At 73.2% G+C, this 115,343-nt stretch carries 20 protein-coding genes and 1 pseudogene (2 of these 21 cut by a window edge); 12 read left to right on the forward strand and 9 right to left on the reverse strand.

Annotated elements, in window-relative coordinates:
• A protein-coding gene (locus tag JYK04_RS36040) for a cupin domain-containing protein (protein WP_189747909.1) crosses the window boundary here: on the reverse strand, positions 1 to 425 show its 5' portion. Its footprint begins 34 nt before the window's first position; 425 of the gene's 459 nt are visible here — the first part of the coding sequence; its start codon is at positions 423 to 425; the stop codon falls past the left edge of the window.
• 131 nt (positions 426 to 556) lie between these two features.
• Between JYK04_RS36040 and JYK04_RS36045 the strand changes: the two genes are divergently transcribed.
• Positions 557 to 1,168, forward strand: coding sequence for a TetR/AcrR family transcriptional regulator (locus tag JYK04_RS36045; RefSeq protein WP_189747907.1), 612 nt, complete (start codon positions 557 to 559; stop codon positions 1,166 to 1,168).
• A gap of 85 nt (positions 1,169 to 1,253) precedes the next feature.
• Here the strand turns inward: JYK04_RS36045 and JYK04_RS36050 are convergent, their stop codons facing one another.
• The 6 genes and pseudogenes from JYK04_RS36050 to JYK04_RS42465 all read right to left on the reverse strand — a co-directional run.
• Positions 1,254 to 1,478, reverse strand: coding sequence for an alpha/beta fold hydrolase (locus JYK04_RS36050; protein WP_189747905.1), 225 nt, complete (start codon positions 1,476 to 1,478; stop codon positions 1,254 to 1,256).
• 186 nt (positions 1,479 to 1,664) lie between these two features.
• A complete protein-coding gene (locus JYK04_RS36055; protein WP_189747903.1) occupies positions 1,665 to 2,000 on the reverse strand; it encodes a hypothetical protein in 336 nt (111 codons plus the stop codon).
• A 296-nt stretch (positions 2,001 to 2,296) separates the two neighbouring features.
• Positions 2,297 to 3,004: a hypothetical protein gene (locus tag JYK04_RS36060; RefSeq protein ID WP_189747901.1), complete on the reverse strand. Its 708-nt coding sequence runs from the start codon at positions 3,002 to 3,004 to the stop codon at positions 2,297 to 2,299.
• Positions 3,005 to 3,309: 305 nt separating this feature from the next.
• Positions 3,310 to 5,565: a hypothetical protein gene (locus JYK04_RS36065; RefSeq protein WP_229876932.1), complete on the reverse strand. Its 2,256-nt coding sequence runs from the start codon at positions 5,563 to 5,565 to the stop codon at positions 3,310 to 3,312.
• A 31-nt stretch (positions 5,566 to 5,596) separates the two neighbouring features.
• On the reverse strand, positions 5,597 to 5,965 hold the full coding sequence (locus tag JYK04_RS36070) for a hypothetical protein (protein WP_229876931.1): 369 nt from the start codon (positions 5,963 to 5,965) through the stop codon (positions 5,597 to 5,599).
• Between the two features lie 218 nt (positions 5,966 to 6,183).
• A pseudogene (locus JYK04_RS42465) lies at positions 6,184 to 6,967 on the reverse strand (IS630 family transposase); the annotation flags it as partial.
• A 534-nt stretch (positions 6,968 to 7,501) separates the two neighbouring features.
• Here JYK04_RS42465 and JYK04_RS36085 point away from each other — a divergent pair.
• Both JYK04_RS36085 and JYK04_RS36090 read left to right on the forward strand, forming a co-directional pair.
• Complete coding sequence (locus tag JYK04_RS36085) at positions 7,502 to 8,266, forward strand: thioesterase II family protein (RefSeq protein WP_189747894.1); 765 nt, start codon at positions 7,502 to 7,504, stop codon at positions 8,264 to 8,266.
• A gap of 206 nt (positions 8,267 to 8,472) precedes the next feature.
• Positions 8,473 to 11,376 (forward strand): helix-turn-helix transcriptional regulator, encoded by a 2,904-nt coding sequence (locus tag JYK04_RS36090; protein WP_229876929.1) that lies wholly within the window; start codon positions 8,473 to 8,475, stop codon positions 11,374 to 11,376.
• Between the two features lie 55 nt (positions 11,377 to 11,431).
• Here the strand turns inward: JYK04_RS36090 and JYK04_RS36095 are convergent, their stop codons facing one another.
• Complete coding sequence (locus tag JYK04_RS36095; protein ID WP_189747890.1) at positions 11,432 to 12,064, reverse strand: response regulator; 633 nt, start codon at positions 12,062 to 12,064, stop codon at positions 11,432 to 11,434.
• The gene (locus tag JYK04_RS36100) at positions 12,057 to 13,355 is read right to left on the reverse strand and encodes a sensor histidine kinase (RefSeq protein ID WP_229876928.1); all 1,299 of its coding nucleotides are present in this window, start codon (positions 13,353 to 13,355) and stop codon (positions 12,057 to 12,059) included. Before JYK04_RS36100 ends, JYK04_RS36095 begins: the two co-directional genes overlap by 8 nt.
• 167 nt (positions 13,356 to 13,522) lie before the next feature.
• Between JYK04_RS36100 and JYK04_RS36105 the strand changes: the two genes are divergently transcribed.
• From JYK04_RS36105 to JYK04_RS36145, 9 genes are all read left to right on the forward strand, one after another.
• Positions 13,523 to 14,038, forward strand: coding sequence for a hypothetical protein (locus JYK04_RS36105; RefSeq protein WP_189747886.1), 516 nt, complete (start codon positions 13,523 to 13,525; stop codon positions 14,036 to 14,038).
• A gap of 64 nt (positions 14,039 to 14,102) precedes the next feature.
• Positions 14,103 to 14,603, forward strand: a complete 501-nt coding sequence (locus tag JYK04_RS36110) for a PH domain-containing protein (protein WP_189747884.1) — start codon at positions 14,103 to 14,105, stop codon at positions 14,601 to 14,603.
• Complete coding sequence (locus JYK04_RS36115; RefSeq protein WP_189747882.1) at positions 14,600 to 16,150, forward strand: PH domain-containing protein; 1,551 nt, start codon at positions 14,600 to 14,602, stop codon at positions 16,148 to 16,150. Before JYK04_RS36110 ends, JYK04_RS36115 begins: the two co-directional genes overlap by 4 nt.
• Positions 16,151 to 16,476: 326 nt before the next feature.
• The gene (locus JYK04_RS36120) at positions 16,477 to 50,895 is read left to right on the forward strand and encodes a type I polyketide synthase (RefSeq protein ID WP_237410240.1); all 34,419 of its coding nucleotides are present in this window, start codon (positions 16,477 to 16,479) and stop codon (positions 50,893 to 50,895) included.
• A 90-nt stretch (positions 50,896 to 50,985) separates the two neighbouring features.
• Positions 50,986 to 61,284: a type I polyketide synthase gene (locus JYK04_RS36125; protein WP_189748024.1), complete on the forward strand. Its 10,299-nt coding sequence runs from the start codon at positions 50,986 to 50,988 to the stop codon at positions 61,282 to 61,284.
• A gap of 24 nt (positions 61,285 to 61,308) precedes the next feature.
• Positions 61,309 to 81,366 carry a type I polyketide synthase gene (locus JYK04_RS36130; RefSeq protein ID WP_189748035.1) on the forward strand — a complete coding sequence of 6,686 codons (20,058 nt, stop codon included), beginning with the start codon at positions 61,309 to 61,311 and terminating at the stop codon, positions 81,364 to 81,366.
• Between the two features lie 166 nt (positions 81,367 to 81,532).
• Positions 81,533 to 86,512 carry a type I polyketide synthase gene (locus JYK04_RS36135; RefSeq protein ID WP_237410241.1) on the forward strand — a complete coding sequence of 1,660 codons (4,980 nt, stop codon included), beginning with the start codon at positions 81,533 to 81,535 and terminating at the stop codon, positions 86,510 to 86,512.
• Positions 86,513 to 86,767: 255 nt separating this feature from the next.
• Positions 86,768 to 102,412: a type I polyketide synthase gene (locus tag JYK04_RS36140; protein WP_189748146.1), complete on the forward strand. Its 15,645-nt coding sequence runs from the start codon at positions 86,768 to 86,770 to the stop codon at positions 102,410 to 102,412.
• A 49-nt stretch (positions 102,413 to 102,461) separates the two neighbouring features.
• A protein-coding gene (locus JYK04_RS36145; protein WP_208809281.1) for a type I polyketide synthase crosses the window boundary here: on the forward strand, positions 102,462 to 115,343 show its 5' portion. The gene runs 3,363 nt beyond the window's last position; 12,882 of the gene's 16,245 nt are visible here — the first part of the coding sequence; its start codon is at positions 102,462 to 102,464; its stop codon lies off the right edge, out of view.

Below are 115,343 nucleotides of genomic sequence, written 5' to 3' on the forward strand. Positions count from 1 at the left end.
CGGCTCATCGCCTCGACGGTTGCCTTTGGGGTCAGCTCCCCGGAGCCGGCGATCATGTCGCGCAGATCGCGGAAGTACTGCACGTAGAGGTCGGGCGTGAAGGTGTTGATCATCACGGCCGGTTCGTCGCCTCGGTTGGCGAAGGTGTGCGGGGCGCCGGGCGGGATCATCGCGAGCGTGCCGGGCGGGGCGACGTGGACCGTCTCCCCGATGGTGAAGTGCACGGTGCCGGAGACGACGTAGAAGCCCTCGTCGTGCTGGGCGTGCCGGTGCTGCGGGGGTCCTTCGGTGTGAGGGGCGAGGGTGATCTCGCCGATCCCGAGCCGGTGGCCGGTGGTGGTCCCGTCCTCGAGGATGCGCATCTGGGTCCGCCCCAGGCGGATCGTTTCGCCGCCGTCCGGGCCGACCACGGAAACCTGTGTCATCGCCGCTCCTTCGTGAGAGTTCGCTCTCACGAGAGTAGGAGGGTGGGCCGTCATCATGCAAGTGAACTCTCATAATGAGAGAGCGGTGATAGGATCGGTGTGCGTGTACACGGAGGAACGGGGACGCAGTGATGACGACAGGGGCCGGGGCGGGCCGCAGCAATCAGAAGCAGCGCACGCGCACCGCGATCGTCGAGGCAGCCCGCGCCCTCATCGGTACCGGAGCGGAGGTGACGATGCCGGCGATCGCCCGCGCGGCGCTGGTCTCCGAGGCCACCGCCTACCGGTACTTCCCCGACCTTCCCTCGCTCATCGGCGAGTCCCTGGCCGGAGTCTGGCCCGCGCCCGCCGACGCGTTGCGGCCGGTCGCCCGTTCCACCGATCCGGTCGAACGGGTCGCCTTCGCCTGCGAGTTCCTGCTCCGCGGCGTCCTCGTCCGCCAGGGGGCGGTACGCGCCATGATCGCGGCCACCGTCACCCGGCCCGAGACGGCCACCGCGCGACCCGGTATCCGCTTCGGCCTGATCGACCAGGCGCTGATCCCGCTGCGGGACACGCTGGGGGCGACGGATCCGGAATCGTTCGCCCAGCTCGAGCGGGACCTCGCCGTCACTGTGAGCGCGGAGGCCCTCTTCTGTCTCATGGATCTGTGCGGGCTCGCCCCCGACGAGGCCGTGGCCAGCGCCGTACGGACCGCGAGCACGCTCACCGAGGCCGCCGTACGCCGGGCCGCCCACCGCTGACGACCGGCCGGGACGGTGCTGCCGGACGGCGCTCGATCTCCTCGCCGACCGGTTCGGCCCGCGTGTGCGAAGGCCAGACCGTCCGTCAACTACCCCTCGGGGTACGGGGGTAGAGCCATCCGGATGCCGGAGTCGGGTGTCCACCGCATCGCCACTGGGCGACGGTCGCGCCGTATGCGGCGGCGGCCTGCTCCCAGGGGAAGTGACCGGAGTCGAAGGAGGCGAGCCGGCTGTCCGGGAGCCGGTTGTGCGGGTAGACGCCGTTGGACGGCGGTACCAGTTCGTCGTGCTCGGCGTTCATCACCAGCACCGGCGTCATGATCGCCGGCAGCAGGTCCCTGACGACGGGGAGTTCCGCAGGGTACGCGCACGTAACGAGCCGACTCGGAGAAGCGTCCGTCCTCGTCATGCGGCCACGCCGAGCCCGGTCAGCCGGCCGAGAGCGGCTCGGCTGCGTGAGCCGCATGCGTCAGGTACGCGCCGCCTGGGAGCGCGATCAGGTGGGTCCGCGCAGGCCGGACCGCGTCGGCGTCCGCGCGGCGCGGCCGCCTCCGCCCCGGCAGTGGATCCGGTGCGCTGCGGCCCGTCGGGAGTGCCCGGTGCCGACGGGCCGCCCTGCGGGGAGCGGGCGGCCTGCCGCACGACGTCGTCGACCAGGACGGGTAGCCACGTCCAGCCGCGGGTAGCGGCTGTGGAGAGCCTCGCCCTGGGCGTCGGTAACGAACTCGGTGCCGAAGCCGATGTCGACGCCGATGCCCCGGCGGGTGAGGTAGGCCAGCACGCCACGGCGCTCCGCGATGCCGTCCGAGGTGTGCAGGCGATCGCCTCCCACACCGGGCGGCCATGTCGGCGCCCTCGACCTCGAAGCGCGCCTTGCCCGGGGCCGACGGCGAGGCCCCGAGGTCGTGCAGGACGCAGGCGTGGAAGAGGAGAAGGGATGGCGGTCTAACGCCCGTACGAGACCAGGTGGGCGATCACGCGCGCAAGGAGGGCAGCTTCGATCAGTCCTGGGAAGGGAATCGTCCGTACGGTAGCGAAGACGGCACCCAAAACTGCGGGGGCGTCCTCCACCGCAGTGCCGCCGGGCTCGGTGTGCCCTGTTGCCTGTCCCCTCGGTCGGTCGAGGGGTCAGGGCTTCATCTCCCGGTGGGCCATGAGCGCACTGCGCTCTACGTCGGCAAGTAGGCCCTGCCGGATCTGCTGCTCCATGTTGCGTGCCTCTGCCCAGGTCCTGGCCATGTCGTGGCCCTGGGCACGTACCCGCTCAGGGCGTTCCTTGTCGGGGGTGTCCTTGAGCTCTTGGAGCCACGTGGCGGTGAGGTGGCCGGCCGGATCCGTCTGATGGCCGGCCGGGGTTGCCTGTTCCTTCAGCAGGCGGTCGAAGACCGTGTCGCGCCATTTCTGAGCCTGCTGTCCGTCTGGGCCCGTGGCCGCGTCGGCGATGCCGTCCAGGATGCCGAGAGCGCGGGCGTTCTTCGTCGGCTGCAACGAGAGTTCAATGCCGGACGCGTCTGCGGGGACGGCGGCGAGCAGCCCGGCCGCGGTGCGGGTTTCTGCCATTCGCAGCAGGGCGTATGCCTGGGGGTCCACCGCCACCGCGCGCAGGGTTTTCGTGAGCACGTCGTTCCAGACCGACAGACGGTAAGTACCCCCGGCTTCCCAGGGCGGCTTGTTGTCGCCCGCGTTCGCCGTGTACTCGTTGTCAAGACCGGCGAGCATCTCATGTACGTCGGGGGCGTAGTCGGCCAGGGCAGTGGCCAGGGGCACCCTCAATGCGGGGTCGAGCTCGATCTTCTGCGACTGCACCCAGCCGAGCGCGAAGACGACGTCCTTCATCGCCTGCGCCTGCGCCTGGGTGTGACGCCCCGGTTGGCTGCCCGCAGTCGCCTTTACGATCGCCTCTCCGAGCGCTGCGCAGCTGATGCCGGGGTGGACGGCCGCCCCCACCGATTTCTGTACGCTCGCGTTCTCGGCCAGGCCGTTGCAGGGTGGGGACGTCTCGCTCCCGAGGAGGAACCAGGCCGCGCATGCGCCGAGCAGGGCCAGGCATATCCCTGCCCCGGCCCACGCTTTCACTGGAACGGCTCGGCGTCCCGTGCTCCCCGTCATCGACGTCCCCACTTCGCTCTCTTGCCGCCCGATCAGTTGGTCGTATCGGTCAGGTACTTGTGTGCTGTTTCCGTACCGCGGTTGCGCCCTTCGAGGACGTCACGGCTGTAGTCCTGAATGAAGCTCTCTTGGACGTCCGGCCTGTCCTTGGCCCACTCACGGATCATGATCGGCAGTTGGTTGTTGACCTCAAGGTATTCGTCCGCGATCTGGGGGTTGACCTTGGCGTCGACCTCCCCCTTCATCCGGTTGCCCCACTCCCAGGCCCAGGTGTCGACGCCACGCTGGATCGAGTCGCCGAAGGCGAGCGAGACGCCGCCGGCCGTGGTGAAGTACATGGGGGTCACCGCGCCGCCGATGACGTGGTAGGCGAGCTTCGCCTTCCAGTCGGCCTCGCTGTAACCGGCCATCCGGCCGTCGTTGATCACGTCTTCCCGGATGGAGCTCATGACGCCCAGAGCGGTGCCCGCCTTGTTGATCGGGTTGGTGACGTCCGGTCCCTGTGCCCCCTTGGGTATCTGTTCCAGGGAGAGGTCGATGTACCGGGACTCCGCCTTGTGGAGGGTTCCGTACGCTTCCGGGTCCTCCGAGAGGCCCCGCATGAACTGCACCAGGTCCTTCTGGCTGACCGCCATATGGGTCTTGTCGCCGTCCTGGAAGTACCCCGTCCCCGCTGCGGAGATGTACTTGGAGTCCAGCCCTCCGAGGATTTCATGGGTGTCCGAGGTGTACGTGGCCAGGGCCCGGGCCAGAGGTTCGCGCATGTTCTCGTGCACGCTCTGGTCGGGTCCGAGCCCGCCGATCACATCGTGCATGATGCGCGCCTGTCCCTCGGTGTGAGGGGTCGCCGGCCAGGGGTCCTGGTTCGGGCCGAGCGGCGTGTGGCCGGTCGTCGAGGACTCCAGGAGGAGTCCCAGACCGGTGCGGGCGTCCTTGCCCTCGCTCTCGGTATCGCTGTGCGTCTCGATGTTGCCGTGCCAGACGGGAGTGTCGTCGAACTTCCAGTCGCGTTCCTTCAGCAGGTACTGGAGGTTGTCGTTCTTGTGGTCCGCTCCCGGGTCGAGGTAGGACGTGGCAGCGGCGGGGTCCTTGGACATGATGCCGAGCAGGCCGTCGAGCGGGTCGTTGGCGAACCATCCGCCGTTCTTGCCGCTGAAATCGCCCTGCAGATCCCAGATGTTCGGGTCGCCACCGCGCTTCTTGTCCTCCGCCGAGCGGATGTCGTCCGCCAGGTCGTGCATGAAAGGCGCCGAGTACCCGTCGCCGTTCTGCATGAGGGTGATCAGGCTCTGATAGCCGCGGACCTGCTGTCCGTGGCCGCGGCTGATGGTGTTCGGACCCTCGGCGGCTTCCTTGAGGTCGAACTTCTCGACGCCCGCCGTCTTCAGCTGCTCCCGGAAGTCTTTGTAGAATTTCGACTTCGGGTCCTGCATCGCGTTGGACAGTGAGTTGGCGAGACCCTTCTGCAGGTCCAGGTAGGTCTGCTTGCCCTTCTTGTCGTCCTGGTAGGCGAGGTCGGACAGCCGGTTGGTGAATGTGAGAGTGTTCTGCGCGCCCATCCCATTGAGGAAGGTCTGGTTGAACTCGGTGCTCTTGGCGTTGTCGCGGAAGGAGCGGTCCAGCTCGGCGTAGTCGGCAGCGGATACCTTGTCGCCGCTGTTGATCCGGGTGGCGATGTCCTCGGCGTTGCGGGCCTCGTAGACCTCGATGTCGCCCTGTGCGTCGGCGTTGAAGCCGTTCATGGTTCCGTCGTTGCCCTTGCCGAAGGCGTCCTTGTTGCTGTCCACGACGACCGCCTCAAGGGCGATTTTGACGCCGTGGTCGGCATCGGAGACGGCTTTCACACAGTCGTTGATGTGCTGCTGCCACTTGTTGACGGCAACGCCGATGTCCTTCTCACCGTCGGGATCGTGGTGGATGGCCTGGCGTTCGGCCGGGGTGAGTTTGGAGAAGTCGAAGGCGACATTGCCCTGTTCCGAGACGGTCATACCTGCTTTGATCGCGTCGTCGCGCGCGGACTCGACCCGCTTCCGGAGGTCGGCGAACTGAGCATGCGCATCCCGCAGTAGGCTCGCGACCGCCTTGGCCTGAATCTGGGCGGCGGAGTACTCGTACCGCGTGGCGGTGAAGCTCGTCTGGGCGACGCCGACACTGACACCGGTCCAGTTGGGCCCCATGGCGATCTTCTGGACACTGTCGCCGTAACGAGACTCGACCTTCTTCAGCTCGCCCGCCATCTCGTCCCACTTGCCGGCGGCTGTCGTCAGCAGGCTCAGGTCGGTCGTCATTACTTCGTTGTACGTCAGCATGTATCGCCCCCTATAGACCGTGCAGCTTCGACCGGGTGTTCAGCTGGCGGAATCCGTCACCCGTGGCCAAGTCGTTCTGCACGAACAGGCCCGAAGCGCCGCGTAACGATCCCTTTTCCGAGCCGAGCCGGCCCATCAGGACCTTGACCTGCCGGTCCCACGTGTCCGCCACCTTCTTCAGCCCCACGGACGCGTCCCAGCCCTCGAAGCCCTTGACGGCCGTGTTGGTGCTCTCGTCCGCGTGCTCCGTCGCCTTCTTGGTGTTCGGCTCCAGCTCCGTCTCGATGGTGTTCGCCGCAGCCTTCTTCTCCGCCGGCGTCGACGCGAAAGTCCCCGAGCCCCCCGAACCATTCGCAGCCGGAACGCCGTTGAGCCGCATCACTGCCGCCTCGGCAGCCCTTGTCCGCTCGCTGCTCCACTCGTGCGTGAAAACCCCTGACACGACCGCCCCCGTTCGACTCAAGATCATTCATCGTACGGAGAGATCAAATGACCGAATGCGACAGCGCGTGTTCTTGCCGGAAAATTGACGATTCCCTGGCGCTTCGTTGATCTCCCGCCGCGTCGTCGGCGGCGGGAACGGCAGCGGGCGCGGCTGGTCGCGGTGAGGCGGCCGCCGATGAGGTGGGGTCGGAGCTGGGTTCTGCGTAACTCGCGGCGGAGTTTGCGGTCGAGGTCGTCGGGTGTGCCGAAGGCCGTGTTGGCCGCCGCTCTGCGCACGAGTGACCAGACGGCTTCAACCGGTTCAGGTCTGGCGCGTATGCCGGGAGGCGGATGGTGGTGAGCCAGCCGTGTTTGGCCTCGTACCGTTTCGGTCCGGCGGCCAGGTGGGGGTTGAGATTGTCCCAGACCACCACGATGGGGCCGCCGAGAAGCTTTTACGGGCGCCTTTGAGTGGGAGATGGTTGAGGGGCGGTGGATGAGGCGGCTCTTCTCGCCGGGTTTGTAGCAGCAGAGGGCGGCGGCCGGGGTCCGGCGGCGGGAGCGGCCGCGGACGCGGATGACGGGGGTGTGTCCGCGCCGGCTCCAGGTGCGGGCGCGGGGCGGGGTCATGGAGAATCCGGCTTCGTCCTCGAAGACGAGCCATGCCCCGTGGGCCGCCGCGAGGCTTTCACACGCGGCCACACCTCCTTCGTCCACAGCCCGATCGCGTGCCCGTCGCGTTCGAGTGCTCTGCGGGCGGGTGCCTGCCAGGACCAGCCGTGCCGTTTCAGCAGCAGCCATACCGTCGGCGCCGACAGGCGCACTTGCAGCCGACGGCGGATCACGGTCTGGACCCGGCAAGCGTGAACCGCGCCTACGTGTCGTCGAAGCCCTGCGCTGAGGGGCCCTTGCCGAGTTCTCCCTCCAGCGCGGCGAACCGGGCACCGGTGATGGCCGGGATGTCGCGGCGTACCCTCATCCGCCGCTGTCACGCCGACACGGGCCGACCGCCCATGTGTTGGCTACTCGACGCAAGGCTCCGCCTCGCACGGGAACTCCTGGAATCGAGCGACCTGAGGGTCGAGGCGGTACCGCCCCCGCGTGTGCCGCGAGACGTTCGACTCGGCCCCGCCGGGCAAGGCTTGGGTTCCGGCCGATCGTTGTCGTCATCGCCGGTGCCGGATCGGTCCAAGGGGACCCGGAGCATGCTGATGCCGCGATGTGCCGGGGCGTCGGGGTTGCTCCAGGCTGGGACGAACGTGACCGGAGTGTTCGGCCGCCTACGCCACCGGCCGGGGACGCGCGCTGGTCGCCCACTGCCGGGCCGCCCACGTGAAACGGTCACGCTAGGGGTCCAAGGTAGGGGTACTGGCGGCATTGACGCTCTGCTAGACATGGGGACAACGGAACACGCGCGTACGGAAGTGGCGAAAGAGTTCGAGCCTTCGAACCGCATGCCGCTTCCGCACCGGAACAGGGAGTCTTCATCCCCTTGATCGACAAGCAGAATGCCGATGGCTGGATCCGCCGCTATCACGCCGCGGACGAAAGCCCGATCCGACTGGTCTGCCTGCCGCACGCCGGCGGATCCGCCTCTTTCTATTTCCCCATGTCCCAGGCGCTGGCCCCGGCGGTGGACGTCCTCTCCGTCCAGTACCCCGGACGCCAGGACCGCCGGCACGAGCCGGGGATCACCGACATCGGCGTCTACGCCGACGCCCTGACCAGCGCACTTCTTCCCTGGGCGGACCGCCCGCTGGCTCTCTTCGGCCACAGCATGGGCGCCGTCCTCGCCTTCGAGGTGACGCGCAGGCTTGAACGCGACCACGGCATCACCCCCGTCCGTGTCTTCGCCTCCGGCCGCCGTTCACCGTCGAGTTTCCGCCCCGAAACCGTGCATCTGCGCGATGACGACGGCATCGTGGCCGAAATGCGTGAACTCAGCGGAACCCAGGCCTCGATTCTCGGCAACGAAGAGATCCTGCGCATGGTGCTTCCCGCCATTCGCAGCGACTACACCGCGATCGAGAACTACCGCGCCACACCGCAGGACACGGTGAACACCCCGATCACCGTGCTGACCGGCGAGTCCGACCCCCGGACCAGCGGCGAGGAAGCGGAAGCCTGGGAAGGGCACACCCTCGGCGGATTCGACATCCACCGTTTCCCCGGAGGCCATTTCTTCCTCGCGCAGCATCAGGCGCAGATCCTGAAGATCGTTTCTGAGGAGCTCGCAGCGGCCACCCGAAAAGGCTGAGCCGCCGCCGGGACGCCGCACGACCGGCGGCCGACCCGGCAGCGAACGCACGAGAGGGGCCCGAGGCAGGGTCGAAGAGCCCTCCCCGCACCGGAGGAGCCGACCCCGCCCAGGACCCGTTCCCGCCCGAGAGGCGGGGCCCAAGGAGGCGCGACGCAGTGCAGTGCAGGGCAAGTTCAGACACCTCGGGGGAAGGGAACGCAGTGGTGGCAAGGCTCGCCGAGCGCGAGAAGCAGTGGGAGACACTGAACGACCTGCTCGCCAGCGCCCGGCGGGGCCGCGGACGCGTCGCCGTCATCAGCGGGCCCATCGCCGCCGGCAAGACGACCTTGCTGGAACACTTCACCGAACAGGCCATCGCGGACGGCGCTTTGGTCCTGGAGGCCGCCGGCTCCCGCGCGGAGCGCTACCTCCCCTTCGGTATCCTGCGCCGCATCCTCGACAGCATCGCCCCCCTGGAGCCCGGCGTCCACGCCGAGTCCACCGCCCTGCTCGACAGCCTCGGCACCACGGCGACGGACACCCAGGACCCGGCAACCGGAACCGCCGGCGGCGTCGAGGCCGGGATGCGGATCCTCCCGTACGTCTGCGCTTCGCTCCTGCGGATCGCCCGCGACCGCACCGTCATCATCGCCGTCGACGACGTCCACCACGGCGACGAACTCTCCCGTGCGTTCCTGCTGTGCCTCGCCCGAAGGGTCCGGCAGGCCGGCGTCCTCATCGTCCTCACCGAGGCCGTACGGCTGCTGCCCGCCCAGCTCGCCTTCCACGCCGAACTCCAGCGCCAGCCCAACTGCACCAGCATCCGGCTGCCCCTGCTCAGCGCGGACGGAACCGGACGCATGCTGGCCGGCCGCTTCTCCACCGCCGCCGCCCAGCGGGTCACCGCCGACTGCCAGGAGACCACCGGCGGAAACCCGTTACTCATCAAGGCACTGCTGGAGGACGGCGTCGCGGCCCTGGGCGACAGCGAGCCCTTCCAGCCGCTCGCCCCCGCCGAGACCTTCGAGCGTGCCGTGCTGGACTGCCTCCACCGGGGCGACCCCGAGATGCTGGCCGTCGCCCGCGGCATCGCCGTCCTCGGCGACGCCTGCCCGCCCCTCCTGCTCAGCCGCATCACCGACGTCCACGTCAAGACCGCCGAACTGGCCGTCCAGGACCTGGGCCGCTGCGGAATCCTGCGCGGCGACGCCTTCCGCGAGAGCGCGACCCGTGCCGCGGTGCTGGCCGCGACCCCGCCCGGGGCGCTGTCCGTGCTCCACCAGCGCGCCGCGCGACTGCTCCACCAGGAGGGGGCCGCCGCCCTCGACGTCGCCCGCCACCTGCTCGCCGCCCGCAAACAGGTGGAGGAGTGGGCGATCCCCGTCCTCCAGGAGGCCGCCGAATACGCCCTCGTCGAGGACGACCCCGAACTCGCACTGCGCTGCGGGGAACTGGCCGTCGACTCCAGCCCCGAGGGCCCCTGCCGCACCGCTCTGAAATCCCGCCTGGTCAGCATCGTCTGGCGCAGCAGCCCCGTCGCTGCCGAAGGCCACCTGCGCCAGCTGTCCCGGGAGTTCCTCGCCGGCCGGCTCACCGACCGCGACCTCCTCCACGCCGTGACCTGCCTGGCCTGGATGGGCGAGGCCCGGCAGGCGGGCGAAGCCGTCCGCCGCCTCCAGAGCGCCGCCCAGAAGGCCCTGGACGCCGGGCAGCCCTTCGCGTACGAACCGGACACCCTCGCCGCCGCGCAGAGCTGGCTGTCGCTCGCCAGCCCCCCGGTCCGCGAGGTGTTCGCGACCGCCGGGCCCGCGCACCCCTCCCGCCCCGGTGACCCGCGTACGCCCGCCACCGCCACGGCGCCGGGCGCGGCCTCCTACGACATGCCCGACGACGCCCACGTCCCGGCCGTCGAGGCCATGCGCACCGCGCTGCGCGGCGGCCAGGGCGAAGCGGCCGTCGCCGAGGCCACCCGGGTGCTCCAGCGCTACCACCTCAGCGACCGCACCCTCACGCCCCTCGTCATCGCCGCGCTGACCCTCGTCTACGCCGGCCGCCTCGACCTCGCGCTCACCTGGACCGACCGGCTCCTCGGCGAGTGCTCCGCCCGCAACACCCCGACCTGGCAGGCGGCGCTCGGCGTGGTCCGGGCCGAGGTCGCCCTGCGCCAGGGCGACCTGCCGGGCGCGGCCGCCCAGGCCCGCCAGGCCATGTCGCTTATATCCGTGCAGTGCTGGGGCGTCGGCATCGCGCTGCCGCTGGCCATCCTCATCGACGCCGAGACCCGGATGGGCAACCTCGACGAGGCGATGAGCCTGCTCGAACAGCCGGTGCCCGAGACGATGCTGGAGACCCAGTTCGGCCTCCACTACCTGCGGGCCCGCGGCCGCTGCCACCTCGCCACCGGCCGCTACCACGCCGCCCTGCGCGACTTCCTCACCTGCGGGGAACTGATGCAGGCCTGGGGCATGGACGCCGTGGAACTGGTGCCCTGGCGCCTGGACGCCGCCGAAGCGTGGCTGGCCATCGGCAACATGCCGCGTGCCCGCGAGTACGTGGAGCAGCAGCGGCAGCGCGAAGCGGGCCCGGCCGGCAGCCGGCCGCGCGGCGCCCTGCTGTACGCGCTCGCCCGTACCAGCGGCGACCTCACGTACCGTCTCAAGCGCCTCACCGAGGCCGTGGAGGCCCTGGAGCAGGGCGAGGACCGGCTCCAGCTCGCCAGGGCGATGGGGGAGCTGGGCAGCGGCTACCGCGCCGCCGGGGACTTCAACCGGGCCCGGATGCTCGTACGCAAGGCCTGGCACGTCGCCAAGTCCTGCGGGGCGCAGCCGCTGTGCCAGGAGTTCACCCCCGGGCAGGGCGACGGCGAGGCAGTCGCCGCGCCGGCCGGACGCGAGGCCGAGCCCGCCCGGGAGGCCGAGACCCTGTCCGAGTCGCTCTCGGAGGCCGAGGCCCGGGTGGCGCTGCTCGCGGCGCGCGGCCACACCAACCGGGAGATCGCCACCAAGCTGTACGTGACCGTCTCGACGGTCGAGCAGCACCTGACCCGGATCTACCGCAAGCTGAAGGTCAAGCGGCGCCGGGACCTGCCCGCCCTGCTGTGGGACCTGAGCCTGCCCGGCATCGCCTGAGGGGTGGGCCTGCCCCGGGGCAGGCCCGGGGGCGGCCCCGGGGCCGCCCCACCCCTCAGGACAGCAGGCCCCGCTCCAGGGCCGCCATCACCGCCGCCGTGCGGTCCGACACCGACAGCTTCTTGAACGACCGCAGCAGGTGCGTCTTGACCGTCGCCTCGCTGATGAACAGCCGGCGCCCGATGTCCGCGTTGGTCATGCCCTGCCTGACCAGCTGCAACACCTCGCACTCCCGCTCGGACAGCACCGGCGCCTCCACCACCCGGGCCCGGAACAGCTTCGGCGCCAGCGACGGCGTCAGCACCGTCTCACCGCGCGCCGCCGCCTTCACCGCCTGCACCAGCTCCTCGCGGGAGCTGCCCTTGAGCAGGTAGCCCGCCGCGCCCGCCTCCACCGCGCGCAGGATGTCCGCGTCGTCCTCGTACGTGGTCACGATGACCACCCTGCTGCGCGGCGACTCCCGCAGGATGTGCCCGGTCGCGGCCACCCCGTCCATCGCGCCCATCCGCAGGTCGAGCAGGACGATGTCCGGCTTCAGCCGCGCGGCCTGCAGCACCGCCTCCTCACCGGAGCCGGCCTGACCCACCACCCGGATGCCCTCGTCCAGCTCCAGCATGGCGCTCAGGCCCTCCCGGACCACCGGGTGGTCATCGGCGAGCAGCACCCCGATCGGTTCGCGCTCACTCATCGGCCGACCCCTGCTCCACCGGGGCGAGCGGCACCGTCACCTCGATGACCGTGCCCGCCCCCGGGCTGCTGCTGACCTGTGCCATTCCGCCGATCTCCTCCACCCGGGCGCGCATCCCGCGCAGCCCGAAACCGTTCCGCCCGCCGTCCGGCTCGCGCTCCGGCGCGCCGTCCGCCGGCTCCTGGTCCCGCGGCCCGTCGCCGGTCCGGAAACCCGCGCCGTCGTCACGTACCACGAGCCGCACCGCCTCCGGCGCGTACGCCACCAGGACGTCCACCCTACGGGCGTCCGTCGCGTGCTTGCGCACGTTGGCGAACGCCTCCTGCGCCGAGCGCAGCAGCACCACGCTGACCGCCATCGGCAGCGCCTGCTCCTCGCCGCGGGCCGTGCACCGCACCGCCAGCCCCGTCTCCTCCATCAGCAGGTCGGCCTGCCGGCGTACGGCCTGCACCAGCGAGCTCTCCCGCAGCGACGGCGGGGTCAGCGCGGAGACGAAACCGCGGGCCTCGGCCAGGCTGTCCTGCGCGACCCGGCCGGCCAGCCCGAGCCGGGACCGCGCCCGCTCGGGGTTGCCCACCACCTCCGACTCGGCCGCCTGCACCAGGCTGATGATGCTGGTCAGGCTCTGCGCCAGGGTGTCGTGGATCTCCCGGGCCAGCCGCTCCCGCTCGGCCGAGATGCCGGCCTGGTGCGACAGCCGGGCCTCCCGCTCCCGGCTGCGCCGCAACTCGTTGATCAGCTCACCCCGGTCGGTGCTCTGCCGCACCACCCGGGTGATCCACAGGCCGAGCAGGACCGACACACCGATGCCGAGCAGCGAGATGGGCAGCACCGACAGGATGTGCGGATCGAACTCCCCGCCCCGCAGCCACACCACCGTCACCGGCCACAGGTTGGCCAGCACGACCAGCACGATCGCGGGCGGCACCGACAGGCTCATCATGAGCATGGGGACCACCGCGAACAGCGCGAAGGAACCCGCGAGATCGAGCATGGTGGACGAGGCGAACAACAGCAGGAGCCCGGCGGAGAAGACGATGTTCCGCCGGCCCGACGTCCGGTGGACCATCAGCCTCCGGCCGAGCCCCGCGTACCAGGGCACGATCAGCGTCAGCGCACCGACGGCGAGGGCCCGGTGGGTCTGGCTTTCCACCGAGGTGAACAGCAGAATGACGGTGACGAGGTAGGAGACGGCGAAATAGCCGTCCCACAGACCGAACCAGCGGCTTCCAGAGTCGGGACCGTAGTTCGCGGCCGTCCGCGGGACCTCCGGCTGAGTTTCTATGTGCACGGAACCAGTCCTACCACGAGCTTCGCCGGTGTCCGTCGATCGGTTGACAGCCGGTCCCACCGATCGGTCGTCCCCCCGGCCGGGCCGCCCCGCTTACGTTCGAACCAGCGGAAGGAGAACCGCGACAACGGATTTCGAGGCAGTGCGGAAAGGGCGGGTTCGGTCACGTGGGGCAGTTCACGACGGCACTCATCACCTGCGGGACGATCCTGGCCGTCATCCTCGCGACCGACTCCGGAAACCGGCGCATCACCGCCGTGAGGATCGCCGGCCCCACACTGGTGGCCGTAATCGTCACCGGCGCGTGCATACACTCCTTTCCGACGGCGGGCAACGACACGTCGCTGCACCTCGCCGCCATAGGTGTAGGGGTCATCTGCGGACTCGTCGCGAGCTCCCCGCTCACCGCCCACCGGGACCCCGCGGGCGACATCCGCACCACCGGCGGGTCCGGCCAGGCGGCGGTCTGGGTCTGCCTCTCCGGAGCCCAGATCCTCTTCGCCTACGGCTGCGAGCACTGGTTCGGCGCGCGCATCGACCGCTTCACCACCGACTACCAACTCAGCGGCAGCGAGGTCCTCGTGAGCTCGCTCGCCCTGATGTCCCTGTCGATGGTGACGGCCCGGGCAGCCGTCCTCCTGTCCCGGCAGCGTGCCGTACGGACCGCGACGATCACACGATGACCCCACGATGACTCCGCGACGATCCCGCGACGATTCAAGATCCTTCAGGAACCAGGGTGAAGCAGTGCTAGACAACCAAGAACTGAGGCTCCGTCCGCCTCGCAACCGCGTCGAAAGCCGCGCCATCGGCTGGTGGACCCTCCAGTCGTCCCTCTTCGCCCTGCCGCTCCCGCTCGTGTTCGGCGTGCTCTGGCTCACCATCTCGCCGGCGCGCTTCGTCTTCGGCCCCCTCTTCCTCGCCGCACTCGTCCCCGGCCTCCTCTACATGGGCATCATGCCCATCTGGCGCTACCGGGTGCACCGCTGGGAGATGACCGACGAGGCCGTCTACGCCGCCTCGGGATGGCTCTGGCAGCGCTGGCGGGTCGTCCCCCTGTCCCGCGTCCAGACCGTCGACATGCTCCGCGGCCCGCTCCAGCAGCTGTTCAGCCTCTCCGGGATCACCGTCACCAGCGCGTCCTCCGCCGGCGCCGTGAAGATCAAGGGACTGGACCACCGGACCGCCACCGAACTCGTGGAGCAGCTGACCCGGTCCACCCAGGCCGTACCGGGAGACGCCACGTGACACCGGACACCGCGGTCCGACACCAGGACCACGCCGACCACGACGCGTGGGGACGGCTCAACCCGCGCCTGTTCCTCGTCAACCTGAGCGTGGTGGCCACACCGCTGGCCACCTTCGGCGCCACCACCGTCATCACCGGCGGCGAGATCAACCTCCAGGTCCTGATCACCTTCGCCTCGTTCCTCATCACCTGCCTCGTCATCTCCGGCATCAGCACGATGCGCCTCCTCACCACCCGGTACCGCGTCACCGACGACCGGGTGGAGCTCCACAAGGGATGGTTCTTCCGCAGCGAGCGCTCGATCCCCGTCGACCGCATCCGCAGCGTCGACCTGACCGCCAACCCCATCCACCGGATCTTCGGCCTCACCTCCCTGAAGGTCGCCACCGGTGACCAGGCCTCCTCCGGCGGCGGCCTGTCCCTGGACGGCCTCAGCGCCCGCGACGCCGAAGCGCTGCGCAGGCAGCTGAGCGAACTGCGCCACGCCCGCCAGGGCCTGGCGACCGCCGACCCCGACACCGACGCCACCCTCGCCGAACTCGACTGGGCGTGGCTGCGGTACGCGCCGCTGACCCTCTGGGGCGTCGGCGGTGTCTTCATCGCCGTCGGCAGCGTCTACCGCACGCTGCACGAGATGAAGATCGACCCCCTGGAACTCGGCATCGTCAAGGACATCGAGGACCGCTTCGGCTCCGTACCGCTCTGGTACGGAATCCTCGTGACCCTCCTCGTCATCGTCGTGATCGGCGTCGCCGGATCGACCGCCACCTTCATAGAGGGCTGGGGCGGCTACCGCCTCGACCGCCCGGAGACCGGCCTGCTCCGCGTCCGCCGCGGCCTGCTCGTCACCCGCTCCGTCAGCATCGAGGAACAGCGGCTGCGCGGCGCCGAAGTGGCCGAACCCCTGCTGCTGCGCTGGGCCGGAGGAGCCCGCCTGAAGGCCGTCGCCAGCGGCCTCGGCGACGAGGACGAGAACAGCAGCCGCAGCCGGCTCACCCCGCCCGTACCCCTGGCCCTGGCCCGCCGGATCGCCGCCGACGTCCTCGGCGAGACCGTCTCCCCGACGACGGCGGCGGAGCTCGCGCCGCACCCCCGCGCCGCCCTGCGCCGCAGGATCAACCGCGCCCTGATCTGGTCCGTCCTGCTCGCCGCGCCCTTCGTCGGCCTCGGCCTGTGGCTCACCCCGGTCCTCGTGCACACCGGCTGGATCACCGCGGTCGTCCTGTTCGCCGTCGGAGTGGCCTTCGCCTTCGACGCCTACCGCAACCTCGGCCACGCCGTCCACGGCCCCTACCTGGTCACCCGGGCGGGCACCTTCACCCGCCGCACCGTCGCCGTACAGCGGGACGGGATCATCGGCTGGTCCATCACGCGCTCGGCCTTCCAGCGCCGCGCCGGCCTGCTCACCCTGGGAGCCGCCACGGCCGTCGGCAACGGCGTCTACAAGGTCCGCGACGTACGCGTCGGCGACGGCCTCGCCTTCGCCGAGGAGACGGTGCCCGGCCTGCTCGCCCCGTTCATCGAACGGGTGCCCGCCGGCCGCTGACCCCCAAGAACCAACTGACACACCCCCGGGAGGCGGAGGGGCGGTCCTGACGACCGCCCCTCCGTCCTCGTACGCAGGGCCCGTCCCGGTACGCATGGCCCGCCCGGCCGGGCGACGCCCTGCCGGATTCAAACGACAACAGAATCCTTGCAATTGCCCGTACGTCGAGGGCATTATGATTGATCGCGCTCGCAGAATGACGACGCCATCCACAGGGCCACCGCATAGGGGCCCCTAGGGGAGCGTTAGGGGTTTCTGCGGAAGCTCTCCCGTGCCAGGGTCAACTCTGGTCTTAGGTTTCTCTGCACGGAGTGATGGAGCGCGCGATGTTGAACGATTCCCAGGATTTCGCTGCCGAAATCGACGGCGCCTCCGAGGCCGGCGAAACCCAGGGCGAATCCGAATCCGGCAGCGCCGACAGTGCCGACTGCGCTGCGGACGGCATCGCGGACGACACCACGGGCAACGCGACGGACGACGACACGGGCAACGCGACGGACGACACCACGGACAACGCCTCGGACAACGGCGACCAGTGGCGCGAGCGCCTCGCCGGGCTCACCGGGGACGAACAGCACACCGCGCTGCTCGACTGGGTGTCCTCCCTGGTCACCGCCTCCCTGCGGGACACCGCACCCACCACCCTCGACCCGCACCGCTCCTTCCTCGACCTCGGCTTCGACTCGCTCGCCGCCGTCGACCTGCACGCCCGCCTCGTCGCCGGCACGGGCCTGCGCCTGCCCGTCACCCTGGCCTTCGACCACCCCACCCCCGTCCACCTCGCCCGCCGGATCCACGCCCTGCTCCTGGGCCTGACCACCCCCGCCGCGGCCCCCGTCACCGCCGCAGTCAGCAGCGACGAACCGATCGCCATCGTCGGTATCGGCTGCCGCTTCCCCGGCGACGTACATTCCCCCGAAGCGCTCTGGGAACTCGTCGCCGCCGGCACCGACGCCATTTCCGAATTCCCCACCGGACGCGGCTGGAACCTCGATTCGCTCTACGACCCGGACCCCGACCGGGCCGGCACCACGTACGCCCGCGAAGGCGGATTCCTCCACGACGCCGACGAATTCGACGCCGCGTTCTTCGGAATATCCCCGCGCGAAGCGCTCGCCATGGACCCCCAGCAGCGCCTGCTCCTCGAAACCTCCTGGGAGGCGTTCGACCGCGCCGGCCTCGACCCCGCCGGACTCCGCGGCGGCCAGGTCGGCGTGTTCGTCGGCGCGGAGACCCAGGAATACGGCCCCCGGCTCGAAGACGCCGCCGACGGATTCGAGGGCTACCTCGTCACCGGCAACGCCGCGAGCGTCGCCTCCGGCCGCATCGCCTACACCTTCGGCTTCGAAGGCCCCACCGTCACCGTCGACACCGCCTGCTCCTCCTCGCTCGCCGCCCTGCACCTCGCCGTCCAGGCCCTGCGCAGCGGCGAGTGCTCCCTCGCGCTCGCCGGCGGCGTCGCGATCATGGCCAGCCCCGGCTCGTTCGTCTCCTTCAGCCGCCAGCGCGGCCTCGCCCCCGACGGCCGCTGCAAGCCCTTCGCGGCGGGCGCCGACGGAACGGCGTGGGGCGAGGGCGCCGGCATGCTGCTCGTGGAACGCCTCTCCGACGCCCGCGCCAACGGCCACCACGTCCTCGCCGTCGTCCGCGGCACCGCCATCAACCAGGACGGCGCCAGCAACGGCCTGACCGCGCCCAGCGGCCCCGCCCAGCAGCGCGTCATCCGCCAGGCCCTGGCCAACGCCCGCCTGACGTCCGCCGACGTGGACGTGGTCGAGGCACACGGTACGGGTACGCGGCTCGGTGACCCGATCGAGGCGCAGGCACTGCTGGCCACGTACGGCCAGGACCGCCCGGCCGAACGCCCGCTGCGGCTCGGCTCCCTGAAGTCGAACATCGGCCACACCCAGGCCGCCGCCGGCGTCGCCGGCGTCATCAAGATGGTCATGGCGATGCGCCACGGCGTCCTGCCCAAGACCCTGCACGTCGACGCGCCGACCCCGCACGTCGACTGGCAGACCGGAGCCGTCTCCCTCCTCACCGAGGCCGTCGACTGGCCGACGTCCGACGCCCCGCGCCGCGCGGGCGTCTCCTCCTTCGGCATGAGCGGCACCAACGCCCACGCCATCATCGAGGAGCCGCCGTCCGAGGACGGTACGGAGGACGACGCACAGGACGCGGCCGGCCCGCTGTCCGGCCCGCTGCCCTGGGCGCTGTCCGCCAAGACCCCCGAAGCCCTGCGCGCCACGGCCCGGCGCCTCGGCGACTGGCTCGACGCCCACCCGGACGCCACACCCCTCGACATCGGTCACTCCCTCGCCGCCACCCGCGGCCGCTTCGAACACCGTGCCGTCGTCCTTGGCGACGACCGCACCGCCCTCCAGCGCGGCCTGCACACCCTCGCCGACGGATCCGACGCCCCCGCCGTCGTCCAGGGAGCCCCCGCCACGGGACGCCTCGCCGTCCTGTTCACCGGCCAGGGCAGCCAGCGACTGGCCATGGGCCGCGAACTCTACGAGACCCAGCCGGTGTTCGCCGACGCCCTCGACAACGCCGCCTGGTACCTCGACGAACAGCTCGAACACCCGCTGCTCGACGTCCTGTTCGCCGAGGAGGACACCCCCGAGGCCGCCCTCCTCCACCAGACCGCCTACACCCAGCCGGCGTTGTTCGCGGTCGAGGTGGCGTTGTACCGGCTGGTGGAGTCGTGGGGTGTGAAGCCGGCGTTCGTGGCCGGTCACTCGGTGGGTGAGATCGCTGCCGCGCATGTGGCCGGGGTGTTCTCGCTGGAGGACGCGTGTGCGCTGGTGGCGGCGCGCGGTCGGTTGATGCAGGCGCTGCCGGGTGGTGGCGTGATGATCGCGGTGCAGGCGTCGGAGGACGAGGTTCTGCCGCTGCTCACGGACCGCGTGAGCATCGCGGCGGTCAACGGTCCGCAGGCCGTTGTGGTCGCGGGTGACGAGGACGCGGCCGTCGCGATCGCGGAGGCCTTCGAGGCGCAGGGTCGCAAGACCAAGCGCCTGACGGTCAGCCACGCTTTCCACTCGCCGCACATGGACGGCATGCTCGACGAGTTCCGCCGGGTGGCGCAGGTCCTGGCCTACGGCACGCCCACCCTGCCCGTCGTCTCCCTCCTCACCGGGACCACCGCCACCGCCGCCGAACTGGCCAACCCCGAACACTGGGTCCGGCACGTCCGCGACGCCGTCCGCTTCCTCGACGGCGTACGCACCCTCGAGGCGCGCGGCGCCGACTCCTTCCTGGAACTCGGCCCCGACCCCGTCCTCACCGCCATGGCCCAGGACTGCCTGGTCACCGACCCGCAGGACACCGCCAACCCCGCCTTCGCCGCCGCGCTGCGCACCGGCCGCCCCGAGAACGCCACCCTGCTCGACGCCGTCGCCCGCATGTTCGTCCGGGGCGCGGAGGTCGACTGGGCCGCCTGCTTCGCCGGTACGGGCGCGGAGCGCGTGGACCTGCCGACGTACGCCTTCCAGCGGCAGCGCTACTGGATGAACGCCCGCACCCCCGCCACCGAGTCGCAGACGGCGCCCGCGCACCAGGCCGACCCGGCCGACAGCGCCTTCTGGGACGCGGTCGAGCACGAGGACGTGGCCGCGCTCGCCGCCGCGCTCGAACTGGACGCGGACGGCGAACAGCCGCTGAGCGAGGTCGTCCCTGCCCTGTCGGCATGGCGCCGGCGGGTGCGGACGCAGTCCGAGGTGGACGGCTGGCGTTACCGGGTGTCGTGGAAGCCGCTGACTGTGTCGGGCGGGACGCTGGGCGGCGAGTGGGTCGTTGTCGCGCGCGAGGATGAGTCCTTGGCCGCTGGTGTGGTGGATGCGCTGGCCGGGGGTGGGGCTGAGGTCCGCCTGGTCGTTGTTGAGCCGGGTGTGGATCGTGTGGCTCTGGCTGGGCTGTTGTCTGGTGCGGGTTCTGTTGCTGGTGTGGTGTCGCTGCTTGCGCTGGATGAGGCTGCTGGGGTCGTCGCGACGGCTGGTTTGGTGCAGGCGTTGGGTGATGTCGGGGTGGAGGCGCCGCTGTGGTGCCTGACTCGTGGTGCGGTGAGTGTGGGCCGTTCTGACCGCCTGTCGTCGGCCGTCCAGGCTCAGGTCTGGGGTCTGGGGCGTGTGGCTGCCCTTGAGGTTCCCGGGCGCTGGGGTGGTCTGGTTGACCTGCCTGAGGTGTGGGATGAGCGGTCCATGTCCCGTCTGGTGGGTGTGCTGGCTTCTGCTGGTGAGGACCAGGTAGCGGTGCGTTCGTCCGGTGTCTTCGGGCGTCGGCTCGTCCGTGCCGCGAGCGGCAGCACGGACTCCTGGACGCCTTCCGGGACCGTTCTGGTTACGGGTGGTACGGGTGCTCTGGGTGGCCGGGTCGCGCGTTGGCTGGCCGGTGCGGGTGCCGAGCGTCTGGTGCTGACGAGCCGTCGTGGTCTTGAGGCTCCGGGTGCCGCCGAGCTGGTGGCGGAGCTGTCCGGGCTGGGTGTTGAGGTGTCGGTCGTGGCGTGTGACGCCTCCGACCGGGATGCTCTGCGCGTGCTGCTGGAGGCTGAGGCCGACACGCTCATGGCGGTCGTGCACACGGCTGGTGTGCTTGATGACGGTGTCCTCGACGCCCTCACCCCCGAGCGTTTCGAGAGTGTGCTGCGGGCGAAGGCGACCTCCGCGCTGAATCTGCACGAGCTGACCGTCGAGCTCGGGATCGAGCTCTCCGCGTTCGTGCAGTTCTCCTCGATGAGCGGCACGATCGGCGCGGCCGGTCAGGCGAACTACGCTGCCGCGAACGCCTACCTCGACGCCCTCGCCGAGCAGCGTCGTGCGGCTGGGCTGGCTGCCACCTCGATCGCGTGGGGTCCCTGGGCCGAAGGTGGCATGGCCGCCGACGAGGCCATGGACGCGCGGATGCGGCGCGAGGGTGTGCCGCCGATGGCCCCCGACGCCGCGATCGCCGCGCTGGCTCAAGCCGTTGGCGCCGACGAGGCCGCCCTGACCGTCGCGGACATCGCCTGGGACCGCTTCTCCGCGATCGTGGCGGGAGTCCGTCCCAACCCGCTGGTCGGCGACTTCGTCACTGGCGGCCCGGAAGGCACCACCGCCGCCACCGGACAGGGGACCGTCGTCACGGGTGCCGACGTCGCCGGTGCCGCGTTCGCGAAGCTGGCCGAGCTGCCTCGCGCCGAGCAGGAGCGGGAGCTGCTCAGCCTGGTCCGTACCCACGTCGCAGCCGTCCTCGGGCACGACGGCTCGGACGCCGTCGGGGCCGAACGCGCCTTCAAGGAGCTCGGGTTCGACTCCCTGACCGCCGTAGACCTGCGCAACCGGCTGGGCGCGGCCACCGCGCTGCGGCTTCCCACCACCCTCGTGTACGACTACCCGACCTCCACGGCCCTTGCGGAGTACCTGCGCGGGGAGCTGGTGGGCAGCGCGCCGAAGGCCGACGCCCCCCAGGGTGTCTCCGTGGCGGCCGACGACGATCCGATCGCGATCGTGGCGATGAGCTGCCGTTTCCCCGGCGGGGTACGGACTCCGGAAGACCTGTGGCGGCTTCTCGCCCGGGGCACGGACGCGGTCGCCGAGTTCCCGGCTGACCGTGGCTGGGATCTGGACCGCCTCTACGACGCGGACCCGGACCAGCCGGGGACCTCGTACACGCGCGAAGGCGGCTTCCTCTACGACGCCGCTGAGTTCGACGCCGACTTCTTCGGGATCTCGCCGCGCGAGGCCCTCGCCATGGACCCCCAGCAGCGGCTCCTCCTGGAGACCTCCTGGGAGGCCTTCGAGCGGGCCGGCATCGACCCTGCCGTACTGAAGGGCAGCCGGGCCGGCGTGTTCGTCGGCACCAACGGCCAGGACTACCTCTCCCTGGTCGCGGGCGAAGCCGACGGCCTGGAGGGGCACGTCGGCACGGGCAACGCGGCCAGTGTCGTCTCCGGCCGCCTCTCGTACGTGTTCGGACTCGAAGGCCCCGCGATCACGGTCGACACGGCCTGTTCGTCATCGCTCGTCGCCCTGCACCTGGCTGTTCAGGCGCTGCGGCAGGGCGAGTGCACCATGGCGCTCGCCGGTGGCGTGACCGTGATGTCCACCCCTGATGCCTTCGTCGACTTCAGCCGTCAGCGGGGGCTGGCGGAGGACGGCCGCATCAAGGCGTTCGCCGCGGCTGCCGATGGCACGGGCTGGGGTGAAGGCGTCGGCATGCTGCTCGTGGAGCGGCTGTCGGACGCGCGCCGGAACGGGCATCCGGTCCTGGCGGTGGTGCGGGGTTCGGCGATCAACCAGGACGGTGCGAGCAACGGTCTGACGGCGCCGAACGGTCCGTCGCAGCAGCGGGTGATCCGCCAGGCCCTGGCGAGCGCGGGTCTGTCGGCCGCCGAGGTGGACGCGGTCGAGGCGCACGGTACGGGTACCCGTCTCGGTGACCCGATCGAGGCGCAGGCACTGCTGGCGACGTACGGCCAGGAGCGCGCCGAGGGGCGGCCGCTGCTGCTGGGTTCGGTGAAGTCGAACATCGGTCACACGCAGGCCGCGGCGGGTGTCGCTGGCATCATCAAGATGGTGCTCGCGATGCGGCACGGGGTGCTCCCGCAGACCCTGCACGTGGACGCGCCCACCCCGCACGTCGACTGGACGGCGGGCGAGGTCGCGCTCCTGACCGAGCAGCGTGCATGGCCCGAGACCGGCCGTCCGCGCCGAGCCGGCGTCTCGTCCTTCGGCCTGAGCGGTACGAACGCGCACACGATCATCGAAGAGGCGCCGACGGCGGAGGAGGAAGCGGCCGCTCCCGGTCACGGCACGGGTACCGGTGCCGGTGCCGCCTCGGCCCTACCGGTGCTGCCGTTCGCCGTCACGGGCAAGAACCCCGCCGGGCTGCGCGCCCAGGCGCAACAGCTCGCGTCGTGGCTGGCCGAGAACCCGCAGGCCGCTACCGCCGACATCGCGTACACGCTCGCGGCTGCACGCTCCACGTTCGAGACGCGCGCGGTCCTGGTCGCGGACGCCGCGAGCCGTGAATCCCTGACGGCGGGCCTTGCGGCCCTGGCCGCCGGCGAGCAGGTGCCGGGGCTGGTGCGGGGCACGGCGTCGGGTGGCGGACTGGCCTTCCTGTTCACGGGGCAGGGGAGCCAGCGCCTCGGGATGGGGCGTGAGCTGTACGACGCCTACCCGGTGTTCGCGGACGCGCTAGACGACGTGTGTGCGCGCTTCGACTCGCAGCTTGAACTGCCGCTGAAGGACGTCCTGTTCGGCGACGACGCCGCTGTCCTGGACCGGACGGAGTACACCCAGCCGGCGCTGTTCGCCGTCGAGGTGGCGCTGTTCCGCCTCGTTGAGTCGTGGGGTGTGAACGCGGACTTCCTGTCCGGTCACTCGATCGGTGAGATCGCCGCCGCGCACGTGGCCGGGGTGTTCTCGCTGGAGGACGCGTGCGCGCTGGTCGCGGCCCGCGGCCGTCTGATGCAGGCGCTGCCCGCCGGCGGTGTGATGATCGCGGTGCAGGCCTCGGAGGACGAGGTGCTGCCGCTGCTGACCGATCGCGTGAGCATCGCGGCCGTCAACGGCCCTCGGTCGGTGGTCATCGCCGGTGACGAGGACGCCGCGACGGCGATCGCCGAGTCGTTCGCCGACCGCAAGACGAAGCGGCTGACGGTCAGCCACGCGTTCCACTCACCGCACATGGACGGCATGCTCGACGCCTTCCGCGAGGTCGTGGAGGGGCTTTCGTTCGAGGCCCCCCGCATCCCGGTCGTGTCCAACCTGACCGGCGCCCTCGTCACCGACGAGATGGGTTCCGCCGACTTCTGGGTGCGGCACGTCCGCGAGGCCGTCCGGTTCCTGGACGGCATCCGCGCCCTGGAGGGCGCGGGCGTGACGACGTATGTCGAGATCGGTCCCGACGGCGTGCTGTCCGCGCTCGCCCAGGACTGCCTGACCGGTGACGCGGACGTTGCGTTCGTTCCGGTGCTGCGTTCGGGCCGTGGTGAGCCGGAGACTGTGGTCACCGCCGTGGCGCAGGCCCATGTGCGGGGTGTGGAGGTGGACTGGTCCGCCTTCTTCGCCGGTACGGGTGTCACGCAGGTGGAGCTGCCGACATACGCCTTCCAGCGCCAGCGCTACTGGCCGGAGACGATCCTGTCCGGCGCCGTCGCCTCCGAGCCGGCTGCCGACGCGGTGGATGCCCGGTTCTGGGACGCGGTCGAGCGTGGCGATCTCCCGTCTCTGCTGGCGGAACTGGAGGTGGACGACGACACGAGCCTCAGCGAACTCGTCCTTGCCCTGTCGGCATGGCGCCGGCAGCACCAGGAGCAGGCGCGGGTCGATGGCTGGCGTTACCGGGTGTCGTGGAAGCCGCTGACCGTGTCGGGCGGGACGCTGGGTGGCGAGTGGGTCGTTGTCGCGGGCGAGGACGAGTCCTTGGCCGCTGGTGTGGTGGATGCGCTGGCCGGGGGTGGGGCTGAGGTCCGCCTGGTTGTTGTTGAGCCGGGTACGGATCGTTCGGCTCTGGCTGGGCTGTTGTCCGGTGCGGGTGCCGTCGCTGGTGTGGTGTCGCTGCTCGCGCTGGATGAGGCTGCTGGGGTCGTCGCGTCTGCTGGTTTGGTGCAGGCGTTGGGTGATGTCGGGGTGGAGGCGCCGCTGTGGTGCCTGACTCGTGGTGCGGTGAGTGTGGGCCGTTCTGACCGCCTTGTGTCGGCGGTCCAGGCTCAGACTTGGGGTCTCGGCCGTGTGGCTGCCCTTGAGGTTCCGGGGCGTTGGGGTGGTCTGGTTGACCTGCCTGAGGTGTGGGATGAGCGGGCGATGTCCCGTCTGGTGGGTGTGCTGGCTTCTGCTGGTGAGGACCAGGTAGCGGTGCGTTCGTCCGGTGTCTTCGGGCGTCGGCTCGTCCGTGCCGCGAGCGGCAGCACGGACTCCTGGACGCCTTCCGGGACCGTTCTGGTTACGGGTGGTACGGGTGCTCTGGGTGGCCGGGTCGCGCGTTGGCTGGCCGGGGCGGGTGTTGAGCGTCTGGTGCTGACGAGCCGTCGTGGTCTTGAGGCTCCGGGTGCCGCCGAGCTGGTGGGGGAGCTGTCCGGGCTGGGTGTTGAGGTGTCGGTCGTGGCGTGTGACGCCTCCGACCGTGACGCCCTGCGCGCGCTCCTGGAGGCCGAGGCCGACACGCTGACGGCGGTCGTGCACACGGCCGGGATCCTCGATGACGGTGTCCTTGACGCCCTCACCCCCGAGCGCTTTGAGAGTGTGCTGCGGGCGAAGGCGACTTCTGCGCTGAACCTGCACGAGCTGACCGTCGAGCTTGGTATCGAGCTCTCCGCGTTCGTGCTGTTCTCCTCCATGAGCGGCACGATCGGCGCTGCTGGCCAGGCCAACTACGCTGCCGCGAACGCCTACCTCGACGCCCTCGCCGAGCAGCGGCGTGCGGCCGGGCTGGCCGCTACCTCGATCGCGTGGGGTCCCTGGGCCGAAGGCGGTATGGCCGCCGACGAGGCCCTCGAAGCCCGGATGCGGCGGGACGGCGTGCCCCCCATGAACGCCCAGCCGGCGATCCGTGCGCTCCGGCAGGCCGTTGCTGCCGAGGACGCCTCGATCACGGTGGCCGACGTCGAATGGGAGCGGTATCTCTCCGGCCACACGGCCGTACGCCGCAGTGAGCTGTTCAGCGAGCTGAGCGAGGTACGCGCCGCTCGCGCCGGCACCGAGGCACGTGCTCAGGCGACCGCTCCGGCGGACGGGCCGGGCACCCTCTCCGGGCGACTCGCCGCGCTCGCCCCCGCCGAGCAGGTGCGGGAGCTGCTCGACCTCGTCCGTACGCACGTGGCGTCGGTCCTCGGACACGGCGGTGCGGACGCCGTCGGGGCCGAACGCGCCTTCAAGGAGCTCGGGTTCGACTCCCTGACCGCTGTCGAGCTGCGCAACCGCCTGGGTGCGGCGACCGGGCTGCGGCTGCCCGTCACCCTCATCTACGACTACCCGACGTCCGCCGCGCTGGCCGACCACCTTCGTGACGAACTCGTCGGCAGCGTCCCCGTCTCCGGTGCCCTGCTGCCCGTCGCCGCGGCCGTCGACGGCGACCCGATCGCGATCGTGGCCATGAGCTGCCGGTTCCCCGGTGGCATCGCGTCCCCCGAGGACCTGTGGCAGCTACTCGCGCACGGTACGGACGCGGTCGCCGAGTTCCCGGCAGACCGCGGCTGGAACCTCGACCGCCTCTACAGCGCCGACCCGGACCAGCCGGGGACCTCCTACACCCGGGAGGGCGGTTTCGTCGCCGGAGCGGCGGAGTTCGACGCTGCCTTCTTCGGGATCTCGCCGCGCGAGGCCCTCGCCATGGACCCGCAGCAGCGCCTGCTGCTGGAGACCTCGTGGGAGGCCTTCGAGCGGGCGGGCATCGACCCGTCGTCGCTGCGCGGCAGCCGCGCCGGCGTGTTCGTCGGCACCAACGGCCAGGACTACCTCTCGCTCGTCGCCCGCGAACAGGACGGCCTGGAGGGCCACGTCGGCACGGGCAACGCGGGCAGCGTCATGTCCGGCCGCGTCTCGTACGTGTTCGGGCTGGAGGGCCCGGCGGTGACGGTCGACACGGCGTGTTCGTCGTCGCTGGTCGCCCTGCACTGGGCGATCCAGGCCCTGCGCAACGGCGAGTGCTCGCTGGCCCTGGCCGGTGGCGTCACCGTCATGTCGACGCCCGAGAACTTCATCGACTTCAGCCGTCAGCGGGGGCTGGCGGAGGACGGCCGCATCAAGGCGTTCGCCGCGGCTGCCGATGGTACGGGCTGGGGTGAGGGTGTCGGCATGCTGCTCGTGGAGCGGCTGTCGGACGCGCGCCGGAACGGGCATCCGGTCCTGGCGGTGGTGCGGGGTTCGGCGATCAACCAGGACGGCGCGAGCAACGGCCTGACGGCCCCGAACGGTCCGTCGCAGCAGCGGGTGATCCGCCAGGCCCTGGCCAGTGCGGGTCTGTCGGCCGCCGAGGTCGACGCGGTCGAGGCGCACGGTACGGGTACCCGGCTCGGCGACCCGATCGAGGCGCAGGCACTGCTGGCGACGTACGGCCAGGAGCGCGCCGAGGGCCGGCCGCTGCTGCTGGGCTCGGTGAAGTCGAACATCGGGCACACGCAGGCCGCGGCGGGCGTCGCGGGCATCATCAAGATGGTGCTCGCGATGCGGCACGGGGTGCTCCCGCAGACCCTGCACGTGGACGCGCCCACCCCGCACGTCGACTGGACGGCGGGTGACATCGAGCTCCTGACCGAGCAGCGTGCATGGCCCGAGACCGGCCGTCCGCGCCGTGCCGGCATCTCCTCCTTCGGCATCAGCGGCACCAACGCCCACACCATCATCGAGCAGGCGCCCGACGCCGAGGAGCCGGCGCGCGCCGACGCGCAGCCGACCGTACGACCGGGCCGTGTCCTGCCGTACCTGCTCTCCGGCAAGACCAAGGACGCCCTCCGGGCGCAGGCGGCGGCTCTCACCGCGTACCTGGACGCCGCCGAGGACGACGGCGTGGACGCGGTGGACCTGGCGTACTCGCTCGCCGCGAGCCGCGCGCACCTCGACCAGCGCGCCGCCCTCGTCCTGCCCGCCGAAGACGCCCAGGACCTGCGGAACGCACTCGGACGACTCGCCACCGGCGAGTCCGCGCCCCGGACCACCACCGGAACGGCCGGCGACGGCCGTACCGCCTTCCTGTTCACGGGGCAGGGGAGTCAGCGGCTGGGCATGGGCCGCGAGCTGTACGACGCCTACCCGGTGTTCGCGGACGCGCTGGACGCCGTCTGCGCGCAGATGGACGCGGTCCTCGGCAGGCCGCTGAAGGACGTCCTGTTCGGCGATGACGCGGCTGTGCTGGACCGTACGGAGTACACGCAGCCCGCGTTGTTCGCCATCGAGGTGGCGCTCTTCCGGCTCGTCGAGTCGTGGGGTGTGAACGCGGACTTCCTGTCCGGGCATTCGATCGGTGAGATCGCGGCCGCGCACGTGGCCGGGGTGTTCTCGCTGGAGGACGCGTGTGCGCTGGTGGCGGCGCGTGGGCGTCTGATGCAGGCGTTGCCGTCCGGTGGTGTGATGGTCGCGGTGCAGGCGTCGGAGGACGAGGTTCTGCCGCTGCTGACCGATCGCGTGAGCATCGCGGCGATCAACGGCCCCCGGTCGGTGGTCGTCGCCGGTGACGAGGACGCCGCGAGGGCTGTGGTGGAGGCGTTCGCCGACCGCAAGTCCAAGCGCCTGACCGTCAGCCACGCGTTCCACTCGCCGCACATGGACGGCATGTTGGAGGACTTCCGACAGGTGGTGGCGGGGCTGTCGTTCGGCGCCGCGCGCATCCCGGTCGTGTCCAACCTGACCGGTGCCCTGGTCTCCGACGAGATGGGTTCGGCGGAGTTCTGGGTCCGGCACGTACGTGAAGCCGTCCGCTTCCTCGACGGAATCCGCGTCCTGGAGGCCGCCGGGGTCACGACGTACGTCGAGCTCGGGCCCGACGGCGTGCTGTCCGCCCTCGCCCAGGACTGCCTGGCCGAGACCGACCACGCCGTCTTCGCCCCGGTCCTCCGGAGTGGCCGTCCCGAGGCCGAGACCCTCGTCTCGGCCCTCGCGCAGGCTCACGCGCACGGCGTCACCGTCGACTGGGCGGCGTATTTTGCCGGCACGGGTGCGCGGCGGGTTGATCTGCCGACGTACGCGTTCCAGCGCCAGCGGTTCTGGCCCAGCGCGGCCGTGTTCGCCGCCGGGGACCCGGAGGCGATCGGTCTCGGTGACGCCGGGCACCCGCTGCTGGGTGCCGCGGTGACGCTCGCCGATTCGGAAGGCGTCCTCCTCGCCGGTCGGCTGTCGGTGGAAACCCACCCCTGGCTCGTGGACCACACGATTCTGGGCAGTGCGCTGCTGCCGGGCACGGCCTTCGTGGAGCTGGCGATCCGTGCCGGCGACGAGGTCGGCTGCGATGTGGTGGAGGAGCTGACGCTGGAGGCGCCGCTCGTTCTGCCCGAGCGGGGCGGCGTGCAGCTTCAGCTCGTGATCGAGGCGCCCATGGCGCCTGGGCGTCGGGCGTTCAGCGTGTACTCCCGACGTCAGGACGCGCTGGCGGAGGAGCCGTGGACGCGTCACGGGTCGGGTGTGCTGGCGGCTGGTGCCCGTCCGGAGGCCGCGCAGGAGTTCGGTGAGCTGGCGGTGTGGCCGCCGTCGGGCGCCGTGCCCGTGGACATCGACGGGCTGTACGCGGACCTGGCTCAGGAGGGTGTCTCCTACGGGCCGCTGTTCCAGGGCCTGAAGGCGGCCTGGCGACGCGGTGCGGAGCTGTTCACCGAGGTGGCGCTGCCCGAGGGCGACCAGCGGGACGCGGCGCGGTTCGGGCTGCACCCGGCGCTGCTCGACGCCGGTCTGCACGCCATCGGCCACGGCGAGTCCGGCGAGCAGGCCGCTTCCGGTGCGCTGCTGCCGTTCGCCTGGGCAGGTGTCTCTCTGTACGCCGTGGGCGCGTCCTCGCTGCGCATGCGCCTGACCCCGCACTCCGCGAACGATCCGCACACGCTGGCTCTGTTGATGGCGGATGAGACGGGGCGGCCGGTGGCGGCCGTGGAGACGCTCACGCTTCGCCCGGCTTCCGCTGACCAGGTCAACGCGGCGGGCGCCGGTCACATGGAGTCGCTGTTCCGCGTGGAATGGGTGCCGGCGCCGGTCATGCCTGCCGCTCCTGCTGGTCTGCGGTGGGCGCTGCTGGGCCGGGACGCGATCGGTCTGGCCGGCACGGGTGCTCAGGTCACCGAGTACGCCGATGTGGCGGCTTTCGGTTCGGCGCTGGAGGCGGGTGAGCCTGCTCCGGATGCGGTGTTCGTCCTGCCGTCCGCTGACGTGCTGGATGGCGACGACGCTGCGGGCTCGGTTCACACGGCGGTGAATGGCGCGCTGGCGTCCGTTCAGGAGTGGCTGGCGGATGACCGGTTCGCGGCTACGCGGCTGGTGTGGGTGACGTCGGGTGCGGTGGCTGTTGGGGCCGGTTCGGGTGTCCGGGATCTGGCGGGCAGTGCGGTGCGTGGTCTGCTGCGTTCGGCGCAGTCGGAGAACCCGGGCCAGCTCGTCATGCTCGACCTGGATGTGGAGCTGGACGCGGTGTCGGTGGCGGCGATTCCTGCCGCGCTGGCGGCTGGTGAGCCGGAGCTGGCGGTCCGCGCGGGCGTGGTGAGCGTGCCGCGTCTGGTGCGCGTGCCGTCGGCAGACGGTGCCGCCGAGGCACCCGTCGTGATGGGTGACCCGTCGGGCACGGTGCTGGTCACGGGCGCCACCGGCAGCCTCGGGCGGCTGTTCGCCCGGCACCTGGTGACTTCGTACGGTGTTGAGCGTCTGCTGCTGGTGAGCCGGCGGGGTTCTGCTGCCGAGGGTGCCGGGGAATTGGTCGCGGAGCTGGCGGAGTTGGGTGCTCGGGCGGAGCTTGCCGCCTGTGACCTCGCGGACCGGGATGCGGTGGCCGCGCTGCTGGCGTCGGTTCCGGCTGAGCACCCGCTGACGGCCGTCGTACACACCGCGGGCGTTCTGGACGACGGTGTCCTGTCGGCGCTGACACCCGAGCGGGTCGCGACTGTGCTGCGGCCGAAGGTGGACGCGGCCTTGAACCTGCATGAGCTGACGCAGGATCTGGACCTGTCTGCGTTCGTTCTCTTCTCGGGTGCGGCGGCCGCGTTCGGTGCGGCGGGGCAGGCGAACTACGCTGCGGCGAACGCGTTCCTGGAGGCCCTGGCCGAGCAGCGACGGGCCGAAGGCCTGGCTGCGACCGCGCTGGCGTGGGGTCTGTGGGCCCCGCAGGCGGGCAGTGGCGGTGGCAGTGGCGGTGGCATGGCGGCGAGCCTTGATGACGCCAACCTGCGCCGCATCGCCCGCGACGGCGTCGGGGCGCTGGCCGTCGACGAGGGGCTCGCCCTCTTCGACACCGCCATGGCGGTGGATTCGGCGGTGCTCCTGCCGATCCGCCTCGATGTCGCCGCCCTTCGGGCGCAGGCGGTCTCGGCGGGTTCGACGCCGGCCCTGCTGCGCGCCCTCGTCCGGGTGCCGGCCCGCAGGACGGTGGAGCGGCGAGGCGGCGGCTCGGAGACCGGCTCGCCGCTGGTGGCCCGTCTGCTGGCGCTGCCGGTCGCGGAGCACGAGGGTGTGCTGCTGGACCTGGTCTGCGGGCGTGTGGCCGCGGTCCTGGGCCACACCGGTGCCGAGGCGGTCGACGCCGAACGGGCCTTCCGGGACCTCGGCTTCGACTCCCTCACGGCCGTGGAACTGCGCAACGTACTCAAGGCCGAGACCGGTCTTCGACTGTCGCCGACCCTGGTCTTCGACTACCCGACGCCGGTGGCACTGGCCCGGCACCTGCTGGCGGAGCTCGCGGTGACCGCCGAGTCGGCCGAGTCCGCCGAGCAGGGCGGCGTGCGCGGGCGGCTGACGCCCGTACGGTCCGCCTTGGACGTCACGGACGACCCGATCGTGATCGTCGGCATGGGCTGCCGCTTCCCCGGAGGCGTGCGGACCCCCGAGGAGCTGTGGCAGCTCGTCGCAACCGGCGGCGACGGCATCACCGCCTTCCCGTCCGATCGCGGCTGGAACGTCGAGGCGCTCTACCACCCCGACCCGGATCACGCCGGTACGTCGTACACGCGCGAAGGCGGCTTCCTGCACGACGCGGCCGAGTTCGACCCGGCGTTCTTCGGGATCTCGCCGCGCGAGGCCCTCGCCATGGACCCGCAGCAGCGCCTGCTGCTGGAGACCTCGTGGGAGGCCTTCGAGCGGGCCGGCATCGACCCCGCGTCCGTGCACGGCAGCCGTACCGGCGTCTTCGCCGGCGTCATGTACCACGACTACGTCACGGGCGTCGGCATCGGGGACGGTGCCGGTAGCGGGGACGAGCTGCCGGAGGGCGTCGAGGGCTACCTCGGCACCGGCAACGCCGGCAGCATCGCCTCCGGCCGGATCGCCTACACCTTCGGTCTCGAGGGCCCGGCGGTGACGGTGGACACGGCGTGCTCGTCGTCGCTGGTGGCCCTGCACTGGGCGATCCAGGCGCTCCGCAACGGCGAGTGCGACATGGCCCTGGCCGGTGGCGTTGCGATCATGGCGACTCCCGAGACCTTCATCGACTTCAGCCGGCAGCGCGGCCTCGCGGCCGATGGCCGCTGCAAGTCCTTCGCGGCGGCCGCGGACGGTACGGGCTGGGCCGAGGGTGCGGGCATGCTGCTCGTCGAGCGGCAGTCGGATGCGGTGCGCAACGGGCACCCGATCCTGGCCGTGGTGCGCGGTTCGGCGGTGAACCAGGACGGTGCGAGCAATGGCCTGACGGCCCCGAACGGTCCGTCGCAGCAGCGGGTGATCCGCGAGGCTCTGGCGAGTGCGGGTCTGTCGGCCGCGGATGTGGACGCGGTGGAGGCGCACGGTACGGGTACGCGGCTTGGTGACCCGATCGAGGCGCAGGCGCTGCTGGCGACGTACGGCCAGGACCGCCCCGAGGGCCGGCCGTTGCTGCTGGGCTCCATCAAGTCCAACATCGGTCACACCCAGGCCGCTGCCGGTGTCGCCGGCGTGATCAAGATGGTCATGGCGATGCGGTACGGAGTGCTCCCGCAGACGCTGCACGTGGACGCGCCGTCGGCCCAGGTGGACTGGGAGGACGGTGAAGTCAGCCTGCTGACGGAGGCGGTGGAGTGGCCCGAGACCGGCCGTCCGCGCCGCGCGGGCGTCTCGTCGTTCGGCATCAGCGGTACCAACGCCCACACCATCATCGAACAGCCCCCGGTGGTCCTGGAGCCGGCGGAACCTGAAGCGGCAGTGCTGCTTCCGGCGGTGCCTTGGGTGCTCTCGGCGAAGGGCGACGGCGCGGTTCGGGCGCAGGCGCGTCAGCTCCGGTCCTACGTCCTGGCCGAGCCCGATGCGCGCTCGGTCGACGTTGCGTGGTCGCTGGCGGTCGGCAAGGCGTCGTTCGAGGACCGCGCGGCGGTGGTGGCCGCGGACCGTGAGGGCCTGCTGGCCGCACTGGAGGCGCTGGCCGAGGGCCGCTCGACGCCCGCACTGATCGAGGGCTCGCCCGCCCCCGGGAAGCTGGCCTTCCTGTTCACGGGGCAGGGGAGTCAGCGGCTGGGGATGGGGCGTGAGCTGTACGACGCCTTCCCGGTGTTCGCGGCGGCGCTGGACGCGGTGTGCGAGCGGATGGAACTGCCGCTGAAGGACGTCCTGTTCGGGGACGATGCCGCTGTGCTGGACCGGACCGAGTACGCGCAGCCGGCGCTGTTCGCGGTCGAGGTGGCGCTGTTCCGCCTCGTGGAGAGCTGGGGTGTGCGGCCGGCGTTCGTGGCCGGTCACTCGGTGGGTGAGATCGCGGCCGCGCATGTGGCCGGGGTGTTCTCGCTGGAGGACGCGTGTGCGCTGGTGGCGGCGCGTGGTCGTCTGATGCAGGCGTTGCCGTCCGGTGGTGTGATGGTCGCGGTGCAGGCGTCGGAGGACGAGGTTCTGCCGCTGCTGATGGACCGGGTGAGTATCGCGGCGATCAACGGCCCCCGGTCGGTGGTCATTGCGGGTGATGAGGACGCGGCGGTCTCGATCGCGGAGTCGTTCTCCGACCGCAAGTCCAAGCGGCTGACGGTCAGTCACGCGTTCCACTCGCCGCACATGGACGGCATGCTGGAGGACTTCCGCCGGGTGGTGGAGGGGCTTTCGTTCGAGGCCCCGCGTATTCAGGTCGTGTCGAACCTGACCGGCTCGGTCGTCTCGGACGAGATGGGCTCGGCGGAGTTCTGGGTGCGGCACGTCCGCGAGGCGGTCCGCTTCCTCGACGGCATCCGCGCCCTGGAGGGCGCGGGCGTGACGACGTTCGTGGAGCTGGGCCCGGACGGCGTGCTGTCCGCGCTCGCCCAGGACTGCCTGACCGGTGACGCGGACGTCGCCTTCGTCCCGGTCCTGCGCGCGGGGCGTGCGGAGGCCGCGTCCGCGGTCGCTGCCCTCGCTGTGGCCCATGTGCGGGGTGTGGAGGTGGACTGGTCCGCCTTCTTCGCCGGTACGGGTGCCGGGCGGGTGGAGCTCCCGACGTACGCCTTCCAGCGGCAGCGCTACTGGCTGCAGATCACGGGCGCGGCGCGGAACGCCTCCGGCTACGACGTGGACTCCCGCTTTTGGGACGCCGTGGAGCGCGAGGATCTTGCGTCGCTCGCCGGCACGCTGGACATGGACGACGAGAACGCCTGGGGCACGGTCCTGCCGGCCCTGTCGGCATGGCGTCGTGGCCTGCGGACCCAGTCGGAGGTGGATGGCTGGCGTTACCGGGTGTCGTGGAAGCCGCTGACCGTGTCGGGCGGGAAGCTGGGCGGCGAGTGGGTCGTTGTCGCGGGCGAGGATGAGTCCTTGGCCGCTGGTGTGGTGGATGCGCTGGCCGGCGGTGGGGCTGAGGTCCGCCTGGTCGTTGTTGAGCCGGGTGTGGATCGTGTGGCTCTGGCTGGGCTGTTGTCTGGTGCGGGTTCTGTTGCTGGTGTGGTGTCGCTGCTTGCGCTGGATGAGGCTGCTGGGGTCGTCGCGTCTGCTGGTTTGGTGCAGGCGTTGGGTGATGTCGGGGTGGAGGCGCCGCTGTGGTGCCTGACTCGTGGTGCGGTCAGCGTTGGCCGTTCGGATCGTCTGGTGTCGGCTGTTCAGGCTCAGGTGTGGGGTCTCGGCCGTGTGGCTGCCCTTGAGGTTCCGGGGCGTTGGGGTGGTCTGGTTGACCTGCCTGAGGTGTGGGATGAGCGGGCGATGTCCCGTCTGGTGGGTGTGCTGGCTTCTGCTGGTGAGGACCAGGTCGCGGTGCGGTCATCCGGTGTCTTCGGGCGTCGGCTGGTCCGTGCCGCGAGCGGCAACACGGACTCCTGGACGCCTTCCGGAACCGTTCTGGTGACCGGTGGTACGGGTGCTCTGGGTGGCCGGCTGGCTCGTTGGCTGGCCGGTGCGGGCGCGGAGCGTCTGGTACTGACCAGCCGTCGGGGCGCTGACGCTCCGGGTGCGGCTGAGCTGGTGGGGGAGCTGTCCGGGCTGGGTGTTGAGGTGTCGGTCGTGGCGTGTGACGCCTCCGACCGGGATGCCCTGCGCGTGCTGCTGGAGGCTGAGGCCGACACGCTGACGGCGGTCGTGCACACGGCCGGTGTGCTTGATGACGGTGTCCTCGACGCCCTCACCTCCGAGCGTTTCGAGAGTGTGCTGCGGGCGAAGGCGACTTCTGCGCTGAATCTGCACGAGCTGACCGTCGAGCTTGGTATCGAGCTCTCCGCGTTCGTGCTGTTCTCCTCCATGAGCGGCACGATCGGCGCTGCTGGCCAGGCGAACTACGCCGCCGCGAACGCCTACCTGGACGCGCTCGCTGAGCAGCGTCGTGCGGCTGGGCTGGCCGCTACCTCGATCGCGTGGGGCCCGTGGGCCGAGGGCGGCATGGCCGCCGACGAGGCCATGGACGCGCGGATGCGGCGTGAGGGTCTGCCGCCGATGGCCCCGGACACAGCCATGGCCGTGCTGCGACAAAGCGCTGTCTCTGGGGATGCGGCCCTGCTGGTCGCGGACGTGGACTGGAAGCGCTTCGAGCCCGCATTCGCCGTGTCACGCCCCAGCACGCTCTTCGCGGAGCTGGCGGAGACCCGCTCCGCCGCCCCCGCCTCACCTGACTCCGCATCGCCCGTCGACCGGCTTGCCGGTCTGGGCGCGGCAGAGCTGGAGCGGGAGCTGCTCGGTCTGGTCCGGACACACGTCGCGGCCGTCCTCGGGCACGACGGCGCGGACGCGGTGGGTGCGGAGCGCGCCTTCAAGGAGCTGGGCTTCGACTCGCTCACGGCGGTCGAGCTGCGCAACCGGCTCGGTGCGGCCACGGGTGTGAGCCTGCCGGCCACGCTGATCTTCGACTACCCGACCGCCTCCGCCCTCATGGCATACCTTCGCGATGAGCTGCTGGGCACTCAGGCCCTGATCACCGGCCCGGTGGCCACGGTGGTGGAGGACGATCCGATCGCGATCGTCGCGATGAGCTGCCGCTTCCCGGGCGGTGTCCGCACCCCCGAGGACCTCTGGCAGCTGCTGGCCACCGGCGGCGACGCCATCGGTGAGTTCCCGGCCGACCGCGGCTGGGACCTGGACCGTCTCTACAGCCCGGACCCGGATCAGCAGGGCACGTTCTATGCCCGTGAGGGCGGCTTCCTCTACGACGTGGCCGACTTCGACGCCGACTTCTTCGGGATCTCACCCCGCGAGGCCCTCGCCATGGACCCCCAGCAGCGGCTCCTCCTGGAGACCACCTGGGAGACCTTCGAACGGGCGGGCATCGATCCCGCCGCCGTGCGCGGCAGCCAGGCCGGCGTGTTCATCGGCACCAACGGCCAGGACTACGACGGGACGTTCCGTTCCATTCCCGAGGGCATCGAGGGTTTCCTCGGTACGGGTAACGCGGCGAGCGTCGTCTCCGGTCGCCTCTCGTACGCCTTCGGTCTCGAAGGCCCCGCCGTCACGGTGGATACGGCGTGCTCGGCTTCTCTGGTGGCACTGCACTGGGCGATCCAGGCCCTGCGCAGCGGGGAGTGCTCGCTGGCGCTGGCCGGTGGCGTCACCGTCATGTCCTCGCCGGGTGCCTACATCGACTTCAGCCGTCAGCGTGGCCTGGCGGCGGACGGCCGGATCAAGGCGTTCGCCGCCGACGCGGACGGTACGGGTTGGGGTGAGGGTGTCGGCATGCTGCTCGTGGAGCGGCTGTCGGACGCGCGCCGCAACGGTCACCCGGTTCTCGCGGTGGTCCGGGGTTCGGCGATCAACCAGGACGGTGCGAGCAACGGTCTGACGGCGCCGAACGGTCCGTCGCAGCAGCGGGTGATCCGCCAGGCCCTGGCCAGCGCCGGTCTGTCGGCCGCCGAGGTCGACGCGGTCGAGGCGCACGGTACGGGTACGCGGCTTGGTGACCCGATCGAGGCGCAGGCGCTCCTGGCCACCTACGGCCAGGAGCGTGTCGACGGCCGGCCGCTCCTGCTGGGCTCTATCAAGTCGAACATCGGGCACACCCAGGCCGCCGCGGGTGTCGCTGGCGTCATCAAGATGGTGCTCGCGATACAGCACGGCGTGCTCCCGCAGACCCTGCACGTCAATGAGCCCACCCCGCACGTCGACTGGACGGCGGGCGACATCGCCCTGCTCACCGAGCAGCGCGCATGGCCGGAGACCGGCCGTCCGCGCCGGGCCGGCATCTCCTCCTTCGGCTTCAGCGGCACCAACGCCCACACGATCATCGAGCAGGCACCGGACGCGCCCGAAGCCGAGCCGTCCGCGCAGCCGCAGGAGCGGCCCGGTGGGGTCATGCCGTGGGTGCTGTCTGCAAAGAGTGAGGCGGCCCTGCGGGTCCAGGCCGAGCGCCTTGAGGTGCTGCTCGCGTCGGACGAGCTGCTCGAACCCGCCGATGTGGCTTACGCGTTGGCGACATCGAGGTCGGCCCTTGAGCGCCGGGCCGTCGTCGTCGCGGAGGAGCGGGAAGAGTTCCTCGCCGCGCTGCGCGCCCTCGCCGCCGGCGAGCAGGCAGCCGGCCTGGTGCGCGGAACGGCGGCCGCCCCCGGTAGCACGGCCTTCCTGTTCACCGGACAGGGCAGCCAGCGACTGGGTATGGGCCGCGAGCTCTACGACACCCACCCGGCCTTCGCGGACGCGCTGGACGCGATCTGCGCCCGCATGGACGCCCACCTCGAACTGCCGCTGAAGGACGTCCTGTTCGGAGACAGCGCGGCTGTGCTGGACCGGACCGAGTACACGCAGCCCGCGCTGTTCGCGGTCGAGGTAGCGCTGTTCCGGCTCGTCGAGAGCTGGGGTGTGAAGCCCGACTTCCTGTCCGGTCACTCGATCGGTGAGATCGCTGCCGCGCACGCTGCCGAGGTGCTTTCGCTGGACGATGCGTGCGCGCTGGTCGCGGCGCGTGGGCGTCTGATGCAGGCGCTGCCGTCGGGCGGTGTGATGATCGCCGTTCAGGCGTCGGAGGACGAGGTTCTGCCGCTGCTGACCGACCGGGTGAGCATTGCGGCGGTGAACGGCCCGCGCTCGGTGGTCGTCGCCGGTGACGAGGACGCCGCGGCGGCAGTCGTGGAGGTATTCGCCGACCGCAAGTCCAAGCGGCTCACCGTGAGCCACGCGTTCCACTCGCCGCACATGGACGGCATGCTCGACGCGTTCCGGCAGGTGGTGGAAGGGCTGTCGTTCGGTGCGCCCCGCATCCCGGTCGTGTCGAACCTGACCGGTGCCCTCGTCACCGACGAGATGGGCTCCGCCGACTTCTGGGTCCGCCACGTCCGCGAGGCCGTCCGCTTCCTCGACGGCATCCGAGCCCTGGAAGCCGCCGGAGTCACCACCTACCTTGAGCTCGGCCCCGACGGCGTGCTCTCGGCCCTCGCCCAGGACTGCGTCGCGCAGGACGCCGTCTTCGTCCCCGCGCTCCGCAAGGGCCGCCCCGAGGCCGAGGCCGTCACCACGGCTCTCGCTCAGGCTCACGCCCACGGCGTCACCGTCGACTGGGCGGCGTACTTCGCCGGCACGGGTGCGCGGCGGGTTGATCTGCCGACGTACGCGTTCCAGCGCCAGCGGTTCTGGCCCAGCGCGGCCGTGTTCGCGGCCGGGGACCCGGAGGCGATCGGTCTCGGTGACGCCGGGCACCCGCTGCTGGGTGCCGCGGTGACGCTCGCCGATTCCGAGGGAGTGCTCCTCGCCGGTCGGTTGTCTCTCGACACCCACCCCTGGCTCGCCGATCACACGATCCACGGCGGCGTGCTGCTTCCGGGCACGGCGTTCGTCGACCTTGCGATCCGTGCCGGCGACCAGGTCGGCTGCGATGTGGTGGAGGAGCTGACGCTGGAGGCGCCGCTCGTTCTGCCCGAGCGGGGCGGCGTGCAGCTTCAGCTCGTGATCGAGGCGCCCATGGCGCCTGGGCGTCGGGCGTTCAGCGTGTACTCCCGACGTCAGGACGCGCTGGCGGAGGAGCCGTGGACGCGTCACGGGTCGGGTGTGCTGGCGGCTGGTGCCCGTCCGGAGGCCGAGCAGGAGTTCGGTGAGCTGGCGGTGTGGCCGCCGTCGGGCGCCGTGCCCGTGGACGTCGACGGGCTGTACGCGGAGCTGCTCGGAGACGGAATGGCCTACGGGCCGCTGTTCCAGGGGCTGAAGGCGGCCTGGCGGCGTGGTGGCGAGCTGTTCACCGAGGTGGCGCTGCCGGAAGACGGGCGCGGGGACGCGGCGCGGTTCGGGCTGCACCCGGCGCTGCTCGACGCGGGTCTGCACGCGATCGGCCACGGCGACCCCGCCGCGGAAGGCGCCGGCGCGATGCTGCCCTTCTCTTGGGTCGGTGTCTCGCTGTACGCCGTGGGCGCGTCCTCGCTCCGGATGCGCCTGACCCCGCACTCGCCGGACGACCGGCACACGCTGGCCCTGTTGATCGCGGATGAGACGGGGCGGCCGGTGGCGGCCGTGGAGTCGCTGACGCTTCGACCGGCTTCCGCTGACCAGGTCAACGCGGCGGGCGCCAGTCATCTGGAGTCGCTGTTCCGCGTGGAGTGGGAGCCGGCCGCGATCGGTTCGGTGACGTCCGCTGGTCTGCGGTGGGCGGTGCTGGGCCGGGACGAGATCGGTCTGGCCGGCGCGGGTGCTCAGATCACCGAGTACGCCGATGTGGTGGCTTTCGGTTCGGCGCTGGAGGCGGGCGAGCCCGCCCCGGATGCGGTGTTCGTCCTCCCGTCCGCTGACGTGCTGGATGGCGACGACGCTGCGGGCTCGGTTCACACGGCGGTGAATGGCGCGCTGGCGTCCGTTCAGGAGTGGCTGGCGGATGACCGGTTCGCGGCTTCGCGGCTGGTGTGGGTGACGTCGGGTGCGGTGGCTGTTGGGGCCGGTTCGGGTGTCCGGGATCTGCCGGGGAGCGCGGTGCGGGGTCTGCTGCGTTCGGCGCAGTCGGAGAACCCGGGCCAGCTCGTCATGCTCGACCTGGATGTGGAGCTGGACGCGGTGTCGGTGGCGGCGATTCCTGCCGCGCTGGCGGCTGGTGAGCCGGAGCTGGCGGTCCGCGCGGGTGTGGTGAGCGTGCCGCGTCTGGTGCGCGTGCCGTCGGCGGACGGTGCCGCCGAGGCGCCGGTGGTGCTCGGTGACCCGTCCGGGACGGTTCTCGTGACCGGTGCCACGGGTGGTCTCGGGCGGCTGTTCGCCCGGCACCTGGTGAGCGCGCACGGGGCGCGGCGTCTGCTGCTGGTCAGTCGGCGGGGTTCTGCTGCCGAGGGTGCCGGGGAATTGGTCGCGGAGTTGGCGGAGTTGGGTGCTCGGGCGGAGCTGGCTGCCTGTGATCTCGCGGATCGGGATGCGGTGGCCGCGCTGCTGGGGTCGGTTCCGGCTGAGCACCCGCTGACGGCCGTGGTGCACACCGCGGGTGTTCTGGATGACGGTGTTGTGTCGGCGCTGACGCCGGAGCGGGTCGCGACTGTGTTGCGGCCGAAGGTGGACGCGGCTTGGAATCTGCATGAGCTGACGCGGGATCTGGACTTGTCTGCGTTCGTTCTGTTCTCGGGTGCGGCGGCTGCGTTCGGTGCGGCGGGGCAGGCGAGCTACGCTGCGGCGAACGCGTTCCTGGAGGCTCTGGCCGAGCAGCGACGGGCCGAGGGCCTGGCTGCGACCGCGCTGGCGTGGGGGCTGTGGGCCCCGCAGGCGGGCAGCGGCGGTGGCAGTGGCGGTGGCATGGCGGCGGGTCTTGATGACGCCAACCTGCGCCGCATCGCCCGCGACGGCGTAGGCGGACTTGCCGCCGACGAGGGGCTCGCCCTCTTCGACACCGCGATGGCGGTGGATTCGGCGGTGCTCCTGCCGATCCGCCTCGACCTCGCGGTGCTGCGGGCGCAGGCGGTCTCGGCGGGTTCGACGCCGGCCCTGCTCCGCGCCCTCGTCCGGGTGCCGGCCCGCCGGACGGTGGAGCGGCGAGGCGGCGGCTCGGAGACCGGCTCGCCCCTGGTGGCCCGTCTGCTGGCGCTGCCGGTCGCGGAGCACGAGGGTGTGCTGCTGGACCTGGTCTGCGGGCGTGTGGCCGCGGTCCTGGGCCACACCGGTGCCGAGGCGGTCGACGCCGAACGGGCCTTCCGGGACCTCGGCTTCGACTCCCTCACGGCCGTGGAGCTGCGCAACGTACTCAAGACGGAGACCGGACTGCGGCTGCCTCCGACGCTGATCTTCGACTACCCGACGCCCGCCGCGCTGGCCCGGCACCTGCTCTCCGAGCTCGCGGTGACCGATGGTTCCGCTGAGGCAGCCGGAGTACGCGGGCTGTCAACGCCCGTTCGGGCCGCTGTGGGCCTGGCCGACGACCCGATCGTGATCGTCGGCATGGGCTGCCGTTTCCCCGGAGGCGTGCGGACCCCCGAGGAGCTGTGGCAGCTCGTCGCAACCGGCGGCGACGGCATCACCGCGTTCCCCTCCGATCGCGGCTGGGACGTGGAGGCGCTCTACCACCCCGATCCCGACCACGTGGGCACCTCGTACACCCGCGAAGGCGGCTTCCTGCACGACGCGGCCGAGTTCGACCCGGCGTTCTTCGGGATCTCGCCGCGCGAGGCCCTGGCCATGGACCCGCAGCAGCGGCTCCTCCTGGAAACCTCCTGGGAGGCCTTCGAGCGGGCCGGCATCGACCCGGCCACCCTGCGCGGCAGCCGTACGGGCGTCTTCGCCGGCGTCATGTACCACGACTACGCGACGGGTTACGGAAACGGCGAGGAGCTGCCGGAGGGCGTCGAGGGCTACCTCGGTACCGGAAACTCGGGCAGCATCGCCTCGGGCCGCGTCTCGTACGCGTTCGGTCTCGAGGGCCCGGCGGTGACGGTGGACACGGCGTGCTCGTCGTCGCTGGTGGCCCTGCACTGGGCGATCCAGGCGCTGCGGCAGGGCGAGTGCGACATGGCTCTCGCGGGTGGCGTGGCGATCATGGCGACTCCGGAGACCTTCGTTGACTTCAGCCGTCAGCGCGGTCTGTCGGCCGATGGCCGCTGCAAGTCCTTCGCGGCGGCTGCGGACGGTACGGGCTGGGCCGAGGGTGCGGGCATGCTGCTCGTCGAGCGGCAGTCGGATGCGGTGCGCAACGGGCACCCGATCCTGGCCGTGGTCCGGGGCTCCGCGATCAACCAGGACGGCGCCAGCAACGGCCTGACCGCCCCGAACGGTCCGTCGCAGCAGCGGGTGATCCGCGAGGCACTCGCCAGCGCGGGCCTGTCCGCCGCGGATGTGGACGCGGTCGAGGCGCACGGTACGGGTACCCGTCTCGGTGACCCGATCGAGGCGCAGGCGCTGCTGGCCACGTACGGGCAGGACCGCCCCGAAGGGAGGCCGCTGCTGCTGGGCTCCATCAAGTCCAACATCGGTCACACCCAGGCCGCCGCCGGTGTCGCCGGCGTGATCAAGATGATCATGGCGATGCGGCACGGCGTGCTCCCGCAGACGCTGCACGTGGACGCGCCGTCGCCCCAGGTGGACTGGGAGGACGGTGACGTCAGCCTGCTGACCGACGCGACGGACTGGCCCGAGACCGGCCGTCCGCGCCGCGCGGGCGTCTCGTCGTTCGGTATCAGCGGTACCAACGCCCACACCATCATCGAACAGCCCCCGGTGGTCCTGGAGCCGGCGGAGGCACCTGCCGACGCCACGCCGCTGCCGGTCGTGCCCTGGCTGCTCTCGGCGAAGGGTGAAAACGCCCTTCGGGCGCAGGCGCGTCAGCTCCAGGCCCACGTACTGGCCGCGCCGGATGTGCGCCCGGTCGACGTCGCGTGGTCGCTGGCGGCCAACAGGGCCTCGTTCGAGGACCGTGCGGCAGTGGTGGCCGCGGACCGTGAGGGCCTGCTGGCCGCGCTGGAGGCGCTGGCCGAGGGCCGCTCGACCGCAGCCGTGGTGAACGGTTCGCCGGTCGGCGGGAAGGTCGCCTTCCTGTTCACGGGGCAGGGGAGCCAACGCCTCGGGATGGGGCGTGAGCTGTACGACGCCTTCCCGGTGTTCGCGGCCGCGCTGGACGCGGTGTGCGAGCGCTTCGACTCGCAGCTTGAACTGCCGCTGAAGGACGTCCTGTTCGGGGACGACGCGGCCGTGCTGGACCGTACGGAGTTCACCCAGCCGGCGCTGTTCGCGGTCGAGGTGGCGCTGTTCCGCCTCGTTGAGTCGTGGGGTGTGAACGCGGACTTCCTGTCCGGGCACTCGATCGGTGAGATCGTGGCCGCGCACGTCGCCGGAGTGTTCTCGCTGGAGGACGCCTGCACGCTGGTCGCGGCCCGCGGCCGCCTGATGCAGGCGCTGCCGTCCGGCGGTGTGATGATTGCGGTGCAGGCCTCGGAGGACGAGGTGCTGCCGCTGCTGACGGACCGGGTGAGCATCGCGGCCGTCAACGGCCCGCGCTCGGTGGTCATCGCCGGTGATGAAGACGTCGCGACGGCCGTGGTGGAGGCGTTCGCCGACCGCAAGTCCAAGCGGCTGACGGTCAGCCACGCGTTCCACTCGCCCCACATGGACGGCATGCTGGAGGACTTCCGACAGGTGGTGGAGGGGCTTTCGTTCGGCGCCCCTCGCATCCCGGTCGTCTCCAACCTGACCGGCGCCCTCGTCACCGACGAGATGGGCTCGGTGGAGTTCTGGGTGCGGCACGTCCGCGAGGCGGTCCGCTTCCTCGACGGCATGCGCGTACTGGAGGAAGCGGGGGTCACGACGTACCTCGAACTCGGTCCGGGTGGTGTGCTCTCGGCCATGGGCCAGGAGTGCGTGGCCGGCGAGGGTTCTGCCTTCGTGCCGGTCCTGCGTGCAGGACGTCCCGAGACCGAGACGACGGTCGCGGCAGTGGCGCAGGCACATACTCGGGGCCTTGAGGTGAACTGGCAGGCCCTCTTCACCGGTTCGGGTGCCCGGTACGTTGATCTGCCGACGTATGCCTTCCAGCGGCAGCGCTACTGGCTGCCGATGGCGGGGCCGGCGCGGAGCGGCGCCGCCGACGAGGTGGACTCCCGCTTCTGGGACGCCGTGGAGCGCGAGGACCTGGAGTCGCTCGCCGCCACGCTGGACATGGATGGCGAGAACGCCTGGGACAAGGTCCTGCCGGCTCTGCCGACCCTCTCGGCCTGGCGCCGTGGCCTGCGGACCCAGTCAGACGTGGACCGCTGGCGCTACCGGGTGTCGTGGAAGCCGTTGACGGATGCCGGGACCGGTGCGCCGTTGTCGGGGCTGTGGCTGGTCGTTGCTCCTGCGGGCGTGGATGACACGGCTGTGGCGGATGCGCTGGCCGCGCGTGGTGCCGAGGTTCGGCGGGTTGTTGTTGAGCCGGGTACGGATCGTGCGGCTCTGGCTGAGCTGCTGTCCGGTGCGGGTGCCATCGCTGGTGTGGTGTCGCTGCTCGCGCTGGATGAGGCTGCTGGGGTCGTCGCGACGGCTGGTTTGATGCAGGCGCTGGGCGATGTCGGGGTGGAGGCGCCGCTGTGGTGCCTGACTCGTGGTGCGGTCAGCGTTGGCAGGTCGGATCGTCTGGTGTCGGCCGTCCAGGCTCAGGTCTGGGGTCTCGGCCGTGTGGCCGCTCTGGAGGTTCCCGGGCGCTGGGGTGGTCTGGTTGACCTGCCTGAGGTGTGGGACGAGCGGGCCATGTCCCGTCTGGTGGGTGTGCTGGGCGGTGCTGGTGAGGACCAGGTCGCGGTGCGGTCCTCCGGGGTCTTCGGACGCCGGCTCGTACGGGCGACCGGTGGTGCTGCGTCCACGTCTTGGACGCCGTCCGGAACCGTTCTGGTGACCGGTGGTACGGGTGCTCTGGGTGGCCGGCTGGCTCGTTGGCTGGCCGGGGCGGGTGTTGAGCGTCTGGTGCTGACCAGCCGTCGGGGCGCTGATGCCCCGGGTGCGGCTGAGCTGGTGGCGGAGCTGTCCGGGCTGGGTGTTGAGGTGTCGGTCGTGGCGTGTGACGCCTCCGACCGGGATGCCCTGCGCGCGCTCCTGGAGGCCGAGGCCGACACGCTCACGGCGGTCGTTCACACGGCTGGTGTGCTGGATGACGGTGTCCTTGACGCCCTCACCCCCGAGCGTTTCGAGAGTGTGCTGCGGGCGAAGGCGACCTCGGCGCTCAACCTGCACGAGCTGACCATCGAGCTTGGTATCGAGCTCTCCGCGTTCGTGCTGTTCTCCTCCATGAGCGGCGTGACCGGTGCGGCCGGTCAGGCCAACTACGCTGCCGCGAACGCCTATCTCGACGCGCTCGCTGAGCAGCGGCGCGCCGCCGGGCTGGCTGCTACCTCGATCGCGTGGGGTCCGTGGGCCGAGGGCGGTATGGCCGCCGACGAGGCCATGGACGCGCGGATGCGGCGTGAGGGTCTGCCGCCGATGGCTCCGGACACGGCCATGGCGGTGCTGCGACAGAGCGTTGCCTCATCCGCCGACGCGGCTCTGCTGGTCGCGGACGTGGACTGGGAGCGCTTCGCACCCGCCTTCAGCGTCGTGCGTCCCAGCTCCCTCTTCGCCGAGCTGTCCGAGATCCGGCCTGCCGGGCCCATGGCCCGTGCCGCAGGCGACACCGAATCGCCGGTCGGCAGGCTTGCCGGTCTGGGCGCGGCGGAGCTGGAGCGGGAGCTGCTCGGTCTGGTCCGTACGCACGTCGCGGCCGTCCTGGGGCACGACGGCGTCGACGCCGTCGGCGCCGAACGCGCCTTCAAGGAGCTCGGGTTCGACTCGCTCACGGCGGTCGAGCTGCGCAACCGGCTCGGTGCGGCCACGGGTGTGAGCCTGCCGGCCACGCTGATCTTCGACTACCCGACCGCCTCCGCCCTCATGGGATTCCTCCGGGATGAACTCCTGGGGACCGAGGCACGGATCACTGGTCCGGTGGCACCGACGGTCAAGGCCGTGGAGGACGATCCGATCGCGATCGTCGCGATGAGCTGCCGCTTCCCGGGCGGTGTGCGCACCCCCGAGGACCTCTGGCAGCTGCTGGCCACCGGCGGCGACGCCATCGGTGAGTTCCCGGTCGACCGTGGCTGGGACCTGGACCGTCTCTACAGCCCGGATGCGGACCAGCAGGGAACGTTTTATGCCCGTGAGGGCGGCTTCCTCTACGACGTGGCCGACTTCGACGCCGACTTCTTCGGGATCTCACCCCGCGAGGCCCTCGCCATGGACCCCCAGCAGCGGCTCCTCCTGGAGACCACCTGGGAGACCTTCGAACGGGCCGGCATCGCTCCGTCCTCGGTGCGCGGCAGCCAGGCCGGCGTGTTCATCGGGACCAACGGGCAGGACTACGGAGCGACGTTGAACACCGTTCCGGACGGCATCGAGGGTTTCCTCGGTACGGGTAACGCGGCGAGCGTCGTCTCCGGCCGTCTCTCGTACGCGTTTGGTCTGGAGGGCCCGGCGGTCACGGTGGATACGGCGTGCTCGGCTTCTCTGGTGGCCCTGCACTGGGCGATCCAGGCGCTGCGCAGCGGTGAGTGCTCGCTGGCGCTGGCCGGTGGTGTGACCGTCATGTCCTCGCCGGGTGCCTACATCGACTTCAGCCGTCAGCGTGGCCTGGCGGCGGACGGCCGGATCAAGGCGTTCGCCGCCGACGCCGATGGCACGGGCTGGGGCGAGGGTGTCGGCATGCTGCTCGTGGAGCGGTTGTCGGACGCGCAGCGCAACGGTCACCCGGTGCTGGCCGTCGTGCGTGGCTCGGCGATCAACCAGGACGGTGCGAGCAACGGTCTGACGGCGCCGAACGGTCCGTCGCAGCAGCGGGTGATCCGCCAGGCCCTGGCGAGCGCCGGTCTGTCGGCCGCCGAGGTCGACGCGGTCGAGGCGCACGGTACGGGTACGCGGCTTGGTGACCCGATCGAGGCGCAGGCGCTCCTGGCGACGTACGGCCAGGAGCGTGTCGACGGCCGGCCGCTCCTGCTGGGCTCTATCAAGTCGAACATCGGGCACACCCAGGCCGCCGCGGGTGTCGCTGGCGTCATCAAGATGGTGCTCGCGATACAGCACGGGGTGCTCCCGCAGACCCTGCACGTCAATGAGCCCACCCCGCACGTCGACTGGACGGCGGGCGACATCGCCCTCCTCACCGAGCAGCGCGCGTGGCCGGAGACCGGCCGTCCGCGCCGGGCCGGCATCTCCTCCTTCGGCTTCAGCGGCACCAACGCCCACACGATCATCGAGCAGGCACCGGACGCGCCCGAAGCCGAGCCGTCCGCGCAGCCGCAGGAGCGGCCCGGTGGGGTCATGCCGTGGGTGCTGTCTGCAAAGAGTGAGGCGGCCCTGCGGGTCCAGGCCGAGCGCCTTGAGGTGCTGCTCGCGTCGGACGAGCTGCTCGAACCCGCCGATGTGGCTTACGCGTTGGCGACATCGAGGTCTGCCCTTGAGCGCCGGGCCGTCGTCGTCGCGCAGGAGCGGGAAGAGTTCCTCGCCGCGCTGCGCGCCCTCGCCGCCGGCGAGCAGGCAGCCGGCCTGGTGCGCGGAACGGCGGCCGCCCCCGGTAGCACGGCCTTCCTGTTCACCGGACAGGGCAGCCAGCGACTGGGCATGGGCCGCGAGCTCTACGACACCCACCCGGCCTTCGCGGACGCGCTGGACGCGATCTGCGCCCGCATGGACGCCCACCTCGAACTGCCGCTGAAGGACGTCCTGTTCGGAGACAGCGCGGCTGTGCTGGACCGGACCGAGTACACGCAGCCCGCGCTGTTCGCGGTCGAGGTAGCGCTGTTCCGGCTCCTCGAATCGTGGGGTCTGCGGCCGGACTTCCTCTCCGGTCACTCCATCGGTGAGATCGCCGCCGCGCACGTCGCCGGTGTCCTCTCGCTGGAGGACGCGTGCGAACTGGTCGCCGCCCGTGGGCGTCTGATGCAGGCGCTGCCGTCCGGCGGTGTGATGATCGCGGTGCAGGCCTCCGAGGACGAGATCCTGCCGCTGCTGACCGACCGTGTCAGCATCGCGGCAGTCAACGGTCCGCAGTCGGTCGTGGTGGCCGGTGACGAGGACGCGGCGGTGGCCGTCACCAGCGCCTTCCCCGACCGCAAGTCCAAGCGGCTCACCGTCAGCCACGCGTTCCACTCGCCGCACATGGACGGCATGCTGGCCGACTTCCGCAAGGTCGCCGAGGGGATCACGTACGGCAGCCCCCGTATCCCGGTCGTCTCCAACCTGACCGGCGCCCTCGTCACCGACGAGATGGGCTCCGCCGACTTCTGGGTCCGCCATGTCCGCGAGGCCGTCCGCTTCCTCGACGGCATCCGCGCCCTGGAAGCCGCCGGGGTGACGACGTACGTCGAGCTCGGCCCCGACGGCGTGCTCTCGGCCCTCGCCCAGGACTGCGTCACGCAGGACGCCGTCTTCGTCCCCGCGCTCCGCAAGGGTCGCCCCGAGGCAGAGGCCGTCACCACGGCCCTCGCCCAGGCCCACGCCCACGGCGTCACCGTCGACTGGCGGGCGTACTTCGCCGCCACCGCGGCCGGCGCCCGCCGCGTCGACCTGCCCACCTACCCCTTCCAGCGCAAGCGCTACTGGCTGGAGGAGGCTCCCCGCCCCGCGGCGGTCGAGTCCGGTGCCGGGACGGCCGGTGGTGCGGTGGACGCCGCGTTCTGGGAGGCCGTCGACAACGCGGACCTCGCCGCCCTCACGGCCACCCTTGAGATCGATGCCGACCAGCCGCTGAGCGCGCTGCTGCCGGCACTGTCCGCCTGGCGGCGCCAGCGCGCGGAGCGGTCGCTCGTCGACGGCTGGCGCTACGGGGTCACCTGGAAGCCGCTCGGCGATCCGGACGCCACCGCTCGCCCCGCCGGCACCTGGCTGGTCGTCACCGCGGCGACCGGCGCCGGCCCCGCGCTCCCCGGGATCGCGGACGCCCTCCGGGCGCGCGGCGCGGACGTACGGGAGGTCGCGCTGGACGCGGCCACCACCGACCGGGCCGCCGTGGCCGACCGGCTGCGCACGGCTCTCGCCGGGAACCGTGCCGACGGGGTGCTGTCCCTGCTGGCGCTCGCCGAGGCCCCGCACCCGGCCCATCCGGCGGCGCCGGCCGGGCTGTTGCTGGCCGGGGCGCTCGTACAGGCCCTCGGTGACGCCGAGGTCGACGCCCCGCTGTGGTGCGTGACTACCGGGGCCGTTGCGACCGGCCCGTCCGACCGGGTCCGGAGCGCCGCGCAGGCGCAGACCTGGGGCTTCGGCCGGGTGGTCGCCCTGGAGCACCCCGAGCGCTGGGGCGGTCTGGTGGACCTGCCCGGCAGCCCGGACGCCCGGGCGCTGGACCGGCTGCTCGCCGTACTCGCCGGCGGGAAGGACGCGTACGAGGACCAGCTCGCCGTACGGTCCGCGGGACTCCTCGCACGCCGCATCGGGCACGCCGCCCCGGCGGCCGTCGGCAGCGGCGGCGGAGCGGTGGAGCGGGCGCCCTGGCGGCCCCGCGGCACCGTCCTGGTCACCGGCGGTACGGGCGCCCTCGGCGCGCACGTGGCCCGCTGGCTCGCCGCGCACGGCGCGGAACACCTGGTGCTGGCCGGCCGCCGCGGCGCCGACGCGCCCGGGGTCGAGGCCCTGGTCGCGGAGGTCTCCGCGCTCGGTGCGCGGGCCACGGCCGTCGCGTGCGACGTGGCCGACCGGGAGTCCGTCGGCGAGCTGCTCGCCGCCCTCCGCGACGACACCTCCGGCCCCGGCCTGACGGCCGTCTTCCACACGGCGGGCGTCGGCCAGTTCGCGCCGCTCGCCGAGACCGGCGCGGGCGATGTCGCGGCCGTCCTCTCCGCGAAGGTCTGTGGGGCCGAGCACCTCGACGAGCTGCTCGGTGACACGCAGCTGGACGCCTTCGTCCTGTTCTCCTCCATCGCCGGCGTCTGGGGCAGCGGCGGCCAGGCCGCCTACGCGGCCGCCAACGCCCACCTCGACGCCCTGGCGCAGCGGCGCCGGGACCGCGGGCTGACGGCCACCGCCGTGGCCTGGGGGCCGTGGGGCGAGGGCGGGCTGGTCGCCGACGACGAGGCCGCCCTGCAACTGCGGCGCCGCGGCCTGCCGGTGATGGCCCCGGAGCTGTCGATCGCCGCCCTCCAGCAGGCGCTGGATGCGGACGACACGACCGTGACCGTCGCCGACGTCGACTGGGAGCTGTTCGTCCCGGCCTTCACGGCGGCCCGGCCGCGCCCGCTCATCGCCGACCTCCCCGAGGTACGCCGCGTACTCGAGGCGGAGCAGCACGGCGTCGGCTCCGGCCTCGGCGCCGATGCCGCGGGCGACGGCGCCGGTGAACCGGCCCGGCTGGTGGCCGAGTTGCGGGGCATGGGCGCCGACGAGGCCGAACGGAGCCTGCTCGGCCTGGTCCGTACGCACGTTGCCGCGGTCCTCGGGCACGACGGGGCCGCCTCGGTCGAGGCGGGCCGCGCCTTCAAGGAGCTCGGCTTCGACTCGCTCACCGCGGTCGAACTGCGCACCCGCCTCGGCTCCGCCACCGGACTGCGGCTGCCCGCCAGCCTCGTCTTCGACCACCCGACGCCCGCCGCCCTGGCCGCGCACCTGCGCGCGGAACTCCTCGGCGGGGACACGGCGCCCGCGCTCCCGGCGCTCGCGGAGATCGACAAGCTGGAGTTCCTCCTGACGTCGGTCCCCGAGGACGACGCCGCCGAACGCGCCCGCGTGACGGCGCGCCTCGAAGCGCTCCTGGCGAACTGGAACGAGACGGACCGGGCCGCGGCCCACGCCCTGGAGGACGAGGAGGACGCCATCGAATCGGCGTCCGCCGAAGACCTCTTCGACATCATCAACAACGAATTCGGAAAAGCCTGAACCTGATGCCCGATCCGATGCCCGATCGGCTTTCCCAGCCGATTCCGAATCCCGTATGCATTCCGCATTTCTCCAGGAGGTGACGTTCCAGTGGCCGGCGCGAACGAAGAAAAGCTTCTCGAAAACCTGAAGTGGATGACCACGGAGCTGCGGCGGGCCCGCCGCCGTCTCCAGGAGGTCGAGCAGGACGCCCACGAGCCCCTCGCCATCGTCGCGATGAGCTGCCGCTTCCCGGGCGGAGTGGGCTCCCCGGAGGACCTGTGGCGGCTGGTCGCCGAGGGCGGTGACGCCATCACCGGATTCCCCGGGGACCGCGGCTGGGACATCGCCTCCCTCGCCGACCCCGACCCCGACCGCAAGGGCACCTTCTACAACACCGGCGGCGGATTCCTCACCGACGCCACCGTGTTCGACCCCGGATTCTTCGGCATATCGCCGCGCGAAGCCCTCGCCATGGACCCGCAGCAGCGCCAGATCCTGGAAGCGTCCTGGGAGGTGTTCGAGCGGGCCGGAATCGATCCGGCGTCCGTGCGCGGCAGCCGTACCGGCGTCTACATCGGCGCGGGCGCCATGGGGTACGGGGCCGACCTGCGGGAGGTCCCGGAGGGGCTCGAAGGGCTGCTCCTGACGGGCGGCGCGACGAGCGTGCTGTCGGGCCGGGTCAGCTACGTCCTCGGCCTGGAGGGGCCCGCCGCGACCATCGACACGGCCTGCTCCTCCTCCCTCGTGGCCCTGCACCTGGCCGGGCAGGCCCTGCGCCAGCGCGAGTGCACGCTCGCCCTGGTCGGCGGCGTCTGCGTGATGCCCACCCCCGACGTGTTCGTCGAGTTCAGCCGTCAGCGCGGCCTCGCCGCCGACGGGCGCTGCAAGTCGTTCGCGGCGGCCGCCGACGGCACCGGCTGGTCCGAGGGCGTCGGCGTCCTCCTGGTGGAGCGCCTCTCCGACGCCCGCCGCAACGGGCACCCCGTGCTCGCCGTGGTCCGTGGCTCCGCCGTCAACCAGGACGGCGCCAGCAACGGCCTGACCGCCCCCAACGGCCCCTCCCAGCAGCGCGTCATCCGCCAGGCCCTGGAGAGCGCCCGGCTGTCGGCCGCCGAGGTCGACGCCGTCGAGGCCCACGGCACGGGCACCCGGCTCGGGGACCCCATCGAGGCGCAGGCCCTCCTGGCCACGTACGGCCAGGACCGCCCGGAGGGCCGGCCGCTGCGCCTGGGCTCCCTCAAGTCCAACATCGGCCACACGCAGGCCGCCGCCGGTGTCGCCGGCATCATCAAGACGGTCATGGCGATCCGCCACGGGGTGCTGCCGCGGACCCTGCACGTCGACGAGCCGACCCCCGACGTCGACTGGTCGAGCGGAGCGGTGTCGCTGCTGACCGAGTCCATGGCGTGGCCCGAGACCGGGGCCCCGCGCCGCGCGGCCGTCTCCGCCTTCGGGGTGAGCGGCACCAACGCGCACACCATCATCGAGCAGGCCCCGCAGGAGGAGCGATCGGAGGGTGAGGTCCCGGAGGGTGAGACGCCCGCCCAGGCCCCCGCCCCGGCCGCCGCCAGGCCCGCCGTGCTCCCCTGGACGCTGTCGGCCCGCAGCGCCGCCGCCCTGCGCGCCCAGGCCGCCCGCCTGATCGCCGCCCGCGCCCAGGACGGCGCCGCCCCGGCCCTCGACCTCGGCTACTCCCTCGCCACCACGCGCGGCGCCCTCGAACACCGCGCGGTGCTCCTCGGCCGTACGGACGAGGACCTCGCCGCCGCCCTCGCCGCGCTCGCCGCCGGCCAGGAGGCCGCGGGCCTGGTCACGGACAGCGTCGCCGAGGGCCGCACCGCGTTCCTGTTCACGGGCCAGGGCAGCCAGCGCCCCGGCATGGGCCGCGAACTGTACGAGACCCACCCGGTGTTCGCGGACGCTCTCGACGCGGTGTGCGCACGGCTGGAACTCCCACTGAAGGACGTCCTGTTCGGGTCCGACGCCGCGGTGCTGGACCGTACGGAGTACGCCCAGCCCGCGCTGTTCGCCGTCGAGGTGGCGCTGTTCCGGCTCCTCGAATCCTGGGGTCTGCGGCCGGACTTCGTCTCCGGCCACTCCATCGGCGAGATCGCCGCCGCGCACGTCGCCGGCGTGTTCTCCCTGGACGACGCGTGCACCCTGGTCGCCGCGCGGGGACGCCTGATGCAGGCGCTGCCCGCCGGCGGCGCCATGATCGCCGTCCAGGCCTCCGAGGACGAGGTCCTGCCGCTGCTGACCGATCGCGTGAGCATCGCCGCCGTCAACGGCCCTCGGTCGGTGGTCATCGCCGGTGACGAGGACGCCGCGACGGCGGTCGCCGAGTCGTTCGCCGACCGCAAGACCAAGCGCCTTACCGTCAGCCATGCGTTCCACTCGCCGCACATGGACGGCATGCTCGACGCCTTCCGCCAGGTCGTGGCGGGGCTGACGTACGACAGCCCCAGCATCCCGATCGTGTCCAACCTGACCGGCGCCCTCGTCACCGACGAGATCGCCTCACCCGACTTCTGGGTCCGCCACGTCCGCGATGCCGTCCGCTTCCTCGACGGTATCCGGGCCCTGGAGGACGCCGGAGTCACCACGTACGTCGAACTCGGCCCCGACGGCGTGCTGTCCGCGCTCGCCCAGGACTGCGTGACCGGCGATAACGCGGCCTTCGTTCCCGCACTGCGCGCCGGCCGGCCCGAACCCGAGACGGCCCTCGGCGCCCTCGCCCGCGCCCACGCCCACGGCGCCACCGTCGACTGGCAGGCGTACTTCGCCGGCACCGGCGCCCAGCGCGTCGACCTGCCCACCTACGCCTTCCAGCACGAGCGCTACTGGCTGGAGCCCGGTGCCGCGCCCGCCGGCGACGTCAGCGTCGCCGGACTCGACCCGGCCGCGCACCCGCTGCTCGGCGCGGCCGTCACCCTGGCCGGCTCCGAGCAGGTGCTGTGCACCGGCCGGCTCTCCCTGCGCACCCAGCCTTGGCTCGCCGGCCACACCGTGGCCGGCACGGCCGTCCTGTCGGGCGCCGCGTTCGTCGAACTCGCCGTACGCGCGGGCGACCAGGCCGGCTGCGGGCACGTCGAGGAGCTGGTGCTCGACGCGCCGCTCGCGCTGCCCGCCGACGGCGGCGTCCGCGTCCAGGTGCTCGTCGAGAGCCCCGACGAGCAGGGCCGCCGTACCTTCACCGTGTCCGCCCGGCCGGAGGACGACACCACCGGCGCCACCGGGTGGACGCGCCACGCCCACGGCGCCCTCGCGCCCGCCGCGCGCGCCACGGCCCTCGACCTGGCCGCGTGGCCGCCCGCCGGGGCGGAAGCCCTCGCCACCGACGACCTCCACGCCACCGTCGAGGCGGCCTGGCACCTCGACGGCGCGTACTTCGCCCAGGTGCGCCTGCCCGAGAGCGACCCGCAGGAGCGCCCGCACGCGGCCGACTTCGGCCTGCACCCGGCGCTGCTGGACGCCGCCGCGCACGCCGCGCTCGCCCTGGCACTCCCGTACGCCGACCGTCCGGGCCCGGGCGTCGGGCCGGGCAGTGTCTGGTCGGACGTGACCCTGCACGCGCAGGGCGCGGGCGCCCTGCGCGTCCGTATCCGGCCAGCCGCCGACGGCGCGTTCGCCCTGGACCTCGCCGACGACCTCGGCGACCCGGTCGCGAGCGTCGGCCGACTGGCCCCGCGGCCGTTCACGGACGGGACCACCGGGACGACCGGCGCCCCGCTGCCGGTACCGGCCGTCCTGCGCGAGGCACTGTTCCAGCTCGACTGGGCGCCGCTGCCGCTCCGGCCGGACGCCGTCGCAGCCGAGCCCGCCGGCGGCTGGGCCGTCCTCGGCCCCACCGGCCTCGGCCGGGCCACCCGCTACGCCGACCTGGCCGAGCTGGGCGCGGCGGTCGACGCGGGCCTGCCCGTACCGGCTTACGTCCTGGCACCGTTCCCCCGCCAGAGCGGCCCCCTCGCGGCGGACACCCTGCGCGAGGCCGCGCACCAGGCGCTCGCCCTCGTGCGCGCCTGGTCCGCCGACACCCGGTTCGAGGCGTCCCGCCTGGTCGTCGTGACCGGCGGCGCGGTCGCCGGGCCCGGCGAAGGCGGCGAGGACCTCCCGCACGCCGCCGTCCGGGGGCTGCTGCGTTCGGCGGAGACCGAGAACCCCGGCCGCTTCCTCCTCGCCGACGTCCGCGACCTGGCCGGCCTCGCCGACCCGGACGAGAGCGCACTCCTCGCCGCGGCCCTCGCCTCCGGCGAGCCCGAGCTGCTGCTGCGCGACGGGGCCGTCCACGTACCGCGGCTGCGCCGCACCCCGCCCGCCGCCGCCCCCGCGGCCGACGCCGTCGTCATCGACCCGGACGGCACCGCCCTGATCACCGGCGGCTCCGGCACCCTCGCCGGGATCGTCGCCCGCCACCTCGTCACCGCCCACGGCGTACGCCGCCTGCTGCTGCTCAGCCGCCGCGGCGCCGACGCGCCCGGGGCCGCCGCACGCACCGCGGAACTGGCCGCGCTGGGCGCCGAGGTCACCTGGGCGGCGTGCGACGCCGCCGACCGCGACGCCCTCGCCGCCGTCCTGGCCGGCATCCCCGCCGAGCACCCGCTCACCACCGTGATCCACACGGCGGGCGTCCTCGACGACGGCGTGCTCGGATCCCTCACCCCCGAGCGCCTGGACGCCGTCCTGCGGCCGAAGGCCGTCGCCGCCCTCCACCTGCACGAACTCACGCGCGACCTGCCGGTGACGGCGTTCGTCCTCTACTCCGCCATCGCCGGCACCCTCGGCAGCGCGGGCCAGGCCAACTACGCCTGCGCCAACGTGTTCCTGGACGCCCTCGCCCAGCACCGCCGCCACCAGGGCCTGTCGGCCACCGCCCTCGCCTGGGGCCTGTGGGCCGACGCCAGCGGCATGACCGCCGGCCTCGACGAGACGCAGCTGCGACGCATGGAGCAGCACGGCATGGGAGCCCTGACCGCCGCCGACGGCATGGCCCTGCTGGACGCGGCGCTGGCCTGCGGCCGGCCCGTCCTCGTCCCCGCCCGCCTCAACCCCGCCGCACTGCGCGACGCCGCCGCACCCGGCCCCGTCGCCCCCGTGTTCCGCGAACTCCTCGGCGCGGCCGGGCGCCGTACCGCGCGCACCCGTACCGACGCGGGCACCCCGCTCGCCGAACGGCTGACCGGACTCACCCGCCCCGAACAGGACCGCGCCCTGCTGGACCTGGTAAGGGCGCAGGTCGCCTCCGTACTCGGCCACGCCTCGGCCGAACAGGTCGAGCCCGCCAAGGCGTTCAAGGACCTCGGCTTCGACTCGCTGACCGCCGTCGAACTGCGCAACCGTCTCGGTGCGGCCACCGGGCTGCGCCTGGCCACCACGCTCGTCTTCGACCACCCCACGCCCACCGCCCTCGCCCGCCGGCTGCGCGCCGAACTCCTCGGAGACACCGACGACGCAGACGCGGACGCCACACCCGGCGCTGCCGCGGCCCTCGCCGACGACCCCATCGCGATCGTCGCCATGAGCTGCCGCTACCCCGGGGGAGTCCGCAGCCCCGAGGAGCTGTGGCACCTCGTCGAGACCGGCGGCGACGCGATCGCCGGACTCCCCGGCAACCGCGGCTGGGACACCGCCGAGCTGTACGCCGGACAGGACGACCGCCGCACCTTCGCGGGCGGATTCGTCCACGACGCGGACTCCTTCGACGCCGACTTCTTCGGCATCTCGCCGCGCGAGGCCCTCGCCATGGACCCGCAGCAGCGACTGCTCCTCGAAACCTCCTGGGAGGCCATCGAACGGGCGGGCATCGACCCGTCGTCGCTGCGCGGGACCCGGGCCGGCGTGTTCGTCGGCGCCTCGTACGGCGGCTACGACGCCCAGCTGGAGCGCTCCGACGACCCGGACGGCGTCCTCGGCCACGTGATGACCGGCAACGCGGGCAGCGTCATGTCCGGCCGCGTCTCCTACGCCCTCGGCCTGGAGGGCCCCGCCGTCACCGTCGACACGGCCTGCTCCTCGTCGCTGGTCGCCCTGCACTGGGCGATCCAGGCACTGCGGGGCGGCGAATGCACCCTCGCGCTCGCGGGCGGGGTGACGGTGATGTCGACGCCCGGGACGTTCAGCGAGTTCAGCCACCAGGGCGGGCTCGCCCCCGACGGCCGCTGCAAGGCGTTCGCGGCGGCGGCCGACGGTACGGGCTGGGGCGAGGGTGTCGGCATGCTGCTCGTGGAGCGGCTGTCGGACGCCCGGCGCCACGGTCACCCGGTCCTGGCCGTCGTGCGCGGCTCCGCCGTCAACCAGGACGGCGCCAGCAACGGCCTGACCGCCCCCAACGGGCCATCCCAGCAGCGCGTGATCCGCGCCGCCCTCGCGAGCGCCGGGCTCTCGGCCGCCGACGTGGACGCGGTCGAGGCGCACGGTACGGGTACGCGGCTCGGCGACCCGATCGAGGCGCAGGCGCTGCTGGCCACGTACGGCCAGGACCGTCCGGCCGAACAGCCGCTGCTGCTGGGCTCGGTGAAGTCGAACATCGGTCACACCCAGGCTGCGGCCGGCGTGGCGGGCGTGATCAAGATGGTGCTCGCGATGCGCCACGGGGTGCTCCCGCAGACCCTCCACGTGGACGAGCCCACCCCGCACGTCGACTGGACGGCCGGTGACATCGCCCTGCTGACGGAGACCACGGCGTGGCCCGAGACCCGTCGGCCGCGGCGCGCGGCGGTGTCCTCGTTCGGCATCAGCGGCACCAACGCCCACACGATCATCGAGCAGGCCCCCGAGCCCACGGACCGCCCGACGGCGCCGACTTCGGCCGCCGGACCGGTTCCGTACGTCCTGTCGGCCAGGACCCCGCAGGCGCTCCGCGCCCAGGCGGCCCGGCTGCTGACCGTCGCCGAGGAGGCCGTCGCCGAGGACGGCTCCGGCCTCCCGGACCTGGCCTACTCTCTGGCCACCGGCCGCGCGGGCCTCGAACACCGGGCGGCGTTCGCCGCGGGCGACCGGACGGGCCTGCTGTGCGCCCTCGCAGCCCTCGCGGCCGACGAGCAGACGCCGGGGCTGATCCGCGGGACGCTCTCCGGGGGCGGGCTGGCGTTCCTGTTCACGGGACAGGGCAGCCAGCGGCTCGGCATGGGCCGCGAACTGTACGAGACCCGCCCGGTGTTCGCCGCCGCGCTGGACGCGGTGTGCGACAAGCTGGAACTCCCTCTGAAGGACGTCCTGTTCGGGTCGGACGCCGCTGTGCTGGACCGTACGGAGTACACCCAGCCGGCCCTGTTCGCCGTCGAGGTGGCGCTGTTCCGGCTCCTCGAATCGTGGGGTCTGCGGCCGGACTTCCTCTCCGGTCACTCCATCGGTGAGATCACCGCTGCCCATGTGGCGGGCGTGCTGTCCCTGGAGGACGCGTGCACGCTGGTCGCGGCGCGTGGCCGCCTGATGCAGGCGCTGCCGTCCGGCGGTGTGATGATCGCCGTCCAGGCGTCGGAGGACGAGGTCCTGCCGCTGCTGACGGACCGTGTCAGCATCGCGGCGATCAACGGTCCGCTGTCGGTGGTCATCGCGGGTGACGAGGACGCCGCCTCGGCGATCGCCGAGGCGTTCGCCGACCGCAAGTCCAAGCGGCTCACCGTGAGCCACGCGTTCCACTCGCCGCACATGGACGGCATGCTGGCCGACTTCCGCAAGGTCGCCGAGGGGATCACGTACGGGTCCCCGCGCATCCCGGTCGTCTCGAACCTGACCGGCGCCCTCGTCACCGACGAGATGGGCTCCGCCGACTTCTGGGTCCGGCACGTCCGCGAGGCCGTCCGCTTCCTCGACGGCATCCGCGCCCTCGAAGCCGCCGGAGTCACGACATACGTCGAGCTCGGCCCCGACGGAGTGCTGTCCGCCCTCGCCCAGGACTGCGTCACGCGGGACGCCGCCTTCGTGCCGGTCCTGCGCGCCGCGCGCCCCGACGCCGAAGCCGAGACCGCCACCACCGCCCTCGCCCACGCGTACACCCGGGGCATCCCCCTCGACTGGCGGGCGTACTTCGCCGCCACCGCGGCCGGAGCCCGGCGCGTCGACCTGCCCACCTACCCCTTCCAGTCCCGCCGCCACTGGCCCGAGCCCGCCACCGCGCGCACCGGCCCCGCCCAGGACGGCTCCGCCGGGAGCGAGACCGACGCCCGGTTCTGGGACGTCGTCGAGCGGGCCGACCTGACCGCGCTCGCCGACCAGCTCGCCATCGACGGCGACCAGCCGCTGAGCGCCGTACTGCCCGCCCTCTCCGCGTGGCGGCGCGAGCAGCGGGCACAGGAGCGGGCCGACTCCCTCCTGTACCGCGTCACCTGGCAGCCGTGGTCCGGCGAGGACCGGGGCACCCCCGCGACCGCCGGCGGCACCTGGCTCGTCCCCGTACCCGCCGCGCAGGCCGCGGACCCGTGGGTCCGCGCGCTGACCGACCGCGTCAGCGGCGACGGGGCCCGGATCCTGCCGCTCCCGCTCGACGTCGCCGACGGCGACCCGGCGGTGCTGCGCACGCACCTGGACGAGGCGCTGCGCGAGGCGGCCGCCGCCGGCGGACCCGTCACCGGCGTACTGTCGCTGCTGGCACTGGACGAGCGCCCGCACCCCGAGCACCCGGCGGTCCCCGTCGGCCTGGCCCTCACGGCCGCCCTCGCCTCGGTACTCACCGGCCCCGACGGGCCGGCCGGCTGCGCTGACGCGCCCCTGTGGTGCGTCACCCGTGACGCCGTCGCCGCCGTCCCCGGCGACACGCTCGGCGGCGCCGCCCAGTCCCAGGTCTGGGGCCTGGGCCGGGTCGTCGCCCTGGAGCACCCCGACCGCTGGGGCGGACTCGTGGACCTGCCCGAAGCGTGCGACGAGCGCGCCCTGTCCCGGCTCTCGGCCGTACTCACCGGCGCGGGCGACGAGGACCAGCTCGCCCTCCGCGCCGCGGGCCCGTTCGTACGACGCCTCGTTCACGCCCCGTCGACCGGCGTCGGCCCCGCACCGCGGTGGACCCCGGCCGGCACCGTGCTCATCACCGGCGGCACCGGCGCACTCGGCCGGCACGTGGCACGCCGCCTCGCCGAACGCGGTGCCCAGCGGCTCGTCCTCGTCAGCCGCGGCGGCGCCGACGCGCCCGGCGCCGGCGAGGTCCGCGCGGAACTCGAAGCGCTCGGCGCGGCCGTGACCCTGGCGGCCTGTGACGTCACCGACCGGAACGCGCTCGAAGCACTCGTCGCGGGCCTGGCCGCCGACGGCACCCCCGTCCGCGCGGTCGTGCACGCCGCGGGTGTCTCCCAGCCGCCCGGCACGCACACCGACCTGCCCGGGTTCGCCCGGGTCGTCACCGCCAAGACCGCCGGCGCCGTCCACCTCGACGCACTGTTCGACGCACCGGACTCCCTCGACGCGTTCGTCCTGTTCTCCTCCATCGCCGGTGTCTGGGGCAGCGGCGGCCAAGGGGCGTACGCGGCCGCCAACACCTTCCTCGACGCGCTCGCCGAACGCCGCGCGGCCCGCGGGCTCGCCGCCACGGCGATCGCCTGGGGACCGTGGGCCGACGCCGGTATGGCCACCGAAGGCGACGCGGAAGAGCAGCTCAGCCGTCGCGGACTGCCGCCCGTGGACCCGCGGACGAACCTGCTGGCCCTGGAACGCGCCCTCGCCGGCCGGGACGCGGCGGTGACCGTGGCCTCCGTCGACTGGGAGCGGTTCGCCCCGGTGTTCGCCGCCGCACGGCCCCGCCCGCTCGTCGGCGACCTGCCCGAGGTACGCGCCGCCCTGCGCGAGCAGGCCCCCGGCGCGGCCACGTCCGCGACCGCCGACCCGTCCGCGGACGTACTCCGCGAGCTCACCGAACTGTCCGGGGACGACCGCGGCGCGGCGCTCCTCGACCTCGTGCGCGAGCACGCGGCGGCAGCACTCGGCCACCCGTCCGCGGACGCCGTCGCGGCCGACCGGGCCTTCAAGGACCTCGGCTTCGACTCCCTCACGGCGGTCGAACTGCGCAACCGCCTGGGCGCCGCGTGCGGCCTGCGGCTGCCGTCCAGCCTCGTCTTCGACTACCCCAACCCCGAGGCCCTGACCCGCCACCTGCTGCGCACCCTCTTCCCCGAGGGCGGCGGCGGTACGGCCGGCGCAGCCGGCATGGAAATCGACACCGACCCGCAGGACGTGGAACTGCGCCGGACCCTGGCCACCATTCCGATGGGCCGGATCCGCGAAGCGGGACTCCTCGACACCCTCCTGCGGCTCGCCGGACCCGACGCCCCCGGCACCGACACCGGTGCGGGCGCCGCCGCCGACCCGGGCGGGTCCATCGACGAGATGGACCTCCAGGACCTCCTCGACCTCGCCCTCGACGGCGGTGGCGACCTCGACGAGGACACCCCCGGCAACACCACCAGCAACAGCAACTTCTGACGTGCCCGAAGTGCGGAGTAAGTGATGACCACCCCGAACGAAAAAGTCGTTGAAGCGCTGCGGGCCTCCCTCAAGGAAACCGAGCGGCTGCGCCGCCGGAACCAGGAGCTCACCGACGCCTCCCGCGAACCGATCGCCATCGTCGGCATGAGCTGCCGGTTCCCCGGCGGAATCAGCTCGCCCGAGGACCTGTGGAAGCTCGTCGAGAGCGGCGGTGACGCCATATCGGGCTTCCCCGCCGACCGCGGCTGGGACGTCGAGTCGCTGTACGATCCGGACCCCGACCACCCCGGCACGACCTACGCCCGCCACGGCGGATTCCTTTACGAGGCCCCCGAGTTCGACGCCTCCTTCTTCGGGATCTCCCCGCGCGAGGCCCTCGCCATGGACCCCCAGCAGCGCCTGCTGCTGGAGACCACCTGGGAGGTCTTCGAACGGGCCGGCATCGACCCGGCGACCCTGCGCGGCAGCCGCGCCGGCGTGTTCGTCGGCGCGTCGGCCAACGCCTACGGCGCCGGCTCGGACGAGCTGCCCGACGGGGTCGAGGGGCACCTCCTCACCGGTACCGCCTCCAGCGTCGTCTCCGGCCGGCTCGCCTACGTCTTCGGCCTGGAGGGTCCCGCCGCCACCGTCGACACGGCCTGCTCGTCCTCCTCCGTCGCCCTGCACATGGCCGTCCAGGCCCTGCGCCAGGGGGAGTGCTCGCTGGCCCTCGCCGCCGGCGTGACCGTCCTCGCCGGCCCGGAGGTCTTCGTCGAGTTCAGCCGCCAGCGCGGACTGTCGGCCGACGGCCGCTGCAAGTCCTTCGCCGAGGCGGCCGACGGCACCGGCTGGTCCGAGGGGGTCGGCGTCCTGCTGGTGGAACGCCTCTCCGACGCCCGCCGCAACGGACACCGCGTCCTGGCCGTCGTACGCGGCTCGGCCGTCAACCAGGACGGCGCCTCCAACGGCCTCACCGCCCCCAACGGCCCCGCCCAGCAGCGCGTCATCCGCCAGGCCCTCGAAAGCGCCCGCCTGACCCCCGCCGACGTCGACGCCGTCGAGGCGCACGGCACCGGCACGACCCTGGGCGACCCGATCGAGGCACAGGCACTGCTGGCCACGTACGGCCAGGACCGCCCGGCGGACCGGCCGCTGTGGCTGGGCTCCCTGAAGTCGAACCTCGGACACACCCAGAACACCGCCGGTATCGCGGGCATCATCAAGATGGTCATGGCGATGCGGCACGGCGTGCTGCCCAAGACCCTGCACGTGGACCGGCCGACCTCGCACGTCGACTGGTCGGCGGGCGCGGTCTCGCTGCTCACCGAGCAGCGGGCGTGGCCGCAGACCGGCCGGCCGTACCGGGCCGGCGTCTCCGCGTTCGGCGTCAGCGGCACCAACGTGCACACGATCATCGAGCAGGCGCCGGAGGCCGACCGGGCCCCGGAGCGGACCGACGGCGACGCGGGACCGGAGCCGAAGGTCGTGCCCTGGCTCCTGTCGGCCAAGGGCCAGGACGCCCTGCGCGAGCAGGCGGAGCGCCTGCTGGCCCACGCGGGGGAGCACCCCGGGCTGAGCCCGGTCGACGTCGGCCGGTCGCTGGCGGTCGGCAGGACCGCCTTCGAGGACCGCGCGGCGGTGGTGGCCGCGGACCGTGAGGGTCTGCTGGCCGGCCTCGCGGCGCTGGCGGCGGGCGACGCGCCGGCGGGCGTGGTGAAGGGCTCGCCGGCCGGGGGGAAGACCGCCTTCCTGTTCACGGGGCAGGGCAGCCAGCGCCTGGGCATGGGGCGTGAACTGTACGAGGCCTTCCCGGTGTTCGCGGCGGCGCTGGACGCGGTGTGTGAGCGGTTCGATCTCGAACTGCCGCTGAAGGATGTCCTGTTCGGGGATGACGCGGCGCTGCTGGACGAGACGCGGTTCACCCAGCCGGCGCTGTTCGCGGTCGAGGTGGCGCTGTTCCGGCTGCTGGAGTCGTGGGGGGTGAAGCCGGACTTCCTGTCCGGCCACTCCATCGGTGAGATCGCTGCCGCGCACGTCGCCGGGGTGTTCTCCCTGGACGACGCGTGCACGCTGGTGGCGGCCCGGGGCCGTCTGATGCAGGCGCTGCCGTCCGGTGGTGTGATGATCGCGGTGCAGGCCTCCGAGGACGAGATCCTGCCGCTGCTGACGGACCGGGTGAGCATCGCGGCGGTCAACGGCCCGCGCTCGGTGGTCATCGCCGGTGATGAGGACGCCGCGACGGCGATCGTGGCCGCGTTCTCCGACCGGAAGAGCAAGCGGCTCACCGTCAGCCACGCCTTCCACTCGCCGCACATGGACGGCATGCTGGAGGACTTCCGCGAGGTCGTGGCGGGGCTTACGTACGACAGCCCCCGCATCCCGGTCGTGTCGAACCTGACCGGCGCCCTCGTCTCCGACGAGATGGGCTCGGCCGACTTCTGGGTCCGCCACGTCCGCGAGGCCGTCCGCTTCCTCGACGGCGTCCGCGCCCTGGAGGCCGCCGGGGTGACGACGTACGTCGAGCTCGGGCCCGACGGCGTGCTGTCCGCCCTCGCCCAGGACTGCGTCGCGCAGGACGCCGTCTTCGTCCCCGCGCTCCGCAAGGGCCGCCCCGAGGCGGAGAGCCTCGTCACCGCACTCGCCCGGGCCCACGCCCACGGGATCCGGGTCGACTGGCAGGCCTTCTTCTCCGCCGCCGACGCCCAGCGCGTCGACGACCTGCCCACCTACGCCTTCCAGCGGCAGCGCTACTGGATCGAGCCGGGCACCCGGGCCGGTGACGTGGGCGCGGCCGGGCTCGACGAGGCCGCGCACCCGCTGCTCGGCGCGACCGTCGCGCTCGCCGACTCCGAGGGCTTCGTCTTCACCGCCCTGCTCTCGCCCACCACCCACCCCTGGTTGGTGGACCACCAGGTCATGGGCAGCGTCCTGCTGCCCGGCACGGCCTTCGTCGACCTGGCGATCTGGGCCGGGGACCAGGTCGGCTGCGACGTCGTCGAGGAGCTGACCCTCGAAGCGCCGCTGATCCTGCCCGAACGCGGCGGCGTCCAGCTCCAGATGTACGTGAGCGCGCCCGACGCCGACGGCACGGGCCGACGCGCCTTCGGCCTCTCCTCCCGCCCGAAGGACAGCGCGGCCGACGAGCCCTGGACGCGCCACGCCGGCGGCGTACTGGCCCACGCGCCCGCCTCGGCACCGCCGCGCTTCGCGCCCGTGCAGTGGCCCCCGGCCGGCGCCGAGCCCCTCGCCACGGACGGCCTCTACGCCGACCTCGCCGAGGTCGGGATGGGCTACGGCCCGGCGTTCCGCGGCCTCACCGCGGCCTGGCGGCAGGGCGACAGCGTTTACGCCGAGGTCGCCCTACCCGAGGAATCCGCCGCCGCGGCACGGGACTTCGGCCTCCACCCCGCCCTGCTGGACGCCGCGCTCCACACGCTGGGCCTCGGCGTCCTGGGCGGCACCGAGGGCGAGGGCCGGCTCCCGTTCGCGTGGAGCGGCGTGACCCTCCACGCCACCGGGGCCGACGCCCTGCGCGTGCGCCTCACGCCCCGGGGGACCGACGGCGTCCGCCTTGAGATCGCGGACTCCACGGGCGGGCCCGTCGCGACCGTCGACTCGCTCGTCCTGCGGGCCGTGTCGGCCGAGCAGGTCCAGGCGGCGCGCACCGCCTACCACGAGTCGGTGTTCCGCACCGAGTGGACGGCACTGCCCGCCGCCGCGGACGCCCCGGGTACGCCGGCCGACGGCCGCTGGGCCGCTCTGGGCACCACGGCCCCCGCCGCCCTCCTCCCGGCCGCCCTCCTCCCCACCGCCGACGCGATCCCCGGCTACGCCGACCTGGCCGAGCTGGCGGCGGCCGTCGAGGCCGGAGCGCCCGTACCGGAGGCCGTCTTCGTCGGCTTCGGCCAGGCCACCACCGCCGCCGACGCGAACGCGGACGCGGACGGCCCGGCCACCCCCGAGCTCTCCGCCGAGGCCGTGCACCGGGCCACCCACCAGGCCCTTGCCCTCGCCCGCACCTGGCTCGGCGACGAGCCCTTCACCGGCGACCGGTTCGCCGGCACCCGCCTCGTCGTCCTCACCCGGGGCGCCGTCGCGGCCGGCGCCGACGCCGGAACGGTCTGCGACCCGGTCCACGCGGCCGTCCGGGGCCTGCTGCGCTCCGCGCAGTCCGAGCACCCCGACCGGCTCCTGCTGATCGACACCGACGGCGCGGAGGACTCCGTACGAGCCCTGCCCGCCGCCCTCGCCGCGGGCGAGCCGCAGCTCGCCGTACGTGCCGGCACCCTCCACGCGCTCCGCCTCGCCCGGGTGGCCCGCGAGACCCCCGACCAGCCGAGCGCGGCCGGCCCCGGCCCGGCGTACGCGCCGGAGTCGACCGTGCTGATCACCGGCGCCGGCGGCCTCCTCGGCGGCCTGATCGCCCACCGGCTCGTCGCCGAGCACGGCGTACGGCACCTGCTCCTCGTCGGCCGCCGCGGCGGATCCACCCCCGAGGCACAGCGGCTCGGCGCCGAACTCGCCGCCGAAGGCGCTTCGGTGACCTGGGCCGCCTGCGACGTCGCGGACCGGGACGCGCTGGCGGCCGTACTGGCGGCGATACCCGCCGAGCACCCGCTCGGCGCCGTCATCCACACCGCCGGTGTGCTCGACGACGGCGTGATCACCTCCCTCACCCCCGAGCGCCTGTCGGCCGTCCTGCGGCCCAAGGCCGACGCGGCCGTCAACCTCCACGAACTGACCCGCGACCTCGACCTTTCCGCCTTCGTGCTGTTCTCGTCCATCGGCGGCGCCTTCGGCGGCGCCGGCCAGGGCAACTACGCGGCCGCCAACGTGTTCCTCGACGCGCTCGCCCAGCACCGCCGGTCCCTCGGGCTCCCCGCCACCTCCCTGGCCTGGGCCCTGTGGGCCGACGGCGCGGGCATGGCCGGCAGCCTCACCGACGCCGACATCAGCCGCATGACCCGCGGCGGACTGCCCCCGCTCACCTCCGCGGAGGGCCTCGACCTCTTCGACCTCGCGCACCGGATCGACGAGGCCGCCCCCGTCCTGATGCGCGTCGACCTCGCCGGGCTGCGCCCGCAGGCCCAGGCCGGCACCCTGTCCCCGCTGCTGCGCGGACTCGTACGGGTGCCCAGCCGCCGGCACGCGGGCGGGGCGGCCGCCGCGTCCGGCGCGTCCGGCCTGCGGCAGCGGCTGGCGGGGCTTCCCGCCGCCGAGCAGGACCGTACGCTGCTCGACCTGGTACGCAAGCAGGTCGCCGCGGCCCTGGGCTACCCGGGCGCCGCCGCCGTCGAGCCGGGCCGGTCCTTCAAGGAGCTGGGCTTCGACTCGCTCACCGCCGTCGAACTGCGCAACCTGCTCGGCGAGGCCACCGGCCGCAGGCTGCCCGCCACCCTCGTCTTCGACTACCCGACGGCGACCGCCCTCGCGCAGTACCTCCGCGAGGAGCTGGTCGGCGACCTCGCGGCCGACGCGGGCGCCGACGCCGGCCGGGGCGACCTCCCGGCCCGCCGCCCGGCCGCCGCGAACGCGCGCGCCGTGGACGACGACGACCCGATCGCCGTCGTCGCCATGAGCTGCCGCTTCCCCGGCGGCATCACGTCCCCCGAGGACCTGTGGCGCCTGCTCGCCGAAGGCCGCGACGGCATCACCGCCTTCCCCGCCGACCGGGGCTGGGACCTCGACACCCTCTACAGCGACGACCCCGACCGCGAGGGCACCAGCTACGTCCGCGAGGGCGGGTTCCTCCACGAGGCGGCCGACTTCGACGCCGCCTTCTTCGGGATCTCCCCGCGCGAGGCCCTCGCCATGGACCCCCAGCAGCGCCTGCTGCTGGAGACCACCTGGGAGACCTTCGAGCGCGCCGGCATCGACCCCACCGGCCTGCGCGGCAGCCGCACGGGCGTGTTCATCGGCTCGAACGCCCAGGACTACCTCCAGCTCTGGCTGAACGACGGCGACGGCCTCGAAGGCCACCTCGGCACCGGCAACGCGGCCAGCGTCGTTTCCGGCCGCATCTCCTACTCCTTCGGCCTGGAGGGCCCGGCGGTCACCCTCGACACGGCCTGCTCCTCCTCGCTCGTCACCCTGCACCTCGCGGCCCAGTCGCTGCGCCGGGGCGAGTGCGCGATGGCCCTCGCGGGCGCCGTCACCATCATGTCGACGCCGGGCGCGTTCACCGAGTTCAGCCGCCAGCGCGGGCTCGCCTCGGACGGCCGCATCAAGGCGTTCGCCGCGGCCGCCGACGGCACGATCTGGTCCGAGGGCGTCGGCCTCCTGCTCCTGGAGCGGCTCTCGGACGCCCGCCGCAACGGTCACCCGGTCCTCGCGGTGGTCCGCGGCACGGCCGTCAACCAGGACGGCGCGAGCAACGGACTCACCGCCCCCAACGGCCCCTCGCAGCAGCGCGTCATCCGCGAAGCCCTCGCCGACGCCGGTCTGACCGCCGGGGACGTGGACGCCGTCGAGGCCCACGGCACGGGTACGCGGCTCGGCGACCCGATCGAGGCGCAGGCGCTGCTGGCCACCTACGGGCAGGACCGGCCGGCGGACCAGCCGCTGCTGCTCGGCTCCGTGAAGTCGAACATCGGGCACACGCAGGCCGTGGCCGGTGTCGCCGGTGTGATCAAGATGGTCATGGCGATGCGGCACGGCGTACTCCCGCAGACGCTCCACATCGACGAGCCGACCCCCTACGTGGACTGGTCGGCCGGAGACATCGAGCTCCTCACCGAGCAGCGCGCGTGGCCCGAGACCGGGCGCCCGCGCCGGGCGGGCATCTCGTCCTTCGGCTACAGCGGCACCAACGCCCACGCCGTCATCGAGCAGGCACCGCAGCACACGAGCGAACCGACGCCCGCGACCCCGGCCGGGCCGGGACTCCCAGTGCTGCCGTGGCTCGTCTCCGGCCGCACCCCGTCCGCCCTGCGGGCCCAGGCGGAACGCCTGCACCCGGCCGCGGCCGACGCACTGGCGGAGTCCGGCACCCGGGGCGCACTCGACCTCGGCATCTCCCTCGCCACGCACCGCGCCGCGCTGGAACACCGCGCGGTCCTCATCGGCGCACCGTCGGACGGCGAGACCCTCCTCGGGCGCCTGGCGGCCCTGGCCGCCGGCGAGCAGGTGCCGGGGCTGGTGCGGGGCGCGGTGTCGGGTGGGGGACTGGCGTTCCTGTTCACGGGGCAGGGCAGCCAGCGCCTCGGGATGGGGCGTGAGCTGTACGACGCCTTCCCGGTGTTCGCGGCCGCGCTGGACGCGGTGTGCGAGCACTTCGACTCGCAGCTTGAACTGCCGCTGAAGGACGTCCTGTTCGGGGATGACGCGGCTGTGCTGGACCGTACGGAGTACACGCAGCCGGCGCTGTTCGCGGTCGAGGTGGCGCTGTTCCGGCTCGTCGAGAGCTGGGGTCTGCGGCCGGACTTCGTGTCCGGGCACTCGATCGGTGAGATCGCTGCCGCGCATGTGGCCGGGGTGTTCTCGCTGGAGGACGCGTGCGCGCTGGTGGCGGCCCGTGGCCGTCTGATGCAGGCGCTGCCGTCCGGTGGTGTGATGATCGCGGTGCAGGCGTCGGAGGACGAGGTTCTGCCGCTGCTCACGGACCGCGTGAGCATCGCGGCGATCAACGGCCCCCGGTCGGTGGTCATTGCGGGTGACGAGGACGCGGCGGTCGCGATCGCGGAGTCGTTCTCCGACCGCAAGTCCAAGCGGCTGACGGTCAGTCACGCATTCCACTCGCCGCACATGGACGGCATGCTGGAGGACTTCCGCCGGGTGGTGCAGGGGCTGTCGTTCGAGGCCCCGCGTATTCAGGTCGTGTCGAACCTGACAGGCTCGGTCGTCTCGGACGAGATGGGTTCGGCGGAGTTCTGGGTGCGGCACGTCCGTGAGGCGGTCCGCTTCCTCGATGGCGTCCGGGCTCTGGAAGCGGCCGGCGTGACGACGTTCGTGGAGCTGGGCCCGGACGGCGTGCTGTCCGCGCTCGCCCAGGACTGCCTGACCGGTGACGCGGACGTTGCGTTCGTCCCGGTCCTGCGCGCGGGCCGTGGTGAGCCGGAGACCGTGGTCACCGCCTTGGCGCAGGCTCATGTGCGGGGTGTGGAGGTGGACTGGTCCGTCTTCTTCGCCGGTACGGGCGCGGAGCGCGTGGACCTCCCGACGTACGCCTTCCAGCGGCAGCGCTACTGGCCGGAGACGATCCTGTCCGGCGCGGTCGTTGCAGCCGCGCCCGCCGTGGACGCGGTGGACAGCAGGTTCTGGGACGCCGTGGAGCGCGGCGATCTCACCTCGCTGGCGTCCGAACTGGAGGTGGACGGCGACGCACGCTTCAGCGACCTCGTTCCCGCGCTGTCGGCATGGCGTCGGCAGGGCCAGGAGCAGTCCGAGATCGATGGCTGGCGCTACCGGGTGTCGTGGAAGCCGCTGACGGATGCCGTGGGCGCTGGCGCGCGGTTGTCGGGGCTGTGGCTGGTGGTGGTTCCCTCCGATGGCGTGGATGACGCGGTTGTGGTGGGTGCGCTGGCCGGGCGCGGCGCTGAGGTCCGCCGGGTTGTCGTCGAGGCTGACGTCGATCGTGCGGCTTTGGCTGGGCTGTTGTCTGGTGCGGGTTCTGTTGCTGGTGTGGTGTCGCTTCTGGCTTTGGATGAGGCTGCTGGGGTCGTCGCGACGGCTGGTTTGGTGCAGGCGTTGGGTGATGTCGGGGTGGAGGCGCCGCTGTGGTGCCTGACTCGTGGTGCGGTGAGTGTGGGCCGTTCTGACCGCCTGTCGTCGGCGGTCCAGGCTCAGACTTGGGGTCTCGGCCGTGTGGCTGCCCTTGAGGTTCCCGGGCGCTGGGGTGGTCTCGTCGACCTGCCTGAGGTGTGGGACGAGCGGGCGATGTCCCGTCTGGTGGGTGTGCTGGCTTCTGCTGGTGAGGACCAGGTCGCGGTGCGTTCGTCCGGTGTGTTCGGGCGTCGGCTGGTCCGTGCCGCGAGCGGCGGCACGGACTCATGGGCGCCGTCCGGGACCGTTCTGGTCACGGGTGGTACGGGTGCTCTGGGTGGCCGGGTCGCTCGTTGGCTGGCCGGTGCGGGTGCCGAGCGTCTGGTGATGACCAGCCGTCGTGGCCTTGACGCTCCGGGTGCCGCCGAACTGGTGGCGGAGCTGTCCGGGCTGGGTGTTGAGGTGTCGGTCGTGGCGTGTGACGCCTCCGACCGGGATGCCCTGCGTGCGCTCCTGGAGGCTGAGGCCGACACGCTCACGGCGGTCGTTCACACGGCCGGGATCCTCGATGACGGTGTCCTCGACGCCCTCACCCCCGACCGCTTTGAGAGCGTGCTGCGGGCGAAGGCGACCTCCGCTCTCAACCTGCACGAGCTGACCGTCGAGCTTGGTATCGAGCTCTCCGCGTTCGTGCTGTTCTCCTCCATGAGCGGCACGATCGGCGCTGCTGGCCAGGCCAACTACGCCGCCGCGAACGCCTACCTCGACGCCCTCGCCGAGCAGCGGCGCGCCGCCGGGCTGGCCGCTACCTCGATCGCGTGGGGCCCGTGGGCCGAAGGCGGTATGGCCGCCGACGAGGCCCTTGAGGCCCGGATGCGCCGGGGCGGTGTCCCGCCCATGAACGCCGATCTCGCGATCACCGCGCTCCGGCAGGCCGTCGGCTCCGACGACGCGGCGCTGACGATCGTCGACTTCGACTGGGCGAAGTTCGTGCCCGGGTTCACGGCGGTACGCGCCGACAGGCTGCTCACCGATCTGCCGGAGGCCGAAGCCGTCATCCGCGCTTCCGAGCCCACGGGCGCCCGCACCGAGCGTTCGGGTTCGTCGCTCGCCGCGCACCTCCGGAGCATGTCGGACAGCGACCGCGAGCCGTTCCTCCTCGACCTCGTGCGCACGCAGGTCGCCGAGGTTCTCGGGCACTCCGGTGCCCAGGACGTCGAGCCGGGACGGGCCTTCCGCGAGATCGGATTCGACTCGCTCACCGCCGTCGAACTCCGCAACCGCCTCGGCGCGGCCACCGAACTGCGGCTGCCGGCCACGCTCGTCTACGACTACCCGACCCCGGCCGCACTCGCCGCCAACCTGCTCTCCGAACTCCTCGGCGCACAGGTCGAGGTGACCGGCCCGGTGGCCACGGCGATCGACGACGACCCCATCGCGATCGTCGCGATGAGCTGCCGCTTCCCCGGCGGGGTGCGCAACCCCGAAGACCTCTGGCAGCTGCTGGCCACCGGCTCGGACGCGATCTCGGACCTTCCCCTCGACCGCGGTTGGGACCTCGATGCCCTGTACGACGCCGACCCGAGCGCGCAGGGCACCTCGTACGCCCGTCAGGGCGGCTTCCTCTACGACGCCGCCGACTTCGACGCCGACTTCTTCGGGATCTCGCCGCGCGAGGCCCTCGCCATGGACCCCCAGCAGCGGCTCCTCCTGGAGACCTCCTGGGAGGCCTTCGAGCGGGCCGGGATCGACCCCGAGACGCTGCGCGGCAGCCAGGCCGGCGTTTTCGTCGGCACCAACGGCCAGGACTACCTCTCCGTCCTCCTGGAGGAACCGGAGGGCCTTGAGGGGCACTTGGGCACGGGCAACGCCGCGAGTGTCGTGTCCGGCCGACTGTCGTACGTGTTCGGGCTGGAGGGCCCGGCGGTGACGATAGACACGGCGTGTTCGTCGTCGCTGGTCGCCCTGCACTGGGCGATCCAGGCCCTGCGCAACGGCGAGTGCTCGCTGGCGCTGGCCGGTGGCGTCACCGTCATGTCGACGCCCGGCACGTTCATCGAGTTCAGCCGCCAGCGCGGCCTGGCCGCAGACGGTCGTATCAAGGCGTTCGCCGCGGCTGCCGATGGTACGGGTTGGGGTGAGGGTGTCGGCATGCTGCTCGTGGAGCGGCTGTCGGACGCGCGCCGCAACGGTCACCCGGTTCTCGCGGTGGTCCGGGGTTCGGCGATCAACCAGGACGGTGCGAGCAACGGCCTGACCGCCCCCAACGGCCCCTCCCAGCAGCGGGTCATCCGACAGGCCCTCGCGAGCGCCGGCCTCTCGGCCGCCGAGGTCGACGCGGTCGAGGCACACGGCACGGGCACGACCCTGGGTGACCCCATCGAGGCGCAGGCGCTGCTGGCCACCTACGGCCAGGACCGCGCGGCGGAACAGCCGCTGCTGCTGGGCTCCATCAAGTCCAACATCGGTCACACCCAGGCCGCCGCCGGCGTCGCGGGCGTCATCAAGATGGTGTTGGCCATGCAGCACGGGGTGCTGCCGCAGAGCCTCCACATCGACGAGCCGTCGCCGCAGGTGGACTGGGAGGCGGGCGACGTCGCCCTGCTCACCGAGCAGCGCGCGTGGCCCGAGACCGGGCGTCCGCGCCGGGCCGGTGTCTCGTCGTTCGGCTTCAGCGGCACCAACGCCCACACGATCATCGAGCAGGCGCCGCTGTCGCAGGCGGAGGAAGAGCCCGAGGACGCCGGGTCGGTGGATCCGGGCCTCCGGCCCCTGCCGCTGGTGATCTCGGCGAAGAGCGACGCGGGACTCCGCGCCCAGGCCGACAGCCTGCGCGAGCGGCTGCTCTCGGACCCCGCTCTCCGTCCGGCCGACGTCGGCAGGACGCTGGCGACCGGACGTTCGGCGTTCGGCGAGCGGGCGGCGGTGGTGGCCGCGGACCGTGAGGGTCTGCTGGCCGGCCTCGCGGCGCTGGCGGCGGGCGACGCGTCGGCGGGCGTGGTGAAGGGCTCGCCGGCCGGGGGGAAGACCGCCTTCCTGTTCACGGGGCAGGGCAGCCAGCGCCTCGCCATGGGGCGTGAGCTGTACGAGGCCCACCCGGTGTTCGCGGCCGCGCTGGACGCGGTGTGCGCGCGGTTCGACCTCGAACTGTCGCTGAAGGACGTCCTGTTCGGCGACGACGCGGCTGCGCTGGACCGTACGGAGTACACCCAGCCGGCGCTGTTCGCGGTCGAGGTGGCGTTGTTCCGGCTCGTCGAGAGCTGGGGCCTGAGGCCGGACTTCCTGTCAGGCCACTCGATCGGCGAGATCGCGGCCGCGCACGTCGCGGGTGTCTTCTCTCTGGACGACGCTTGCACGCTGGTGGCGGCCCGTGGCCGCCTGATGCAGGCACTGCCCGCCGGCGGGGCGATGATCGCCCTCCAGGCCTCGGAGGACGAGGTCCTGCCGCTGCTGACCGACCGGGTGAGCCTCGCGGCGGTCAACGGCCCACAGGCCGTTGTGATCGCGGGTGATGAGGACGCGGCGGTCGCGATCGCGGAGTCGTTCGCCGACCGCAAGTCCAAGCGGCTGACGGTCAGCCACGCGTTCCACTCACCGCACATGGACGGCATGCTCGACGCATTCCGCGAGGTCGTCGAAGGGCTGTCCTTCGGCGCCCCCCGCATCCCGGTCGTCTCCAACCTGACTGGTGCACTGGTCACCGGCGAGATGGCCTCGGCGGAGTTCTGGGTGCGGCACGTCCGCGAGGCGGTCCGCTTCCTCGACGGCATCCGCGCCCTGGAGGGCGCGGGCGTGACGACGTACGTCGAGCTCGGCCCCGACGGTGTTCTCTCGGCTCTCGGCCAGGAGTGCCTCAGCGTCGGCGGGGCGGCGTTCGCTCCCGTCGTACGGAAGGGCCGTCCTGAGACCGAGACGGCGATGGCCGCTCTGGCGCAGAGCCATGTCCGTGGGATCCACGTCGACTGGCAGGCGGTCTACGGAACGGGCGCCGTCCGGGTCGACCTGCCGACGTACGCCTTCCAGCGCCGGCGGTACTGGCCGGAGACGGCTCTCGTGCGACGCGGTGACGTGATCACTCGGTCGGACATCGACGGCTGGCGTTACCAGGTGTCGTGGAAGCCGCTGACCGTGTCGGGCGGGACGCTGGGTGGCGAGTGGGTCGTTGTCGCGGGCGAGGACGAGTCCTTGGCCGCTGGTGTGGTGGATGCGCTGGCCGGGGGTGGGGCTGAGGTCCGCCTGGTTGTTGTTGAGCCGGGTACGGATCGTGCGGCTCTGGCTGGGCTGTTGTCCGGTGCGGGTGCCGTCGCTGGTGTGGTGTCGCTGCTCGCGCTGGATGAGTCGGCCGGAGTCGTCGCCACGGCTGGTTTGGTGCAGGCGTTGGGTGATGCCGGGGTGGAGGCGCCGCTGTGGTGCCTGACCCGTGGTGCGGTGAGTGTGGGCAGGTCGGATCGTCTGGTGTCGGCCGTCCAGGCTCAGGTCTGGGGTCTCGGCCGTGTGGCCGCTCTGGAGATTCCGGGGCGCTGGGGTGGTCTGGTTGACCTGCCTGAGGTGTGGGACGAGCGGGCGATGTCTCGCCTGGTGGGTGTGCTGGGCGGTGCTGGTGAGGACCAGGTCGCGGTGCGGTCGTCCGGGGTCTTCGGACGCCGGCTCGTACGGGCGACCGGTGGTGCTGCGTCCACGTCATGGACGCCGTCCGGCACCGTTCTGGTGACCGGTGGTACGGGTGCTCTGGGTGGCCGGGTCGCTCGTTGGCTGGCCGGTGCGGGCGCGGAGCGTCTGGTGCTGACCAGCCGTCGGGGCGCTGACGCTCCGGGTGCGGCTGAGCTGGTGGCGGAGCTGTCGGGGCTGGGTGTTGAGGTGTCGGTCGTGGCGTGTGACGCCTCCGACCGGGATGCCCTGCGCGTGCTGCTGGAGGCTGAGGCCGACACGCTCACGGCGGTCGTTCACACGGCCGGGATCCTCGATGACGGTGTCCTCGACGCCCTCACCCCCGACCGCTTTGAGAGCGTGCTGCGGGCGAAGGCGACCTCCGCTCTCAACCTGCACGAGCTGACCGTCGAGCTTGGTATCGAGCTCTCCGCGTTCGTGCTGTTCTCCTCCATGACCGGCACCATCGGTACCGCCGGCCAGGCCAACTACGCCGCCGCGAACGCCTACCTCGACGCCCTCGCCGAGCAGCGGCGCGCCGCCGGGCTGGCCGCCACCTCGATCGCGTGGGGTCCCTGGGCCGAAGGTGGCATGGCCGCCGACGAGGCGCTGGACGCCCGGATGCGGCGGGGTGGCGTGCCGCCCATGAACGCCGAATCGGCCATCGAGGCCCTTCACCGGGCCCTCGGCGCGAACGACACCGCCGTCACCGTCGTGGACGTGGACTGGGGCCGATTCGCCCCCGGCTTCACCGCCGTGCGCCCCAGCAGCCTCCTCGCCGAACTGCCCGAGGCCCGCAACGCCCTCGCCCCGCGCGCGGGCGACGGCGACGAAGGCCGGACCGGCGACAGGACGCCCGATGGCCGCCACTCCCTCGTACAGCGGCTGGCGGGGCTCTCCGCCGCCGAGCGGGACCGGGCGCTGCTCGATCTCGTGCGCAAGGAGGTCGCCGCGGTCCTCGGCCACGCCGGCGCGGAGAGCGTCGGCGCGGGACGGGCGTTCAAGGAGCTCGGTTTCGACTCCCTGACGGCTGTCGAGCTGCGCAACCGCCTGGGTGCGGCCACCGGGCTCCGGCTCCCGGCCACGCTGATCTACGACTACCCGACCTCCGCCGACCTGGCGGAGCACCTGCTCGGCGAACTGCTCGGCACGGAGGCCGAGGTGGCCGCCCTCGCCCCGGTGGCGAGGGCCGTGGACGACGACCCGATCGCGATCGTCGCGATGAGCTGCCGCTTCCCGGGCGGTGTCCGCACCCCCGAGGACCTCTGGCAGCTGCTGGCCACCGGCGGCGACGCCATCGGTGAGTTCCCGGCCGACCGCGGCTGGGACGCCGAGTCACTGTTCGGGCCGCGGTCCGAGCAGGACACCTCCTACGCCCGTGAGGGTGGATTCCTCTACGACGTCGCGCAGTTCGACCCCGGCTTCTTCGGGATCTCGCCGCGCGAGGCCCTCGCCATGGACCCCCAGCAGCGGCTGCTCCTGGAGACCTCCTGGGAGGCCTTCGAGCGGGCCGGTATCGACCCGTCGTCGATGCGCGGCACGCAGGCCGGCGTGTTCGTCGGCACCAACGGCCAGGACTACCTCTCGCTCGTGCTCAACTCCGCCGACGGAGGCGACGGGTTCATGAGCACCGGCAACTCCGCGAGCGTCGTCTCCGGGCGGCTCTCCTACGTGTTCGGTCTCGAAGGCCCGGCCGTCACCGTCGACACCGCGTGCTCGGCGTCGCTCGTGGCCCTGCACCTCGCGGTGCAGGCGCTCCGGAGCGGCGAGTGCTCGATCGCTCTCGCCGGCGGTGTCACCGTGATGTCCACGCCGGGGGCGTTCGTCGAGTTCAGCCGACAGGGCGGGCTCGCCGCCGACGGCCGTATCAAGGCGTTCGCGGCGGCTGCCGACGGTACGGGCTGGGGCGAGGGTGTCGGCATGCTGCTCGTGGAGCGGCTGTCGGATGCCCGGCGCAACGGTCACCCGGTGCTCGCGGTGGTCCGGGGTTCGGCGATCAACCAGGACGGTGCGAGCAACGGTCTGACGGCGCCCAACGGCCCCTCTCAGCAGCGGGTCATCCGCCAGGCCCTGGCGAGTGCGGGTCTGTCGGCCGCCGAGGTGGACGCGGTGGAGGCGCACGGTACGGGTACCCGGCTCGGGGATCCGATCGAGGCGCAGGCGCTGCTGGCGACGTACGGCCAGGAGCGTCCGGGCGACCAGCCGCTCCTGCTGGGCTCCATCAAGTCCAACATCGGTCACACGCAGGCCGCCGCCGGTGTCGCTGGCGTCATCAAGATGGTGCTCGCAATGCAGCACGGGGTGCTCCCGCAGACCCTGCACGTCAACGAGCCCACCCCGCACGTCGACTGGACGGCGGGCGACATCGCCCTCCTCACCGAGCAGCGCGCGTGGCCGGAGACCGGCCGTCCGCGCCGGGCCGGCATCTCCTCCTTCGGCGTGAGCGGTACGAACGCGCACACCATCCTGGAGCAGGCACCGGAGGTCCCCGAGGCGGTGGAGGCCGCGAGCCCCGCCCCGTGGCCGTGGATCCTGTCGGGCAGGACCGAAGCCGCCCTGCGTGACCAGGCGGTCCGACTCCTGGCGCACCTCGCCGGGGACGGCGAGCCGCGTCCGGTGGACGTCGGCCACTCGCTCGCGACCGGCCGGGCGCTGCTCGACCACCGCGCCGTGCTCGTGGCGGGGGAGCGGGAGGAGTACCGCGAGGCGCTGACCGCGCTGGCTGCGGGCGACTCCGCCGCCGCAGTCACCCGTGGCGTGGCGGGCGCCGAACAGCAGGTGGCGTTCCTGTTCACCGGGCAGGGCAGCCAGCGGCTCGGGATGGGGCGTGAGCTGTACGACGCTCACCCGGTGTTCGCGGACGCGCTGGACGGGATCTGCGCCCACATGGACGCGCACCTCGAACTGCCGCTGAAGCAGGTGCTGTTCGACGTTGAAGCGGAGCTGCTGGACCGTACGGGGTACACGCAGCCCGCGTTGTTCGCGGTCGAGGTGGCGCTGTTCCGGCTCGTGGAGAGCTGGGGTCTGCGGCCGGACTTCCTGTCCGGGCATTCCATCGGTGAGATCGCCGCGGCGCACGTGGCCGGGGTGTTCTCCCTGGAGGACGCCTGCACGCTGGTCGCGGCCCGCGGCCGCCTGATGCAGGAACTGCCGTCCGGCGGCGTGATGATCGCCGTCCAGGCCTCGGAGGAGGAGATCCTGCCGCTGCTGACGGACCGTGTCAGCATCGCGGCCGTCAACGGTCCGCTGTCGGTCGTGGTGGCCGGTGACGAGGATGCGGCGGCCGCGGTCGCGGCCGCGTTCCCCGACCGCAAGTCCAAGCGGCTCACCGTGAGCCACGCGTTCCACTCGCCGCACATGGACGGCATGCTGGCCGACTTCCGCAAGGTCGCCGAGGGGATCACGTACGGCAGCCCCCGCATCCCGGTCGTCTCCAACCTGACCGGCGTCCTCGTCACTGACGAGATGGGCTCCGCCGACTTCTGGGTCCGCCACGTCCGCGACGCCGTCCGCTTCCTCGACGGCATCCGCGCCCTCGAAGCCGCCGGGGTGACGACGTACGTCGAGCTCGGCCCCGACGGCGTGCTCTCCGCCCTCGCCCAGGACTGTGTGACGGCGGACGCCACGTTCGTGCCCCTGCTCCGCAAGGGACGGGCCGAAGCCGAGACGCTCGTCACCGCCCTCGGGCGGGCCCACGTCCACGGCGTCACCGTCGACTGGTCGGCCTTCTACTCCGGTTCCGGCGCCCGGCGCGTCGACCTGCCCACGTACGCCTTCCAGCACGAGCGTTACTGGGTCGACTCGTTCGTCGCGCCGGAGGACGCCGCCTCGCTCGGCGTCGAGCCGGCCGGGCACCCCCTGCTCGGCGCGGCGGTCGAGCTTCCGGACACGGGCGGGTTCCTGTTCACCGGCCGGCTCTCCCGCCGTACGCACCCGTGGCTGGCCGATCACGTCGTGGCCGACTCGGTGGTCGTGCCCGGCGCGGCCTTCGTCGAACTGGCCCTGCGGGCCGGGGACGAGGCCGGATGCGGGCAGGTGCGGGAGCTGGCCCTGGAGGCGCCGCTCGTGCTCCCCGAGGACGGGGCCGTACAGCTCCGGCTCACCGTGGGCGGCGCGGACGACGACGGACGCCGCTCCGTGCAGGTGCACAGCCGTCCGGAGGCGACCGACGGCGACGCCCCGGACGGCGCGGCCTGGTCCCGGCACGCCACCGGGTTCCTCACGGCGACCGGTGAAACGGCCGCCGCCGACGCCACCGGGCCGTGGCCGCCCACCGGCGCCGAGGAAGTCTCCACCGAGGCGGTCTACGACCGGCTCACGGCGGCCGGGCTCCACCACGGGCCCGCTCTGAAGACCCTGACCCGGGTCTGGGTGCGGGGCGACGAGGTCTTCGCGCAGGCACGGCTGTCCGGTGAACCGCACGCCCCGACGGGCGGGTTCGCCCTTCACCCGGCGCTGCTCGACACCGCCGTGCAGGCGCTGGCGGCCGTGGGCGCCGCCGGCCGCGAGCCGCTGACCTGGCACGGAGTACGGCTGCACGCGGCCGGAGCGGACGCGCTGCGCCTGCGGATCACCCCCGACGGCACGGACACCGTGTCCGTCGAGCTGGCCGACGAGCAGGGCGCGCCCGTCGCGTCGGTCGAGGCCCTGGTGACCCGGCACATCGACGTCGAGCGGTTCACGGTGGCCCCGGAAGGCGCGCACGACGCGCTGTTCCGGCTCGACTGGGTCCGTACGCCGGTGCCGGCCCGGCCGGCCGCCACGACCCTGGTGGTCATCGGCGACGCCGACGGTGGCGACGCCGCCGGTCAGTCGCTCCTCGCCGCCGCCCTCGAGGGCGCGGGCGTCCCCGTCGCGAAGTACGAGGACCTCGCCGCGCTCGACGAGGCCGTCACGGCCGGCCGGCAGCCGGTGCCCGGCACCGTGGTCGTGCCGTTCATGACGGCCACCGGCACCCCGGCCGAGCAGGCCGGCGCCCTCCTCGCGCAGGAGGTACGCGACGTGACGCACCGGGCGCTCGCGGCCGTGCAGGGCTGGCTGGACAACGGCCGGTTCGCCGGCGCGCGCCTCGCCCTCGTCACCAGGGGTGCCGTGGCCGCCCACACCGACGCCGAGGCCGGCGACCTCGCCCACGCCCCGGTGTGGGGCCTGCTGCGAGCCGCGCAGACCGAGCACCCCGACCGGTTCGTCCTCGTCGACCTCGATGACGCGGACCTCTCCGGCCGGGCCCTCGCGGGCGCCCTCGCGACGGACGAACCCGAACTGGCCGTACGGGGCGGGGCGCTGTACGCACCCCGTCTCGCCCGGGTCGGTGCCCAGGCGCCGGCCGACGGCGACGCGGTGTCCCGTATCGACACGCGCGGCACCGTCCTGGTCACCGGGGCCGGCGGCGGACTCGCCGGTCTCCTCGCCCGCCACCTGGTCGCCGAACACGGGGTACGGCACCTGCTGCTCACGGGCCGCAGGGGCGCCGACACCGACACCGCCGCCGAACTCACCGAACAGCTGGGCGCGCTGGGTGCCCAGGTCACGTGGGCGGCGTGCGACGTCGCCGACCGGGACGCGCTGGCCGCGCTGCTGGCCTCCGTACCGGCCGAGCGTCCGCTGACGGCGGTCGTGCACACAGCGGCCGTTCTGGACGACGGCGTCGTCGACCTGCTCACCCCCGAGCGGGTGGACCGGGTCATGCGGCCCAAGGTCGACGGGGCGCTCCACCTGCACGAGCTGACGCGTCACCTCGACCTGTCGGCGTTCGTCCTCTTCTCCGCCGCCGCCGGTACCCTCGGCGGCGCGGGTCAGGCCAACTACGCGGCGGCGAACGTCTTCCTCGACGCCCTCGCCCGGCACCGCCGGGCCCACGGTCTCACCGCGCTGTCCCTGGTGTGGGGCATGTGGGCCGAGGAACGCGGCATGGCGGGTCGGCTCACCGAGGCGGAGCGGGCACGCGCCGCGCGCGGCGGTGTCGCACCGCTGTCGGCGCGGGAGGGCCTGGCGCTCTTCGACCTGGCCCTGGCGGCGGACGACGAGCCGGTCCTGCTGCCGGTCGGGATCGACCTGCCGACCCTGCGGGCCCGGGCCGCGGACGGCGGGATCCTGCCGATGTTCCGCGGTCTGGTCCGGACCCCGGTACGGCATCGGCGGCCGGCGGCCACGGCACCCGGCGCGCACCGTGCCGAGGAGGCCACCGCGGCCACCGGGGCGGGCGAGCTGACACTGGCGCAGCGGCTGGCCGAGCTGTCGGCCGCCGAACGGGAGCGGACCGTACTGAACCTGGTACGGGGCCAGGTGGCCGCCGTCCTCGGGTACAAGTCGGCGGAACACGTCGGCGAGGAGCAGGCGTTCAAGGAGCTGGGCTTCGACTCGCTGACCGCGGTCGAACTGCGCAACCGGCTCGGCGCGGCCGCCGGGCTCCGGCTGCCGGCCACCCTCGTGTACGACTACCCGAACCCGGCCGCCCTCGCCCGGCAGCTGCTGAGCGAGGTCGCCCCCGAGGGCACGGGCGGGCGCAAGCTCTCCGTACTGGAGGAACTCGACCGCCTGGAAAGCACCTTCGCCTCGCTCGACCCGACGGAACTGTCCGACGCGGCCGGCGACGACGCGGCCCACGCACGCGTCGCGGTGCGTCTCCAGACCCTGCTGGCGCAGTGGAACGACGCCCGTCGGACGGAAGGCGACAGCGCGGCCGACGCGATCGAGGACGCGAGCGACGACGAACTGTTCGCCCTCATCGACAAGAAGTTCGGCCAGGGCTGAACCCCAGCCACCCCCAGGCCGTACCGCCGGAACCCCTGTTCCGGCGGTACGGCCACGGGCTTCCCGAATTTCCTCAAATATCCTCGGGTCCCCCTGACTCCCCTGAACTCCCCTGAATTCTTTTGAGTCCTCCACGGTCTCGATCACGCGAATAGGTGAAGCGCCAGTGGCGAACGAAGCAAAGCTCCGCGAATACCTCAAGAAGGTCACGACGGATCTCGATGAGGCGTACGGACGTCTTCGGGACATCGAGAGCCAGGCACACGAGCCCATCGCCATCACGGCCATGAGTTGCCGTTTCCCCGGCGGCGTGAGCTCTCCCGAAGAACTGTGGGACCTGCTGGCCACCGGCGGCGACGCCCTCACCGAATTCCCCACGGACCGCGGCTGGGACCTGGACCACCTTTTCTCCGACGACCCCGACGGCCAGGGCACCTCGACCACCCGCGAGGGCGGGTTCCTCAGCGCCGCCTCCGCGTTCGACGCCCAGTTCTTCGGGATCTCCCCGCGCGAGGCCATGGCGATGGACCCGCAGCAGCGGCTGCTCCTGGAGACCTCCTGGGAGGCGTTCGAGCGGGCCGGCATCGACCCGAACCTGTTGCGCGGCAGCCAGTGCGGCGTGTTCGTCGGCATGAACGGCTCGGACTACCTCACCCCGCTCCTGGAGGCGGCCGAGGACTACGCCGGCCACCTCGGCACCGGCAACGCCTCCAGCGTGCTGTCCGGGCGGCTCTCCTACACCTTCGGCCTCGAAGGCCCCGCCGTCACCGTCGACACCGCCTGCTCGGCCTCGCTCGTCGCCCTCCACCTCGCGGCGCAGGCGCTGCGGGCCGGGGAATGCTCGCTGGCCGTCGCGGGCGGCGTGCACGTGATGTCCACCCCCGGGCTCTTCGTGGAGTTCAGCAAGCAGCGCGGACTGTCCTCGGACGGCCGCTGCAAGGCGTTCGCGGCGGGAGCCGACGGCTTCGGCCCGGCGGAGGGCGTGGGCGTCCTGCTCCTGGAGCGGCTCTCCGACGCGCGCAAGAACGGGCGTCCGGTGCTGGCCGTGGTCCGGGGCTCCGCGATCAACCAGGACGGTGCGAGCAACGGCCTGACGGCGCCGAACGGTCCCTCGCAGCAGCGCGTGATCCGCCAGGCCCTGGCCAACGCCCGGCTGTCCGCCGATCAGGTGGACGTGGTGGAGGCGCACGGCACGGGCACGTCGCTGGGCGACCCGATCGAGGCGCAGGCGCTGCTGGCGACCTACGGGCAGGACCGCCCGGCCGAGCAGCCGCTGCTGCTGGGGTCGGTGAAGTCGAACATCGGGCACACGCAGGCCGCGGCCGGCGTGGCCGGTGTGATCAAGATGGTGCTGGCCATGCGGCACGGGGTGCTCCCGCAGAGCCTCCACATCGACGAGCCGTCGCCCCACGTGGACTGGGAGTCCGGCACGGTCGCGCTGCTCACGGAGCAGACGGCATGGCCCGAGACGACGCACCCGCGTCGTGCGGGTGTGTCGTCGTTCGGGTTCAGTGGGACGAACGCGCATGTGATCGTGGAGCAGGCGCCGGAGGCGGAGGCGGACGCGGCTGAGACTGACGTTCGCTCTGGGATGCCGGTGGTGCCGTGGGTGCTGTCGGGCAAGAGTGCGGGGGCGTTGCGGGGTCAGGCGGAGCGGCTCGCTGGTTGGCTGGCGGGTGTGCCGGGTGTGGATCCGGTGGATGTGGGCTGGTCGTTGGCGTCGACGCGTGCGGGTCTGGATCACCGGGCGGTCGTTTTTGGTGATCATGTGGCTGGTGTGGCCGCGGTGGCGTCGGGTTCGCTGGCCACCAGTGTGGTGACCGGGTCGGTGGTCGGGGGCAAGACGGCGTTCGTGTTCCCGGGTCAGGGCTCGCAGTGGCTGGGCATGGCGGCGGGGCTGCTGGATGCCTCACCCGTGTTCGCCGCGCGGGTGGGGGAGTGCGCGAAGGCGCTGGAGCCGTTCACGGACTGGTCGTTGACCGACGTTCTGCGCGGTGTCGAGGGTGCACCTTCCCTTGACCGGGTGGATGTCGTGCAGCCGGCGCTGTTCGCGGTGATGGTGTCGCTGGCCGAGGTGTGGCGTGCGGCGGGCGTGCGTCCGGGTGCGGTGATCGGGCACTCGCAGGGCGAGATCGCGGCCGCCTGCGTCGCCGGGATCCTCTCCCTCGAGGACGCGGCCCGGGTCGTGGCCCTGCGGAGTCAGGCCATCGGCCGTGTGCTGGCGGGGCTGGGCGGCATGGTCTCCGTGCCGCTGCCGGCGAAGGAGGTCCGGGAGCGGATCGCGTCGTGGGGTGAGGAGCGGATCTCCGTCGCCGCTGTCAACGGCCCCTCGTCGGTGGTGGTGTCGGGTGAGGTCCAGGCGCTGGAGGAGCTTCTTGCTGCCTGTGAGGCGGACGGGGTTCGTGCCAAGCGGATCGCCGTGGACTACGCCTCCCACTCCGCTCAGGTGGAGCTGCTCCGCGAGGAGCTCGACACCCTCCTCGCTCCGATCGTCCCCCAGTCGGCGGAGGTTCCGTTCCTCTCCACGGTCACCGGGGAGTGGGTCAACGGAACCGAGCTGGATGCCGGTTACTGGTTCCGCAACCTGCGTCAGACGGTGGAGCTGGAGCAGGCGACTCGCACCCTCCTTGAGCAGGGTTTCGGTGTGTTCGTCGAGTCGAGTCCGCACCCGGTGTTGACGGTCGGCATGCAGGAGACCGTCGAGGACGCGGGCCGCGAAGCCGCGATCCTGGGTTCCCTGCGCCGTAACGAAGGCGGTCTGGAGCGTTTCTGGCTCTCCCTCGGCGAGGCCTATGTGCGTGGTGTGGCCGTCGACTGGGACGCCGTCTTCGCCGGTACCGGCGCGCAGCGCGTGGACCTGCCGACCTATGCCTTCCAGTCGCAGCGGTTCTGGCCCGAGGCCGCGCCGGTCGAAGCCGGTGAAGTGCCCGCGGAGAGCGTGATCGACGCCCGCTTCTGGGACGCCGTCGAACGCGAGGACGTCACGGCCCTGGCCGAGGCTCTGGCTTTTGACACCCCCGACGCCGTCCATTCGCTGGGCACGGTGCTGCCCGGCCTGTCCTCCTGGCGGCGGCAGAGCCGTGAGCAGTCCACGGTCGACGGCTGGCGCTACCGGGTCACGTGGAAGCAGCAGGCCGATGCCGCGTCCAAGCCCCGGCTCTCGGGATCCTGGCTCGTGGTCGTGCCCGAGGCCGGGGCCGGTGACACGGCCGCCGCTGTCCTTCGTACGCTCGCCGACCGCGGCGCGGAGGTCCGTACCGTCACCGTGGCCGCCGACGCGGCCGGCTGGGAAGCGCTGACCGCCGCCCTGAAGGCCGCCACGGACGGGGCGCCCGTCCCCGCCGGGGTGCTGTCCCTCCTCGCCCTCGGCGACGACGGCGCCTTTGCCGCCGGGCTCGCGCTCTCCCAGGCCCTCGGCGACGCCGAGGTGGCCGCGCCGCTGTGGTGCGTCACCCGCGGCGCGGTCGCCGCCGGGCGGACCGACCGGATCGCGGACCCGGACCAGGCGCTCATCTGGGGCCTCGGCCGCGTCGCCTCCATGGAGCAGGGGGGCCGTTGGGGCGGCCTGATCGACCTGCCCGGCACGGAACACGCCGTGGACGACCGGACCCTCGACCGGCTGGCCGGGGTCCTCGCCGGGGACGCCGCCGAGGACCAGGTGGCCCTGCGGGCCTCGGGGCTCTTCGTACGACGTCTCGTACGGGCCCGGCTGGCCGAGACCCCCGCGGTGCGCGAGTGGCGTCCGGCCGGGACGACGCTGGTCACCGGTGGTACGGGCGTCGTCGGTGCGCAGGTGGCGCGCTGGCTGGCCGAGAACGGCGCCGAGCACCTGCTGCTCGCCAGCCGTCGCGGGGCCGACGCGCCCGGCGCGGACGGGCTGCGCGACGAACTGACCGCGCTCGGCGCCCAGGTCACGCTCGCCGCCTGCGACGTCGGCGACCGCGACGCCCTCGCCGACCTCCTCGCCTCCGTCCCCGCCGACCAGCCGCTCACCGCGGTGATCCACGCCGCGGCGGTCGTCGACGACGGGGTCATCGAGACGCTCGCGCCCGAGCAGGTGGCCGCCGTCCTACGGGTCAAGGTGGACGCGACGCGGCACCTGCACGAACTGACCCGCGACCTCGACCTGTCCGCGTTCGTCCTCTTCTCCTCCTTCGCCGCCACCTTCGGCGCCCCCGGCCAGGGCAACCAGGCACCCGGCAACGCGTTCCTCGACGCCTTCGCCGAGTACCGGCGCGCCGCCGGGCTGCCCGCCACCTCCCTCGCCTGGGGCCCCTGGGGCAGCGCGGCCGGGGACGACAGCGCGGCGGGCGACCGGATGCGCCGCCACGGCATCATCGCGATGGCGCCCGAGCGGACCCTGGCATCGCTCCGGCACGCCCTGGACCGCGACGAGACCACGCTGACCCTGGTCGACATGGACTGGAAGCGGTTCACCCTCGCCTTCACCGCCGACCGGCCGCGGCCGCTGCTCCTGGAGCTCCCCGAGGCCCGGCGCGTCATCGAGAGCGCGGAACGGGAGTCCACCGAGGACCTGGCCGGGGGAGTGCCGCTCAGCACGCAGCTCGCCGGGCTGCCCGACGTCGAGCAGGAGCGCCTGCTGCTCGACCTGGTCCGTACGGCCGTGGCCGCCGTCCTCGGGCACGCCGACCTCACGGCCGTCGAGGCCGGGCGGGCCTTCAAGGAGCTGGGCTTCGACTCCCTCACCTCCGTCGAGCTGCGCAACCGCCTGGGCGCGGTGAGCGGCCTGAAGCTGCCGGCCAGCCTGGTCTTCGACCACCCCACCCCCGCCGCCGTCGCCGCATTCCTGCGCGCCGGGATCGTGCCCGACGCCGTGGCGGGAGGGGCCCCGCTGCTGGAGGAGCTCGACAAGCTGGAGGCCGTACTCGAACGCGGCACCGCCGACAACGTCGTACGGGCCCGGGTGACGATGCGGCTCCAGTCGCTGCTGGCCAAGTGGAACGACAGTGACGACCCGGCCGGGCGGCACTCCGGCACGACCGCCGCGGACGGCCCCGCAACCGGCATCGGCCCCGACGGCGAGGCCGGCGCACCGGACGCCGCCCGCGACGAGGCGGAGCAGCTCCAGGACGCCAGCGACGAGGAGCTTTTCGCGTTCATCAATGAGGGCCTCGGACGTTATTGACGGCTTGCCGATTATTGGTGAAGATGGCCCGCGCCCCCTGATTAATTGACCGGGGGTTAACTGCCCCCTATGCACTCCTCCACCCAGGGGTGTGTAGGGGGCAGTTAGGGGTTGTAGGGGAGATTGAACCGGAATTAGCCTGCCACCGAGCAGTCGCTTCCCTCGACAACGTGAAGCGGCCGCATTTCCGATGTCATTCTCGGCTCTGCACTCAGTTTTCTGATGCCGTCTGCTGCAAATGGGTGGTTGCGTTAAATGGCGAATGAAGAGACGCTGCGGGACTACCTGAAGCTGGCGACAGCGGATCTGCAGCAGACGCGTCAGCGGCTGCGCGAGATCGAGGCCCGGAACCAGGACCCCATCGCCATCGTCGGCATGGGCTGCCGCTATCCCGGAGGCGCGACCTCGCCGGAGGAGCTGTGGCAGCTGGTCGTCGACGGCGTCGACGCCATCACCGGCTTCCCGGTCGAGCGCGGCTGGGACATGGAGACCGTCTACCACCCCGACCCTGAGCACCCGGGCACCAGTTACGCCAACCAGGGCGGCTTCGTCCAGGACTTCGCCCGGTTCGACCCCTCGCTCTTCGGGATCTCCCCGCGCGAGGCCCTCGCCATGGACCCGCAGCAGCGGCTCCTCCTGGAAACCTCGTGGGAGGCCTTCGAGCGCGCGGGCATCGACCCGACCTCGATGCGCGGCAAGCAGGTCGGCGTGTTCGTCGGCACGAGCAACCACGACTACCTGACGGCCCTGCTGAGCTCCTCCGAGAACGTCGAGGGCTACCTGGGAACCGGCAACGCGGCGAGCGTCGCCTCGGGCCGGCTCTCGTACACCTTCGGCCTCGAAGGTCCGGCGGTCACCGTCGACACCGCCTGCTCCTCCTCGCTCGTCGCCCTGCACCTCGCGGTGCAGGCGCTGCGCAACGGAGAGTGCTCGCTCGCCCTCGCCGGCGGCGCCACCCTGATGTCCGCGCCCGGCACGTTCATCGACTACAGCAAGCAGCGCGGCCTGGCCACCGACGGCCGCTGCAAGGCGTTCTCACCGGACGCCGACGGCTTCAGCCTCGCCGAAGGCGTCGGTGTCCTGCTCGTGGAGCGGCTCTCCGACGCCCGACGCAAGGGCCACCACGTCCTGGCCGTCATCCGCGGCTCGGCCGTCAACCAGGACGGCGCCAGCAACGGCCTGACCGCGCCCAACGGCCCCTCGCAGCAGCGCGTCATCCTCCAGGCGCTCTCCAACGCCCGGCTCACGCCCGCCGACGTGGACGCCGTCGAGGCGCACGGCACCGGAACCGGCCTCGGAGACCCCATCGAGGCGCAGGCCATCATCGCCACGTACGGTCAGGACCGCCCCGAGGGCCGGCCGCTGTGGCTGGGCTCCCTCAAGACCAACATCGGCCACGCGCAGGCCGCCGCAGGCGTCGCCGGAGTCATCAAGAGCGTCATGGCGATGCGCAGCGGCGTACTGCCGCGCACCCTGCACGTGAGCGAGCCGACCCCGCACGTCGACTGGTCGGCGGGCGAGGTGTCGCTGCTCACCGAGGCGCGCCCCTGGCCGCAGCACGGCGGGCCGCGCCGGATCGGCGTCTCGTCGTTCGGCATGAGCGGCACCAACGCGCACATCATCCTGGAGGGCGCCGAGGCACCCGCCGAAGCCACCGGCGACCGGCAGGCCGATGCCGATGCCGCCGACGGCGTCCTCCCCGGCGCCGAGCCGGCCGCCCTGCCGCCCGTCCTGCCCGTCGTCCTGTCCGGCAAGACCGAGCCCGCTCTGCGGGCGCAGGCGGCCGCACTGCACGCCCACCTCACGACCCGGCCCGGCCTCCGTGTCGAGGACGTCGCCTGCGCGCAGGCGCTCACCCGGGCCGCCCTGGACCGCCGTGCGGCGGTCGTCGCCCAGGACCGGGACGAACTGCTGGCCGGGCTCGCGGCGCTCGCCGAGGGCCGCCAGTCGGCCGACGCGGTCGAGGGGAGCGCCACCGAGGGCAAGCTGGCGTTCCTGTTCACGGGACAGGGCAGCCAGCGCCTCGGCATGGGGCGCGAACTGTACGAGACCTACCCGGTGTTCGCACAGGCCTTGGACGCCGTGTGCGCGCGCTTCGACGTACAGCTCGAACTGCCGCTGAAGGACGTCCTGTTCGGGGACGACGCGGCTGTGCTGGACCGGACGGAGTACACGCAGCCGGCGCTGTTCGCGGTCGAGGTGGCGCTGTTCCGGCTCGTCGAGAGCTGGGGTCTGAAGCCGGACTTCCTGTCCGGTCACTCGATCGGTGAGATCGCTGCCGCGCACGTCGCCGGGGTCCTGTCCTTGGAGGACGCGTGCGCGCTGGTCGCGGCCCGCGGCCGTCTCATGCAGGCGCTGCCGTCCGGTGGCGTGATGATCGCGGTCCAGGCCTCGGAGGACGAGGTCCTGCCGCTGCTCACCGACCGCGTGAGCATCGCGGCCGTCAACGGCCCGCGCTCGGTGGTCATCGCCGGTGACGAGGACGCGGCGGTCGCCGTCGCGGAGTCGTTCGCCGACCGGAAGACGAAGCGGCTGACGGTCAGCCACGCGTTCCACTCGCCGCACATGGACGGCATGCTGGCGGACTTCCGCCGGGTGGTGGAGGGGCTGTCGTTCGAGGCCCCCCGTATCCCGGTCGTGTCCAACCTGACCGGCGCCCTCGTCACCGACGAGATGGGTTCCGCCGACTTCTGGGTGCGGCACGTCCGCGACGCCGTCCGCTTCCTCGACGGCATCCGCTGGCTGGAGAGCCGCGGGGTCACCGCCTACGTCGAGATCGGCCCCGGCGGCGTCCTGTCCGCCCTCGGCCAGGACTGCCAGACCGCTACCGGCCCCCGCGCCGCCGCCTTCCTGCCCGCGCTGCGCACCGGCCGCCCCGAAGCGCGGTCCCTGACCGCCGCCGTCGCCGGCGCCCACGTCCGCGGGCTCTCCCCGGACTGGGCCACCCGCTTCGCCGGGACCGGCGCGCGCCGCGCCGAGCTGCCGACGTACGCCTTCCAGCGCGACCTCTACTGGCCCCGCGACCCCTTCACCGACCTGAGCGAACCCGCCGACGGCCGCGAACTCGGCCTCACCGACGCCAAGTTCTGGGAGGTCGTCGACAGCGAGGACCTGGCCGCCCTCGCCGAGACCCTCGGCGTCGACGGCGACGAACCGCTCAGCGGCGTGCTGCCCGCGCTCTCCGCCTGGCACCGCCGCAACCGCGACCGCGACACCGTGGGCGGCTGGCGCTACCGCGTCACCTGGAAGCCGCTCACCGACACCGCGCCCGCCCCGCCGGCCGGGCACTGGCTCCTCGTGGTGCCCGCCGGTCACACCGACGCCCCGTGGACCGTCGCCGCCGCCCAGATCCTGGCCGCACGCGGTGTCACCGTCAGCAGCGTGACCGTCGACGCGACGGCCGACGACCGGGCCGCCCTCGCCCGCAGCATCACCGAAGCCGTCACCGGCGCAGCGGAGGCCGGCGCCCCCGCCGGCGTACTCTCGCTGCTCGCCTTCGACGAGCGGCCGCACCCCGAGGACGCGGCGCTGCCCGCCGGGCTCGCCGCCACCCTCGCCCTCGTCCAGGCACTGGGCGACGCCGACGTGGACGCCCCCCTGTGGGCCGCCACCCGCGGCGCGGTGTCCACGGGGCGTTCCGACCGGCTCACCGGCCTCGCCCAGGCACCGCTCTGGGGCCTCGGCCGTACCGCCTCCCTCGAACTGCCCGCTCGCTGGGGCGGCTTGGTCGACCTGCCCGCGACCCCCGACGAGCGCGCCGCGGGCCGGCTCGCCGACGTCCTGGGCAGCCTCGGCACGGAGGACCACCTCGCCGTACGGTCCACCGGCGTGTTCGTCCGCAGGCTGACCCGGGCCCCCCAGGAGCAGGCCCCCGCCACCGAGTGGTCCACCTCCGGGACCGCTCTCGTCACCGGCGGCACCGGTGCGCTCGGCCGCCACGTGGCCCGCTGGCTCGCCCGTAGCGGCGCCGAGCACCTGCTGCTGGTGAGCCGGCGCGGCCCCGACGCCGACGGCGCGCCGGAACTCGCAGCCGAACTGCGCGAACTGGGCACCCAGGTCACCCTCGCGGCCTGCGACGTGGCCGACCGCGACGCCGTGGCCGAGCTCCTCGCCACCGTCCCGGCGGCCTTCCCCCTGACCACCGTCGTCCACGCCGCCGGCGTGCTCGACGACGGAGTCCTCGACGCGCAGACGCCGAGGCGCCTGGCGGACGTCATGCGCCCCAAGGCCCACGCGGCGCAGGTCCTGCACGAGCTGACCCGCGACCTGGACCTCGACGCGTTCGTCCTCTTCTCCTCCCTCGCCGCCGCCTTCGGCGCCGCCGGACAGGCCAACTACGCCGCCGCGAACGCCTCCCTCGACGCCCTCGCCGAGCAGCGCCGCGCCGACGGCCTGCCCGCCACCGTGATCTCCTGGGGCGCCTGGGCCGAGGCGGGCATGGCCACCGACGAGCTCGTCGCCGAGCGCCTGCGCCTCGCCGGACTCCCGGGCCTGTCCCCCGAACTGGCCCTGTCGGCCATGCACATGGCGCTCACCCTGGACGAGACCGCCTCGCTCGTCGCGGACATCGACTGGGACCGCCTGGCGCCCGGCCTCACCGCCGCACGCCCCTGCCCGCTGATCGCAGACCTCCCCGAGGCGGCGCACGCCCTCGCCGCCGCCGATACGCCCGACACGGGCGCCGAGAGCGCCGACACGTTCGCCCGGCAGCTCGCCCAGGCCCCGGCGGCCGAACGCGACGCGCTCGCCCTGGAGTTCGTCCGTACCCAGGTCGCCGCCGTACTCGGCTACCCGGGCCCCGGATCCGTGGACCCGGCCATCGCGTTCCGGGACCTCGGCTTCGACTCCCTGACCGCCGTGGAGATCCGCAACCTCATCGCCTCCCGGACCGGGCTGCGCCTGCCCGCGACCCTGATCTTCGACTACCCCAACTCCCTCTCCCTGGCCGTGTTCCTCCAGGGCGAACTCCTCGGCGCACAGCCCTCCGCCGGCCGGGCCCCCGACACGGGTACGGGCGCCGGCCCGGGTTCCCGTGGCGCCACCGACGACGACCCCATCGCGATCGTCGCCATGAGCTGCCGCTTCCCCGGCGGGGTGAGCACCCCCGAGGAGCTCTGGCAGCTGCTCGTGACCGGCCGCGACGCGATCGACGGCTTCCCGACGGACCGCGGCTGGGACCTCGACGGGCTCTACGACCCGGAGTCCGTCACCGAGAACACCACCTACGTCCGCGACGGCGGGTTCCTCGCCGACGCCACCGAGTTCGACCCCGGCTTCTTCGGGATCTCGCCGCGCGAGGCCCTCGCCATGGACCCGCAGCAGCGCCTGCTGCTGGAGACCTCCTGGGAGGCCTTCGAGCGGGCCGGCATCGACCCCGCCACCGTCCGCGGCGAACGGATCGGCGTCTTCACCGGCACCAACGGTCAGGACTACCTCGACGTCATCCTCGCCGCCCCCGACGGCAGCGAGGGATTCCTCGGCACCGGCAACGCGGCGAGCGTCGTCTCCGGCCGCGTCAGCTACGTCCTCGGCCTGGAAGGCCCGGCCGTCACCGTCGACACGGCGTGCTCGTCGTCGCTGGTCGCCCTGCACTGGGCGATCCAGGCACTGCGGCAGGGCGAGTGCACCATGGCGCTCGCCGGCGGTGTGACCGTCATGTCGACGCCCGCCTCCTTCATCGACTTCAGCCGCCAGCGCGGCCTCGCCGCCGACGGCCGCATCAAGGCCTTCGCCGCCGCAGCCGACGGCACCGGCTGGGGCGAGGGCCTCGGCATGCTGCTCGTCGAGCGGCTCTCCGACGCCCGCCGCAACGGCCACCCGGTGCTGGCCCTGGTCCGCGGCTCGGCCGTCAACCAGGACGGCGCCAGCAACGGGCTCACCGCTCCCAACGGCCCCTCGCAGCAGCGGGTGATCCGACAGGCCCTCGCCAGCGCGGGCCTGTCCGCCACCGACGTGGACGCGGTCGAGGCGCACGGCACGGGCACCCGGCTCGGCGACCCGATCGAGGCGCAGGCCCTGCTGGCCACGTACGGGCAGGGCCGCACCGAGGACCGGCCGCTGCTGCTCGGCTCCATCAAGTCCAACCTCGGGCACACCCAGGCCGCCGCGGGTGTCGCCGGTGTGATGAAGATGGTCCTCGCCATGCGGCACGGCGTGCTGCCCCCGACCCTGCACGTGGACGAGCCCACCCCGCACGTCGACTGGACGGCGGGTGACGTCGCCCTGCTGACCGAACCGAGGCAGTGGCCCGAGACCGGGCGCCCGCGCCGTGCGGGTGTCTCCTCGTTCGGCATCAGCGGCACCAACGCCCACACGATCATCGAACAGGCCCCGGAGGCCACCGACACCGCGCCGCAGGCGCCGGTGCCGCTCCCGGCCGACGCCCCGCTGCCCTGGATCCTCTCCGGCAAGAGCCAGGACGCCCTGCGCGACCAGGCCCGCCGCCTGCACGCCCACGCCACGAGCCACCCCGACCTGCGCCCCGCCGACCTCGGACTCTCCCTGGCCCTCGGCCGGTCCGCGTTCGAGCACCGCGCCGCCGTGGTGGCCACGGACCGCGCCGCGCTGCTCTCGGGACTGGAGACGCTGGCCGGGGGAGACCACGCCGCCGGGCTCGTGACGGGCTCACCCGCCGCGGGCAAGCTCGCGTTCCTGTTCACGGGACAGGGCAGCCAGCGGATCGGAATGGGGCGTGAACTGTACGGGACCCACCCGGTGTTCGCGGATGCCCTGGACGAGGTCTGCGCCCGGATCGACCTCGAACTCCCGCTGAGGGACGTGCTGTTCGGGGACGACGCGGCACTGCTGGACCGTACGGAGTTCACCCAGCCGGCGCTGTTCGCGGTCGAGGTGGCGCTGTTCCGGCTGCTGGAGTCGTGGGGTGTGAAGCCGGACTTCCTGTCCGGTCACTCCATCGGTGAGATCGCCGCCGCGCACGTCGCCGGGGTGCTGTCCCTGGACGACGCCTGCGCGCTGGTTGCCGCCCGTGGGCGTCTGATGCAGGCGCTGCCGTCCGGCGGTGTGATGATCGCGGTGCAGGCCTCCGAGGACGAGATCCTGCCGCTGCTGACGGACCGCGTGAGCATCGCGGCCGTCAACGGCCCTCAGTCGGTCGTCATCGCCGGTGACGAGGACGCCGCGACGGCGATCGTGGCAGCGTTCTCCGACCGGAAGAGCAAGCGCCTCACCGTCAGCCACGCCTTCCACTCGCCGCACATGGACGGCATGCTGGAGGACTTCCGCCAGGTCGTGGCGGGGCTTACGTACGACAGACCCCGCATCCCGGTCGTCTCCAACCTGACCGGTGCCCTCGTCACCGACGAGATGGGCTCGCCCGACTTCTGGGTCCGCCACGTCCGCGAGGCCGTCCGCTTCCTCGACGGCATCCGCGCCCTGGAAGCCGCCGGAGTCACCACCTACCTTGAGCTCGGCCCCGACGGCGTGCTCTCGGCCCTCGCCCAGGACTGCGTCACGCAGGACGCCGTCTTCGTCCCCGCCCTCCGCAAGGGCCGCCCCGAGGCCGAGGCCGTCACCACGGCCCTCGCCCAGGCCCACGCCCACGGCGTCACCGTCGACTGGACGGCGTACTTCGCCGGCACCGGCGCCCAGCGCGTCGACCTGCCCACCTACCCCTTCCAGCGGCAGCGCTACTGGCCGGCCGTCTCCTCCCTCTACCTCGGGGACGTCGAGGCGATCGGCCTCGACGACACGGCCCACCCGCTCCTGAGCGCCGGCGTCGCCCTGCCCGAATCGGACGGCATGGTGTTCGCCGGGCGCCTCGCCCTGTCCACCCACCCCTGGCTGGCCGACCACGCCATCCTCGGCAGCGTCCTGCTGCCCGGCACGGCCTTCGTGGAGCTCGCGACCCGCGCCGGTGACCAGCTCGGCTGCGACCACCTCGAAGAGCTCACCCTCGAAGCGCCCCTCGTCCTGCCCGAGCGCGGCGGCGTCCGGCTGCGCGTCTGGGTAGGCGCCGCCGACGAGGCCGGCCGCAGGCCGTTCGCCCTGCACTCCCGCGCCGAGGGCCTGGCGGCCGAGGAACCCTGGACGCGGCACGCCGCCGGTGTCCTGGCCGAAGAGGCCCGTCCCGCCGCCGACTTCGACCTGACGGCCTGGCCCCCGGCCGGTGCCACGGAGCTGCCGCTCGACGGCCGCTACGACGCGCTCCACACCATCGGCTTCGCCTACGGCCCCACCTTCCGCGGCCTGCGTACGGCATGGCAGCTCGACGGCGCGGTGTACGCCGAGGTCGCGCTGCCCGACGGCGCCGAGGACCAGGCGGGCCGCTTCGGCCTGCACCCCGCGCTGCTCGACGCCGCGCTGCACGCCATCGGGCTGGACGGCATCGGAGCCGACGACGGCCAGGGCCGGCTGCCCTTCGCCTGGTCCGGGGTGTCGCTGTACGCCGGAGGGGCGAGCGCACTGCGCGTCCGCCTCACCCCGGCCGGAGCCGAGGGCGTCCGGCTGGAGATCGCCGACGCGTCCGGCGCCCCCGTCGCGGCCGTCGGCTCGCTCGGGCTGCGGCCGGTGACCGCCGGCCAGCTGCACGCCGCGCGCACCTCGTACCACGAGTCGGTGTTCCGCCAGCAGTGGACCGAACTCGGCGGCCCCGCCGCCCCGGACGCGGCCGCCACGGTCCGGTACGCCCTGCTCGGCGCCGCTTCGGCGGGGGCCCCGCAGGACCCGGACCGCTACGCCGCCCACTACGCCGATCTGGCGGCGCTGGCCGCCGCCGTCGACGCGGGAGCGGCCGTCCCGGACGAGGTGGTCGTCCACCTCGCCCCGGCGCCCGGCGCCCCGTCCGCGCCCGCCGTGCACGACGCCGCGCACGCCGCGCTCGCCCTCGCCCAGGCCTGGCTCGCGGACGACCGGTTCGCCGCCGCCCGGCTGGTGTTCGTCACCCGTGGCGCGGTGGCCGCGACCCCGGACGAGGACGTGACCGACCTGGCCGCCGCCACCGTGTGGGGCCTGCTGCGGTCCGCGCAGACGGAGAACCCCGGCAGGTTCGCGCTCGTCGACGCCGCCGCCGACGCCGCCGCGGACGGCGGCCACGGCGCCCTGCGCGCCGCGCTCGCCTCCGACGAGGAGCGCTTCGCCCTGCGCGCGGACGCCGTGCTCGTCCCCCGCCTCGCACGCGTCGAGACCGGCGGGGAGGACGGCGGCCGCACCCCGGCCTTCGGCCCCGACGGCACGGTGCTGATCACCGGCGCCACCGGCGCGCTGGGCGGCCTCGTCGCCCGGCACCTGGCCACCGCGCACGGGGTGCGCCGCCTGCTCCTCGTGGGCCGGCGCGGCGCCGACGCGCCGGGCGCGGCCGAACTCGCCCGGGAACTGGCAGAGTCGGGTGCCACCGCCACCTGGGCGGCCTGTGACGTGGCCGACCGGGCCGCCCTCGCCGCCCTGCTCGCGGAGATCCCCGCCGACCACCCGCTCACCGCGGTCGTCCACACCGCCGGCGTCCTCGACGACGGGATCCTCACCTCGCTGACCCCCGACCGGCTGTCGGCGGTGCTGCGGCCCAAGGTGGACGCGGCCTGGAACCTGCACGAGCTGACCCGGGAGCTGGACCTCTCCGCGTTCGTGCTCTTCTCCTCCACCTCCGGCGTGTTCGGCGGCCCCGGCCAGGGCAACTACGCCGCCGCCAACTCCTTCCTGGACGCCCTGGCCCAGCACCGCCGCGCCCAGGGCCTCCCGGCGTCCGCGCTGGCCTGGGGCCTGTGGTCCGTGGCCGACGGCATGGCCGGCGCCCTGGACGCCGCCGACGTCAACCGCATGCGCCGCGCCGGACTGCCGCCGCTGACGGCCGCCGACGGCCTCGGGCTGTTCGACACCGCCGTCCGCCTCGACGACGACGCCGTGGCCCTGATGCGCGTGGACACCGACGCGCTGCGTCCGCTCGCGGCCGCCGGCACCCTCGCGCCGCTGCTGCGCGGCCTGGTACGGGGCGTCGCCCGCCGGTCGGTGGCCGCCGCGGCCGCCGGTTCCGAGCCGGAGCTGCGGGCCCGCCTGGCCGGGCTGTCCGCCGCCGAACAGGACCGCGCGCTGCTGGACCTGGTCCGTACGCAGGTCGCGGCCGTACTCGGACACGTCGGCCCCGCCGCCGTCGAGTCCGGGCGGGCCTTCAAGGAGCTGGGCTTCGACTCGCTCACCGCGGTGGAGCTCCGCAACCGGCTGAACCAGGCCACCGCCCTGCGCCTGCCCGCCACCCTCGTCTTCGACTACCCGGACCCGACCGTCCTGGCCCGCCACCTGCGCAGCGAGCTGATCGACGACACGGACCAGGACACCGCCGACGCCCTCGCCGCCGGGTCCGCGACGCCCGCGGCCACCGCGGCGGCCGACGACGAGCCCATCGCCATCGTCGCCATGAGCTGCCGCTACCCCGGTGACGTCCGCACCCCCGAGGACCTCTGGCAGCTCCTGACGGCCGGCGAGGACGGCGTCACCCGCCTCCCCGAGAACCGGGGCTGGGACACCGAGGCCCTCTACCACCCCGACCCCGAGCACCCGGGCACCTCGTACGCCCGTGAGGGCGGCTTCCTGCACGACGCCGCGGAGTTCGACGCCTCCTTCTTCGGGATCTCCCCGCGCGAGGCCCTCGCCATGGACCCCCAGCAGCGCCTGCTGCTGGAGACCACCTGGGAGGTCTTCGAACGGGCCGGGATCGCCCCGTCCTCGGTGCGCGGCAGCCGTACCGGCGTCTTCGCGGGCGTCATGTACCACGACTACGGGGCGCGCCTGCACGCCGTGCCCGACGGCGTCGAGGGCTACCTCGGCACGGGCAGCTCCAGCAGCATCGTCTCGGGCCGCGTCGCCTACACGTTCGGCCTGGAGGGTCCTGCGGTCACCGTCGACACGGCCTGCTCCTCCTCGCTGGTCGCCCTGCACCTCGCCGCGCAGGCACTGCGCAACGGCGAGTGCTCCCTCGCCCTGGCGGGCGGTGTCACCGTGATGTTCACTCCGGGCACCTTCATCGAGTTCAGCCGCCAGCGCGGGCTCGCTGCCGACGGCCGCTGCAAGTCCTTCGCGGCCGCCGCCGACGGCACCGGCTGGGGCGAGGGCGCGGGCATGCTCCTGCTGGAGCGGCTCTCCGACGCCCGCCGCAACGGCCACCAGGTCCTCGCGGTGGTCCGCGGCTCCGCCGTCAACCAGGACGGCGCCAGCAACGGGCTCACCGCCCCCAACGGCCCCTCGCAGCAGCGCGTCATCCGCCAGGCCCTCGCCAGTGCCCGCCTGAGCGCCGCCGAGGTCGATGCCGTCGAGGCGCACGGCACCGGTACGACCCTCGGTGACCCGATCGAGGCGCAGGCGCTGCTGGCCACCTACGGCCGCGAGCACACCGACGAACAGCCGCTGCTGCTCGGCTCGGTGAAGTCGAACCTCGGACACACGCAGGCCGCCGCCGGTGTCGCCGGTGTCATCAAGATGGTCATGGCGATGCGCCACGGCGTCCTGCCCAAGACCCTCCACGTGGACGAGCCGACCCCGCACGTGGACTGGACGGCGGGCGCGGTGTCCCTCCTCACCGACCAGGTGGCCTGGCCCGACACCGGCCGCCCGCGCCGCGCGGGCGTTTCCTCCTTCGGCATCAGCGGGACGAACGCGCACGCCATCATCGAGCAGGCCCCGCAGCCGGACCCCGCACCCCAGCCGGCCCCCGGGGCCGCGCCGGAGCCGGAGGCGACCCGTACGCCGTTCCTGCCCGTGGTGCTGTCGGCCCGCGGCGAGGACGCGCTGCGCGCCCAGGCCCGCCGGCTCCACACCCGCGTCCACGGCGACGAGGGCCTGCGCCCCGCCGACCTCGCCCTGTCCCTGGCGACCACCCGCTCGGCCCTGGAACAGCGCGCCGCCCTCGTCACGGCGGACCGCGCGGACCTGCTGCGCGGCCTGGACGCACTGGCCCGCGGCGAGAGCGCTGCCGGACTCGTACGGGGAGCCGCGCGCGAGGGCCAGGTGGCGTTCCTGTTCACCGGACAGGGCAGCCAGCGCCTCGGCATGGGACGCGAACTCCACGACGCGTACCCCGTCTTCGCGGCCGCGCTGGACGAGATCTGCGCCGAACTCGACCGGCACCTCGAACTGCCCCTGAAGGACGTGCTGTTCGGATCGGACACGGCGCTGCTGGACCGGACCGCGTACACCCAGCCCGCCCTCTTCGCGGTCGAAGTGGCGCTGTTCCGGCTGCTGGACGCGTGGGGAGTGCGGCCCGACGTCCTGTCGGGCCACTCCATCGGCGAGATCGCCGCCGCCCATGTCGCGGGTGTGCTCTCCCTCCAGGACGCGGCCGAACTGGTCGCCGCCCGCGGCCGGTTGATGCAGGAGCTGCCCGCCGGCGGCGTGATGATCGCCGTCCAGGCGGCGGAGGACGAGGTCCTGCCGTTCCTGACCGACGGCGTGAGCATCGCCGCGGTCAACGGCCCGCAGGCCGTCGTCGTGGCCGGTGACGAGGACGCGGCCATCGACGTCGCCGACGTCTTCGAGGCCATGGGCCGCAAGACCAAGCGGCTCACCGTCAGCCACGCCTTCCACTCGCCGCACATGGACGCCATGCTCGCCGACTTCCGCAAGGTCGCCGAGGGCCTGGTGTACGGCGCCCCCCGCATCCCGGTCGTCTCCAACCTGACCGGCGCCCTCGTCAGCGACGAGATGGGCTCGGCGGAGTTCTGGGTCCGGCACGTCCGCGAGGGCGTCCGCTTCCTCGACGGCGTCCGCGCCCTGGCCGCGGCCGGGGTGACGACGTACGTCGAACTCGGCCCCGACGGGACCCTGTCGGCGCTCGTCCAGGACTGCCTGACCGACACCGCCGAGGCTCCCGAGCCCGCCGCGGCCGCCGTCTGCGTTCCCGTGCTGCGCAAGGGCCGCCCCGAGGCCGAGGCCCTCGCCGCCGCCCTCGCCCAGGCCCACACGCACGACGTCACCGTCGACTGGACGGCCTACTTCGCCGGCACCGGCGCCCGCCATGTGGATCTGCCCACGTACGCCTTCCAGCGCAAGCGCTACTGGCTCGACGTCGGCGTCTCCGTCGAGGACGTCCTCGCGGCCGGCCTCGACACCGCCGGACACCCGCTGCTCGGCGCCACCCTCCCGCTGCCCGCCTCCGACGGGCTGGTCCTCACCGGCCGCCTCGCCCTCTCCACCCACCCCTGGCTGACCGACCACACGGTCATGGACACCGTTCTGCTGCCCGGCACCGCCTTCGTCGAACTGGCCCTGCGGGCCGGCGCGGAGACCGGCTGCGACACCGTCGAGGAGCTGGCCATCGAGGCCCCGCTCACCCTCGGCGACCAGGGCGCCGTACAGCTCCAGCTGGCTGTGGACGCGGCCGACGAGGAGGGCCGGCGCACCCTGACGCTGCACTCCCGCCCGGCCGACGCCCCGGCGGGGGAGCCGTGGACGCGCCACGTCACGGGCGTACTCGCCCCGGCCGCCCCGGCCCGCGCCTTCGACCTGGCCCAGTGGCCGCCGGCCGGCGCCGAACCCGTCCCCACCGACGGCTTCTACCCGGCAGCGGCGGCGGCCGGCCTCGGATACGGGCCGGTGTTCCAGGGGCTGCGTGCCGCCTGGCGCCGCGACGGCGAACTGTTCGCCGAGGTCGCGCTCGACGAGGCGTACGAGAGTGACGCGGACGCCTACGGCGTGCACCCCGCGCTCCTCGACGCCGCCCTGCAGGCCATCGGCCTCGGGGTGCCCGGCTCCGCCTCCGACGACTCCGCCGAAGGCGCCCGACTGCCCTTCGCCTGGACCGGCGTACGCCTCTACGCGACCGGCGCGGCCGCCCTCCGGGTCCGGATCACCGCCGGAGCCTCCGGCGGCGTGGCCCTGGACGCCGCCGACTCCACCGGCGCCCCGGTGGCCTCGGTCGACTCCCTGATCCTGCGCCCGGTGTCCGCCGCCCAGCTCGGCGGCGACCGCGCCGCGCACCACGAGTCCCTGTTCGGCGTGGAGTGGGCCAAGCTGCCCCTCACCGCCGGCACGGTCCCCGCCGGGGAACGGTGGGCCGTACTGGGCGAGGAGCGCGCCGGCTTCCGAGTCGGCGGCGAACCGCTCGAACGGCACCCCGGCCTCACCGCGCTGCGCCAGGCACTCGCCTCCGGCGCCCCGGCACCCGACGTGGTGGTCGTCCCGCTGTCCGTCGCGGCCTCCGCCGGCGGGGCGCCCGCCGCCCGCGGCGCCGCGCACCACGCGCTCGCCCTCGTCAAGGAGTGGCTGGCCGAGGAACGCCTCGACGGCTCCCGGCTGGTACTGCTCACCTCGGGCGCGGTGGCCGCCGTAGCGGGCGAACACGTCACCGACCTCGCCCACGCCCCGGTGTGGGGCCTGGTGCGGTCGGCGCAGTCGGAGAACCCCGGCCGGTTCGTCCTCGCCGACACCGACGGCTCCGACGCCTCCCTCGGGGCGCTGGCCGCCGCGCTGGCGGGCGACGAACCGCAGCTCGCCCTGCGGGCGGGCGAGGCGTACGCCTTCCGCCTCAGCCGCATCGCCCGGACCGCCGCCGAGACCGGCCGCCCGGAGACCGGCCGCACCGAGACCGGCCCGCTGGAGATCGACACCGCCGGCACCGTCCTCGTCACCGGCGCCAGCGGAACCCTCGGCAGGCTCTTCGCCCGCCACCTCGCCGACGCCCACGGCGTACGGAACCTGCTGCTGCTCAGCCGGCGCGGCGACGCGGCGCCCGGCGCGGCGGACCTGACGAGCGAGCTGACCGGGCTGGGCGCGGCGGTCACCTGGGCGGCCTGCGACGCGGCCGACCGGGACGCGCTGGCCGCCGTACTGGCCGCGGTTCCCGCCGACCGGCCGCTGACCGCGGTCGTCCACACGGCCGGCGTCCTGGACGACGGGATCATCGACTCCCTCACTCCCGAACGCCTCGACACCGTCCTGCGCCCCAAGGTCGACGCGGCCTGGAACCTGCACGAGCTCACCGAGGGCCACCATCTCTCCGCGTTCGTGCTCTTCTCCTCCGTCGCCGGCTGCTTCGGCGCCGCCGGGCAGGCCAACTACGCCGCGGCGAACGCCTTCCTCGACGCCCTCGCCCAGCACCGCGCGGCCCGCGGCCTGGCCGCGAGCTCGCTGGCCTGGGGCCTGTGGGCGGCCGCGGACGGCATGGCGGGCGCCCTCGACGAGGCCGACCTGACCCGGATGGCCCGCTCGGGCGTCGGCGCGCTCGCCCCCGAGGAGGGGCTGGCCCTGTTCGACACCTCCCGGACCCTGGCCGACGCCGTCCTCGTCCCCATGCGGATCGAACCGGCCGTACTGCGCGCCCAGGCCGCCGACGGCACCCTGCCGCCGCTCCTGCGCGGACTCGTACGCACCCCCGCGCGCCGGGCCGCCGCTCCCGTGCCCCGGACCGCATCCGGCCCCCGCTCCGCCGCCGAACCGGCGGGCACCCTCCAGGAGCGGCTGGCGGGCCTGTCGCCCGCCGAACGGGACCAGGCACTGCGGGACCTGGTCCGTACCCAGGTGGCCGCCGTACTCGGCCACGGCACGGCCGACGACGTCGACGCCGCCCGCGGCTTCCTCGACCTGGGCTTCGACTCGCTGACCGCCGTCGACCTGCGCAACCGGCTGACCGCCGCCTCCGGGCTGCGGCTGCCCGTCACGCTGATCTTCGACTACCCGTCACCCGCGGCGCTCGCCACGTACATCGGGGAGAAGCTCGGCCGGGGCGACACCGCCCGCAAGCCCGTCCACGCGGAACTCGACAAGCTCGAATCGATCCTCTCGGCGGTCGCCCCCGACGACGCCGAACGCGCGGGCATCACCGCCCGGCTGCGAGACCTACTGGCGAAGTGGAACGACACGCACGGTGCACAGGACAACGCCGCCGAAGAGCGGGACATCCAGGCCGCCACGGCCGACGAGCTCTTCGACCTCCTCGATGACGAACTCGGTCTCTCCTGAGATGACCTCGACGACCTTGACCACTTCGACGACGGGGATGGCGTAAACAATGGTGAACGAGGAGAAGTACCTCGATTACCTCAAGCGGGCGACGGCCGACCTCCGCGAGGCGCGGCGGAAGCTGCGCGAGGTGGAGGAGCGGGACCAGGAGCCGATCGCGGTCGTCGCGATGAGCTGCCGCTACCCCGGAGGCATCGACACCCCCGAACGGCTGTGGGAGCTCGTCGCAGGCGGCGCCGACGCCGTCTCGCCGTACCCCGCCGACCGGGGATGGCCCGCCGAGGTCCTCTTCGACCCCGACCCCGACAGCGGGATCGAGGCCTACGAGCAGGTCGGCGGATTCCTCCACGACGCCCACCACTTCGACCCGGCGTTCTTCGGGATCTCCCCGCGCGAGGCCCTCGCCATGGACCCGCAGCAGCGGCTCCTGCTGGAGACCTCCTGGGAGGCCTTCGAACGCGCCGGCATCGACCCGGCCACGCTGCGCGGCAGCCGCACCGGCGTCTTCGCGGGCCTGATGTACCACGACTACGCCGCCCGGCTGTTCAGCGTCCCCGAGGAGATCGAGGGCTTCCTCGGCAACGGCAGCTCCGGCAGCATCGCCTCCGGCCGCATCGCCTACACGCTCGGCCTGGAAGGCCCGGCCGTCACCGTCGACACCGCGTGCTCCTCCTCGCTCGTCGCCGTCCACCTCGCCGCCCAGGCCCTGCGCAGCGGCGAGTGCACCCTCGCCCTCGCGGGCGGCGTCACCGTCATGTCGACGCCCGGCACCTTCACCGAGTTCAGCCGCCACCGCGGACTGGCCGGCGACGGCCGCTGCAAGTCCTTCGCCGCCGCCGCCGACGGCACCGGCTGGGGCGAGGGCGCCGGCATGCTCGTCCTCGAACGGCTCTCCGTAGCCCGAGAGAACGGCCACCCCGTCCTCGCCGTGATCCGCGGGACAGCCGTCAACCAGGACGGCGCCAGCAGCGGCCTGACCGCGCCCAACGGGCCCTCCCAGCAGCGGGTCATCCGCGAGGCGCTCGCCGGTGCCCGGCTCTCGCCCGCCCAGATCGACGCCGTGGAAGCCCACGGCACCGGAACGACCCTCGGCGACCCGATCGAGGCGCAGGCGCTCCTGGCCACGTACGGGCAGGACCGGCCGGACGACCGGCCGCTGCTGCTCGGCTCGATCAAGTCCAACATCGGGCACACCCAGGCCGCCGCCGGCGTCGCCGGGATCATCAAGATGGTCATGGCGATGCGCCACGGCGTCCTGCCCAAGACCCTGCACGTCGACGAGCCCACGCCGAACGTCGACTGGTCGGAGGGCGCCGTCCGGCTGCTCACCGAGTCCGTACCGTGGCCCGAGACCGGCGCGCCCCGCCGCGCGGGCGTCTCCTCGTTCGGCATCAGCGGCACCAACGCCCACACCGTCATCGAGCAGGCCCCCGAGCCGCCCGCCGCGCCTGAGCAGGCCGTCGCGCCCGAGCCGCCCGCCGCCGTGGCCCCCGTACCGCCGCTGTGGAACCTCTCCGCCAAGTCACCGGCCGCCCTGCGCGCCCAGGCAGCGAAGCTGCACGCGCACCTGACCGCCCACCCCGGCCTGCGCGCCGGGGACGTCGCGCACTCGCTCGTGAGCGGGCGCACCGACTTCGAGCACCGTGCGGTCCTCACGGCCGCGGACGAGCCCGGTCTCGTCCGCGCACTGGAATCCCTCGCCGCCCTCGACCCGGACGGCTCGGCCCCGGGCGTCACCCTCGGCCGCCCGGTCGGCGGGAAGGTCGCCTTCCTGTTCACGGGGCAGGGCAGCCAGCGCCTCGGGATGGGGCGTGAGCTGTACGAGGCCTTCCCGGTGTTCGCGGCCGCGCTGGACGCGGTGTGCGCGAAGCTGGAACTGCCGCTGAAGGATGTCCTGTTCGGGGACGACGCGGCGCTGCTGGACCGCACTGAGTACGCGCAGCCGGCGCTGTTCGCGGTGGAGGTGGCACTGTTCCGCCTCCTCGAGTCGTGGGGTGTGCGGCCGGATTTCCTGTCCGGTCACTCGATCGGTGAGATCGCCGCGGCGCACGTCGCCGGAGTGTTCTCGCTGGAGGACGCCTGCGCGCTGGTCGCGGCCCGCGGTCGTCTGATGCAGGCGCTGCCCGCCGGCGGTGTGATGATCGCGGTGCAGGCGTCGGAGGACGAGGTCTTGCCGCTGCTTACCGACCGGGTGAGCATCGCGGCGGTCAACGGTCCGCGCTCGGTGGTCATCGCCGGTGACGAGGACGCGGCGGTCGCCGTCGCGGAGTCGTTTGCCGATCGCAAGACGAAGCGGCTCGCCGTCAGCCATGCGTTCCACTCGCCGCACATGGACGGCATGCTCGACGCCTTCCGCCAGGTCGTGGCGGGGCTGTCCTTCGAGGCCCCGCGCATTCCGATCGTCTCGAACCTGACCGGCGGCCTCGTCTCCGACGAGATGGGATCGGCCGAGTTCTGGGTGCGGCACGTCCGCGAGGCCGTCCGGTTCCTCGACGGCATCCGCGCGCTCGCCGCCCGCAACGTCGTCCACTTCGTCGAGATCGGCCCCGACGCCGTCCTCTCGGCCCTCGCCCAGGACTGCCTGGCCGACGACGCCGACACGGCCGTCTTTGTACCCGTACTGCGCTCCGGCCGCCCCGAGACCGGCACCCTGACCGGCGCCCTCACCCGCCTGCACGTCCGCGGCACCGCCGTCGACTGGGCCGCCTACTACGCCGGGACCGGCGTGGAGCGCGTCGACCTGCCCACGTACGCCTTCCAGCGCGAGCCCTTCTGGCTCGACGCCGGACGCCCCCCTGGGGACGTCTCCGCGGCCGGTCTGGGAACCGCCGGCCACCCGCTGCTCGGCGCCGCCGTCGCCCTCGCGGACCTCGACGGCTTCCTGTACACCGGCCGGCTCTCGCTGGACACCCACGCCTGGCTCGCGGACCACACCGTCATGGGCTCGGTCGTGCTGCCCGGCAGCGCCTTCGTGGAGCTGGCCATCCGGGCCGGCGACCAGGTCGGCTGCGACCTGCTGGAGGAACTCACCCTGCACGCCCCGCTCGTCCTGCCCCAGGACGGCGGCGTCCAGCTCCAGCTGTGGGTCGGCGCCCCCGACGCCACGGGCCGCCGCTCCCTCGGCGTGCACTCCCGCCCCGAGCCGTCGGGTGACGCCCCCGCAGCCGACAGCGACGCGGCCGAACGGCCGTGGACCCGGCACGCCGACGGTGTCCTCGCCGTCGGCGCCCCGCAGCCGTCGTACGCCCCCGAGACCTGGCCCCCGGCCGACTCCACGCCGCTGCCCGTCGAGGAGCTCTACTCCGGGCTCGCGGAGGCCGGACTCCACTACGGCCCCGCCTTCCAGGGCGTCCGCGCCGCCTGGGTGACCGGGGAGGCGGCCTATGTGGAGATCGACACCTCGGACGAACAGCGCGCCGACGCCTCCCTGTTCGGGCTGCACCCCGCCCTCCTCGACGCCGCCCTGCACACCATCGGCATCGCCGGACTCGTCGAGGACACCGGCCGCGGCCGACTGCCGTTCTCCTGGACCGGGGTGTCCCTGCACGCCGTCGGCGCCTCCACGCTGCGCGTCCGGCTGTCCAAGGCCGGCCCGGACACGGTGTCGCTCGCGCTCGCCGACGGCTCCGGAGCGCCCGTCGCGGACATCGCCGCGCTCACGCTGCGCACCGTGTCGGCCGGACAGCTCGACACCGGGGCGGGCGGCCCCCACGACTCCCTGTTCCGGGTGGAGTGGATCCCGCTGACCCTCCGCGTCCCGGCCGACGCCCCGGGCACGGCCGACGAACAGCGGCTGGTCCTTGACGGGCCGTCCCCCGCCGACGCGCTGGAGACGGCCCTCGACACCGGGGCGCCCGTCCCGGGCACCGTCCTCGTACACCTGCCCGCCGCGCCGGAACTCACCCCCGAGGCCGTCCACACGGCCACGCAGGGCACGCTCCGCCTGCTGCGGCGCTGGCTCGCCGACGACCGGCTCACCGACAGCCGGCTCGTCCTCCTGACCCGGGGCTCGGTCGCCGTCCGCACCGGCGACCGAGTACCCGACCCCGTTCACGCGGCCGTCTGGGGCCTCGTGCGCTCCGCACAGTCCGAGCACCCGGGCCGCTTCGTCCTCGTCGACACCGACGTACCGCCCGCCGAGGTGTCCGGGGCCGACCTCGACGCCGTCCTCGCCGCGCAGGAGCCGCAGCTCGCCCTGCGCGAGGGCGCCGCGCACGCTCCCCGGCTGGCCAGGGCCGCCTCCGGCACTGCGGCCGAGGCCCCCTCGTACGACCCCGAAGGCACCGTCCTCGTCACCGGGGCCGCCGGCACCCTCGGCCGGCTCGTCGCACGGCACCTCGTCGCCGAACGCGGCGTACGCAACCTGCTGCTGCTGAGCCGGCGCGGCGACACGGCGCCCGGCGCGGCCGAGCTGACGCGCGAGCTCAACGAGCTCGGCGCCGACGTGACCTGGACCGCGTGTGACGCGGCGGACCGGGAGGCGCTCGGCGCCGCCCTGGCGGCGATACCCGCCGCGCGTCCGCTGCGCGCGGTCGTCCACACCGCAGGTGTCCTCGACGACGGCGTCATCGACTCGCTCACGCCCGAACGCCTCGACGCCGTCCTGCGGCCCAAGGCCGACGCCGCCCTCCACCTCCACGAGCTGACCCGCGACCTCGGCCTGTCGGCGTTCGTCCTGTTCTCCTCGGCCGCCGGCGTCTTCGGCGCCCCCGGCCAGGGCAACTACGCCGCCGCCAACTCCTTCCTGGACGCCCTCGCCCAGCACCGCCGGGCCCAGGGCCTTCCGGCCGTCTCCCTGGCCTGGGGCCTGTGGGAGGACGCCGACGGGATGGCCGGCGCGCTGGACCAGGCCGACCTCGACCGGATGAAGCGCGGCGGCGTGCACGGCCTCACCGCGGCCGACGGCCTCGCCCTCCTCGACCTGGCCGACGCCCTGGCCGCGGCCGGCTCCGAGGCCGGCTCGGACGGCGCCGGTCAGGCCCTGCTCGTGCCGATGCGGCTCACGCTGCCCTCCGCCGGGGCGGGCGTGGCCCCGCTGCTGCGCGGGCTGGTCCGCGCCCCCGTACGGCGCACCGCCGCGACCGGGACCGGTGGCGGCGGGCGGGCCGAGACGCAGCAGTCCGCCCTGGAACGGAGCCTCCTCGGCCTCGACGCCCCCGGACGGGAGCGGCTGCTGCTCGACCTCGTCCGCGGCCACGTCGCCGACGTGCTCGGCCACGGCACCCCGGACGCCATCGAACCCGGACACGCCTTCAACGAGCTGGGATTCGACTCCCTCACGGCCGTCGAACTGCGCAACCGGCTCGGCGCCGCCGTCGGCCGCCGACTGCCCGCCACCCTGGTCTTCGACTACCCGACCTCGCTCACCCTGGCCCGTCACCTCTCCGCCGAACTCGGCGGGGACCGCCCCGCGTCCCAGGACGCGGCCGCCGGGCCCGGCTCCGGCATCACCGGCGCTGACGACGACGACCCGATCGCGATCGTGGCGATGAGCTGCCGCTACCCGGGTGGAGTGACCACCCCGGAGGAGCTGTGGCGGCTGCTGGAGAGCGGCGGCGACGCCATCACCGGCTTCCCGGCCGACCGGGGCTGGGACGTCGAGTCGCTGTACCACCCCGACCCCGACCACCCCGGCACCTCCTACACCCGCCACGGCGGCTTCCTGCACGACGCCGCCGGATTCGACCCGACGTTCTTCGGGATCAGCCCGCGCGAGGCGGTCGGCACCGACCCGCAGCAGCGGCTGCTGCTGGAGACCACCTGGGAGGCCTTCGAACGCGCCGGCATCGACCCGGCCGACGTGCGTGGCAGCCGCACCGGCGTCTTCGCCGGCGTGATGTACCACGACTACGCCGCCCTGCTGGAGCGCTCGGCCGACGGCGCGGACGGCTCGCTCGGCTCCGGCAGCACGGGCAGCATCGCCTCGGGACGCGTCTCGTACACCTTCGGGCTCGAAGGCCCCGCCGTCACCATCGACACCGCGTGCTCCTCCTCGCTGGTCGCCCTGCACATGGCGATCCAGGCCCTGCGCACCCGCGAGTGCGACCTGGCCCTCGCCGGCGGTGTCACCGTCATGGCCACCCCGGGCACGTTCGTCGGCTTCAGCCGCCAGCGTGGCCTCTCCGCCGACGGCCGCTGCCGCGCCTTCTCCGCCGACGCGGACGGTACGGGGTGGGGTGAGGGCGTCGGCATGCTGCTCGTGGAGCGGCTGTCGGACGCCCGGCGCAACGGTCACCCGGTGCTGGCCCTGGTGCGTGGCTCCGCCGTCAACCAGGACGGTGCGAGCAACGGCCTGACCGCGCCCAACGGCCCCTCGCAGCAGCGGGTGATCCGCGCCGCCCTCGCGAGCGCCGGTCTGTCGGCCGCCGAGGTCGACGCGGTCGAGGCACACGGCACGGGCACGACCCTGGGCGACCCCATCGAGGCGCAGGCGCTGCTGGCCACCTACGGCCAGGACCGGCCGGCCGGCCAGCCGCTGCTGCTCGGCTCCATCAAGTCCAACCTCGGACACACCCAGGCCGCGGCGGGTGTCGCGGGCGTCATCAAGATGGTGCTCGCCATGCGGCACGGCGTACTGCCCCGCACCCTGCACGCGGAGCAGCCGTCGCCGCACGTGGACTGGTCGGAAGGCGCCGTCAGCCTGCTGACGGAGCCGGTTCCGTGGCCGGAGACGGGCCGGCCCCGCCGGGCCGGCGTGTCGTCGTTCGGCATCAGCGGCACCAACGCGCACACGATCATCGAGCAGCCGCCGGCCGAGGCCGCCCCGGCCGAAGCGGAGGGCGTCAGCACGCCCGACGTGCTCCCGCTGCGCCTTTCGGGCCGCAGCGCGGACGCCCTGTCCGCACAGGCCCGTACCCTGGGCGCCCACCTGGAGACCCGCCCGGAGCTCGCGCTCACGGACCTCGCGTACTCCCTGGCCACGAACCGCGCCGGGTTCGACCACCGCGCCGTGGTCGTGGCCCGGGACCGCGCCGAGGCCGTCACCGCCCTGGCCGCACTCGCCGACGGGCGGACGGTGCCCGGTCTGGTCCGGGGCACGGTCGCCAAGGGCGGCCGCACCGCGTTCCTGTTCACGGGGCAGGGCAGCCAGCGCCTCGGGATGGGGCGTGAGCTGTACGCGGCCTACCCGGTGTTCGCGGGGGCGCTGGACGCGGTGTGCGCGAAGCTGGAACTGCCGCTGAAGGATGTCCTGTTCGGGGACGACGCGGCGCTGCTGGACCGCACTGAGTACGCGCAGCCGGCGCTGTTCGCGGTGGAGGTGGCGCTGTTCCGCCTCCTCGAGTCGTGGGGTGTGCGGCCGGACTTCCTGTCCGGTCACTCGATCGGCGAGATCGCCGCGGCGCACGTCGCCGGAGTGTTCTCGTTGGACGACGCCTGCGCGCTGGTCGCGGCCCGCGGTCGTCTGATGCAGGCGCTGCCGTCCGGTGGTGTGATGGTCGCGGTGCAGGCGTCGGAGGACGAGGTCTTGCCGCTGCTGACCGATCGCGTCAGCATCGCGGCCGTCAACGGTCCGCAGTCGGTGGTCATCGCCGGTGACGAGGACGCGGCGGTCGCCGTCGCGGAGTCGTTCGCCGATCGCAAGACGAAGCGCCTCACCGTCAGCCACGCGTTCCACTCGCCGCACATGGACGGCATGCTCGACGCCTTCCGCCAGGTCGTGGCGGGGCTTACGTACGACAGCCCCCGCATCCCGATCGTGTCCAACCTGACCGGCGGCCTCGTCACCGACGAGATCGCCTCACCCGACTTCTGGGTCCGCCACGTCCGCGACGCCGTCCGCTTCCTCGACGGCATCCGCGCCCTCGAAGCCGCCGGGGTGACGACCTACGTCGAGCTCGGCCCCGACGGCACCCTCTCCGCCCTTGCCCAGGACTGCGCCACCGACGCGACCGGCGCCGACTTCGCCCCGACGCTGCGCGCGGACCGCTCCGAAGCGGAGACCGTCGTCACCACCTTCGCCCGGGCACACGTGCGCGGCGTCGAAACCGACTGGCACGCCTGGTTCGCCGGGACGGGCGGGCGAAGCGTCGACCTCCCCACCTATCCCTTCCAGCGCGAGCGCTTCTGGCCGGAGACCGGCACCCCGCTGCCCGGCGACGCGACCGGCCTCGGCCTCGTGGCAGCCGGCCACCCGCTGCTGGGCGCGGCGGTGTCCCTCGCGGACGCCGACGGGTGCGTCCTCACGGGCCGGCTCTCGCTGCGCACCCACCCCTGGCTGGCGGACCACTCCGTCATGGGCTCCGTCCTCGTCCCGGGGACGGCCTTCGTCGAGCTGGCCCTGCACGCGGGCGAACGGGTCGGCGCCCCGGCCCTCGACGAGCTGACGCTCCAGGCCCCGCTGGTCCTGTCGGACGCGGGCGACGCCGTCCAGGTACAGGTCACGGTCGGAGCACCGGACGCCTCGGGCCGCCGTGCGGTAGCCGTGTACTCCCGCGCGGCCGACACCGACGCCGACTCGGACGTCGACGACGAACCGTGGCGCCGGCACGCCTCCGGACTGCTGGTGGAGGACGTCCGTGCCGCCACCGCCGACCTCGGCGTCTGGCCACCCACGCGCTCGGTCCCCATCCCCGTGGACGACGCGTACGAGCTGCTCGACGCCTCCGGACTCCGCTACGGACCCCTGTTCCGGGGCCTGCGGGCGGCCTGGCGGCACGACGGCGCGCTGTTCGCCGAAATCGACCTGAGCGGGCGCGCCCAGGCGGACGCCGACGCGTTCGGGCTCCACCCCGCCCTGCTCGACTCCGCGCTGCACACCCTGGCGCTCGACGGCGCCCTGACGGCAGGCCCGGAGGCCGACACCGCCGAAGGCGCCCGACTGCCCTTCGCGTGGAACGGCGTACGGCTGCACGCGGCCGGCGCCTCGGCGGCGCGCGTCCGTCTGGCTCCGGCCGGACACGGTGCGGTGTCACTGGAGCTCGCCGACTCCGCCGGTCAGCCGGTCGCCTCGGTGGACTCGCTCGTGCTGCGGGCGGTCTCGCCCGAGCAGATCGGGGCGGCGCGTAGTGGTCGCCTGGAGTCGCTGTTCGAGGTCGAGTGGACGGCTGTGCCGCTCGCCCCGGTGCCGGCAGCCGGGCAGCGTCCTTGGGTGCTGCTCGGGGAGGGGCACTCCGGCCTGGACGCGGCGGGTGTGCGGTATGTGACCCATGAGGGCGGTCTCGCGGCGCTCTCGGACCCGGCGTTGGTGTGTGTCCCGCTGGTCCCGGTGGCTGATGCGGGGGATGTGTCGGGAGCGGTGCATGCGGCAACGGGTCGGGTGCTGGCGCTGGTGCAGGAGTGGCTGGCCGATGAGCGGTTCGCTGATGTGCGACTGGTGTTCCTGACGCGGGGTGCGGTGGAAGCCGTACCCGGTGAGGGTGTGTCGGACCTGGTCCACGCTGCGGTGTGGGGTCTGGTGCGTTCGGCGCAGTCGGAGAACCCGGGGCGGATCGTCCTGGCCGACACGGACGGCACCGACGCCTCCTACCGCGCGCTGCCCGGCGTACTGGCTTCGGGCGAGTCCGAGGTCGCGGTGCGCGACGGTGCTGTGTTCGTGCCGAGGCTGGCACGTGCCCTTGTGACCGGTGAGTCGACGGTCGAGTGGGATGCCGATGGCACGGTGCTGGTGACGGGTGCGAGTGGTTCGCTGGGCGGGCTGTTTGCCCGTCACCTGGTGACCGAGCACGGTGTACGGCGTCTGCTGCTGGTGAGCCGTCGTGGCGAGGCGGCTGAGCTGTCCGCCGAGCTTGCGGGTCTGGGTGCCGAGGTGTCGTGGGCGGCGTGTGACGTGGCCGACCGGGAGGCCCTGGCGGCCGTACTGGCAGGCATACCCGCGGAGCACCCGCTGACCGGGGTCGTGCACACGGCCGGTGTTCTGGATGACGGTGTGGCCGGTTCGCTGACCGCCGAGCGTCTGTCGGCCGTGCTCCGGCCGAAGGTCGACGCGGCGTGGAACCTCCACGAACTCACCCGGGACCTGGACCTCTCCGCGTTCGTGCTGTTCTCGTCCGCCGCCGGTGTGTTCGGTGGTGCCGGGCAGGCCAACTACGCGGCCGGCAACGTGTTCCTGGATGCCCTGGCCGCCCGGCGTCGGGCGCGGGGTCTGGCGGCCACGTCCCTGGCCTGGGGTCTGTGGGCCGAGGTGGGCGGTATGGGTGGCGTCCTGGGTGCCGAGGACGTGTCCCGGCTCGGCCGTGGTGGCGTCAGCGCGCTCACCGCCGCCGAGGGCGTGGCGCTGTTCGACGCCGCCACCGCCACCGGGCAGCCGCTCTTGGTGCCGGTGAAGCTGGACCTCGCCGCCCTGCGGGCCCAGGCGGGCAGTGGCATGCTCCCGCCGCTGCTCTCCGGCCTGGTCCGTACGCCCGCACGCCGCGCCGCCGGCGCCACCGCCCCCGACGCATCCGGACCGGCGGCACGCCTCGTCGGCCTGACGGACGCCGAACAGCAGCTCTTCGTACTGGACTTGGTACGCACCCAGGTCGCCGCGGTGCTCGGCTACGCCGGGCCCGAGGCGGTCGAGGCCGACCGTTCCTTCCGCGAGCTGGGCTTCGACTCCCTGACCGCCGTCGAGCTGCGCAACCTGATCGGCGCCGCCACCGGGCTGCGCCTGCCCGCCACCCTCGTCTTCGACTACCCGACCTCCACGGTCCTGGCCGACCACCTGCGGGCCGAGCTGCTCGGAGCGGTACCCGCCGCGCCGTCCGCACCGGTCGCCGTCGCCGTCCGCGACGACGAGCCGATCGCGATCGTGGGTCTGGGCTGCCGGTACCCCGGAGGAGTCGAGAGCCCGGAAGCGCTGTGGCGGCTCGTTCTGGAAGGCCGGGACGTCATCTCCGGCTTCCCCGACGACCGCGGCTGGGACGTCGACGGTCTCTTCGACACCGACCCCGGCCGCGAGGGTACGAGCTATGCCCGCGAGGGCGGCTTCCTCTCCGACGCCTCCGCCTTCGACCCGGCGTTCTTCGGGATCTCGCCGCGCGAGGCCGTCGCGATGGACCCGCAGCAGCGCCTGCTGCTGGAGACCTCCTGGGAGGCCTTCGAGCGGGCCGGCATCGACCCGCGGACCCTGCGCGGCAGCCGGACCGGCGTGTTCGCGGGCGTCATGTACCACGACTACGCCTCCCGGCTCGCGGCGCTGCCCGAGGGGGTCGAGGGCTTCCTCGGCACGGGCAACGCGGCCAGCGTCATCTCCGGCCGCCTCTCGTACACCTTCGGCCTGGAAGGCCCGGCGGTCACCGTCGACACCGCCTGCTCCTCCTCCCTGGTGGCCCTGCACCTCGCGGTGCAGGCCCTGCGCAGCGGGGAGTGCTCGCTCGCCCTGGCGGGCGGCGTGACCGTGATGGCGACGCCCGCGGCCTTCGTGGAGTTCAGCAGGCAGCGGGGCCTCGCGGCCGACGGCCGCTGCAAGGCGTTCTCCGCCGACGCCGACGGCACGGGCTGGTCCGAGGGCGCCGGTGTGCTCCTGGTGGAGCGGCTCTCCGACGCCCGCCGCAACGGGCACCCGGTGCTGGCCGTGGTCCGGGGTACGGCGATCAACCAGGACGGTGCGAGCAACGGCCTGACGGCCCCGAACGGCCCCTCCCAGCAGCGCGTCATCCGCCAGGCGCTCTCCAACGCCGGTCTGTCCGCCGCCGAGGTGGACGCCGTGGAGGCGCACGGTACGGGTACGACCCTGGGCGATCCGATCGAGGCGCAGGCGCTCCTGGCCACGTACGGCCAGGACCGGCCCGCGGACCAGCCGCTGCTGCTCGGCTCCATCAAGTCCAACATGGGCCACACGCAGGCCGCCGCCGGTGTCGCCGGGATCATCAAGATGGTCATGGCGATGCGGCACGGAATCCTGCCCAAGACCCTGTACGTGGACCAGCCGACCCCGCACGTCGACTGGGCGGCGGGAGCCGTGACCCTCCTCGCGTCGGCCACGGACTGGCCGGAGACCGGCCGCCCGCGCCGGGCCGCCGTCTCTTCCTTCGGCTTCAGCGGCACCAACGCCCACGCCGTCATCGAGCAGGCGCCCGAGCCGGCGGAGCCCGAGGCGCGGCCCGAGCCGGCCCGCGTGCCCGGCAGCCTGCCGTGGCTCCTCTCGGCGAAGGACCCGCAGGCCCTGCGCGAGCAGGCCGCGCGCCTGGCCGCGCACGTGGCCGAACACCCCGGGCTGTCCCCCGTGGACGTCGGCTACGCCCTGGCCACGAGCAGGACCGCCCTCGACCGGCGGGCCGCGGTGGTCGCGGAGGACCGCGAGGGCTTCCTCGCCGGTCTCGCCGCGCTCGCCGACGGCGACTGGACGGCCGGCCTTCTGGAAGGCTCGCCGACCGCCGGGAAGCTGGCCTTCCTGTTCACCGGGCAGGGCAGCCAGCGCCTCGGGATGGGGCGTGAGCTGTACGCGGCCTTCCCGGTGTTCGCTGCCGCGCTGGACGCGGTGGACGAGCGGCTGGCTCTCGAACTGCCGCTGAAGGACGTCCTGTTCGGGGCGGACGCGGCGCTGCTGGACCGTACGGAGTACACCCAGCCCGCGCTGTTCGCGGTCGAGGTGGCGCTGTTCCGGCTGCTGGAGTCGTACGGAGTGAAGCCGGACCTCCTGTCCGGGCATTCCATCGGTGAGATCGCCGCCGCGCACGTCGCCGGGGTGTTCTCGCTGGACGACGCGTGCGCGCTGGTCGCGGCCCGGGGCCGCCTGATGCAGGCGCTGCCGGCCGGCGGCGTGATGATCGCGGTGCAGACCTCGGAGGACGAGGTGCTGCCGCTGCTGACGGACCGCGTGAGCATCGCGGCGGTCAACGGCCCTCAGTCGGTCGTCATCGCCGGTGACGAGGACGCCGCCACGGCGATCGTGGCCGCGTTCGCCGAGCGCAAGTCCAAGCGGCTCGCCGTCAGCCACGCGTTCCACTCGCCGCACATGGACGGCATGCTCGACGCCTTCCGCGAGGTCGTGGAGGGGCTGACGTACGACAGC

The sequence above is a fragment of the Streptomyces nojiriensis genome (assembly GCF_017639205.1).
Taxonomy (GTDB): Bacteria; Actinomycetota; Actinomycetes; order Streptomycetales; family Streptomycetaceae; genus Streptomyces; species Streptomyces nojiriensis.

What these genes read in the sequence shown, in the direction of transcription:
- JYK04_RS36070 (WP_229876931.1), bottom strand. Translation starts at nt 5,965, where the DNA reads ATGCGGCTCAACGGCGTTCCGGCTGCGAATGGTTCGGGGGGCTCGGGG.
- JYK04_RS36045 (WP_189747907.1), top strand. Translation starts at nt 557, where the DNA reads ATGACGACAGGGGCCGGGGCGGGCCGCAGCAATCAGAAGCAGCGCACG.
- JYK04_RS36065 (WP_229876932.1), bottom strand. Translation starts at nt 5,565, where the DNA reads ATGACGACCGACCTGAGCCTGCTGACGACAGCCGCCGGCAAGTGGGAC.
- JYK04_RS36095 (WP_189747890.1), bottom strand. Translation starts at nt 12,064, where the DNA reads ATGAGTGAGCGCGAACCGATCGGGGTGCTGCTCGCCGATGACCACCCG.
- JYK04_RS36120 (WP_237410240.1), top strand. Translation starts at nt 16,477, where the DNA reads ATGTTGAACGATTCCCAGGATTTCGCTGCCGAAATCGACGGCGCCTCC.
- JYK04_RS36140 (WP_189748146.1), top strand. Translation starts at nt 86,768, where the DNA reads ATGGCGAATGAAGAGACGCTGCGGGACTACCTGAAGCTGGCGACAGCG.
- JYK04_RS36130 (WP_189748035.1), top strand. Translation starts at nt 61,309, where the DNA reads ATGACCACCCCGAACGAAAAAGTCGTTGAAGCGCTGCGGGCCTCCCTC.
- JYK04_RS36060 (WP_189747901.1), bottom strand. Translation starts at nt 3,004, where the DNA reads ATGAAGGACGTCGTCTTCGCGCTCGGCTGGGTGCAGTCGCAGAAGATC.